The organism is Mesorhizobium sp. WSM4935, from assembly GCF_029625735.1.
GTDB lineage: Bacteria > Pseudomonadota > Alphaproteobacteria > Rhizobiales > Rhizobiaceae > Mesorhizobium.
On the sequence record NZ_JARTVR010000019.1, the window covers coordinates 1 to 82,738 of the forward strand.

Below are 82,738 nucleotides of genomic sequence, written 5' to 3' on the forward strand. Positions count from 1 at the left end.
GCCGCCGAGATTGGCGACTTTGAGCGTGGTGGTGCCGGAGGTGTTGCCGGTGACGACCAGCCGGTCGGTGGCGGAGCTGTCGCCGCCGAGCACCGTCTCGATCTCCAGCGTGCCGCCATTGCCGGTGTAATTGCCGGCGACGGTGAGCGTGCCCGGCACGCCGGCATTGCCGGCGGCGATCGTGCCGCCCGCGGCATTGGTGGTGTCGCAGACCGTGCCGGTGCCTTCAAGCCGCCCGCCGGCGAGCACATTGAGCGTGCCGCACAGCCTCCCCGAGACATTGAGCGTGCCGCCGCCGATCGCCGTGGTGCCGGTGAAGCCGGAGGAGTCGGCCGTCAGCGAAAGCGTGCCCGATCCGCTCTTGGTCAAGGCGCCGGCGCCGGAGATTGCCCCGTTGAGCGTCAGCGTGGTCGCGGCGTCGGTCGCGATCGTGCCCTGGCCCAGCATGTCGACGGCGCGGTCGCTCGTAAAGCTGGCGGCGGTGTTGAGCGTGCCGCCATTGAAGGAGAGCCCGCCCGCCGCATCGCCGAGATTGCTGTCCGACGAGACCCTGAGCGTGCCGCCATTGATCGCGGTGCCGCCGCTGTAGCTGTTGGTGCCGGTCAGCACCAGCGTTCCGGCATCCGTCTTCACCAGTTGGGTGGCCCCCGTCAGGTTGGAAGCGATCGTCGCGACATAGGCGGCACCTGCCGCCGTGCCGTCGCCGACCCGGATGGTCGAGGCCGGCCCGATCAGGCCGATGTCGCCGCCCTTGATGACATAGCCGCCGGTCGAGAACTGCATGCCGGCAGCGCTCACCTGGCCGGGCCCGTTATCCACCGTCACCGTGCCGGCCTGACCGGCGAAGATGGCGAAGGCGCCGTCCGAATAGGCCGCGTTGATCGAGCCGGTGTCCTCGGTCCAGTTGTTGTTGCCCGAAGAATTCTGCCAGGTGCCGTTGCCGCCATTGACCGTGCCGTCGAACTTCGGACCGGCATCGCCGTCCCAATAGTTGAGGTTGAGCCCTTGCGTGTTGACCAGGTTGACCTGGTGGTCGATGGAGGTCTGGACAAAATAGTTCGAGGACGGGATGGAGCCGATCGCAAGCCCGTTGTTGGTCAGCGTGCCGGCATAGTCGAACACCCGGTAGATGCCGGGACCGAAGGTGCCGCCCGGCGAGAGGGTGACATTGAGCGTGCCGGCGAGCGTCAGATTGCCGCCGACGGTGGTGAGATCGTTGAGCGCCCCGCCGGCGACATTGGCCTGGCCAAAACTGTAGTTGAGGATCGAGCCGCCGGAGAGCGTCAGATCGCCGGCGATCGCCAGCGTGCCCGGCGTGCCGTCGGCCGATCCCGGCGAGAGCGTCGCGCCGTCGGCCACCGTGACATTGCCGCCGATGATGCCCTTGCCGCCAAGCGTGGCGCCGAGCTCGACCGAGGTCGGGCCCGTGGCCAGGCTGTTGTCGCCGTCGACATAGAGGCCGCCGGCGGAAATCGTGGTCGGCCCGGCATAGGCGTTGGTCCCGGTCAGCGTCAGCGCCGCCCCGCCCGTCTTGGTGAAGCCGCCCGCGCCGCCGATCGGGCCCGAGAGGGTCAGGTCGGCATCGGTCTGGAATGTGCCGCCGCCGGCATTGAGGGTGATGTTGCGTGCCGTGCTGAGCGCGGCGGTGTTTTGCAGCGTCGCGCCATTGTCGAACGAAAGCGCTCCCGCCGCATCGCCAAGATTGGCGTCGGCCGCAACCTGAACCGTGCCGCCATTGATGGCGGTGCCGCCGCTGTAGCTGTTGATGCCGCCAAGCACCAGCGTGCCGAGATCGGTCTTGACCAACTGGCTGGCGCCGGTGAGGTTCGAGGCGATCGTCGCCGTGTAGCCCGCACCCGGCAGCGTGCCGTCGCCGACGCGGATGATCGACTGCGTCCCGTCGAGCGCGATGTCGCCGTCCGCGATCGTATAACCGCCGGTCGCGAACTGCATGCCGGCGACGTGGACGTCGCCGAAGCTGTTGTCGACGCTGACTGTGCCGGGGGCGCCGGCGAAGACGGCGAAACTGCCATTGTCGAACGTGCCGTTCAGCGCACCGTCCGCTTCCGTCCAGGACGCATTGCCGCCGAGCCGCCAGGTGCCGCTGCCGCCGGCAATTGCGTGGTCGTTCTGGTCGGTGACATTCGGGCCGTCCCAATAGCTCAACATCAAGCCGGCCGTGTTGATGAGATTGACCTGATGCGCGATCGAGGTCTGCACGATGTGGTCGCTCGAGGTGGTGTCGAGACCGTTGTCGGTCAGACCGCCCTCATAGCTGATGACGCGGTAGATGCCCGGCCCGAAACTGCCGCCGGGCGCTTCCGCGACATTGATCGTGCCATCGAGCGACAGGTCGCCGTGCACGACGGTGAGATCATTGTAGGCCCCGCCAATCACCCCGGCCTGGCCGAACGAATAGTCGAGGTTCGAACCGTCAGCCAATTCGAGGTTGCCGTTGATGGTGAGGGTGCCCGGCGTGGTGCCGATATTGCCGGGAGCGAGCCGTCCCGCGGCGTCGACGAACACATCGCCGCCGATCGTGCCGTTGCCGCCAAGCGTGCCGTTGTTGACGTTGGTCGGCCCGGTCGCGGCACTCTGGTTGCCGTTGATGTAGAGCCCGCCGCCCCCGGCAATTAGCGTGGTGCCGCCATAGCTGTTGTCGGCCGTGAGCACGGTGGCGCCGCTTCCGTCCTGAGTGACGCCGCCGCTGCCTGAGATCCTGCCGCCGAACGTGTAGAGATCGGAGCGGTTGAAGCTGAGCGTGCCGTTGTCGACCACATCACCTTGAATGGAGCCCGTCGTGCTTCCGAGGCCCAGTCTTAACATGCCGGACGCGATCGTCGTGCCGCCGGCATAGCTGTTGTCGGCGCCGAGGAACAGCGCGCCGGGGCCGGTCTTGGTGAGCGCGCCTGCGCCGTCGATCGCGCCTTCCCACTGCACGGTGCTGTCGACCTGGACCGTTCCGCCGCCCGCCTGCAGCGTCGCAGTGCGGCCGGTCACGATGCTGGCTGGGCCCTGTTGGTAGAGCGTGCCGCCATCGAAGGTGACCTTGCCGGCCGCGTTGCCGAGATTGGCGTCGGCCGTGATCTGGACCGTGCCGCCATTGATGACGGTACCGCCCTGATAGCTGTTGGCGCCGCTGAGCACCAGCGTGCCGCCGCCCTCCTTGGTCAAGGTCCCGGCGCCGCTCACCGTGTTGGTGAGCGCCAGGCTGGTCGCGCCATCGGTGTCGAAAGTGCCGCCGCCGGCATTGAGCGTCACCGCGCGGGCAGAGGTGATATCGGCCGTGGTGTGCAGCGTGCCGCCGTTCAGCGAAAGGCCGCCGGAGGCTTCGCCCAGATTGCCGTCGGCCGCGACCTGGACCGTGCCGCCATTGATCGCCGTGCCGCCCGTGTAGCTGTTGGTGCCCGACAGCACCAGCGTGCCGAGATCGGTCTTCACCAACTGGGTGGCGCCCGTCAGGTTTGAGGCGATCGTCGCGACATAGGCCGCGCCGGCCGCCGTGCCGTCGCCGACGCGGATGATCGACTGCGGACCGACCAAGCCGATATCGGCGCCCTGGACCAGGTAGCCGTCGGTGGCGAACTGCATGCCGGCGGCCTGCACCGCGCCGTTGGTGCCGTCCACGGTCACCGTGCCGGCAGTTCCTTGGAAGACGGCGAAGCTGGCATTGGCGAAAGGTGCTGCGAAGAGGCCGGTCGCGTCGGTCCAGTTCTGGTCGCCTGCGGCGCGCCAGGTGCCGTTGCCGCCATCGACAGCGCTGTTGGAATGCGGACCTAAATTGCCATCCCAGTAGCTCAGCGTCAGCCCGGCCGAGTTGACCAAATTGACCTGCTTGGACACGGACGTCTGCACGAAATAGTTGGGATCGGTGACGGTGAGCCCGTTGTCGGTCAGCGAACCGCTATAGTTCATGACGCGGTAGACGCCCGGCCCGAAGCTGCCGCCCGCTGTCTGCGTGATGTTCAGCGTGCCGTCGAGCGTCAGGTTGCCGCCGACATTGATCAGGTCGTTGAACTGACCGCCGGGCACGTTCGCCTGGCCGAAATTGACGTTGAGGTTGGAGTTGCCGAGCGCGAGATTGCCGTTGATGGTCAGCGTGCCGGGGGCGTTGCCGGCGCCGCCGGGAGCGAGCGTGCCGCCATCGGCCACGGTGACGCTGCCGCCGATGGTGCCGCTGCCCCCGAGGGTGGCGCCGCTCGCGACATTGGTCTGGCCGGTGGCGGCCGACTGGTTGCCGTCGATGAGCAGCGTGCCGGCATTGACATTGGTGGCGCCGCTGTAGCTGTTGGTGCCGGCCAGCGTCGTGGTGCCGGTGCCGATCTGGTTGACCGCACCCGTACCCGAGATCGGGCCATCAACTGTCAGCGCGTCGGAGCGGTTGAAGGCGAGCACGCTGTTATCCGTGATCGGACCGGCGAGTGTGCCGGACGTGCCGCCATTGCCGATCTGCAGCGTCCCGGCGGAAATCGTCGTTCCGGCGCTGTAGCTGTGATCGCCCGTCAGCGTCAGCGTGGCAGCGCCTTGCTTCAGCAGGCTCTCGAAGCCCGTAATCTGAGCGCCGTTGAGCGTGCGGCTCAAGGTGGTGGTCACCTGCAGGGTATCGGAGCCGCCACCGCCGTCTACGCCTACTCCGGCGATCGTCGCAAGACCGCTTAACAGGAAAGTGTCGTTACCGCTGCCGAGATTCAACGCGGCTGAGCCGGTATTGAGCGAACCGGCGGTGAGATTGACAGTGTTGCCGCCTCCCCCCAGCGTACCGTTGCCGAGCAGCGTGCCGCCCGTGATGTTGATCGTGGCGCCGCCGGTCCCGCCCGTGAACAACGTCTGAGTGCCACCGGCTGCCTGGACTGTTCCGCCGCCGACGTTGAGCTTCGAGCCGGCGTTCATCGTGATCGTTGGCGTGGTTATCGAGGCGCCCCCGCCACTGTTCTGCAGCGTGCCGGCGTTGATCGTAGTTCCGCCGGTGCTCGTGAGGCTGCCGTTCACCTGCAATGTGCCAGCGTCGACTCGCGTGGCGCCGACCTTGTTTGTCGCCGTAAGTATGGTCGAGCCGGTGCCGACCTGCGCGATCGTGCCGATGGCCGCCTGCGGATCGGGATTGATCGTGCCGGTGAAATTGAAGGTGTCGCTGCGGTTGAACGACAATGTCGAGGTCGAGTTGACGATGATGACGTTACCGGTGCCGGCATTGCCGGAAGTCCCGCCATTGCCGATCATCAGATTGCCGTCATTGATGACGGTGTTGCCGGAATAGCTGTTGTTGCCCGTCAGCACCCAGGTACCAGAGCCGCTCTTGCCGAGCGTGGTCGCGCCGCCGGCGCCGTCGGTGATCGCGCCGCCCATCGTATTGGTGCCGGTATTGGTGCCGCCCAGCCCCAGCGTGCGCGGGCCGCTGCCCGAATAGGTCACGGCCGCCGTATTGGTGAAATTGATTGCGCCGGTCCCGGAAGATTCGATCGAGGTGGTGCCCGCCGCCAGCGTGAAAAGCCGGTTCGTGCTGTCGCCCGTACCGGTGTAGCGCAGCGTCGCGTTGTTGCCGATCACCAGGTTCGCGGCCGCGCCGGTGGACTGGCCGATCGAGCTTGCCTGACCGCCGTCGGCGAGTTTGTCGACGCCAAGCACACCGCCGGTGATTGAAGTCACACCTGTGTAGGTGCTGGCCTGGTTCTTCAGGATCCAGGTGCCGGTGCCGGTCTTGTTGAGCGAAGTCTTGCCGGTGCCGTTGTCGGCAAGCAACCCCGACAGGCTGTTGTTGCCGGTATTGCTGCCGGTGAGCGTCAGCGCGCGCGCCGTGTTGGTGCCAGCCAGCCCGATCGCACCCTGATTGGTGAAGCTCACCGCGCCCGTGCCCGACGCATCGAGAGTTCCACCGCCCGTGCCAAGCGTAAACAGGCGATCAGTCGTCCCGGCGGTTCCGCCGGCGCCGGTATATTGCAGCGTTCCATTGCTGAGGACGAGATTGCTCGCCGACGCGCTCGCTGCACCGATGCCGCTCGCCTGGCCGGCATTCGCCAAGCAGTCGACGCTCATGGATCCAGCGGTTATGGTCGTGGCACCGGTATAGGTGTTGTTGCAGCCTTGCATGGTGTGCGGGTATCCGCCACCGGTGATGTTTAGTCCGCCGGAGCCGCTGATGATGCCACTGAAGGTACCGGCGTAGTAGCCGTTGAGCGTCAGCGTGGCGGAGCCCAGTGTCACGTTGCCCGCGCCGCCGAGGCTATAAAAAGTGTTATTGAAGCCATTGAGGTCCAACGTGGCCCCGGCTGCGACGCCCGCGCCGCCAGTACCAAAAGCCTGCGTCGAGCCGGCGCGCAGGATGCCCGCATCGACCTGCGTGCCGCCGGTCATGGTGTTGGCACCCGAGAGCACCAGCGTGCCGGCGCCCCTCTTATAGAGGCTACCGGCGCCGGTGGCGGCGCCGCTGATTGTGAGCGTGGTGCCGGCATTGCCGACGTTGATGGCGCCGACGCTGGCCATGGTGAAGCCGCGGTCGATGCTGGTAGTGCCTCCAGTATAGATCAAAGTGCCGTTGTTGAAGACCAGATTGGACGAGGCGTTGCTGGACGCCCCGATGCCACTCGCCACTCCGCCATTCGCCAGGCAGTCCGTGCTTATGCCTCCGCCGCTCAGCGTCGTGACCCCGGTGTAAGTGTTCTGGCACCCCTGCATGATCTGCGGAAAACCGCCTTGGGCGGTGGTTATCCCGCCGCTGCCGCTGACCACGCCATTGAACGTCGCGCCGTAATAGCCGTTCAGTGTCAGCACGGCTCCGTTCATCAGCGCCACATTGCCGCTGCCGGCGAGGCCATAGAGGGTGTTGTTGTATCCGTTGAGGTCGAGCGTCGCCCCGCTCGCCACCGTCGCGGTGCCGGCGCTGGTGCCGCCGAAGGCCTGCGTCGAGCCGGCCGTGAGGGTGCCCGCATTCACCGTTACGCCCCCGGTGAATGTGTTGGTTCCGCCAAGCACCAGCGTGCCAGCACCGTTCTTGATCAGCGCGCCCGACCCGGAAGCGCCGATGCCGGTGCCGCTGACGGTCAGCGTCGTGCCGGCATCGCTTACGTCGAAGCCGCCGCCGCCGCTACCCAGGGCGAAGCCGCGATCCGTGCTCGTCGTCGCCCCAATAGCCGTATATTGCAGCGTGCCACCGCCCGACATGGTGAGATTGGTCGACGCGTTGCTCGACGCACCGATGCCGCTCGCGGTGCCCCCGTTGGCCAGCGTGTTCACCGAGAGCACACCACCGGTGATCGAAGTTGCACCGGTGTAATTGTTTGCCGCGTTGGAGAGGGTCAGGGTACCGGCGCCGGCTTTCGTAAAACCAGAGCCGTCGGGGCTAGTGACCAGACCGCTGAACGTCAGGTTTGCGGCACTATTGGAGACATCGATCGTGCGTGACGGACCGCCATTGACAAGTGTAAATCCGCGGTCGCTCGTGGCCGTCGTTCCCGAATAGAACAGCCTGCCATTCTCCAGCACCAGGTTGGAAGACGCGTTGGACGATGCGCCTATACCGCTCGCAACACCTCCGTCGGCGATCGTGCCCACCCAGAGCGTGCCGCCGCTGATCGTCGTCGCCCCGGTATAGCTATTGGTTCCGGCGAGGTTCACTGTGCCCGTGCCTGCCACGGTGAAGCCGGTCGGGCCGCCATTGTCGACGATCGACGACTGGATGACGAAAGTCCCCGTGCTGTTCTGCAGCACGCCGAGCGTGCCGCCACCCGCGGGCCCCGTCAGTTGCCCGCCGGTGATGGTCTGATTGTTATTGCCGACTGAGGAAGAGACGATAATCGTGCCATCCACGCCCAGCGTGCTGCCGCCGCCGATCGTAACCGTGCTGGCCCTGGCCACCGTGTATTTAAGGCCGCCAAGCTGGACGTTACTCCCGACGGTGCCAAAGTAAGGCGTATTCGCCGCGCCTCCGGTGTCGCTGACGACATCGCCCGTTACCCAGGTGCCAGCATCGTCCTTGGTCGCATAGGTCGTACGCGCAACGATATTGCCGCTGCCGTCTACCTGGGCGTAATCGGTGGTGGCGCCACTGGTGACCGTGGCCCATCCGCCCAGCACTGCGCCTGGCGTGGTCGTGATATTGCCGGTCGTCGGCAGAATGAAGTTGGCGAGACCGCCGCTGTGGTTGATCGCGCCCAGATTGACCGTGACATTACCCGAGCCGGCGATGGTGTTGCTTCCGGCGGTGATGTTGGTCGCGGCAAAGCTCTGGGTCTGACCCGTTGTCCCGGTGACGGTGAGCGTGCCCCCGGCCATAGTGAGCGCCGACGCGTTCGATATGATGTTGCTGGCTGGTGCGCCGGCTGCGCCGAAATTGAGCGCCAGCGTGCCGCCATTGACAATGGTCGCGCCGGTATAGGTATTGGCGCCCGTCAGGGTCAGCGTGTTCGTGCCACCCTTGATGAGGTTGCCCGAGCCGGTGATCGTGCCGGCGTAAGACCCGGCGCTGCCGCTCGTGGTGGTGCCGGGGTTGATCGTGAGATTGTTCGCGCCCAGCGCCACGCTGCCGCCGGTGCCCACGAGGGATGAGAATGTCGTGTCAAAGCCGCCGAGATCGAGCGTACCGCCATTGACGACTGCCGCTGGCGCCACCGCGCTCCACGCGCCAAAAGCCTGAGCGCTGCCGGCACGCAGCGTGCCCCCTTGCACAGTGATCTTTTGAGGCGCGGTGCTGTTGGCGCCTGTGAACGTGTTGGCTCCCGCGAGCACCCAGACGTCGGAGGCGCCACCGTTCATCGTGACGTTGCCGACACCGGAAATGACGTCGGCGAGCGTATTCGTACCGGCGTAGCTCCCGCCCAGCGTGAGCGTGTAGGCTGAGCTGGAGCCCAGCGTGATCGTTCCGCCGCTCAGCGTCAATGCACCCGAGGCGCTGTTGTTCTGGATGGTGCCGCCGCCGGCGCCAATCGCTACGGTGTAGTTGGTGCTGGCGGCGCCCGCCCCGACATAGCTCAGCACGCCGCCGTCGATGGTGAGGGCGGCGGCGCCTGCGAGGGCCGTCGCTGTGCCGAGCGAGCTGTTGCTGCCGATATTCGCCAGGCTGCCGACATTCAAGGTGACAGTGTTGATGTTCGTCCGGCCGGTGTAGGTGTTTGCGCTGTTACCGAGCGTGATGCTCCGGCTGGTACCCCCACCGGTGAAGACGTTGAAGGTGTTGTTCTTGGTGGTGTCGACGGTGCTGCTGATGACTCCGTTCAGGACCAGGTCGGCCGACTGCGCGCTGAAGGTATACCCGACGCCGGAAGGATAGCCGGGCGTTTGATAGCTTTCCGCAATGTCGCCGTTCAGCGTGAGCGTACCCGTGCCGCCGTTGATCAGTGTTTGCCCGCTGTAATAGGCCCCCATCAGGTTCCAGTTGCGGTTCGAGCTGTCTCCGGCACCTTTGTAGACAATGCTCCCGAGATAGACATTGGCGTTGATCGTTCCGTTCGCCGCGGTTGTCGGCGCGCCAAGCGCGCTCGGTCCGGCGCCGACGTCGCGGATCGAACTGAAAGTGACAGTGCCTCCGCCACCGAATGTCGTCTGTCCCGTATAGTTGTTGTTGGCGTTCGTGAGATTGACGTTCGCGCCCGCGATTAGTCCTCCCGCGCCTGTGTAGAGGGCCGCGCCAAGGTCACCCGCGCTGGTTGTCGCGCCCAGCGTAAGGGTCCCGCTCGAGATCGTGACCGTGCGGCTGGCGCTGAGCGCGGTTGAGCCACTGTTCGTCAGGCCTGCAGTCCCGGTTGTGGTGATGTTGTTGCTGGTTGGGCCGAGGGCGGCATCGCCATTGAATGTCAGAGCTGCGTTGTTGACATTGATCCCGCCGGTGAACGTATTCGCGCCGTTGATGGTCAGGATGCTGCTGGTATTGGTGCCGTTCACGGCGAGGCCGGCGGAACCGGCAAGGATTGAGTTGATCGTCGCGCCGAGCGACGCGCCAAGGGTGATCGTCGGCGTGGTCCCGCCGAGCGTCAGCGTGCCGCCATTGATAACGTAGCCCGTCGTCTGGAACGTAAGGCCGTTCGCAGTGATCGGCGCGCCCAAGGTGACGGTGCCGGCCGTGCCGCCGAAAATGGCAACGTCCGGCGAGCCGGCATTGTTCACCCACGGCGTATAAGGCCCGCTAAGGCCGTCGCCATTGTTGCTCCAGAAACTGGAGCTCGTGTCCCACGTACCGGAACCGCCGAGGCCCGCCGTGGTGCCATTTACGTCCCAGTACCTGGAGGCGGCGCTCGCGGAACCTGCCGCGAATCCTGCGATCAGCAGGGCAGGCACAAGCCGCCCCGCCAACCTGCAAGCGATCGAAAGGATCGGCTGGGTGGCCTGCGGCGCATAGCTGGCCGCCTCACCTTTATATTTGGTCATGCGACCGCCGCGCAGAAGTTGAGAGAAGTCAGGCCTGCGGGCCAACTCTGGTTGTCGCCCCTGGCTACCCGAACGCGCCTGGGAGGATGCGCGTCCGGGATGCTGGCAGTCGGCCTTCGGCCTCTGGTCGTGGCCGCTGTCGCCGTCGGCCTTTTGGTCTTGGACCGTCCCGCCGCAGGCCAACCCAGCCATGTATTCCCCCTAATTTAGCCAATCATAATGCATTTCAGCCCGATGAATCACGGGACAATGTCGAAGAAAGGCATGGAATGGGGGGCACGTATTTCACAAAGGTTCGGAGCTATGCAAAAAAGGTCGATCATATTTTCGATCGAAACCTTATGTGGCGGGCCGTGTTACTTTCGAGCAACACACAAATATTTGTAAAGGCTAACACATGGTTAAGCATCTCCAGGGTGGGCGGTCCAATCAGCCCCGCCGCAGCCGCGTCGGCGTGGTGTGCCGGTACTTTCTCATCGCCGTTGTCAGATGGCTTTGGCTGGAGAATCCGCTTTGATAGGCAATCTCTGTCGCCGTCATTTTCGTCTCGGCAAGGAGAGTCGTGGCATGCGCGAGTCGAAGATCGAGCAGGTATCGGTGCGGCGCTTGCCCGAAAGTCCGGCTGAACGCTTGAGTGAAATGTTTCGGCGACAGGTTCGCAAGCGCCGCCAACTCCTTGACTGATATCTTGTGGGTGAAGTTGTCGTTCAGGAACTCTCGAACCTTGCGGGCGGCTTGGCGACTAAGTCCGCCTTTCGTCTGTTGTTGTGGCGCCTTCGTCGGCGAGGAATACGTGTTGAGCAGATGAAGCCCGAGAATATCGACGAGCGAATCGACATAGAATTCGCTAGGCCCCTGCTCTCTGGTCAGTTCCACTCTCAGCAGGCGAGCAATGCGTAACGCCGTTTGGTCGACGGTACCTGGCGGAGGCGAGTTCAGTTCCGTCTCCACGTTGCCGAATTGCTGCTTGGCAAGGTCCCGCAGCCTGTCCTGGCCAAGCGCGATGATCGCGCTTTCCCTCGTATTCGGCCAATCGAGGCGACCTTCGACTTCAGCCGGTTTGATGAGGATGCTGCCGGCCGGCGCGTCGTATTCCTCGGGTTTGTTTCCGTCGAGGCGCACGCGGGTGCGCGAGGGGGAAAGGGCTATGTCTACGACATGGTGGTTCTGCGGAAGCGTCTGGTAGCCGGCTGGCCGGTCCGTGTAGAATACGCCGCCTTGGGGGATCAGCAGTCCCTTTCCCTGGTTCGCGAAAACGGCAAGGTCGGGATGGTGTTGCGTGGAGTCGCTGACGGAGGGGCGCCGGGAAGAGGCCATGCTAAAATGCGCCTGTCTCTGGTACTGGGCCATGGTCGATCCGGTACCTCTCCATCCTGATAAATTGCTGCGAGAGCAGGGACTTCGATGAGTCAGCTCTGTGTGCGATGACGCTCCAGAAATTCGTTCTCCCCTTTGCAACGACGCGCCCCGGCTATGGTTCCTGGTACGCAACCATCAGTGGCGCTGCGTCATGCGAAACGGCCGCATTCAATCATGGGAGGCCGGGCTGGTCGTTAGCTGAGTGTTCCAAAACCGATGCAACGTATTCCAGTGGACGCTGTTGACCGCAGCCATGTAGCTGGCAGGATCGCCATTCCCGTCGCGTCAAATGGCGGAACGTGTCCACCGGAGGAAGCAAGCAGGTTTCAGCAGTGCTCGTTCCGCCGATCGCGCGCCTCGCTCGGGCTGTAGCCGAATTCCCGGCGAAAGGCCCTCGTGAAATCCGACGCCAGCGGGAAGCCGTAGCGATAGGCTATTTCGTGGATTCGGTGATGGCTTTCCCTCAACAGCGCCGCCCGCGCTGCCAGGAAACGGCGGCGTTGAATGTATCGAGCCACTCCGCCGGCATGGTGGAAGGCCCTGTAGAGTCTCGAGCGTGACATACCGAGCTCTTTCATCAGGAGTTCCAGGGTAAGTTCCCGATCGCTCAGGTGCATCTGTATATACGAAGTTATCGGAGTAATGATCGGAGGTTTGGCGGATCATGGACAAGTCGAGGCCTCTGCAGTGCTGCCGTGGGGGCGCCGGCTTTGCTTTAAGTCACCTTATTACGCCGGACGATCGTCCTCGCAACGGAGTTCAGCTGTGGTACACACGAACGCATGGAGTGGAACAGACCTTGCTCCGCAATTTCCAAGCTGCGGGTCCCGGATTTGCAGATGCTGGGGAGCACCGCTCAGCGACGCTCAAACCGGACTCACCGCACCTTCTCGATTGCCGGCACGCGGATGGTTCGAGCCCTTGGTGGCCTTCAGGGATAAAGGCGCTGAATTCGAGCGCCGCTAAGATGGTGGACATCATGACGGCCACTGGAAAGATGTGCGGCCGTCTAGTGGCGGGTATTTGCCCTGGCGCGGCTCAGCCATTCGAAACTATCAGGATCAGCGGTCTCGATCTCGCAGTCGACATTCGCGATCGCTCCTGCATCGCAGGACCAAACTGCGGAACTCGGTATTTCTCCATCGACTACATACTGGCCGACAGGGAAGCGAATGATGGAATCAGCCCCCCTTGGCCAAACCACGATCCTCAGTGCAATCGCAGCCGATGTCCGCTTTCGGGAAGCGGCAAAGCTGATCCCCACGACCGACTTGCGGCGCAAAAGCGGATCTCGGAAAGCATCAAACTGTCTGTGTCAGTTGGCGGTTTCGGATGATCTGAAGGAGACTGGCCGGGCTTTCGCCTCATGTCTCCGAAACTGTCGAAAGCAGAAGAGCCTGAATGTGTTCTGGTAGATCGAGTTCGCCTCGTGCCTCGATCTTCAAAAGATATCTGGCCTTGGCCAAGCGATCCCCTTTGCTGACAGCAGGGTAGGCGCAAATGGCCAGCAACGTTCTTTCCTCCTGCCGGCTGGCTCTGTCTTGGTCGCCACTGCTGCCACCCACTTTATGAATCGCCTTGCCGAACGCGGCGTATGCCGTCATGTGCGCTTCAATCAACGCCTGCAGTTTGTCGGTTGTACTAGGTCTCGGCGCATTCCCTTTGCGGAAGAAGCCGTCGCCGCCACTGTCGACCCCAAAACGGCGGCGCCAGAGTGGGCGAGCAAGGCGCGGCGGTTGATCCTGGTCGTGGTGATCTCTCCTCTTCGTTTCAGCCCGAAGGCACATCGGAAATCCGAAACCTGACCACCGTAACACGATGGCTCGCGCATTCATGTCAGGATGGTTGGCGCCACGGCCGAACCAGGCGGCGGCACTCCGAACGCGCCCCTTCGCGGCACCAACCCTGCCCCTGTCGCTGCCCGAGCACCAGCGACACAAGGCAAATCCAGCGCGGTCCGGCCGTCTGTCGATCGGCGCAGCTGAGGCGAGACAACGTGCGTTCCATCGTTCCTGGCCTGCATCGGTCCTCATTGGCGGGCGCGTCAAGGTGCTTCTTGATGTGAAGCTTCTCTATCTGAGGAATCATCTGCGATCGCTACGACGATCCAGAATCTCGAAATAACCAAGGAAGGCGTCTTGGCTCGAGTCTATGGGCGTGGGCAAAGCGTGGGCAAAGCCCTATTTTTCGCAAAAAATCAAAGGTTATGGTGGGCCCGGAGGGTCACCGTTTTCTAACGGAAATCAATATCTTAACGGGTGGTTCGCCACCCCATTTCCTTCGTATTCTCTCGTATGGTCTGGCGAACCTAATGACGATGAACGAGATTAACTAATAGAAGCGGAACACCGGGCTCAGCGAATTAGGCGGTATTGCGCGCCTTCTGCACCGACTATTCAGCACGATTTTGTTCCCGTGCTTGGCGCACTCTCAAGCCGGCTCGAGAACCGTAAGCTCTTGGGCGGCTTCTTCGACACCTTGAGCGACTGCACGCTCGAGCCAAACGCGGGCCGCGCGCGGGTTGGGTTCTCCGGCGATACCCTTGGAGAGATAGCGGCCAAGCAAGAGTTGCGCATACCATGTCGCCGCTCGGCAGCGGCGGCGAACCACTTCTGCGCCGCCTTCTGATCGAAAGACAGACCTTGGCCAGACTCATACAGCGCAGCAATTACGAACATCGCACCGACGTGAACCTTGGCGGCGGCCTGCTTGAACAGATGCGCCAAGGCGAGCGATGACTGTTCTCCACCGCGTCCGTTTAGAAGCATCTCGGCAAGAGTCGCGCGTCCGCCATGCCGGCGTACCGGCTATGTCGGAGTGCGGTGATTTCTGATCGAACGAGCAATACAAGGCGCTAAGCGGACGCGCCTATACGCACGCCGTCCTACGCCGCCTTTCGCACGAAGAACGCCCGCCTTATGGCGAGAACCGCTGAAGGCCAAGTGGGAAAATCTGCATCCGCCGGCAATGCCGAGGAGCGCCGTTCCCGCCAGCACGCACGGCATGGCTCGCTCCTTATCCTGTCTATCCCGTATCAGCGGCATGGTCGGGGACCGGAGAGGGCTGGCGCGGTTCCCAGACCCCCAGCTTGCGCAGGACACGCACCTCGTCGCGGATCAGGGTCGTCAGCGCGCGTATGACCGTAGTCGTCGGCCGTTGGCTGGATGTCGCCAGAAGCAGTTCCCGCTCGATCGGCGGATTGCGGATGCGCCAGTAGTTGATCCTGCCCTCTGCAACGAGGTTATGGCAGCTCGAATAGGACAAGATGGTGTAGCCTATCCCCGCTTCGACAAGCCGCAAGGTCGAAGGCATGGCGTCGACCTCGACTTCGATGTTGGGCTCGATGCCGGCGGACCCGAGGATGTGATCCAGCACCACCCGCAGCCCGTGGGGCCTTGCCGGCAGTATCATCGGCAGCCGGGACATCACGTCGGCATCGACCGGGCCTGGCCCGAGATTGTGCGGGTCGTTTTTGGCGCCGAGCAGGAACAGTTCGTCACGCAAGATGGGTTCAGCCAGAAGATTGTTCATCCTCGGGGCGTTGTACAAGACCGCGACGTCGATCTTGCCCATCACCAGCCATTCGAGCAAATGGCCGCTGAAGCCTTCGATCACCCTCAGGCTCACCTGCGGGAACTGGGCGCGGAAATTTTGCACCAGCGGCGCCGTCAGCACGACCCCGACGGATGGCGGCATTCCGAGCACGATCGTGCCGCGCGGGTTCGAGCGCAGCGCCGCCAGTTCCGTCTCGGCGCGCGCGGCCTGCTCGAGCAGCGCCACGGCGTAACTTTGCAGGATCTTGCCGGCTTCCGTAAGCACGATGCCGCGGCCATTGCGGTAGAGCAGCGCGACGCCGACCTTGTCCTCGAGCGACTTGATCTGCCGGCTGAGCACCGGCTGGCTGATCGAAAGCGCCACCGCCGCGCGCGAGAAACTGCCGAACTCGGCCACGGCGGTGAACAGCTGCAGTTGCTTGAGATCGAACATTGAATACGGCCTCTGGCTCGAATGCGGGAACCGCATTGTCGAAGCACGCGGCAAACGCCCGAGTTTGGGACACGGAGCGATGGTTGACAAGTGAGGCCCAACCGGCGCTCTGCAAAGCTGTTATGCGGCGAGCGAAGCTTATGCTGCGCTCCGGAATTGGCTTATTTGCTAGCCCATGGCGGTCTGAACGATCACGGCCTTCCCGGAGTAAAAACTTTGCAGACTCGAACGCTTGGGTTCGTTGGGCTCGGCCGCATGGGCGCGCCCATGGTAAGAAGGCTTGCGGAAGCGGGCCATCACGTCATCGTCCATGACCGCAGGCCGGATGCTGCCGCCGACCTGCCGGGCAATTCGATCAGCGTGGCCGCCACGGCCGCCGCCGTCGCGGACGAGGCCGAGGTGGTGTTCTGCAGCCTGCCGACGCCGCTCATCGTCAAGGACGTGGTGCTTGGCGCCGATGGCCTGACATCGGGCGCGAAAGCCAAGGTCGTGATCGACCTGTCGACGACCGGGCCCAGCATGGCCAAGACCATCGCGGCGGAGCTTGCCGGCCGCGGCATCGCCTGGGTCGACGCGCCGGTTTCGGGCGGCATCGCCGGCGCCCGCAACGGCTCGCTCGCGGTGATGGTCTCGTGCAAGAAGTCGGTCTTCGACGAGATCGAGCCGGTGCTGGCCAATTTCGGCAAGCGGTTCTACTGTGGCGAAAACGCCGGCACCGCCCAGGTTGCCAAGCTCGGCAACAACATGATCGCGGCGGCCGTCATCCTGCTCTCCGCCGAGGCGCTTGCGATGGGTGTGAAGTCCGGGCTGGACCCGCGCGTCATGTGCGACATCATCAATGCCTCGAGTGGCCGCAACAGCGCCACCCAGGACAAGTTCCCCCGCGCGGTGCTGCCGGGGACGTTCGATTTCGGCTTCGCTACCGCCCTTTCCTACAAGGACGTCCGCATGTGCGTCGACGAGGCGGAGAATCTGGGCGTGCCGATGGTCGCGGGCTCGCTGGTAAGACAGATGCTTGCCGCCACGAATGCCCGTTTCGGACCGGACTCGGACTTCACCTCGATGGTGCGCATCGTCGAAGAATGGGCGGGAATAGAAATCCGCGCCTAGAGCGGTTCAGCGCTTCACGGAATCGCTGAACCGCTCTAAGTCTTTGTTTTTACGCAATTCCGAACGGAAAGCCGCTCCATACTTTTCCCGGAATTGCTCTAAAAGGGCAGGAACCGCGGAGGACCCGGATGGCAAGCTTCACGAAGCAATTGGCCGACACGCTGGCCGACCTGCCGTTGGAACTGTTCAGCCCGGCCGCCACCGCCAAGGCCAAGCTTTGCCTGCTCGATTTCCTCGGCTGCGCCTTCGAGGCGTCCGCGCTCGATCCGAGCCAGCAGGCGCTGGCCGCGGTGACGCCGGCACGCGGTGGCCACATCATCGGTGAAACGCGGCAGGCCACGCCGGCGGACGCGGCCTTCGTCAATGCGGTCAAGGGGCATGGACTGGTGCGCGAGGACATGCATGCCGGATCGGTATGCCATCACGGCGTCGTCGTATGGCCGCTGCTTCTCGCGCTGGCCGAGACGAGGACGGTTTCGGGCTCCGACCTGCTGCGGGCGGCAATCGTCGCCTACGAGGTCGGCGGGCGGCTCGGCCGGATGCTGATCGACCGGGAGCTTTCGGGACTGTTCAGGCCGACGGGCCTGGTGGCGCCGATCGGCGCGGGATGCGGCGCCGCGCGGCTCATCGGCCTCGACAGGGAGCAGACCGCGGCCGCGATCGCCTTTGCCGCCAACACGTCCTCCGGCCTCAACCAGTGGCCGCAGAGCGGCGGATCGGACATGTTCTTCCATCCGGGCTTTGCCGCGCGCAACGCGTGGATGGCCGTCCAGCTCGCGGCCGCCGGTGCCTATGCAAGCCCGGACGTGCTCGAGGGAAAATCCGGTTACTTCGCCGCCTTCGCGCGCCGGCCGATGCCGGGGCCGGTGCAGCTCTTCCCCGATGGCGAGGCCGATATCCTGGCGGTCTATCACAAGGCGGCACCCGCCTGTAATTTCGCCCAGACGGCCTGCCAGACGGCGCTGAAGCTCGTCGATATGATCGGCCCCGGCGCAGCCCCCGTCGAACGGATCCATATCCGCGTCCCCGCCGCCGCGGCGGCCTATCCGGGGTGCGACAACACCGGGCCCTTCGAGCGTTCGCTGCAAGCCAAGATGAGCATTCCCTATGGCGTTGCGGCGGTGTTCGCCAGCGGCCGCCTGTCGGAAGACAATTACCGGGACCTCAAGGACAAGGAGACGCTGCGGCTGATCGATGCCTGCGACCTCTCGGCGAGCGAGGAACTGACGGCGCGATTTCCGGCCAGGCAGGGCGCCAGCATCGATGTCGTCCTCGGCGACGGGCGACAGCTGTCGATGGGCCTCCAGGACGTCATACCCGCCACCGAAGCCGAAATCCGCGAGCGCTTCAGGTCGGCCGCCGCGCCGATCGTGGGCGGCGAGGCAGCCAGGTCGATCGAGGACTTCGTCGACAGGCTGGACTCCAAGAAGGATGCCGGCCGGCTGATGCCGCTCTGCGCGACCAAGGAAAAGGCGAAGCAGCGAAAAGCGGCTTGAGCGCCAACGCCCGTGGAGGGTCTGAATGACAGTTCGGCGAAAGACAGCTTTCGTGACCGGCGCGGCGAGCGGCATCGGCCGCGCCATCGCGACGAGCCTCCGGGCCGAGGGCGCTCGCCTCGTGCTCGCGGACCGGCAGGCCGAGGCGCTTCAGGCGCTGGCGAGCCAGCTGGGCGGCGAGATCTTTCCGCTTCCGCTGGACATTACCGATGCGTCGGCCGTCGATGCATGCCTGGAACAGCTGCCGATGGAATTCCGCGACATCGACATACTGGTCAACAATGCCGGCCACGATATCGGCGGCCGCGTCCGCTTCGACCAGGGATCGGCGGATGACTGGTCGGCGATCATCGAGACCAATTTGATCGGCCTGATGCGGGTGACGCGCGCGATCCTGCCAGGCATGGTCGCGCGCGGCCGCGGCGACATCATCAATATGAGCTCGATCAGCGCGCTCCGGATCGTGCCCGAGCAGGCGCCCTACTCCGCCAGCAAGGCCGGCGTGCACATGCTGAGCGACATCATCCGCGGCGAGCTCGCGGAGACCCCGCTGCGCGTCATCGAGATCATGCCCGGCCTGACGCGCACCAACATCGTCACGACCCGGCATCGCGGCGACGAGGAAGCGGCGCGGCAGTATTTCGAACGCTTCGGCATGGCGCTCGATCCCGAGGACGTGGCGCGCTGCGTGATGTTCGCGCTGAGCCAGCCGCCGCATGTCCAGATCGCGCAGATGTTCGTGCTGCCGACGAACAGGTGGTAGGGCCGGACCGACGGCGGCCCTAGACTGGTTCACCGTTTCACGGAAACGGCGAACCACTCTATTTCTTTGTTTTCACGCAATTCCGGACGGAAAACCGCTCACACTTTTCCTGGAATTGCTCTAGCCATCGCTTAGGCTTGCCCCAAACCGGCTGACCGACCTGTTTAGTGCACGGCCGCGTACATGATGCGGCTTTCGGTAGCCTCGGCGATGTCCATCTCCTCGACGACGCGCCCCTGCCGCGCAACGAGGATACGGTCCGACAGCGCCAGGATCTCGGGCAAATAGGACGAGATCACCACCACCGCCATGCCGCTGTCGGCAAGCTCGTTGATGAAGTTGTGGATCTCGACGATGGTGCCGACATCCACGCCACGCGTCGGCTCGTCCAGGACGACCAGCTTCGGCTTCTGGATCAGGGCCTTGGACAACACCACCTTCTGCTGGTTGCCGCCCGACAATTCGATCACGCGTGCATCGGCATCGATCGCCTTGACGCCCAGCCGCTTGGTCCAGGCCGTGGCAAGCTCTCGCGCGTTGCGCGGCGTGACCGCGGTCAGCGGATTGGTGCCGGTCGCCAGCGCGCCGAGCTGGACGTTGCTGGCAATAGTCATCGTCTCGAAAAAGCCTTCGATCTTGCGGTCCTCGGTGACGTAGACGATGCCGTCGCGCACCGCGGGCCGCGGCGTGCGGTAGCGGACCGGCCGGTCCTCGAAGCGCACGGTTCCGCCGTGGAAATAATCGCGCTTCAAGACGCCGGCGACGATCTTCATCGTCTCTGTCCGCCCTGCGCCGACCAGGCCAAACATGCCGGTCACCTGGCCCGCGAACACGGAGAAGGACGTGTTGCGGACCGTGTTGCCCATCGAGAGATTCTCGACGCTCAGGATCTTCTTGCCCATCGGCCGCGCCTTGCGCTTCTCGTCGGCGTAGAGCTCGCCGGACAGGCTCCGCCCGACCATGGCCTGCACGATGCGGTCGCGGTCGAAACTGCGCGTGTGGTCGGTGACGACGACCTTGGCGTCGCGCATCACCGTGATGCGGTCCGACAGGTAAAGTGCCTCCTCCAGCGCGTGGCTGATGAAGATGATGGCGATGCCCTGCTCCTTCAGCCGGCGCGCCAGGTTGAAGAAGTGGAATTTTTCCTCGGGCGTCAGCGTCGCTGTCGGCTCGTCGAAGATGATGAGCCGGGCGTGGTGGTGCACGGCGCGCGCGATCTCGACCATCTGCTTCTTGCCGGCGCCCAGGGTGGAAACCTGGGACGTGGGATCGACATAGAAATTGAGCGACAAGAGATAGCGTTGCGCCTGGATGTTAAGGCCGCGCAGGCGGTTGAAGAGTTTTTCGTCGCCGAGATAAATGTTCTGCGCCACAGACATGGACGGAACCAGATTGGTTTCCTGGAAGACCATGGCGACGCCATGTGCAAGCGCGTCGGAGGGCGAGTTGAAGACCGTCGGCTTGCCGTCCAGGACCATCTCGCCCGAGGACGGCTGATAGACGCCGGCCAGCACTTTCATCAGCGTCGACTTGCCGGCGCCGTTCTCGCCGAGGATGGCATGGATCTCGCCCGGACGGACATCGAGATTGACGTCCGAAATCGCGAGCACGCCGCGAAAGTCCTTGGAAACACCACGCAATTGAACCAGTGAATTCATGCCGCCGTCTCGTCGTCGATTGCCACGATCTTGCCCGAGCCTTTGGCGCCGGCAATCAGCCTGCCGCCCACCTCGCAGAGCGACGTCACCCCGTGGACATCGCCATCGGCGCGGCTCTGGTAGCTGCGCAGCATGGCCATGCGATCGTCACATCGCACCACAAGGCCGGTCGACCATGTCGGCGACCATGGCTTGAGCATGTTAAGCTTCTTGCGGGCGCCGCCCTGGATCGGTTCGAGAAAGCTCTTTCCGGTCACCAACGCCGGCGCGATCCAGTAGGCCGGGTCGATCGTATCGACCATGCGGCGCCGGTATTCGTCCTCCTTGAGCACGAATTCGACCAGCGGATTGCGCGGCGCGAACATCGCGAGCCAGAAGCCGCCCGAGGCCGACGGCGTCATGCGGCCCGGATAGGCAGGCAGGGCTCCGAGCGCGACGCGGGGCTGTGAGCCGCCCGTCAGCGCAAGGACGCGATGCCGCCACGCTTCGGCGACGAAGATGTCCTTTCCCGAAAGCGCCAGGCCGGCCGCGAATTCCAAGCCGCCCAGAAGCCGTTCGGCACGGCCGGTGGCGGTGTCGATCCGCCAGACCGAGCCGCTCGCCGACTTCGTCATCAGGTCGCGCTTCCACTCGCTCGCCGCATGGCGATCCGATCCGACGGCAACGAATAATGTCGTCGGGTCGGCGAAGACCGTGGCCGTCACGCAGGAAGGATTGACGCCTTCGATGGCCAGAGGCCGCGAGGCGGCGCCGGGGCTTTCCAAGAGAATTCCGCGCCCTTCGACCGCAATCGCCAGGCTTTCGCCCAACGCAGCGATAGCGGTCACTGGTCCGTCCATCGAACAACGCGCGCTCAGGTCGAATTGCGAGGCATTGCCGGCGGTCGACAGCGTCAGCAGATCGTTGCCGGAAGAGCAGAGGATTCCGTCACGCGCGGCCGTGAGATTGTCGATGCCGTCGAGCTGCATCAGAACCGGCATCGCATCCAGCTTCGCGTTCGGCCGCAACGGTCCGTCCATCGGCGGCACGGTGCTGCCGGTAAGATCGAAGCCCCGAAAATTGGCCCAGGCTTTCCAGATGGCGGCGATCATGAGCGGGCGCCCCAATAGGCGTCCTGCGCGCACCAGTTCGGGTCGGCATCGGGCAAGCGGTAGCGGCCGATGCGATTGTTGGAGACGCCGCCGAGATAGAGCCAGCCGCGATGCTCGCGCATCGAGGTGATCATGGGATGGTTGAGGCCGCCAAGGTCCCAGAGATTGTCGAGGATCTCGCCCTTCTCGTTGAACTTCACCACGCAGCCGGTGTTGATGTTGGGGTAGAGCCATTGGTCCGGCGCGACGCGGCGGGCCATGCGCTTGCGGAAGCCCGGCATGCGCAGCGCCAGATCGAGCGCGGGTCCGCGCATGCCGAGCAGCGCTAGCCAGTAATTGCCGTCGGAAGAGCGGTTGATGTTGTCCGGATAGCCCGGAAGGTTGGAGATAACCTTCTCGGTCCTGCCCTTCTTCGGGCCGTCGAAATAGTATCGGCTGATCGAGCAGGTCCAGCTCTCGGCGAACATGAAGGATTGCCCGTCGGGGCACATGGCGACGCCGTTGGCGAACACCAGCTTCGGAATTTCCGTGTGCGTCCTGCCGGTGCGGGGGTCGTAGCAGATGATGCGCCCGCTCGCCCGGCTCTCGAGCGCGTCGGTCGCCCAGTCCTCCTGCTCGTAGCGGATGGTCGCCTCGCTGAAATAGATGCGGCCGTCCGGCGCGACATCGACGTCGTCGGCCAGGCGAAGGCGCGAATCGTCCACCACCGAGAACCAGCTGCGGTTCGTCTCGTCGGTCAGCTTGGTGACCGTCTTGTCAGGCGCCACCTGGAAAAGCCCCATGCCGCCGATGCAGACGAGCAGATTGCCGGCCTTGTCGAAGGCCATGCCGAGCGGATGGCCGCCGATATGCGCGAACACCTCGGAACGCTTATGGTCGGGATCGAAGAAGCGCACGATGTCGCCGTGGCGCGTGCCGCAATAGAGATTGTCGTCGCGATCGAGGATGACGTCCTCCGGCCCTTCGATCTCGCCGAGGCCGATGATCTCGACGGAGCGCAGCCGGTCGTTGAGCACATAGGGCGAGCCGGGCGCATCGACTTGCGGCGACGGCGGCAGCGCCAGATAGGCGGGCGACACATAGACCTTGGCGAGGATGCGGTGGCGGTGCTTCTGCCAGCGCATGTCGACGAAGACGGCGAGCAAAAGAATCGCCCCTAGGATCGTCGAGGTGATCGGCCCGCTGATGCCGAGATTGATCAGGCCATTGGTCAGCATGAGCACAAGAAGGCTGCCGATGATGGCCTTGGCGACGGAGCCTCGGCCGCCACCGATGGCGGTGCCGCCGAGCACGGCGGCGGTCAGCGCCTGCACCTCCAGACCGACGCCGGTGTCGGATCCCGTGCTGCCGAGGCGGGCGGCGAACAGGAAGCCGGCGAGCGCGCACATGGTGCTCGAGGCGACATAGGTGAGGAACACCATGAAGCGCACGTTGATGCCGGCGTTGAAGGCCGAGCGCCGCGCCCCGCCGACGGCCGTGAGCCGCCAGCCGGGCCGCATGCGCGACAGCACCAGATGCCAGGCGAGCGCGATGATCAGCGTGATCACCAGCGACACCGGAATACCGAGCACCGTGCCTTCGCCGATGAACACCCACAGATCCGACATCGAGAACCCCGACATGATCGAGGTGGACATGCGCACGAAGACAATCTCATAGAGCGAGCGGAAGATGATCAGGCTGACCAGTGTGGTCAGGAAGGCGCGCAGCCGCAGATAGCCGATCAGCACGCCGTTGATGGCGCCGCAGACCATGCCCATGCCGAGAATGCCGGCGAGAACCGCCGGTACCGGCATCTCGTAGACATTCACGCCGATGAGCGAGAATAGGACGGCAAGCGAGAAGACCGAAGCCACCGAGAGGTCGATGCCGCCAGAAATCATGACAACGGTGAGCGCCAGGACGACAAGCCCGAATTCGGCGAACTGGCGGGCCAGATCCGACAGGCTGGAGAGCGACAGGAAATCGGGAATGACCGATCCCATCACCAGCACCGTGAGCACCAGCGCGGTGAACGGGATGGCGTTGTCGATCCATCGCTTGGACATGATCTCCCCGATCAGATGATCGGGGAGAAAGCGCGAGCGCAGAGACGCTAAGGTGTCGCTGGACATGATGCTGATTGACTTGCCCCGGCTTACTTCAACTGGTCGAGCGACCAGCAGGTGCGCGGGCCGATATTGTCTTTGGTCAGCAGCGTCAGCGGCGTGTAGTACGAGGTCTTCGATTCGCCGGCCTTGGCGGGCGACAGCAGCGTCTGGACGATCTGCTGGTTGATCGCGTTGCCCTGCAGCGGAACGTCATAGCTGATGATCAGGTCCAGAAGCCCTTTCTGGATGTTGTCGCAGCCGATCTGGTTGCCGCCGCCTGACGTCACGACATAGACGTCATTGGCCTTGCCCGCCGCCTGGATGGCGGCGCCCGCGCCGACATCCTGGTTGTCCCAGTTGCCGACCACGCCGCACAGGTCCGGATGCTGCTGCAGCACCGTCTCCATGATGGCGCGCGCCTTGGCGGGATCGTACTGGGCAGCCTGCTCGGACACGATCTTGATCGCCGGATCCTTGGCGAACGTCTGCTTGTAGGCATAGAGCTCGTAGAGATCCGACGCCGCGGTCGGCTGGCCGCGGATGATCGCGATCTTGCCGGACTTGCCCGATCCGGTGCCGCACTGCTTCACCAGCGCGTCCGCCTCGATATAGCCGACACGCGACCAGTCGGCGCCGACATAAGCGTCGGTCGGCACGACCGATTCCAGGTTGAGCTGGATGACCTTGATGCCGGCGTCCATGGCGCGCTTCAGCAGGCGCGCATAGGACTGGACATCCGGATTGTGGGCGATGATCAGGTCGGGCTTTTCGGCGATCAGCGCCGTCAGCGCCCGGGTGCCGGCGTCGGTGCTCCAGTTCGGGTCGCGGATCTCGAGCGTGTAGCCGAGATCGGCCGCCTGCTTGCGCATGATGGCGGCCCAGCCTTCCGTCAGGTCAAAGCCCATGGCCAGCGGAATGAAGACGACGCGCTTGCCTTTGAGACCATCGTAGAACGGATTGCGCGACGGATTGTCGAGACCGTCATCGGCGTGAGCGGCCCCCGCGAGGCCGAGTGCCATGAGCCCGGCCGCCAGGATAGTTCTGAATTTCATGGTTTCCTCCCGTTGGATTGCAAAGCTTTGTTCAGATGTCGCCCTGGCTCTGTTGCGAAGTCTGCTCGTCCCTCGGGTTGATGAAGCTATCGACCGTGATGGCGAGCAGCAGGATCAGGCTCTTGATGAGGTTCTGCGTCGTGTAGGTGATGTCGAGGATGGTCATGCCGTTGAGCAGCACGCCGACCAGCAGCGTTCCCACCAGCACGTTGCGCACACTGCCGCGGCCGCCGCTGAGGCTGATGCCGCCGAGCACGACGACCAGCAGCACGTCGTAGATCATCGTCGAGTTGTAAACGCGGGTGCTCATTCCCGAGACGGCGGCGGCCATCACCACGCCGGCGAGGAAGGCGATCAGGGCGCTGATCACATATTGCGCCACGATCAACGGACGCAGCGGCAGGCCGGTGATGCGCGCGGCGAGCGCATTGTCACCGGCCGCATAGACGAAGCGGCCGAAGCGCGTGCGCATCAGCACAAGCGCGACCAGCGCAGCCAGCACCGCGAAGGCCACAATGGGCATCGGCAGGCCGAGGAAAGCCCCCTGCCCGAGGAAGTCGAACCAGCCGACGCCGGCAGGCGAATTCTGAACGTCGATCTGGAACAGGAAGGCGCGTCCCGAGCCATACATCACGAGGCCCATCGCGAGTGTCGTGAAGATGGCGGGAATGTCGGCGTAGGCGATGAGGATGCCGCTGGCCAGGCCGATGGCCAGCGCCAGCAGGGCGCCGTAGACCAGGGCCGTGTCGAACGGCGTGCCCGACTGCGCCATCGAAAGCACCCAGGACAGCGACACCACCATGGTCGCCACCATGGCGAGGTCGATGCCGCGGCCGATGACGACCAGCCCCATGCCGAGGCCCAATATGCCAAGGATGGAGACGCTGCGCACCAGCGCGATCAGATTGCCCGCGGTGAGGAAGTTGTTCAGCGTGGCGGCAAAAACCACGAACAGCGCGACGGCGAGCGCGAACACCACGCCCTCCTGCGACAACCGCGCCTTGGCCATTGTGCCACCTCCCGAACCAGGCCTTGCCGGCCCGGTCGCGAACCCCCTTCGCGACCTGCTTTTGCTGCCGGCGACCATCCCCTTTTTGGCTGGCTCAAGACATATCCGCCCAGGGAATATCAGTTATGTTTCATGCTGGATCGGGCATGCGCGCCGCATCGGGCGGAACTGCGGGAGCTGAAGGCCGGCGCGTTCGGCAGGGCCTGCCATGCGAAAAGCGCCATAGCTGTTATCCGGATTCTGCACAGCCTCGTCGCTTCACTCCGCCTTGCCAATCACGCAAAACTGCTGACCGACAGACGAAGGCGCTAAAGCGCCTTCTGCACCGGGAGGAAATGATGACGGACGAGCCGCGCAAACAGACGCCGGGGGTCTATAGACGCCGAGTGGGGGATGCCATGGTCACCGTCATCAATGACGGCTTTCTCGACATCAGCGTGGCCATCCTGCGCGGAACCGAGCGCGGCGACATGGAAGGCCTGATGCGCGAGCAGTTCCGGCACACGGAGCCGCGCCTCACCGTCAACGCCTTCGTGATCGAAACCGGCAAAAACACCGTCCTGGTCGACGCCGGCGGCGGGTCGACCACGGTCTACTCCATGGGCCTCTTGCCGCAGAATCTCGAGGCCGCCGGCTTCAAGCCGACGGACTTCGACACCGTCCTGCTCACCCATATCCATCCCGATCATTCGAGCGGCCTGATGGACAGATCGGGCAAGCCGCTCTTTCCGCGGGCTGAGGTCATCGTCCACCGGGATGATCTCGACTTCTGGTCCAATCCCGAGAAGCGTGAAAGGTCACCCGCGGCGCGGCCTTATACCGGTTCGGCCGATGCCCTGCTGTCCAGCTATCGGGGTCATTTCCATCCCGCCGAGGGCGGGGAAGTGGTGCCGGGCATCAGGCAACTCCCGCTGCCTGGACATACGCCCGGCCACAGCGGCTATCAGCTCGACTCGGCCGGCGAGACGCTGGTGATGTGGGGCGACACGGTGCACGTGCCGGAGATCCAGATTCCGCGGCCCCAGGTCACCAGCGAATTCGACGTCGACGAAGCGCTGGCGCATCAGAATCGCCGCAAGATCTTCGAGCATGTCGCCAACGAGCGGCTGCTCGTCACAGGCGGGCATCTGCATTTGCCCGGTTTCGCACATCTGGTGAAGGCCGGGGACGGCTACCGCCTGGTGCCTGAAGCCTGGCTGGTTCAGCTCTGAGAACAGGCAACAGAAACGGATAAGGGCCGGTCCGATCGGAACCGGCCCTCATGCTTTTGAAGCATCAGTCGGTGACTTCGACCCAGGTCTTGCTCTTGGCGTCGTATTTGACCAGCGTCACCTGCTCGGCCGTGATGGTAATGTGGCTCTGCTCGGTAAAGCCGATGGTGCCGGTCATGCCCTTGAAGCCCTGGACCGCGTTGAAGCCTTTCTGCAGGTCTTCCGGCTTTGTCGACTTCACGTCCTTGATGACCTGCGCCAGCATCTTGATGCTGTCGTAGGCGCCGGCAGAGAAGGGCGTGGCGTCGACGTTGAACTTCTTCTTGTAGGCATCCTTGAAAGCCAGAAGCTCCGGGCCCGGATGCAGTTCCGTCGTCAGCATCGCGGTGATCGTCCCGTCGGCAAGGTCGCCGGCCAGCTTCGAGTAGGTGTCGTCGGCATTGGTTTCGTCATTGCCGTAGACGATGGCGTCATAGCCGATCGAATGCAGGTCCTGCACAAAGGCCGCCTGATCCTGCGGCGTCAGCCACACGTCGACGCATTTGATGCCCGCCGCCTTGATGGCGTTGACTTCCGGCATCAGTCCGGCGGTCGCGCCCGTCGACCAGTTCTCGGTGATGGTGTGATCCATGGCGATCTTCTTGCCGGCCTTGTCATAGGCAAGCTGGATGCCGAACAGACCGCCTTGCCCGTAGGTGGATGGATCATGCAGCACCGCGAGGCCGTCGGGGCAGTGCTTCAACGCATGCTGGCCGATCTTTTCGCCCCAGGCGAAGGTGTTGAGGCCGAAGTCGAAGACCCACGGATTGGGCGGGCTGGTCGGGCCGTCCGGATTGACGGTCAGGCCGCCATCGTCGACGACGCCGATGGTCGGGAACTTGTGGCGCTGCGCCAGCTGCGCCGTGACCGGGCCGGTGTCCGGCGAGCCGGCAATGGCGATCGCGCCCTGCGACATCAGCTTCTCATAGAGCTGGCCGGACAGCGTGGCCGACGCATTGTCGTTGTGCGGGTCGAGCTTGAAGGTGTGGCCGTCGACACCACCGGCAGCGTTGACCTCATCGACCGCCATCTGCGAGCCGTTCACCGTGGCGATGCCGGTCGAACCATAGGCGCCGGTCGTTCCTGCGATCAGGCCGATGAGATATTCGTCCGCCGCGCCGGCCTGGACGCCGAGCCCCCAGAATGCCGTCGTGGCCAGCAACATCGCGGAAGTCGTCGCGCGTTTTCTCATGTCTGATTTCCCTCCCTGCGATCGGTGGGCATGAACCGACAACCCGATCGCTCAATTTGCCCTGCGCTTCCCGCGCCCTCTCGGTGTTGGATTTTGCTATCCCGTTGCCCGGCCTTGTCAACGCGAGCGCCAGCACCCCGGAGCCGGTTCAGCGACCTTGCAAATGCCACTGGAGAAGCCGGCCAAGCACGACTATCGATGCGGCCGGAGAAGAGCTCTATGTCCGTTCTAATCCATTAGTTTTATTTAGTTTTCTGATTCGAGCGACTTGGTTCGCCGATACGTGGAAACACGATCTCGTCGCCCTGCGTTTCACCGTTCCGAAACGCCGTCCAATCGCTGCGCTCATAGCTGTTATGTCACTCGCATCAGCTATTTCCGGACGGTCACTTTCGACTAGGTTTTTGGGCACCGGCGCAGCATGCCAAAGCTGGATATTGCGACATGGAACCCCGGCCCGACGGTTCACAGCTGAACCGGGGCGGCTATCCGACGGAAGCGTCTCCCGCGAGGCGATAAAGCCGGCTGAGGAGGCGACGCCGGCCGGAGGAGAGGGGAAAGCCAGCAGTGCTGCAATTCGTGTTGAGCGGAGTAGCGATAGGATCGATCTACGGTCTGATCGGCATGGCGCTCGCGATCTCGTTTTACGTCACCCGCATCATCAATTTCGCGCAAGGCCAGCTGATGATGGTGACCGTGATGGTCACCGCCGAACTCGCCTCTTCCGGCTATCCGGTATGGGTGGCCGCGCTTGCCGGCCTGGCGTGCTCATGCGTCGTCGGCATCCTCTCCTACGTCATCGCGGTGCGGCCGATCCTTTTGTCGAACCGCTTCAGCTTCGGCTGGCTGGTCTCGACGCTGGGCTTCGCCGTGATCGTGGAAAACGCGGCTGCCTATATCTGGGGCCCGACCTCGCAAGCTTTCCCGCCGATCCTCAACGGCATCAGCCTGCCAATCGGCGGCGCCGTGCTGACCGCCCAGCAGCTTCTCGCTATCGTCACCGCGGCAGTGCTTGCCGCCGGCTTCGAGATCGTGCGGCGCCACACGCTGTTCGGCAAGCTCGGCATGGCGACGGCGGCCGATCCCGAGATGGCATCGGCCATCGGCGCCAACACCACTGTCGTCGCCATCGTCGCCTTCGCGGTCTCCGCGATCTATGCCGGGATCGCGGGCCTGCTCATCGGACCTTCGACCTTCGCCAATCCCTATCTCGGCGATACGTTCGGGACCTACGGCTTCATCGCCATGATGATCGGAGGCGGTACCGAGCGGCCGATAGCGGCTATGTTCGGCGGCCTGCTGCTCGGCGTCTGCGCCGAAGGCGCCAACGCGCTCATCAATTCGCAGGCTTCGGACTGGTTTCCCTTCATCGTGCTCGTGCTCATCCTGATCGTCTCGCCCAAGGGCCTGTTCAGCACCAGCAACCCCCTGTTTCGCCCGCGCCGGGCGGCCGTGACACGCGGCTGAGGTCGAGCATGGCTCCTGCATTCGATACTCAGCCGGTCGCCGCTCCAAGGCTTCGCGTCGGCCGCTGGCGCGCCGCCGGGCTGGCCGCTGTCCTGATCGTCTATCTCGCGGCCACCGCCTATATCGCCCATACCGACCTCGGCCTCCAGAGCCTGGTGCTGGTGGCCGCGGTCTTCGGCATCCTCGCCATCAGCCTCGACCTTGTGGCCGGGATGCTCGGTCTCTATTCGCTTGGTCAAGGCGGCTTTTTCGGGATCGGCGCTTATGCGACGACGATCCTTGCCAACGACTATGGCTGGAATGTTTTCGGCCTGCTGGTGCTGGTCCTGGCTGCGACGGCCCTGATCGGCATGGCCGTGGGCGCGATGTCGCTCCGGGTCAGCGGTCTCTACTTCGCCATCACCACTTTCATCTTCACGCTGGTGCTGACGGTCCTGGCGACCGACATGGTGACCGTCACCGGCGGCCTGCAGGGCCTGCTCGGCCCGGCCTTTCCGGATTTCCCGGCAAGCCTGGAATGGCTCGGCACACCCTTGGTTTGGTGCATCATGCTGGCGCTGCTCGCCTGCCTCGGCCTGGTCTGGAACATCCGTCATTCGCCGCTCTACCCGATCCTGCTTTCGATCCGCGATGCCGAGCCGTTCGCCGAGGCCGCCGGCGCGCGAACGGCGGCAATCAAGGTCGGCGTCTTCGGTGTCTCGGCCGCGATGGCCGGAGGAGCCGGCTGGCTCTTTTCGTTCCTCGGCGTCGTCTCTCCAAGCCAGTTCGACTGGTCGGTGTCGCTGAACGTGCTCGTGATGGTGCTGATCGGCGGCATCAACACCAGCATCGGTCCGGTTGTCGGCGCGATGTTCGTCTCGATGTTCCCGAATGTCGTCAACATCAATCCCTGGCTGCAGGAGATCGTCTATGGAGCGCTGTCGATCCTGGCGATCACGCGGTTGCCCGACGGCGTGGTCGGCATCGCGCGGCGCGCCCTTGCCCGGCGCGCCGGCGAAATAGCACCGGAGGCGGACGCCGCGGCCGAAGCCCTGCCCGCCGCGCTCGATACGGCGGCCTCGCCGGCTTCGCCGAAGGACTCCGAGGTCATCGTGGAATGCCGGGGCATCGAATTCGGCTACGGGCTTGGCCCGAAGGTCCTGCGCAATGTCGACCTGGCCGTCCGCCGAGGCCACATACACGGCCTGATCGGCCCGAACGGTTCGGGAAAGAGCACTTTGGCCAATGTGATATCGGGCGGCCTGACGCCGCATGCCGGAGAGGTCCTGCTCAAGGGCACGCGCGTTGACGGCCTGCCGGCGAGCAGCCGTTCGCGGCTGGGACTGCGGCGCACTTTCCAGGCCGCGCAGCTGGTGAAGGAACTGACGCCGACGCAGAACGTCATGGTCGGTCTCTTCGACCGGGTGCCGCGCATCATTGGCCGCGCGCCGTTCTGGCCGATGCTTGCCTCCGGCCGGCGCGACCTCGCGGCCATGCAACGTCGCGCCGGCGAGGCTCTCAGCCTTGTCGGCGCCGGCGACTGGGCCGTAAGGCAGGTGGCGGACGTGCCGCACGGCATCGAGCAGCTGACGCAGCTCGCCTCGGTCTGCGTGGCCGGACCGGACATCATCGTGCTCGACGAGCCGGCGACGGGACTTTCCGCGAAAGAGGTCAGGCATCTGGCCGCCATCCTTGCCAATCTCAAGACTCAGGGCGTGACCATGATCATCATCGAGCACCAGACGCGTTTTCTGTTCCCGCTCTGCGACCGCGTGACCGTGCTCAATGCCGGCGAAGTGATCCTCACCGGCTCGGCCGACGATGTGCGCGCCGATCCGGTGGTAAGACAGGTGTATCTCGGCGAATGAGCGAACAGCCCACTCTCGAAATCAACGCGCTATGCGCCGGCTACGGACGCTTCGACGTGGTGCGCGACGTGGCGCTCAGCGTCGGCAAGGGCGAGGCCGTCGCCTTGCTCGGCCCTAACGGCGCCGGCAAGACAACGGTCCTGCGTGCGATCATGGGTCTCGTCAAACAGCGGCGCGGCCTGATCCGGATCGGCGCCACGGACGTTTCGGCGCTGCCCACCCATCGCATCGCGCGCGGACTGGCCGCGATCGCGCCCGAGGGACGCCGCCTGTTCCTTGACCAGTCTGTGGAAGACAATCTGCTCCTGGGAGCTTTGCATCTCCGGCACGACAAGGCCCGCACTCAGACCTTGCTCGCTTCGGTCTACGACCTCTTCCCCGTCCTCAAGGCCTACCGCCAGCGGCTGTCGTCTTTCTTGAGCGGCGGCGAGCAGCAGATGGTCGCGATCGGCCGCATGCTGATGAGCGACCCCGAGATCATGCTGCTCGACGAACCCTCTGTGGCGCTTTCCCCGGTCGCCGTCGACATCGTCGTCAAGGCGATGCTGGAGCTGCGCAAGCGCGGCGCCTCGCTGCTTCTAGTCGAACAACGCACCGACGTAGCAACCCGCGTCTGCGACCGGCTCTACGTCATGACGCATGGCGAGATCGTCGACCAGATGAAGCCGGAGACGATCCGCTCCGGCGGCATGTCGATCCTCAACAAATATCTCGGCTGAAGCCCGAAACCGCCTCGTCCGTCGCTACGCTCTCAAGCCGAGGCGGCGTAGCGCCGGGCGAGCGCCGACATGCCGACGGCGAGAACCAGGATCCCGCCCTTGAAGATCGGCTGGAAATGCGTGGGCGCGCCGAAGATGCTGAGCCCGTTGAAGCCGACCGCCAGGATCAGCACGCCGACCAGCGTTCCGGTGATGTGGAACTCGCCCTCGCGCAAGGTGGCGGAACCGAGAAACACCGCGGCGAAGGCGTCGAGCAGATAGCCGTCGGCGGCGGCCAGCGTGCCGCTGCCGAGCAGCGACGACAGCAGCGTTCCGGTGAGCGCGGCGCAGAAGCCGGCGGTGGCGAAGGCGAAGATCTTGATGCGGTCGACGCGAATGCCCGAGAGCCTCGCCGCCTCCATGTTGCTGCCCACGGCCTGCATCTTCTGGCCGATGTCGGTCTTGTTGAGCACGGTCCACAGCGCCAAAAGCACCACGACCATGATGATCACCGGGTTGGGCAGACCGAAGACGATGCGGCCGAGCGCGATGTCGGTGAAGGCGCGGGGAATGCCGGTGGCGATCGGAAAGGCGCTGTAGGTGAAACCGATGCCCGTCAGCATCGTCCCGATGCCAAGCGTCGAGATCACCGCATTGATCCTGACCTTGGTCACGAGCAGGCCGTTGAGGATGCCGATGCCGGCGCCGAGAGCGAGCGCGCACAGGATGCTCAGCCAGATCGGAAAGCCCTCATACGCCATCAATCCGGTGACGATGAGGCCGACGAAGCTTGCGACATAGCCGATGCTGAGATCGAACTCGCCGACCACAAGGGTGTAGGTCAAGCCGCTGGCGATGATCGCGGTGAGCGAAGCCTGGCTCAGGATGTTGAGGAAGTTCGCGCGCGACAGGAAAACGCCGGGTGCATTGATGGAGAAGAACAGCACCATCAGCAGCAGCCCGATGATCGTCCCGTAGCGCGACAGGCCGATCAGCGCGGTCCGTTTCCATGAGGATTTGCGGGGCTGCGGCGCTTCCTTTGCCACGGGCACAGTCTCGGCCGTCATGCCGCTTCTCCTTGATCGTCTTGCGCGTCGTGATAGCTGAGTTCGATGATGCGCGCTTCGGTGACGTCGGCGCCGGTCAGCTCGCCGGTGATGCGGCCCTCGCGCATCACCAGGACGCGGTCGGCCAGCAATGTGAGTTCCTCGACATCGGAAGAGATCACCAGGATGCCGACGCCGGAACGGGCAAGCGCGCGGATGGCGTCGTGGATCTCCTCGCGCGCGCCGACATCGACGCCCCGCGATGGCTCGTCGAGGATGAGCAGTTTCGTGCCGGCGTTCAGCCAGCGCGCGATCAACGCCTTCTGCTGGTTGCCGCCGGAAAGGCCGGCGATCTTGGCCGTGACGCCCGGCGTCTTGATGCCGAGATGGGCAACGAGGCTTTCCGCCTGCCGCCGGCCCTTGGCGTCGGAAAGGAACGGAAGGCCGGGCACGCTGCGCAGCAGCTTCAGCGTCGAGATGTTGATGTTGAAGGCGACGGACTGCTGCAGCATCACCCCTTGCGAGCGGCGCTCCTCAGGCACCAGTGCGATGCCGGCTCTCACCGCTTCGGACGGGTTGGCGACGTCGAGCCGCTTGCCGTCCAGCTCGAAATGGCCGGCCTCGGGGCGCGCGAGGCCTGTAACGAGATGGGCGAATTCGGTGCGGCCGGCTCCAACCAGCCCGCCCAGTCCCAGAACCTCACCCTTGTAGAGATCGAGGCTCACATCCTTCACCGCCCGCTTCCAGGCGATGGCACGCGCGGAAAAGACCGGCTGCCGGCTGCGGTCGGCGGCAAGCCGGTCGCGCTCGTCCGGCGTGCGGATGGCATGGCCTATGATGGCGCGGACCAATCCTTTCTTGTCCAGCGCGCCGCGCTCGGCCTCGCTGACGATGCGGCCGTCGCGGAGCACGGTGATCCTGTCGCAGAGCTGCAGCACCTCCTCCAGCCGATGCGACACATAGAGGATGGCGACACCCTGGGCGGCGAGGTCGCGGATGATGGCGAAGAGCTGCTCGCTTTCCGGTTCGGAGAGCGAGGCGGTCGGCTCGTCCATCGCGATCATGCTGGCGTCGCGGGTGAGCGCCTTGCCGATCATGACCAGCCAGCGCTGGGCGACCGACAGCTCGGAGACTTTCGTATCGAGCGGAAACCGGATGCCGACGCGCTCGGCCGCGGCGCGCGCGGCGACGCCCGAGCGCTTCCAGTCGATCATGCCGAACCGCGTCACCTTCGGCGCGCCAAGCAGCATGTTCTGCAACGCGCTGAAATGCGGGATCAGATTGAGTTCCTGATGGATGAACGCAAGCCCGGCGCGCTCGGAAGCCTGCGGCGAGCCCATCTGAAGCTCGTCGCCCGCGATGGTCACGCTGCCCTGGTCCGGACTGGTTACGCCGGCAAGACAACGGATCAGCGTCGACTTGCCGGCGCCGTTGGCGCCGACAAGGCCATGCACCCGGCCGCGCGCGATGTCGAGATCGGCGCGGTCGAGCGCTAGCTCACCCGCAAAGGATTTGGTCAGGCCGCGGATGCGCATCCATGCGTCGGCGGCCGAAACGGTCGCCGACACCTAGCCGCTCCGTTTCGCAAAGCGGCCCGGCCGGCAGGTCTCACATGCCATTGGGATGTTCGGCCATGAACTTGTCGACATTGTCCTTGGTCACCACCACGCCGGGGATCTCGATGGTCTTCGGCTGCCAGGAATCGCCGGCCTTCATGGAGTCGAGAATGGCCTGGAATACCTCCTTGCCTTCCTGATAGGCGGGCTGCCAAACCGTGGCCGTCATGTCGCCTTCCTTGACCAGCTGCAGGGCCTGGGCGCTGCCGTTGATCGACACAGTAGTCACGTCGGTGCGGCCGGCCTGGCGCAGAGCCGCCACGGCGCCCTGCATCGGCTCGTCCCAACACGACCAGATCGCGAGCGGCGTGTCGCCGCCGGCGGGATGCGCGGTCAGCCAGGCCGCGGCCGTGGCGTTGCCAAACTGCACCTGCCCCGGCGCGACCACTTCGCTATAATCCACCTTGACGCCCGACTTACCCTTGACGCCTTCATCGAAGGCCACGCCGCGGTCGATGCAGAGCTTGCCCGGATGGAAGGTCATGGCCAGCACATTGGCCTTCTCGCCCGTCTTCTCCAGGAGATATTTGACCGAATCGTCGCCGACCTGCCGGCCGCTGGTCGTCGCCACGATGCCGGGGACGATCTCGCCGCCCCAGGTGCCGACGGGAATATGCGCGTCGCGCGCGGCCGCAAGGCCGGAGCCGATCGAGCTGCTGGCGAAGGCCAGCACGAAGATGGCGTCGACATGCTGGGCCGCGAAGTTATTCATCGCCGCGTTGGCCTGATCGGCGCTGGCCTGGGTGTCGGTGACCTTGACGTCCCAGCCGGCTGCCTTGGCGGCGTCCGTCGCCCCGCCGATGACCGCGATGTTGAGCGCGTCGTTGGCGAGCAGCGCGACGATGCCGAGTGTCTTGTGGTCCTGCGCCTGCACGGCGGTTGAAACGATCATCGTTCCGGCGGTCAGTAAGGCGAGCAAAAGCCTTTTCATCTGGGAAATCCTCCTCTCCCCGTTGGTGCCGGCCATGGCGGGCCGACGGTTCCCTCTCCTCGGACTCCGACCAGGGGCGCCGGACACCGGCCTTGCCGTATCCGCTGGCACCCCTGTCGGCCGCTTGCATGCATGACTCCGTTGCAGCTCCCGTGAGCCAACATGAGACGGAGACGCACGCCACAAATTTTGGTACCGGTACCATATGGTAGTTTTAGCAGGCCGGCAATAGCCAGCATCGCGTGCCCCGTGAAATTCGCGTTCGCGACGGCACATGTGATTTGAAACGAGCAAGATCGCGTTGCTAAGCTGATTTTTCTTGTTATCGGTATCAAGCTGGGGCTATGGCTGAAGCAGCCGAAATGGAGAGCGCCGCGAGCGCGTGACAGTCCGAACGAGATGGGAGCAGACATGAAAGTGACCTACGACTTTTCCGGCAAGAACGTCATCCTGATCGGAGGGACGACCGGCATCGGGCGGGCAACGGCGCTGGCCTTCGCCAAGGCCGGAGCCAATCTCTACGTTTCCGGCATCGGCGCGGACTCCGGAGAAAGCCTCAAGGCCGAGGTCAAGCCGCTTGGCGTCGAGATCGAGTTCGAGGAAGTCGACGTTCGCGACAGCAAGGCGATGGCCGCCCTGCACAAGCATGCCTTCGACCGCTTCGGGCGCATCGACATCGCCTTCAACAATGCAGGCGTCCCGGGCAAGACCGCGCCCGTGCACGAACTCGAGGACAAGGATTACGACCTGCTGATGGACGTCAATCTGCGCGGCATCTTCAACGGCCTGAGGCATCAGGTCCCGCATATGACGGCCAAGGGCGGCGGCGCGATCGTCAACACCTCGTCGCTGTTCGGCGTCATGGGCTTTGCCACGACCGCGGTCTACTGCGCCAGCAAATGGGGCGTGATCGGCCTCACCAATTCGGTGGCGCTGGAAGTCGCGCGAAAGAACATCCGCGTCAACGCCATCGCGCCCGGCTCGGTGATGACGCCGCTGCTGCGTGGCATGTTCGGCAGCGAGCAGAGCGCCAAGGACACGGTGCTGCCGATGATCCCGATGGGCCGCATCAGCGACCCGTCCGAGATCGCGCAGCTGGTGCTTTTCCTGTCGTCGGACGCTGCGTCCTTCATCACCGGACAGGCCGTGGTGATCGACGGCGGCGGCTTCGTCGCGGGCGCCGACAAGCTCTGAGGCCTCAAGGCAGGGGGTTGCCCCCTGCCTTGCCGTCCCCGTTCAGGCGACGCAGCTCTTCTCGCCCTTGGCGAGGGCGATCTCCACCACCTGAAGCCCCCTGTCCGTCAGCCGAGACGGGAATGTCGTGCGCAGCCGGTCCTCATGTACCGGGATCACCCTGCGCACGTCGCCGCCGACCGATTTCAGCATTTCGGCGCTGGAGAAGATCAGATTGTGCTGGCTGCCGACGGCCAGCCCGATGGGCACGATCTGCGGCGCGGCCGGATCGAGCCCGGTCAAGTTGTCGTAGGTGTAGATAAGATCGCCGGCGAATATCCAGCGATCCTCGCCACTGCTGGTGCCGTCGTTGCGGACGGTCACATACATGCTGCCGTAAGTGTGGGTGTCGGCGGCGAGATGGACGTCGATCCCCGGCAGCACGTTTTCCTGGTCGCCGTCGATGCAGATCATGCGGCCTTCCTTCGCCGCCTCGACCGCGCGCACGATATCGGCCGGATCGCCGCCGCCGACCAGGAAGCGGTATTCCGGCCCGAGCGCCAGGGCCCAGACCCATTTGTCCAGCTCGCTCTTCTGAACGTAGAATTTGGCGTTGGGAAACAAATGCATGGCGCCCATATGGTCGAAATGGGCATGGGTGATGAAAACGCTGGTCACGTCCTCCGGCTTCACGCCGCATTCGGCAAGAACCGCCCGCGGGCCGTGATAGTTCGAGACGCCATAGGCGGTGGCCAGTTGCTCGCCATAGGCGACATGGTCGTAGCCGGTATCGATCAGGATGGTTTCGCCGCCGCCCTTCAGAAGCGCATAGGCATAGGGAAGCTTGCGCGTGCCCTGGTGCTGCGGCCCGTACATCATGACGCTGAAGGGGAATTTCTCCACCGCCGCGTATTCCAGCACCCAGATCGAGTAGTGTGCCATTCAATCCTCCCTTGATAGGCTGGAGCGGTTCGCCGTTTCACGGAAACGGCGGACCGCTCTATCTCCTTGTTGACGCAATTCCGGACGGAGAACCGCTCACACTTTTCCTGGAATTGCTCTCGATGCCTTGGCCGGAAAGGCGCGGCGCGTGTGTGGCGCAACAGGCCTGGCCGAAATCGACGAGCTCGAAGCCCGGCAGCAGGCGCGTCGTCGCCCGCAGATGGTCGCTCGTCGCGCGCAAAGCGCGCGTCAGCGTGTCGAACCGCTTGTCCGACCTGTCCTGCGCCCCGCGGCAAGCCGTCGCCGCGGCGCAAGCTTCCATGAGCGTCTCGGCGGCGCCGCGCATATGATGATAATGGTGCGCGGCCGGCTCCGGCGCCTGCAAGGCGCGAACGGCTTCGGCCGCCTGCATCACGGCCTGTCTCGCTCCTGCCAGAGCGCCCTCGGCCAGCGCCGCCTGGCGGCGCGACGTCAGCAGGAACAGCGCATAGCCGGACAGCTGGGTCAGGGTCTGGCTGATCAATCGCTGCGCGTCACGCGCGGCGTCGGCATAGCGCAGCAGCGACTGCTCCGTCACGCCGACGCAGGAATACACGCCCATCGCAAATCCTCCACGCCGGCATCGCGGCGTCCTCCTCTCTTGGGCATTACCCGATTTTGATATCGGTAACAACAGAATTGCTCCAACCCGCGCCAACGGCTTGTTTGTTTGACAAGGGAATGATTTGATGCGCGCCGGCCGGACCGAGCGATAACAAACATGCCCAGGCGATCATCCGACAATCCAGAAAGGCGCAACGGAAGCGCCCGAATGCGCGACGTCGCGGTTCGCGCCGGGGTCTCCACCATGACCGTCTCGCGGGTCCTGAACGAGCCCGGCAAAGTATCCGAGGAGATGCGCGAACGCGTGCTGACGGCGGTTCGCGAGATCGGCTACCTGCCGAACCACCTGGCGGGCAGCCTGTCCTCGAACCGCTCGACGACCATCGGGCTCATCGTGCCCAGCATCGACAATTCGATCTACACGCAGACGGTCAAGGGCCTGTCGGAGGTGCTGAAGCGCTCCGGCTTCCAACTGATGATCGCGGAATCGGGCTATGATCCCAATGAGGAAGAGGAACTCATCACCGTCTTCCTCAGCCATCGGGTCGGTGGGCTCGTGCTGCACAGCACGGAGCATACGCCCCAGGCGATCGAGAAGATCCGCAAGTCCGGCATTCCGGTGGTCGAGAACGGAAACATCCCCAAAGAACCGCTCGACATGGTCGTAAGCTATTCAAATCGCGATGCTTCTTACGCGATGACCATGCATCTCGGCAGGCTCGGTTACCGCAGGATCGCCTTCGCCAGCCTCTATTCCGTGCACAATGACCGCTCTCAGGACCGCCTGAAAGGATATTTGGCTGCGCTCAAGCAATTGGGACACGATCCCGACCCGCGCATGGTGCTGGAAACCGGGCGCGGTCTTGCCGCCGGCGCCGAAGTGGTGGCGCGGGTGATGCAGAGCGTGCCGGAGGTCGACGCGCTCTTCTGCGCCGGCGAAGTTCTGGCCGCCGGCGCGCTGTTCGAGTGCCAGCGCCGCAACTGGTCGGTGCCCGGCCGCATCGCGCTCGCCAGCTTCGACGATGTCGACCTGTTGCGGCATGTCAGCCCCTCCATCACAACCTTGCGGCTGCCGCGCTACGATATCGGCGAGCGGACGGCGCGGATCCTTTTGAGCCGCATCATCGACGGCGCCGATCACCTGCGCGGCAGCGTCGTCGACCTCAAGTTCGAAGTCATCCAGCGCGAGAGCACCTGACCCGCCCCTGGGACCGGAACTGCGACACCGCTCCCCCGCTTTTCTGCGATTGCATTTTGTTACCGGTACCAATATAAAGTCGAGACCTGCAGGGCAGTCGGGTGCCTGGCGGGCTGTCGGTAGGAACGAAGGGTCTTGGCAATGCTCGCAGAGTGGCGGAACAGGATTTGAGCTTGTCGAAGGAAGCCGAGGGGGCGGCGCCCTCCACCTGGGCGAAGCCGCTCAACGAATGCACCGCCTTGATCACGGGCTCCACCGCTGGTCTCGGGCAGGCGATGGCGGCAAGGCTTGCCGAGGCCGGATGCGGCGTCATGCTGCACGGGCTGGAAGACGCCGAGCAGATCCAGGCGCAACGCGATGAGCTCGCCCGCAAGACGGGCGCCCGTGTCGCCTACCACAAGGCCGATCTCTCGACGCGGTCGGGGGTCGAAGGACTGATCAATGCCGCGATGTCGGTGCTTGGCCCGATCGACATCCTCGTCAACAATGCGGTCGTCCGGCACTTCGCGCCGGTCATGGATTTTCCGGCCGAGCAGTGGGACCTTGCGCTGGCGGTCAACCTCTCCGCCGCGTTCCACGCCATCCGGCTTCTGCTCCCCAACATGCGCAACCGGAATTTCGGCCGGATCTTCAACATCACCTCGGTCTACGGCATGCGCGGAACGACCGACCGCGTCGGCTATGTGACGACGAAGTCTGCTATCCTCGGGCTGACCCGCGCCGTGGCGCTGGAAAACCTGGATCGCGACGTGACCTGTCACAGTCTCTGCCCAGGGTCGGTGCTGACGCCGGGCACGGAGGAACGGGTGGAGAGGCTGATGGCGGAACGCGGCATCGATCGGACGGCGGCCGAGCGGCTCTTCCTCGAAGGCAAGCAGCCGGGCGGCAATTTCGTCTCTGCCGGGAGCATCTCGGACCTGCTCGTTTTCCTGTGCGGCCCGATCGCCCGCGACATGACCGGGTCCGTGCTGCCGGTCGAAGCGGGCTGGCTGGCAAGTTGAGCCGGCGCTGAGGCCAACCGACATGCTCGCGCGGGCACGGCGCTGAAGGGAGCTATCCATGGACGACCTCTACGAAGTCTACGCCATCCGTTACGGCCATCACGACCGCAATGCGGCCGCGAATTTCATCGGCGGCGACCCGCATGACGGCCCGATGCCGCTCGACTATTTCGTCTGGGCGATCGTCGGCAAATCGCGCACTTTCGTGTTCGACACGGGCTTCGACGCGAAAGTCGCGGACCGGCGCCAACGCAATCTGCTGCGCCCGGTCGGCGAAGGGCTGAAGATGATCGGCATCGATCCGGACAAGGTCGAGGATGTCATCATCTCGCACATGCATTTCGACCATGCCGGCAATCACGAGCTGTTCCCGAAGGCCCGCTATCACGTCCAGGACGTGGAGATGGCCTACTGCACGGGACGCTGCATGTGCCACAGCTATCTCCGGCATCCGTTCGACTACGAGGACGTGGCCAGCATGATCGGCAAGCTCTATGCCGGGCGCGTGACTTTCCATGACGGCGTCTCCGAAGTCGCCCCCAACCTCACCGTTCATCGTGTCGGCGGACACTCGAAGGGCCTGCAGGTGATCCGGGTGAAGACGCAGCGCGGTTGGGTGGTGCTCGGCTCCGACGCATCGCATTTCTACGCGAATTTCGAGCAGAACCGGCCTTTCCCGGTGCTGGAGAGCGCAACCGACATGCTGGACGGCTACGCCACTATGAAGAGGCTCGCCAGCACGCCGAACCACATCATCCCGGGCCACGATCCGCTGGTGCTCGCCCGCTATCCCGCCGCCCTGGCGGGCGTGGACGACATCGTGCGTCTCGACCTCGACCCGATCCCCGGAGTGCCGTGAGCGCCTTCTTGATCGATGCCCCTGACGGTCGAAAACCTCGGGGTGTTCGTCACAAAATCGTATGGAGACGACAATGACTGATCTCAAGCTTGGCCTGGCTGGCGCCGGCAGGATGGGAACGCCGATGGCGAAGCGCCTGATGGCGGCCGGCTACCACGTGAGCGTCTATGACACCAATGCCGCCGCCGTCGAGGCATTGGCTGCTCAGGGCGCCGGCAGGCCCGCGACGCCCGCGGAGCTGGCGAAGAGCTGCGACGTGGTGCTGCTTTCGCTGCCGACGCCGGAGATCGTGCAGGCCATTTGCCTTGGCCCCGACGGGCTTGCGTCCGCCAAGGGCGCGAGCATCGTCATCGACCTCTCCACCACCGGTCCGCGGACGGAGCGCCTCGTCGCGAAAGGTCTCGAGGCCGCCGGCATCGCGCTGGCCGATTGCCCGGTGAGCGGCGGCGTGGGCGGCGCTGAAAAAGGCACGCTGGCGATGATGGCCGCTTGCGACGCGGCGACGATGGAAACGATCCGCCCAATCCTCGAAACGCTCGGCAAACCGGTCCATGTCGGCCTGGAGCCGGGCATGGGCCAGATGATCAAGGTGATTAACAACCTGATGTCGGTGACGGCGTTGTCGATCGCTTCGGAAGCGCTCGTGCTCGGCACCAAGGCCGGGCTCGATCCGGACGTGATGCTCGAGGTCATCAATTCGGGCAGCGGCAGCTCCAACGCGACGATGACGAAGATCCCGAAATTCGTCCTTACCCGCGGCTTCGATTTCGGCTTCGCCATCGGGCTGTCGGCCAAGGACATCCGTCTCTGCCTCGAGGAGAGCGACGCGCTGGGCGTGCCGATGATCGTCGGCGGCGCGGTGCGGCAGCTGCTGACCGTGGCGAAGAGCGATCTCGGCCCGGACGCGGACCTGACCGAAATCATCAAGCCGATCGAGGGTTGGGCCGGCGTGACGGTTGCCGGCAAGAAGGCCCAGGCCTGACGTCGGCCGGAACGCATCCGATGAGCGCCACTTCCCCCCAGGCGATTGCCCCGGGCCTGTCGCGCCGGCTTGCGGCGTTCGTGCGCAATTCGCAATGGAGCGACGTGCCGGAGCCCGTGCGGCAGCATGCGCTGCGCGCCCTCTTCAACGGTTTCGGGACCGCGCTTGGCGGCTCATCCGACCAGGCGATCCTGCGCCTTGCGGCGAGCCTCGCGCCCTTCTCCGCCGGGGCGTCGGCAACCGTGATCGGTCATGAGGCCAAGCGCGATGCGCCGACCGCGGCTTTCCTCAACGCGGCGTCGATGAACGTGTTCGATTTCGACGACACCCATCAAGGCACGATCATCCACCCGACCGCGCCCGTGGCGCCCGTTCTCCTTGCCCTGGCCGAGTCTCAGCCGGTCAGCGGGACTGAGCTGCTGCACGCCTTCGTGCTCGGCGTGGAGGTGACCTGCCGGATCGGCAATGCGATCTCGCCGGGCCACTACAATCGCGGCTGGCACATCACCTCGACCTGCGGGATCTTCGGCGCCGCTGCGGCCGCGGCGAAGCTGCTCGATCTTAGCGAGGAGGAAATCCTCTGGGCCTTCGGCAATGCTTCCGCCCAGGCATCGGGCCTCGTCGAAACACTGGGTTTCATGGTCAAAAGCGTCGGCGTCGGCACCGCCGCGCGCGGCGGCCTGCTCGCGGCGCTGATGGCGCAGGGCGGGGTCGAGGGACCGCCAATGCCGCTCGAAGGCCCGCGCGGTTTCCTCAAGGTGTTGTGCGACGCGCCGCAGTCCGAGCTGATCGAGCGCGGGCTGGGCAGCGACTGGGAAAACCTGCGCAACATGTTCAAGCCATATCCCTGCGGCGTGGTACTCAACCCTGTCATCGACGCATGCCTCACCCTGCGCCGAACACCGGATTTCTCCGCCGACTTGGTCAGTGACATCACAGTGCGCGGCTGCCCGCTGCTCAAGGCCCGCGCCGACAGGCCCGATGTCACCACGGGCCGGGAGGCGCAGGTCAGCGCGCAGCATGCCGTCGCTGTCGCCCTGTCGCGCGGCACGGCGGGCGCAGCCGATTTCAGCGACGCGGCGGTGAACGATCCCGAGGTGAAGGCATTGCGCGCCAAGGTGCGTCCGATCGAGACGGACGAAGCCATTCCGGTCGAGGCGGCATACATCTCCGTCCGCTGCAGCGACGGGTCGCATTTCGAGACGAGCGAGCTGGCCGCGACCGGCAGTCCGGCGCGGCCGATGACGGATACCGCGCTGCGCGACAAGTTCGCCGCCCTCGCTGAGTACGGCTGCCCGGCGATCGATGCCGGCGTGCTTGCCGACAGGTTGTGGGCGCTGCGCGGCGTCAGCGACGTCGGTTCGATCATGGCGCTGGCCCGGCCGAAGGCGTAAACGACAGGCCGCCGAGCGACCTCAGCGACTGTGCTGCGGCGGCTTCCAGACATGGGTGGAGATGATGTCCCTCAGTTCCGTGCGCACGGCGCGGAACAGCGGACGGAATGTCGAGGACATCGGTTTCTGCGAAGACGTCGCGAGGATCAGCTTGCGCGTGATCTGCGGCTCGAACGGCCAGACCTCGATCCGGCCGGCTTCGGCGAGCAGATGCACGGAAGCATAGGGCAGGACCGTATAGCCGCCGCCTTCCTCGACAAGCAGCAGCGTCGACGGCATCGCCTCCAGCTCCATCTCGATGCGCGGATAGATGCCGTGCTCGGCGACGATGTTGTCGATCAGCCGGCGCAGGCCATGCGGCCGGCTCGGCAGGATCATCGGCAGTTCCGCAAGCACGTTGAGGCCAACTGGGCCGCGCGGCAGCAGAGGTTCGGCCAGCGCCGGACCGATGAGGAAGAGCTCGTCGTCGGCGAGCGGCTCGGTCAGCACGGAAGGGTGGTTGGGTGAATTGTAGAGCACCGCCGCGTCGATGCGGCCGGCGATCAGCCATTCCAGGATGTGGCCGCTGAAGCCTTCGATGACCTGCAGGGCGACATTCGGGAACTCGTTCTTGATCTTCTTGACCAGCGGCACCGTCAGCACCGTGCCGACGGAGGGCGGAACGCCAAGCACCAGCCTGCCGCGCGGCGACGCTCTGAGATTGGACACGGCGTTTTGCGCGAGCCGCATGCGCTCGACGATCTCGTCGGCATGCGATTTGAGGAGCGCCCCGGCTTCGGTGAGCACCACGCCGCGGCCGTTGCGGTGGAACAGTTCTACACCCAGTTCCTCTTCGAGACCGCGGATATGGCGCGTGATCATCGGCTGGGTGACGTTGAGGTCGAGGGCGGCCTTCGAGAAGCTGCCCGCCGAGCCGACCGCGATGAAGACCTGTAGCTGCTTCGTGTCCAACTCAAACCACCCAACCCGCCGCCGGGCGGTGCCCTGCCCGAAACCTTCGGTCCCTAGGTGCGAAACGGATATTTCAGGCCGCGCACGTTGAGGAACACGGCATAGACCGAAGTCGTCGCCGTGATGAACAGCCGATTGTGCCGCGCGCCGCCAAACGCGACGTTCGCCACCATTTCCGGCACCAGGATCTTGCCGATCAATTCACCGGCCGGCGTGTGGCACTGGACACCGTCCCAGGCGCTGATCCAGAGGTTGCCGGCGATATCGACCCGGAACCCGTCCGGAATGCCTGGCGATATTTCGGCGAACACGCGCGAATTTACCAGCCTGTCGCCGGCAACGTCAAACGACCTGACATGATGCGGCGCGCTGCGGTCGGTCAGATAACCGGAATCGGCGATGTAGAGCGTCTTCTCGTCAGGCGAGAAGGCCAGACCGTTGGGCATCGAGAAATCGTCGGCAACGACGGTGACGCGACCGGATTGCGGATCGATGCGGTAGACGCGGCAGCCGGGCTGCTCCTGCTCGGCCCGGCGCCCGACATAGTCGGAGATGATGCCGTAATTCGGATCGGTGAACCAGACGCTGCCGTCCGACTTGACCACCACGTCGTTCGGCGAGTTGAGCCGCCTTCCCTCGAAGGCATCCGCAAGCACGGTGACCGAGCCGTCCCATTCGGTGCGCACGACACGGCGCTCGCCCTGCATGCAGGTCACGAGCCTGCCTTCGCGGTCGCGCGTGCTGCCGTTCGGATTGGCGACATTGCCGCGAAACAGCGAAACCGCGCCGGTCTCCTCGTCCCAGCGCAGCATGCGGTCGTTGGGGACGTCGCTCCACACCAGCGTGCGCAGGTCGGCGAAATAGACCGGCCCCTCCGCCCAGCGGTTGCCGGTGTGCAGCGTTTCGAGGAAAGCGACCGGATCGATAAGGTCGCCGAAGCGCGGATCGATGATCTCGTAGCAGGACATCGGCTGTCTCGCTTGTGGGCGGATGGCAATGGTCTGGATCGGCGGGTCGGATAGTGGACCGTCCGACCCGCCGATCTTCAGCGCTGGACGAACGGAGCCGGAATGGAGTTCCCGGCGTCGATCCAGACGCTCTTTTCCTGGAGATATTCGTAGATGGCGGTGCGGCCGTTTTCCCGGCCGAAGCCCGACTGCTTGTAACCGCCAAAGGGCGACAGGTAGCTCGTCGCGCGGTACATGTTGACCCAGACGATGCCCGCCTCCAGCCGGTCCGGCAGCCGGATGCCGCGGCCGATGTCCTGGGTCCACAATCCGGCGGCGAGGCCATAGATGCTATCATTGGCGATGGCCACGGCTTCGTCCTCGTCCTCGAACGGAATGATCGAGAGAACCGGACCGAACACCTCTTCCTGGGCGATACGCATCGACTGGCTGACATTGCCGAAAATGGTCGGCTCGACGAACCAGCCATCGGCGATCGCCTTGTCTTCGGGCACCTTGCCGCCGAGAAGCTGGAGGGCGCCTTCGTCCCGGGCGATGCCGATATAGTCGAGGACCTTCTTGCGCTGCGGCAGCGTCGTGATCGGACCGACCTGCGTGTCCGGATCGAGCGGATCGCCGATCCTGGCGGTCTTCGCGAACGCCACCAGCTTTTCGACCACCTGGTCGTAGACGGAGCGCTGCACCAGCGCGCGCGAGCCGGCGATGCAGGTCTGGCCGGTCGCCGCGAAGATGCCCGAGACCAGTCCGGGGATCGCCGCCTCCAGCTTGGCGTCGGCGAAGACGATGTTCGCCGATTTGCCGCCAAGCTCCAGCGTCACCTTTTTCAGCCCGCCGGCCGCGGCCTGGTAGACGCGGCGACCCGTGGCATCGCCGCCAGTGAAGGCGACTTTCGCCACCCTCGGATGCGTGACCATGCGGTCGCCGATCTCATGGCCGAAGCCGGTGACGATGTTGACGACGCCTTTCGGGAAGCCCGCCTTCTCGAATAGCCTGCCGAAGAAGAGCGCCGAGACCGATGAGAATTCCGAAGGCTTCCATACCACCGTGTTGCCGGCGGCCAGCGCCGGCGCCAGCTTCCAGGTCGCGAGCATCAGCGGCGAGTTCCATGGCGTGATCGCCGCCACGACACCCAAAGGCTCGAGCTTGGTGTAGTTGAAGACGCCAGGCTTATCGATCGGGATGACCCGCCCCTCGATCTTGTCGGCCAGCCCGCCGAAGAAGCGGAACCATTGCGGAATGTATCTGCACTGCATCCGCATTTCGTTGATCAGCTTGCCATTGTCTCGCGTCTCGAGGACGGCGAGGTTTTCCGCCTCCTCGGCGACGAGGTCGGCAAAGCGGGTCATGATCTGGCCGCGCGCGCTCGCCGTCATCGACCGCCATTCCCCCCGGAAGGCTTGTGAGGCGGCCTCGACGGCCGCATCGACATCGGCGACGCCGGCGCGCGGCACGAGCGCCCAGGCCTTGCCGGTGAAGGGATCGAAGGACTCGAAATACTCGCCCGATGCCGCGGCGGCCCAGCGGCCGCCGATCAGCATGGCAAGCTTGTCCTCGGCGAGCGGCGGACGCTGGATCATGCGCCGATTTCCTGCAGGGCCTCGCGGGCATTGCGGAAGGCGTCGACGCCGGCCGGCACGCCGGCATAGATCGCGACCTGCAGCAGCACCTCGCGGATCTCGTCCTTGGTGACGCCGTTGCGGATCGCGCCCTTGACGTGCATCTTCAATTCGTGCGGCCGGTTGAGGGAAGCCAGCATCGCAAGGTTCAGCATGCTGCGCGTCTTGCGGTCGAGCGTCTCGCGACCCCATACGGCGCCCCAGCAATATTCGGTCACCAGTTCCTGCATCGGACGATTGAAATCGTCGGCGCTGGCGAAGGATTTCTCCACGAACTCGGCGCCGAGCACCGCCTTGCGGATTTCGAAGCCCTTGTCGAACATGTCCTTACCCATCGGGTTATTCCTTTCTGCTTGGGAGGGATCAGAGGCCGGGTGTCGGCCGGTATTTGCGACCGCGCGCCAGCACATGGCCGAGCGAGCCGTCGGTGAGGTAGATTTGCGTCGCCTTGGAATCGTACTGCACGCTTTCCTGGCCGGGATAGCCGAGTAGCTCGCGCACGCGCGGGTTCATGTAATAGGTGCAGATGGCGATCGTCGTGACGGCCGAGAAGGCAGCGCCGTCCTCCCTGTTGAGCCTTTCGAGATGCGCTTCCGCGCTCAACGCCGGATCGGCGTCAAGCCCGCGATCGAACCCTTCCTTGAGATCGACGCGAAAATCGAGCGCCTTTTCGGCATCGGCGAAGCTGCAGACGGAACCGAACGCCGGCATGTCGCCATGAGCCGGAATGAGGAAATCCGCAAGGGCGAGGAAAGTCTTATCTTTGCTCATCTCAGGCGACCTTCTGGTTGCGCCGTTCGGCAATCATGCGACGCGTGTTGCGAAGCGCCACCGCCATGATCGTCGCGGTCGGATTGGTCGCCCCCGAGGTCGGGAAGGTCGAGGCGTCCATAATGTAGAGGTTGGGCACGTCATGGCTGGCGCCCCACTGGTCGACGACCGAGCGCTTGGGGTCGTCGCCCATCACGGTCGTGCCGATCAGGTGCCAGCCGGATTCGCGCACCGGGGTGGAAACGAGCGTCTCGATCGCGCCTGCGGCATGGACCGATTCCAGGCAGCGATCGATGTTGAACTGAAGCAGGCGGTTTGAGTTCTCGTTGACCTTGTAGACGATCTGCGGCGCCGGCAGGCCGTCGGAATCGACGAGGTCCTTGGACAGCACCACCTGGTTGTTCTCTTCCGGCAGGTCCTCGCCGACGATGCCCCAGATCAGCGAATGGCCGAAGCGGCGGGCGACGTTCTCATGCAGGTTGGCGCCCCAGAAGTCCTGGAAACGGCCTTCTTCGGCGACATAGACCTTGGAGCCGATGGCGCCCGACACGCCGACCGGGCCGCCCGATGGCATGCAGTTCCATTTCGATCCGCGCACGAAGCCGCGCCGCTCGTCGGTTTCGTAGAATTCGAGCGAATAGACCTGCTGACCGAACGGGCCGCGCCAGGAGTCCAACGGGTCCTCGTAGGAGGCAAGGATGCTGGCGAAGGGATGCATCATCAGCCGCTTGCCGACCATGCCGGACGAGTTGGCCAGCCCGTCCGGATGCTTCGCTCCACCCGACATCAAGAGCAGCCGCGGCGTGCCGACGCCGTTGGCGCAGAGGATGACCACCTTGGCCCGCTGGCGCCGGTCGCGGCCATTGGCGTCGACATAGACGACGCCGGTGGCAAGCCCCTGCTCGTTGGTCTCGACCTCCTTGACGCGCGCGCGGGTAACGAGCCGGGCGCCGGCTTTCAAGGCAAGCGGCCAGTGCGAGCGGTCGGTGGTCGACTTCGCGCCCTCGGGGCAGCCGGTGAGACAGGTGCCGCGCCGCACACAGGCGTTCAACTCGCCGAATTTCTCGGAGGGTATCGCGTTGCTCCCCGGCCACCAGTGCCAGCCCATGCGCTCCATGCCGAGCGCGCCGCGCAGGCCCACGGAACCGATCGGCAGCGCGGGAAACGGATAGGGTCCGCGCGGCGGAAAGGCCGGATCGCCGGCAAGGCCGGACACGCCGACCTCGCGCTCGATCTCGAGCTGGTAGGGCAGTAGGTCCTCGTAGGAAAACGGCCAGTCCTCGGCGACGCCGTCGAGCGAACGGACACGGAAGTCGGAGGGCAGGAAATGCATCCACTGCGCGCCATAGAGCGTGGCGCTGCCGCCGACGCCGGCGAACATCAGCGGATTGATATCGGTGGTCGAAGTGTCGACCGGATAGTCGTTTGGGTTGTCGCGCACATTGGGATTGGGGTGCCAGAGCTTGGTGCTGACCAGCTCGTGCTCCGGCCGCGCGCCCGTGTAGTCGTTGTATTCGGGCCACTCCCCCTGCTCCAGCACGACCACCGAAAAGCCGGCCCGCGCGAGATGAAGCGCGGCGACCGAACCGGAAGGGCCGGCGCCGACGATGGCGACATCCACTTCCTCGTCGCGCCGCGCGCGGGCACCGCGTTCGCTCAGGCTCTCGACATTCATTTGATACCTCCCTCGATGGCTGGCGACTGGCTCATGCGAGCCGCGTGCGGTAGAAGGCAGCCGCGCCTATGATGATGATGCCCTTGATGATGAGCTGCATCTCGATCGGGAAGCCCAGCAAAAGCACCAGGTTGTTGATGACGACCAGCACCGCGACGCCGAGCAGCGCGGCAAAGACGTTGCCGCGTCCGCCGGTGAGCGCCACGCCGCCCATGACCGCCGCGACGATCGAGTCGAGCTCATAGCCCTGGCCGACCCAGTTGGAGACCGTCCCGACATAGCCAAGCAGGAACAGGCCGCCTATGCCGGCGCAGACGGAGCAGATGACGTAGCAGAAGATGATGACGCGATCGGGCGCGACACCGTTGAGGAAGGCCGCCTTGGGATTGCTGCCCACCATGAATATCTCGCGCCCGAGACGCGAGCGGTGGAGCACTGTGCCGAAGACAATCGCCAGCAGCGCCAAGGTGATCAGGTTGACCGGGATGCCGAGGATGCGGCCCGACGCCAGGAAGCCCATGCCCGGCGGAAGCGTGCTGATCGGCGCCCCGCCCGTATAGGCAAAGCGGATGCCCTGCAGGATGATCATCACGGCCAGCGTGGCAAGGAACGGACTGACGTTGCGCTTGGCAACCAGCCAGCCGTTGACGAGGCCGACAACGGCGGCGAAGGCGATCGCAGACACGAAGATCATCGGGATCGCATCGTTGGTCGTTGCCTTGAAGGCGGTCGCAAGCACGGCCACCGTCGCCATCAGCGAAGCCACCGACAGGTCGAGCCCCCGCACCAGGATGACGAAGGTCTGGCCGACAACCACCATGCCGAGCGGGGCCGCGATGGTGAGCACGTTGACCAGGTTGGCCGGCCGCAGGAAGGTCGGCGAGAGCGCGGCCGCGACCAGCAGCAGCGCGACGAGGAAGACAATCAATCCATAGCGCTCGAAAACCGAGGCGACGGACACGCCTCGGGAGCGGGGCAGAGGTGTCTCCAGAGGCGCCATCACTGCCTCCGCTTCGTGGTGTGGATGCTGACGGCGATGATGATGATCAGGCCCTGGATCACCCACTGGTAATAGGAAGACACGTTGAGGAAATTCAGCAAATTGTTGAGCATCGTCACTAGGAGCACGCCGAGCAGCGTGCCGAGGACGCCGCCGCGCCCGCCGGCGAGAACCGTGCCGCCGACCACCACCGGCGTGATCGACTGCAGCGTCAAGGCGGTGCCGATGCGCGGGTCGCCGACACCGGTGCGGGCGGTCAGGAAGATCGCCGCAAGCCCGGCGCACAGGCCGGAGAGCGCATAGGCCATGACCACGATACGGTTCACCGGCAGGCCGTTCAACCGCGCCGCCTCGCGGTCGCCGCCGACGAAATAGATGCTGCGGCCCGAGCGCGAGCGCTGGAGCCAGAGGCCGGCAAGGGCGAAGATCGCGACGAGGACGATCGCGGTCACCGGGATGCCCCGCAGCTTTGCATAGGAGAAGTCGGCCAGGCCCCGCGGGACCGATCCGCCTGGTTCCTTGTTGTACATCAGCGTGCCGCCGAAGATGATCGACGACATGCCGAGCGTGACGATCAGCGGATGGACGCGCAGCACGATGGTGAGCAGGCCGTTGAGCGCGCCGATCGCCGTCGCGGCGATCAAGGCGAGCGGCAGAGCCAGCCAGAGCAGGTCCGGCCGCCATTCGAGGAAATGTGCGATGAAGACCGTCGATGCGCTGACCAGCGAGCCGACCGCAAGGTCGATGCCGCCCAGGAGCACCACGAATGTCTGGCCGAGGCTGACCATGCCCAGCACGACGAGCTGCTGGAACAGGTTGCCGAAATTGCGCCAGGTGAGAAAGCGGTCGGACAGGAAACCGCCGGCCACGACGAGCAGGATGAGCAACGCCACCACGATCACATAGGAGAGCGAAAGCCGGTTGCGGCGGAATTCGGCGACGACGGCGCTCATGCGACCTGCTCCAGCCGCGCCGCCTTGCTCTCGCGCCGATCGACCGAGCGCACCGCGAGATCCATGATCGTCTCTTCGGTGGCGGAGGCGCCGTCGATCTCGCCCGCGACATGGCCTTGCGACATGACAAAGATGCGGTCCGACAGGCCGATGATCTCCGGCAGTTCGGAGCTGATCATCAGAATGCCCACACCCTGCTCCGCGAGGTTGCGGACGATGCGATAGATTTCGACCTTAGCGCCGATGTCGACGCCGCGCGTCGGCTCGTCGAGAATGAGCAGCTTGCGGGCGATACGCGACCAGCGGCCGAAGAGCACCTTCTGCTGGTTGCCGCCGGAAAGATTGCCGACTTTAACCTCCGGCGAAGGCGCGGCCACGGCGAAGTTGCGTATCTGCTCGAGCGCGATTTCGCGCTCGCTGCGCCGGTCGATCAGGCCTCGCCTGGTGACGCCTGCAAGATCGGGCGCCAAGACATTCGCCGAGATCGGCAGGCCGAGGAAGAGCCCCTCGTCCTTGCGGTTCTCGGTCAGGAAACCGACGCCGTTGCGGATCGCCTCGCGCGGAATGCGCCGATCGAACTGCTTGCCCTCGAATTCGATCGAGCCGCTATCTAGGTCGCGCGTGCCGAAGATGACCTCGGCCACTTCCGTGCGGCCCGAGCCGACCATGCCGGCGATGCCGACGACCTCGCCCGGCTTGACCGCGAAACTGACGTCACGGACGCGGTGGCCGGCGCGAAGGTTGCTGACCTTGAGGATGTCCGGCCCGCCGGCCGGCGCCTTGCGGCGTGGCGGATAAATCTGCTCGAGGCGGCGTCCGACCATCTTGGTGATCATCTCGTCGCGCGTCAGATCGCCGACCGGACCGGTGCCCGCCACCTGCCCGTCCTTCAGGATCGTCACGCGGTCGGCGATCTCGAAAATCTCTTCCAGTCGGTGCGAGACATAGACGATGCCAACGCCTTCGCGTTTGAGGCGCCGCATGTTGTCGAACAGGAGATCGACCTCGTGGCCGGAGATCACCGCCGTCGGCTCGTCGAGCACGAGCAGCCTCACCTCGCCGACCAGCGCCTTGGCGATCTCGACCATCTGCTGGTCGGCCAGCGGCAATTCATCGATCTTGGCATGGGTCGAGATCTTCACGCCGAGCTGCGCCAGAATCTCGGCTGCCCGCGCATGGCGAGCGCGGCCGGAGATCAGCCCCAGACCATTGCGCGGCTGCGCGTCGACCAGGATGTTCTCGGCGACCGAAAGCTCGGGAAACAGAGCGAGTTCCTGATGGATGACGTGGATGCCCGCCGCGCGCGCCTGCTTGGGCGACTGCCAGGAGACCGGCTTGCCCAGATAGCTCATGCTGCCGCCATTCGGCCTGATGGCACCGCCCATGACGCGTATGAGAGTGGATTTTCCCGCCCCGTTCTCGCCAAGAAGAGCATGGATCTCGCCAGGACGAACGGCAAAATCCACCCTGTTCAGGGGTTTTACGCCCGGATACTCCTTCTCGATGCGACTGAGCTCGATGACGGGAGTGACCATTTATCCGACGCTCGAAATTCCGGTTACGCCAGGGTGTGCGCCCGAAGGAGCGCACACCCTGTCAGGCTGGGAGGCTTACTTCGGATAATCGGGCTTGAACGTGCTCGGATTGTATCCGGCCGGCAAGCCGTTGCTCGGCGAAAGATCGCCCGGGTCGCTCATGCTGACATGGTCGAGAAGGTGGCGGTCGCCCTTGACCGAAACCGTGTCGGCTCCAGGCGAGGTCACCACATTGAAGCTGACCTCGACCTTTTCGGGAACCGGGATGCCCTTCATGACGTCAAGCACGGTTTCGATGCCGGTGATGCCCATCGAGGTCGGATAGTCGATGCCGACCATCTTGATGTTGTGCTGGGAGGCCAGTTGATACATCAAGGCGATGTCGCCGCCGGTCATCGGCGGAATTTCACCGTCCTTGTAGCCCGCCGCGAGGAAGGCCTGGATGGCGCCGGAGCCCTGCAGCGCGCTGTCGGCCAGCACGCCGTTGATTTCCTTGCCGTGCTTCTGGATGAGCGCGGCCATCACCGATTTGCCGGTCGCGGGGTTCCAGTCGCAATACTGCTTCTCCAGCACCTTGATGCCGGGGAACTTGCCGAACACTTCTTCATTCGCCTTGATGCGGATTTCGGCGACGCTCGAGCCGGCGATGCCGGGCAGCATGACGATGTTGCCCTTTCCGCCGAGCGTCTCGCACAGCCACAGGGCTTCGAGGCGGCCGAGCGCCCAGTCCGAGGCGGTGATGTAGGTGATGTAGTTGCTTGCCGTCTTCACCTTGCGATCGACCATGATGACGGGAATACCCTGCTCCATGGCGCGGCCGACGACGGAGTCCAGCGCGTCTTCCGTGGCGGCGGCGATCAGCAGCACGTCGACGCCCTGGCTGATTAGGTCCTGGATGTCGGCGATCTGCTTCGAGGGATCGTCATTGGCATCGGTCGCCAGAAGATGCGCGATCTCGTCGCGATGCTGGCCGGCGGCCCAGAATACGCCGTGCTGGAACGCAACACGCCAGGCATTGGATATCGAGGCGTTGGAGAAGCCGATCGTATAGGGCCCTTCCTTCTTCCATTTCGACGTGTCGACCATCGAGTTGGCATTCGGATTCCAGATCCAAGTCCGCGGCACACCGTAATAGCCCGGCTTGGTTTCTTCCGCTGCGGCGGGGGCAGTCGCGCCGAGCCCCAGGGTCGAAACGGCGCCGGCCGCCGCCAGAGCGGCAGGCGCCTTGCGGATGAAGCTCGCGCGAGATATTTTTTGATCCAATATACTGTTTATAGTCATATTCTCCTCCTCCTTGACATCTTTTCGGATGCCGATTGTTCTCTACCCAAATAAAAATTGGAAAATTTATGGTCTGTTTCGCAATTTATATCGATAAATACATAGAGCCCCGGCGACAACCGACTTCCCAAGCCTCCCAACGCTTCGGATTAGCGAACGCATCGCCTCGAAGGTCAATCTCCTGAGTTGTAATAGCTGCTATTACGATTTTCTCGGTTGGGCACGGCAATGGTTGCGATCTAATAGGCCTCGGGTACCAGGAGCCTGAGCCACGCCCGGGGAGGATCGACGCTTGAAAATTCTCGTTGTGCTGCGAATGATTCCGGATTCCGCGGGCGAGCTCGAACTGACGAGCGACGGGCGCGGCATCGACCGCGAATGGCTGGACTTCCAGCTCAACGATTTCGACGACCATGCGCTTGAGGAAGCGATCCTGCTGAAGGAAGCGTCCGGCGCGACGGTCGTGGCCGTCGCCATCGGCGAGGGCAGCAACCGTGTGCTGCAGATGGCGGTTGCCCGCGGCGCGGACGAGGCGATCGCGCTTGATGCGCAAGCGGATGGCATGATCGACTCGCGCGCCATTGCCGGTTCGATCGTCGCGCTCGCCCGCTCCAAGGCCGCCGATCTCGTCCTGTGCGGCGTCCAGTCCACAGAGGATCTCTTCGGCCAGCTCGTGCCCTATGCCGGCGCCCTGCTCGGCTGGCCGCACGTCTCTGGATCCAGCAGACTCGGCATCGAGGGATCGGCCCTTCGCGTGACGCAGGAGCGCGGCGGCGGCATCGCCGCGACATATGAGATCGCGCTACCGGCGGTGATCGGCGTGCAGACCGCTTCCAAGGCGCCGCGGTATGTCTCGGGCAGCAAATTGCGAGAGGCGTCCAAAACCACCATAGGCAAGGCTAGGTTCGAACCCGCCGGGTTCGAACGGTCGGCGGAGATCGTCGCGTTGAGACTGCCTGGACAGCGCGGCACCGGTGAGCACCTGGGAGACAATCCCGAAAATGTCGCCGACAGGCTGGCCAGCATCCTGGCGGCCAAAGGCTTTGCGGGGGTTTGAGCGATGCGGATTGTCGCCTGCACTGAAGGCTCGTTCGGCAAGCTCGAGCCCTTTTCGCTGGAAATGATCACGGCCGCGCGGACGGCAGGAGCGGCCGACGATGAGGTTGTCGCTTTCTTCGCCGGGCAGGACCCTGAGCCCGCCGTCTCGAACCTCGGCGCCGCCGATAGGCTCATCGCGGCGAGCGTCGGCGATTCCCAGCTCATCGCCGCCGAATCCTATACGAGGCTGCTTAAGGATGCCGTTGCCGCCGAAGAGTCCGACCTGGTGCTGGTGCCCTACTCCGCCAATGGGCTCGATGTCGCCGGCGATCTCGCGGCGCGCACCGGTTGGCCGCTGGTCTCCTATGCCAACGAAATTCGCCGCGACGGCGACCGGCTGACCGTCATCGCGCAGGTCTATGGCGGCAAGATTCTCGCCGAATGCAGCGTATCCCTGCCGGCCATTTTGATGGTCAATCCCGGCGCCTTCGCCGAGGCGGAACGGCGCGCGGTCGACGCATCCAAGGTGCAGCACCGTGACGCCACGCCAATCGTCGCCGAAGGCAAGGTCCGTCTCGTCGGCGTCGATATTCCCAACTATGACAGCGTCGACCTCACGACCGCCGAGCGGATCGTTTGCGTCGGTCGCGGCATTGGCGACGAGGCCAGCATCGACATAGCGCGCGGTCTCGCGGATATCCTTGGCGCTGAGATCGCCGGCAGCCGTCCGGTGGTGGACAGCGGCTGGCTGCCCAAGGTGCGGCAGGTCGGCAAATCCGGCCAGAAGGTCAAGCCGAAGCTCTATTTGGCGCTCGGCGTTTCCGGCGCTCCCGAACACCTCGAAGGCATGTCGAAGTCGGATCTCATTATCGCCGTGAATACCGACCCCAAGGCGCCGATCTTCAATGTCGCGCATTTCGGCACGACCTGCGATCTGTTCGATCTCGTCGCCAATCTGAGCGAGCGGCTGCGGCCCGGCCGCTGATATGAGCGAAACGCCAATTCTATGGATCGTCACGCTGGCGGCCATCGCGCTGACGGTGTGGCGCTCCCGCCGCTACATCGCAGCGCTGGCGCAGGCGCCGGGCGCAAGCCGCTTCGACCAGCCCTGGCGCCGCCTGGAAGGTGTGGCCATCGCGGTCGGCCTGCATCGCAAGATGCTGCGCAAGCCGCTCTCCGGGATCCTGCACGCGCTGATCTTCGTTTCGTTCTTCGTCCTGTTCACCGTCACGATCGAGGCGTTCGGCTCGCGCCTCTTCCCCGGTTTTTCGCTGGCGCCGATCGGCGGCGACAGCTGGATCGCCCTGCTCCAGGATCTGTTCGCGGTGCTGATGCTGGCAGGCCTCGGCCTGGCCGTCTACCAGCGCTACGTCTTGAAGCCGGCGCGGTTCAAGGGGTCGAGCGGAGCCGATGCGGCGATCATCTATGTGCTCATCCTGCTCATCGTCTCGTCCCTGCTGATCGAGGCCGGGGCGCGGATCGTCGGCGGCGCCGACGGATCATGGCGGCCGGTCGCATCGCTGGCGGCCGATCTGCTGCACGCCCTGGACGTTCCGGCCCATCCGGCGGAGCGCATCGCCTATTGGATCCATGTCGGCGCCATCCTCGCCTTCCTCGTCTTTATTCCGGGCTCGAAACACCGGCACATGTTCCTGGCCGCGCCGAACATCTATTTTCGCAACCTCGAACCGGCCGGGACCGCGCCCGCCGTGCCTTCCGAACGCGAGGATCCGGGCGTGGCATCGCTTGCCCAATTCGACTGGAAGCAGCAGCTCGACCTCTTGTCCTGCACCGAATGCGGACGCTGCCAGGCGGTCTGCCCCGCCTATGCCTCGGGCCTGCCGCTCAGCCCGAAGATGCTGATCACCGACATGCGCGACGCGCTGGCGAACGACGCGTCCGGCCCTCTGGTCGGCGGCGTGATCGCGGAAGAGACGCTGTGGGCCTGCACGACCTGCCTGGCCTGCATGGAGGCCTGCCCGGTCGAGATCGAGCATTTGCCCAAGATCATCGACATGCGGCGCCATCTTGTCGATGAAGGCCATGTCAGCCCCATGCTACAGGACGCGCTGACCAACCTCACGCGTCTCGGGAACTCGATGGGCAAGCCGTCCAAGATGCGGGCGCGCTGGACAAAGGAGCTCGGCTTCCCGGTCAAGGACGCGCGCAGCGAACCGGTCGACATCTTGTGGTTCGTTGGCGATTACGCATCCTACGATCCGCGCGTCCAGAATGTGACCCGCAAGGTCGCCGAGCTTTTGACGGCCGCCGGCGTCGATTTCGGCATTCTCTTCGATGCCGAGCGCAACAGCGGCAACGACGTGAGGCGCGCCGGCGAGGAAGGCCTGTTCGAGACGCTCGCCCAATCCAACATCGACGCGATCCGCGAATGCAGCTTCAACCGGATCGTCACCACAGATCCGCACAGCCTCAACGCGCTGAAAAACGACTATCGCCATTTTGGCGAGGAGTTCGAGGTGCTCCATTATACGGCGCTGCTTGCCGAACTGGTCGCGGCGGGCAGGCTTGACATCGCCCAGGCCGGCGGCGCCACGGTGACCTATCACGATCCCTGCTATCTCGGCCGCTACAATGGCGGCTTCGATGCACCGCGCGACCTCATCAAGGCGGCGGGCTATACTCTTCACGACATGCCGCGCTGCCGCGAGAATTCCTTCTGCTGCGGCGCCGGGGGCGGCCGCATCTGGCAGGGCGACGACGGCGTCAAGGAACGTCCCAGCGAAAATCGCATCCGCGAGGCGCTTGGCCTGGGTGTCGGCATCTTCGTCGTCGCCTGTCCCAAGGACAAGGTCATGTACACCGCCGCCACCGACGCGCTTGGCGTGGCAAGCAGTTTGAGTATCCTCGATGTGGCCGAATTGATCAACCTGCGCGAGGCATCTAGTGCCTGATGGTCTTCTGGTTTGATGCCGAACCAGCATTCCGGCAACCAGACCGTCGCGCCCGAAGCCGCCCGATTCGAGACGATCATCGTCGCATTCAGGCACCGCTCAATGCCGGAGATGGGAAGTCCCGCGTAGTCGGGATGAACTTTGGGCAAGTCTGCTAGCCGTGTGGCTCACAATGTCCGCTTTCAGGCTGCGCGGAACTGCGCCTAAAATCCGACTTGAGGTGCGCAAAGCTGCGTTCCGGGGATAAATGCGATGCACAGTGGCAGAATCAGCTTCTTGAATCAACTTTGGCGCACTGCTTCGTAACCCATTGGCAAATAACGATTATGTTAGTCGCTGAGGACGTGGAACTCAAGAAGAAAATCATGGTTTAGCGGGTGGTTAGCCAGCCCTTACCCCTCGTATGATCTCGTATGGTCTGGCGAACCCACAGATCAGGAAGAGGAGTAGTTTTCAATGCAAGCGGCTTCTATCCTACAAAGGGCTACATCTTCACCAAGGGCGTGAGCGCGGCCAGTTTGGGAGAAAGCGGAAAGTCCGGGTCAGCGATGATTGAGCTGGACAACCCGGGCGTTGCATCGGCCGTAATCTGGACCGCTTCGCGCCGAAGAAGATATGGTGGTTGCTCGAGCCAGCCGAGCGAGTGGTCAATGGTAGTAGATAACGCCGCCGACGGTACTTGTGTTGCCGAGGCGAGCAAACAAACGAGATCATTGATGAGGGCCGTCCCAAATGGATGACGGAACGGCCTTCTCATAGTTCATTTGGCGACAGCGGGGGACTTGGAGAGGCCGTCAAGAACGGTCTTGAGATTAGAGGCTTCGCCTTCGACCACCAGTAACACATGTCGCGCGATCCGCAGAGCCAGCGCGAAGCGCTGCGTTTGCGGGTTGGCATTCGATGATATCGAGGACGCCAATCGCGCGCGACCAGACAAGCAGCGGCGTGCCTTGGGGGAATCTTTCCTGAACCAAATGGCGGCCCGCGCTTTAAAAAGTGGAGACGGGACGCCGTAGGACTGCATCGTTTATGCGCAGACTAACCTTGAAGCTTCCACTCCATATGCGCAAGTTGGCGAGGAACGCCCCCTCGCCTCGAAGGCATTTCCTTTTGATAGGTGCGAAGAACCAGGCGGTCCTTAGCCATCCCGATCCAGCAGGCTGCAGGCTGTCAGCACCCGCTCTCAGGTTCGAAGCAAGGTCGTCAGGATTTAAGCCATGACGGACCACGGACATCATCGCTGCGAGCAAATCGACTGCTTGGTCGTTGGAGGTGGCCCCGCTGGGCTCGCAGCCGCGACTTATCTTGGCCGCTTCCGCCGGCGGATCGTTCTTTTCGATGCCGGTGAAAGCCGTGCGAGACTGATTCCGATTACTCGAAACTGTCCCGGCTTCCCCGACGGCATATCCGGGGCCGACCTGCTATGTCGTTTGCGGCAACAGGCCTTGCTGAGCGGGGCGGAGCTTAGGGACGAAGCAGTGCAAGATATTAAGCGCGACGAAATCGCGTTTGTTGCTGCCGGTCCAACGCCCGTTCGAGCCCGTGCGGTGCTCCTGGCGACGGGTGTGGTCGATACACTTCCTGACATCCCACTGGCTACCGATATGATTAGAGGGGGGACCATGCGCCTTTGCCCGATCTGCGATGGCTTCGAGGTCATCGACAAGCGTGTCGCAGTAATGGGCCCAGCGAAAGACGCCGCGAAGAAGGCGCTATTCATGCGAACCTACACCCGCGACGTTACCGTACTCGCGACTGACGGGAAGCGTGGAATAGACGGATGTTCAGGCCCACTGATCCGGGAAGCCGGAATCCGGTTCAAGGCCTGCATTCCGAACTCGCTCCGCCCCCTTGGCGAACACGCCGTCGTCCTGCTCTCCGACGGAACGACCTCCACATTCGATTCGGTCTATCCAGCGATGGGATGCAGGACCGGGGCTAAGTTTGGAATCGACCTCGGGGCGACGTGCGACGACCTGGGCTATCTCATTGTAGACGCACATCAGCGGACCGTTGTGCCCGGTCTCTATGCCGCTGGTGATGTGGTGAACGAAATCAACCAGATCGCGGTAGCGTTCGGTCACGCGGCGATTGCGGCGACGGACATTCACAATCACCTTGCAGACCCCAACCGCAGCTTTCGTCGTTGATCGCTATGCACCTTGTTCAGATACTGCTTCCCTGCATGGACAACGGCGGCCAGCCTTTCCCTCAAGAAGACTTCGACAGGGTAAAGGAAGAGCTGGCGAGCCGCTTCGACGGCGTTACCGCCTATCTCCAGGCTCCTGCCGACGGTTTGTGGAGAAAGGGCGCCGAGTCAAACGCTGACAAGATCGTCATCTTCGAAGTCATGACCGAGGAGATCGACCTGCTCGAATGGCGTGACCGCCGCGCGGCACTCGAGCGGCGTTTCCGGCAGGAGAAGGTAATTATCCGCTATATGCCGATCACGCTGGTCTAGCGCCCGGTGGTCGCGTCAACAGCTCTGGCGGGCGGATAGTTCCTTGACGAAGGTGGAGCAGCAAGCGGCTCGCCACTGTGCTCATTCAACAACTCGCGGCGGGCCTCCAGCACCTGGGTCGAGACGATGTCGGCGTGCCGCCCGCTCGCGCAGAGGGCGGTGATGACGCGCTTCACCTCCCAGGCGGCGACCGGATCGAGGCCGTTCAACGTCTCCTCGAAGATCAGAAGCGGCGCAATTGGCGGCTGCGCTGGTCAAGCTTGGCCGGTTGGACGAAGCGAGGGCTGCCGCCGCTCGCGTGATCGAGCTGCTGCCAGCCTTTCGCAGCAGCATGGCAATGACCGAAAGACGCTTGAACGCGAAGCCCACAAGCTCCGGGGTAACTGACGCTGAACCGGAGAGCTTCGAAGACCTTCTCGCACTACCCTGGGTTACGACCTCCGCAGAGGACTTAGACGAAGCGCTCGGCCTCATCAGGATGGCCATCGAGTTGACCTGTCCGGCCGGCGTGCTGCCAAGCCGGGAGATGGTGGACGGCCTCTATGGCCCGGAGCCCATTCGTGAGGCCGAGGCGTTGGCCAAGGCCATCATTGCGACGGTGGAGAAGCTCACCGAATGACAAAGCTCTCTGAACTCGGGCCGCAGCACGCGGTCACCGTACATATTCCACCCGGCGCCGAGAACGATACGGATTTCTATCGCTGCGAGACCTGCGGTCAAATCGTGGACTGCAGAGACATGCGACAGGTGCTTTGGCACGAACAGTCGGATCATGAACCGCTTGAGATGGACGCTTAGTCCGGAATGCGGCGAAAGCGGAAGTGATTGCGAATGTGTTCGTTGAAATAGCGGCCTTTCACAAAAGCCGACCGGAACGCCGAGTAAGTCTCCGGAGGCACCCCCTCGAAATCGTAGCGCTTGCCGCTGGCCACGAACCAGACGGAGAGAACCCTGCTGACTGGATCGTACTCTGTTTTCTTGATCGAGGTGGATGGCATCGCGCAACCATCGTTGCAGATCGCAAACGATCGGCCGCGCCTTTTGTTTCAAGACCACCCACCTATAACGCCCCCATGAAGACGATAGCGACTTACGATTCGGCAACGGGTACATTCACGCTCGAGAAAGGCGTCTGGCGGGGAACGTTCCCGATCGCCGATTTGCCGAATTGGATCCGCTTCTATCGCCAGCAGATGGAGCGGTATCCCGCTCAGGCGGGGTCCTATGCGGAGGATGTAAAAGCCCTCGATGCGCTGGCGGCGCAGTTAAATGGGCGGCAATAGAAGAACCCGCACCGAGGGGACGATGCGGGCTCCTCCTGTCGGGAACGCCAAGACCCGACGCGACGCTGGGGTGCTCGGGAGGGACATGCGCCGCGGCGACCGAACCTGCTCCTTGCGGACTTGTTCCAACAAAAAAGCCCGTCGGCCGGAGCCAGCGGGCCTTCATACTCAGTCCGGGTAAGCTTAAGTAGATGACGGCGGCGGACCCAGTGGCGGCGCCGATGGCCCCGCGACAATAGCCGACAGCTTTGCCTTGCGGACAAGGACAGGCTTCTCGTAGGTTTTCTTCATAAAAACACCCCCTAGATGATCCTCAAACGCAGTAAAACTGCCTGTGCTACCACCGGTTGTCAAGCAGCCGCGGTGGCGAGCAACAAAGTCGTTCGCAAGGAGTTTGTATGCTGTTCAACAAGGCCAGAGCAGCATGCCCATCTACTATTTCCACATCGACAACGGCACATTCAACCCCGACAATGAGGGCGTCGATCTCCCGGATCTGGATGCCGCGCGACGAGAAGCCGTGCGAGCTGCAGGCGAGATTATAAACGACAGCAAAGAGACGTTCTGGGAGCACATGACGCCCTGGATCATGAACGTGACAGATGACCAGGATCGGCTTCTGTTCACTCTCCAATTCGCCGCAAAGGTGCCATCAGGCGAGGCCTTTTACATTCCGCGGCAGCGCAAAACAAAAAACCCGTCGACCGAAGCCGACGGGCAGGTGCTGGAGTAGCCTAAGGTGCGCAAAATGGCGACGTGCGCAGCAGGCCGATGTGGAAACAACGGAGTGCCTGGGGTTGTTGCGCCTGTCCGAATGCCTCGCCCGTCAGTCGTATGACTGCGGTCGACGAACGTCTTAGCCGGAAACTCATAGGTCCCGGTCCATGAAACAACTTGGTGGGATTAGAGTAAAGCCCGCTGGCGCTGGCAGACATGCCTCGCCGATCAACCCAGAGTCCGCGAGGTCAAACTAGCGCTTGCTGTTAGGCAGCATTGGTGGCTTCCACGCCGGCGAATGGCGCTTCCAGCGTCCAGACAATTCCATGCGGGCCATATTCGAGATTACTCGTACCGCCCACCGCCTCGGGCGCGACGCGCTTCAACACCACGCTTCCAAAGCCGCCTTGGCCGACGGTCTGAACCTCCGGCCCGTCTGTTTCAGCCCAGGTGAGGCGAAAGGTTCGCGACGGCCCGGAGCCGGCCACCTCCCAACTGGCCGAGACGGCCCCCTTGTTTCCGGAGAGCACGCCATACTTCGCTGAGTTGGTCGCTAGTTCGTGGAAGGCAATACCGAGATACTGGACCGCGATCGGGTTGAGATTAACAGACGGTCCGGACATGTTTATCCGTTCCTCGTTGCCGAACGGCTTGACCTGAGACAGAAGCAGTTCGAAAACGCTCACACCTTTCCAATCACCCGTCACCAGGAGATCGTGAGAACGTGCCAGGGCCATGATCCGTTCACGGACCTGTCGCTCGAACGCGGCGGGAGTTTCGGCGCGTTTGTTGGTTTCCCTAATCATCGAGAGGATAACCGCAAACTGGTTCTTAACTCGGTGATTGACCTCCCGCATCAACATCCGGATTCGGTGTTCGCTTTCTTTTGCAGACGTGATGTCACGGGCTATTTTCGATGCACCAATGGTATGCCCGATTGCGTTTCGCACCGGCGATATAGTTAGCGACACCGGAACCAGGCTGCCGTCCTTGCGCTTTCGGATCGTCTCGAATGTTTCGACCCGTTCGCCTCGGCGGATGCGTTCAATGATGTGTGGTTCTTCGTCCAGATGGTCATCGGGGATGAGCATCGTCACCGAGCGTCCGATCGCTTCCTCGGCGGTGTAGCCGAACAGCCTTTCGGCTGCGTTATTCCAGCTCTTGATGATCGAGTTCAAATCCTTGCTGACGATGGCGTCGTAGGAGGATTCCACGATCGCGGACAAATGGCTCCTGGTCTCTTCCGCGCGATGCCGGTCAGTCAGATCGAGCAGCATGTTGACGGCGCCGATCAGATTGCCTTCCTCGTCCTGAATAGGAGTGGGATAAGGCAAGAACGGGAAGGACGACCCGTCCGGCCGTTGAGCTATGGCCTGCTGGTCGCGGATAGGCCGGTTCTCCTTGAGCGCAACGGCCATCGGGCATTCATCATGCGGGAGTGGCTTGCCATCCGGGGTAAAGAGTTTGAACGTTACGCACCACTTGTCCTTGCCAATCTCGGGCTCCCGGCCTGCCAACTCCGCGGCGACCCGATTGTAGTAGGTGATCGTCCCCTCTTTGTCGGTCGTGTAGATTGCGACCGGCAGGGCCTCGAGGATCTGGCGATAAGTGCTGTCCTGCCGCCTCAGTTGCGCGCGGGTCCGCTCGAGATGGCTGACATCGACGGTGAAGCACCTGGTATGGACCAGCTTGCCCTCCTGAAAATTGCCGCTCGACGTGATTTCGACATGTTTGGTCGAGCCATCACGCGCCCTTAGCCGCGCCGGATACCTCGAAATCTTCTCGCCCCGGCTAAGGCGCGCCAGAATCTCCTCGATCGCCTCCTGGTCGGAGTGGAATTCAGCGATGCGGCGGCCGATATAGTCTTCTGCCTGATACCCCAGGAGATCGAGCTCGGCCTGGTTCGCATGCAGGATGATGCCGTCGGAACTCACCAGATGGAGTGGAACGGCGCCGTTTTCGAAAAAGTCCCTGTAGTCGACGGTGCTGATATCCGTCTTGTCGGGCGTTTTCGCCTCTTGCAGCATGAGCACGTCCCCCCGCGGTAGTTCCTACATCCGGCACCTCGACTTAAACTCGCTACAACGTGCCCTGAGGGATTTCGGTTCCCTGCCGCAGGTTGCGGCTACGGTCCCTGTGTCCGCTTGCGTGCCATCTTGTCGCCCGCGATGGAGCTTTGTTTCAAGACCATCCACCTATAACGCCCCCATGAAGACGATAGCGACTTACGATTCGGCAACAGGTACATTCACGCTCGAGAAGGGCGTCTGGCGGGGAACGTTCCCGATCGACGATTTGCTGAACTGGATCCGATTTTATCGCCAGCAGATGGAGCGGTATCCCGCACAGTCGGCGTCCTATGCAGAGGACGTCAAAGCCCTCGAAGCGCTGACGGTGGAATTGCACGGGCGGCAATAGAAGAGCCCGCACCGAGGGGAAATGATGCGGGCTCATGTCGGGATGCCATCCGACTCGACGCATTTTGGGGCTTGGGAGGGATTGCGTCGCACCTACCGAACACCGGATTGCCCTGCATGTTCCAAGGAGACGGCCCGATCTCTTCAGGCTGGTTTGGTCATATCTCTCATCTTGATGAGCAGAGAAGCTTCGTCACGTGTCCCGGCCTGAAACGCTGCAACCAAGACGCTGGCCAGCCATTCCTTTTCTGAAGCATCACCCTCCGGCAGCAACCTATTGAGAACGCGCTCAAGCATGATCATGTCGTCGGGTTCAAGAATGTCGATCGGACAGCTACTCATCAAGAACCTCCCGGAATTGTGGTGGCCCGGCTCGTATATCATGGTGACACAGGATTTCACGGGCCGAGCCTTCCTGCGAGCTCTGCCGCAGAAGCGGGTTATTGCTGCAGGACCTCGACGAGAGATTGCTTTAACAAATGATGTAGACCGCGAATTTGGGACGATATGTGACAAAAATGGCCCACCCAGCTCGGGCTCCTAAAGCCCGTCCTTTAGGAAGCGGGCCTTGCGAAGCAGTGCGCCCAATCTGTGCCGATCAGTTCGATCAACTCTCGAGTCTGCTTTTCGGAGATTTCGATCTCCCTGACGAGGCGAGAGATTAGCACTTCAGCTAGGCCCGGCCCATTGTCTTTATTTTCACTCATGAAGCAACTCCTTCACTTCGACTAAGGAATGGAGTCGTTCAAAGAAGGTTTCGCCCCCGGCTTGGCGCGTAACAGAATGTTAAAAAGCCGCCAGCCGGACCTGACGGCGCGTCTTACGAATCTGCAGATGATCGTCGCCTGGTCATCTTGTCCCATCGATGAAGCGAACCATTCGCTCATGCAGGGTCGAAACGCTGCCTTTCAGATCGCGGACGCCCGTGATCACCTCGTCCGGAATTCACGGAGGCCATCCTTTGTGATGTAAGCATCGCGCCGGCCTTGCCAGAAGGGGCACAGACTTTCACCGCGGGCGTCTCCAGCGCCGGGCGGTCTTTCGGCCAAACGCTCGGCAGCCGCCTTTATCGCCGGCGGCGGCGTTTTCGGCTTCTACGTCGTGCAGTCGGTCAAGGACGAACACACCTTTCTCGGTCGCGACGGCGTCGGCCAGCTCGTCGACATCACCATCAAGATGCAGAAATCGGCGGCACCCGCCCCGACCGATCTCTTCGCCTCGCACTGCTCGCCTGAAGGGGGCGAAAAAACGATTACGTGGAACCGAAGCGGCGTCTGAAGCGTATTAGGCCAAATGAGGGGATGGGAATTATGGACGGCGGCTCGATTCTTGTCGTTGAAGACGAACCCCTGATCCTTATGGATATCGAAGCGGCACTGGAGGAAGCTGGCTTCGCCGTGACGGGGATGACCAGTTCCGAAAGTGCCTTGACTGCATTCGGCGCAGAGCCCGACACGTTCAAAGCTCTGGTTACCGACATTCGTCTAGGCCCCGGGAAATCCGGTTGGGAGTTGGCTCGCGAAATCCGGGCCAAGAAGCCTGCTCTGCCGATAGTCTACATCAGCGGCGACAGCGCTGAGCATTGGCCTTCCGAAGGCGTCCCCAACAGCCTCATGATCTCGAAACCGTTCTTCATGCCGCAAATCACGACCGCGTTGGCCAGCCTCCTCAACGATCAGCAGCCCGGCGGCAACGCTTAGCTGCAAGCGCGCAACTGGACTCGCACTATGACAGAAACTGTCACCGTCAAGTTGGAAGGCATGACTATGTCCGCTCTTCTGGCGAGGCACTATCGCCAGGTCTTCTCCGGTATTGTGGCGAAGACGTTCGCGATCAACCAGGACAACGGCAAGCCTGAACTGGATGTTTGCGGCTATTACTCCTAGGAGATTTCAGGTCGTTTTGTCGACCGGCGGATACTTCCGCTTCGGAGGCACATAGCTCGTGACGAGCCTCACCGCAGACAGTTTGACCGTAATTCCGAGATCCTTGCCGCCCACTGTCACCGTATCGTCGTCGACGCGCAGGACTTCGCCGGTTAGCTCGATCGTCTGTCCACTGCTGATGCTCGGCGAACTGTCCACGATCGAATGCGGCTGGTTATATGACGGGATCAGCACGCTTATCCTATCCTCAGTCACACGCTTGCGGATTGTTGCAGTGATCGCAACCGTATCACCGACTTTGATGCTGCCCTTCACCATACATGGAGTCTGTCGCGGCTCGCGCACTAGTCAAGCAACCACTAATGGAAGATCGGACGCGGGGTGAAGTTGACCGAACAGGCGGTGCATGGGCTGGGCTGCTTCCGTGCGCCGCGTCGGGTGGGTTCATCGCAACTAGGCCCACACTGGAAATGCGAATCCGCAGGGAGGCCCGATTAGAGCCCGTCTGGCACCCATCGCAGGCGGGCTCTTTCTCGACAGTCACAATAGACCATCGCAGGTTGCGTAATGGGACCTCAGTCCTCTTGCAGTACGAGAGGTTATCGGAGACTTTTGCCGTACCGTCGATTTTTGAGACCACTTCCCCCTGGAATGGGTATCGGCGGCTAGGCCCGGCTCGCATAATCCTGTGTCACCCGCGATCTGCGAGCCGGGCTTCGCGTTCTATTTGGTCTGGCGACGAAGCCGTTCGACCTCCGCCTCAGCAACCGAAAATAGGCTGTCGAGATCATCCATATCGGACGTGAAGCCGTCTTCTGCAAACTCCCGGCGTAGCGCACCAACTTGGGCTTTGGTGCGAGAGAGCGCAGCGTCCCAGCGGTCCTCGCCGGGCTGATGCTCACCCCTCACATTTTCGACAATCCATGCTGAGTCGAGCGTGAGGGATGCTCTAAAGACGTACCGCCCGGCGTCGTCGCGCACCTTGACCAGGAACGTCCGCCTGGGGCCATTGGGCAATTCCTCGCGGGCGATGTCGGGCAACACGTCAATCGCCTTGTCGCCAACCTCGGCCAAGGACGAACATTCCACGCCAGAATCGTCTCTCGTCAACTCGTTCCCATCGTGAATATCGAAAAAGAACAACGGCATACGTCGACACTCTGAGATATTTTCCCGGGCCTTTCAGCTCAACTTTCCACCGAAATGAATGTTCCTGGGTGCTGTAAAAGGCTGCTTGCGCACCTGCGTCAAATGTGAATGCCGAGCGCTTCTGTAGGGCTTAAGGTTCATAGGTCGTCCGGTTTTGTCATGGCGCACGGACGCTGGGAGCGAATATCACTCTCGCCCAACCGCTGAGGCGCTGAGATGCACACCCAAATCATGGAACCATCCGACCTCGAAATGCTCACTCGCGTGCTGCACCACATGTGCAACCAAGAGGGGCATCAATTGGACTCCGACGGTGCGCAGAACGTCGCCAGGAAGCTGCTCTATCTCTTTCAGAGCGGCATGGTAGATGAGTTCGATCTTATGGATACCGTGGAGGCTTGGTCGCAAGAGAACCAACGCCGGTTTGGCTGAACAAGCCGCGCGGCGGCAACGCGCAACGCAGTACCCCCCACGCCACTATGGCCGAGAGCGCTCAATGCCGAAGGCTGTGGAACTGAGCGACCGCGAGCTTCACCGTCTGATCAGCTACGATGTGCGAACTTTGGAGCGCATCGATCTAACCGATGAGCAACGGAAGTTGGTCGAGCGACGGTATGGCATTTGCATTTCGGAAGCGATACGCCGGTTCAGGGCGCGCCACGAGAAAAATCGAAAGAGCTAAGCTGGAGGCCTGGCCAGTAGCGGCCCGACAGTTCCGCGTTGGGGTTTGCGTTGGATTGAACCGCCGGGCCTAGCCGACTCGGGGTTTGGGGAGTCGGCTGAAGCGGAGGGTATATTAGCGAGGCTGCATCAATATCACGGTTGGTTACATTCCACCGGTTTTCGCCGGGCGGGGAGAAGCGACTGCTAATGGAACATCGGACGCGCAGCTAAGTTGATCGAACAGACGGCGCGCGGGTTGGCTGGCTTTCTATCCGCGCGCCGCGTCGGGGTGGGTTATCCCGATGAAGAGCCCGTCTGGCACCACCCATGGCAGGCGGGCTCTTTCAATGCCGGGCCGTCAGCGTGGGCTTCGGCAGTCGTCAAAGCTAATTTAGCGATGATCCATCTTTTTTAAATGACCGGCTCATGGTCGATGGTCGAAAATCGGCGGGCCTAACTTCATCGAGGGGGATCCTGCCATGAAGCGCACTTATGAAAAGCCGACCCTGGTAAAGCGCGATCGCCTATCCGCGGTTACAGCCGTGGTTGTCGTCTCGATCGTCAACGGCTCGGCGACCTGACAAAGCACTACCCGGCGAACCCGCTGTGGTCTTTCCCGCAGCGGGTTTTTTGTTGCCCGCACTCTTGCCGATCGGTCGCCACAGAGGAATACATTCCAATGGTGCGGCGACCCCTCAGAGGATCGCCAATGTCGAACAAGTACCCTTTCGTCGAAGACACGCTGGCAAGAAGCTGACAGCCGGCACAGGCCTATCGGTCTATTGCCTCACATGCAGGCGGACTGCGCTGCTCGACGTTGCCGAACTGGCGAAGCGGCTCGGGCCAGACCACGGCTGCATTGGGATCTGGTGAAGGTGATCGATTGTCACTAGTGTCGCGCCGCCGGCCCCGACGACTGGAACCTCCAGTTCACGACATCGCCAGGACGCCAGAACAGCGTAAGGGCCGGACGCCTCGTCCATAAGCCGGCTCTCAAATTTGAATGCAGGCGCGACTCTTTTGTCTCAGAGTGGCGCATGCCCACTTACCGGTTCCAGGTCGTCAGAAACAACCACCTGCTGGGCGAAGCCTGGGTCGAGCAGGCGAACGTCGACGATATGCGTCGGGAAGCCTTACGGGCACTGCATGACATCGCGATCGACGAAATGGCATCAAGCGACTTGGACGAGACCTTGAGCGTATCCGTGCACGATGAGGAAGGCAGGCCGGTCTATTCCGCTACCCTCAGCATCTCTCAGCCATTTGCATAGCGGCAAACTGGCCTTCTGGCCTTACATTCCGGTGAAGTAGACGGATTCCTTGATGCTGTCCTTCGCTATTCGTTGCGTCGGCAAGTTCGTCAAGTTGTCCCTAATATTAGGGATATTGCAACGTTGTGGTCAACCGACCAGAACTTTCGAAGGAAGCGCTAAGTTACGCTGACCGCAACCTGAATCTCGGCTACTGTGGCAGATATACAACTGCACATGTCAGCGCTCTCTGCTACCACAGGGTAGGTTATGGGAGATCCCTATGAAGAAGCTGCTTCTTGCTTTGTCGTTGTCTCTGCTGGCGTCTTCGGCCTTTGCTGCCGATGCCATCGTTGCAGAACCCGCGCCGGTCTTTAGCTGGACAGGTGGGTATGTCGGCCTACAGGCAGGCTATGCTTGGGGTAGTGGCAATATAAACCAGATCAGCGGGCCTGGCTTTGTCGACACAGATCCTGACGGGTTCCTTGGAGGTCTCTACGGCGGTTATAACTATCAAATGTCCAACAACATCGTCATTGGTGCGGAACTGGACGTCGTATATGCGAATGTTGATGGCAGCGGCGAAATATTCACCGCACCTGGTGTCCCATCGGGGTTCGACGCAACCGAAGAACTCAATTGGAGCGGGGCAGCAAGACTTCGTCTAGGATATGCCGTTGATCGCGTTCTTTCTTACATTGCCGGTGGCGTTGCCTTTGGCGATGTCGACATTAGCAGTAATGCCCCCGGCGGAAGTTCGTTCGGAAAAACATTCACAGGATGGACGATAGGCGTCGGCTTGGATTATGCCATGACCGACAATCTGCTGCTGCGAGGCGAATATCGCTATACCGACTTCGGCTCAAAGTCCTTTGGAGATCCGGTCAATGCCGATGTTGATCTGAAGACCAACGAGGTTCGCCTCGGCATCGCCTACAAATTCTAATCCTCCAAAGTCCTATAAGAGCCTGTCGCAAACCGCGACGGGCTTTTTCTTTGGGCGCGCTCGGCGTGCGGAATCCTGCGTCACACGAACACGGCGAGTGAGTCCAGTACGCCAGTTGGAACAAGACTCTTCAGGCAACCGAGGCAGGCAGCGCAGGGAATCTGGCTTGGACGCTCGCGCCTATTCAGAAGGGACGTGGGTCTGCAACGGCGCTTTGCTCAGTGTCATTGAATGCCATCCCGGGGGGGCGGTTCGTTGATCCGGATGTGCAGCCTCACCAGCACCGACGCCAGGGGCCGGCTGGTTCCCAAAGGCAAGGGGCTGCCAAATTAATTCGTTCCGGTGAAGTAGATCGATATGCTGGCGCCGATCACAGCAAGGCCAATCATGAAGGCCATGAACGCCTCAAAACCATTGCCGCGGTTTCCGATTCTGTCCATTGCGTGCTCTCCCCAGCAGTTAGCCGGGTTCTAACGTACCTGGCGTCAGAAGGTTGCGCCCGACGACAGGTTGTGGGCAATGTGAGCGATTGCTGATGTTCTCTGAAAGAACGGGAGATTGGCATGCACAGATCAACGGGCTCACTGATCTTATGCAGCACAGCTTCCATTTCGCTTGTCAGTAGCGAAAGTGTGCTCGAAGGAGAAGCTTGCCCTCTCGCGTGAGAAGTTGACGGCGGGCTGTCTTGAGAATGCTGACGTGTGAAGTCGCCGATCGCCCAACTTCGCTGGCTGGCCCGGCTTTTGATTTTGGCAGCTGTGTAACAAAACCCGCCACTTCACCGGCAACTTGCGAAATGGACTGGTCGCGCGGATCAGTCGCAACGACTTTGCAGTGATTGCCCTAAGTCGCGGGCCGGAACGGTTTTGCCAGCGACGCAGGAAAGTGCAAGGCAAGCATCTGCCGGTCGCGTGAGATCAGCACCAGCACGACGATCGTCGCCAGATATGGCAGCGTGGACAACAGCTCCGAGGGTACCTGCAGCCCCAGCGCCTGCCCTTGCAACTGCAGGATTGTCATGCCGCCGAACAGCCAGGCGCCGAGAAGGACGCGCAGCGGCCGCCAGGTGGCGAACACCACCAGCGCCAACGCGATCCAGCCCTTGCCCGCGGTCATGTTCTCGACCCAGAGCGGCGTGTAGGCGACCGACAAATAGGCGCCGGCAAGGCCGGCCATCAGGCCGCCGAAGAGCACCGCAATATAGCGGATCCGGATCACCGGATAACCGATGGCATGCGAGGTCTGCGGCGATTCCCCGATCGTGCGCAGGATGAGGCCCGCCTTGGTGCGGTAAAGGAACCAGCTGATCGCCGCGAACATCAAGAGGGCCAGGTAGACCAGCGGATCGAAGCGGAAGAGCAGCGGCCCGAGCACCGGCAGGTCGGAGAGGACGGGAATGTTGACGCCGTGCAGCGCTTCGATCGGATCGCTGCCGAAGCTACGACCGATGATTGCCGACACGCCGGACCCGAAAATCGCCAGCGCCAGGCCGGCGGCATACTGGTTGGTGAGGAAGGTCAGCGCCAGGACGCCGAACAGAAGCGAGGCGGCGGCACCCGCGAGCGCCCCGGCAAGGATCGCGACCGGCATCGAATAGCCGGCTGTGACCGCCCAGAAGGCAAGTGCGGCCCCCATCAGCATCATGCCCTCGATGCCGAGATTGAGGACGCCCGATTTCTCGACCACGAGCTCGCCGAGCGCTGCGAAGATCAGCGGCGTGGCGGCGACGATGGTGCCCGTGAAGATGGCGATGAACAGGTCCATCGATAGTCTCCCGCTACCGTGCCGTCTCGAGCGCATGCGCATCCTTGGCCGGCCGCACCAGGCGGATGCGATAGAAAATGAAGAAGTCGGCGGCGAGCAGGAAGAACAGCAGGATACCCTGGAAGATGCGCGTCAGCGCCGAGGGCAGAGCGAGCGTCATCTGCACGCCTTCGCCGCCAAGGAAAAGCAGCGACATCAACAGCCCGCCAAGCACGATGCCGAAGGCGTTCAGCCGTCCGATGAACGCGACGATGATGGCGGCAAACCCGTAGCCGGGCGAGATCTGCGGCGAGAGCTGGCCAAGCGGCCCGGCCGCTTCCGCCATGCCGGCGATACCGGCCGCGGCCCCGCCGGCGAGCAGTCCGATCCAGACCGCGGCGGACTCGCGAAAACCGGCATAGCGGGCGGCCAGGGGCGCCGCGCCGCTCACCGACATCTTGTAACCGAGAAAGCTGCGGTCCGTGAACAGCCACATCAGCAGCACGGCGACGGCGGTGATGAAGATCGACGGGTTGAGCCGGTAGGCAGGATCGAAAGATTGGAACATCGCCGCCGCCGGCAGCAACGCCGTCTGCGGATAGTTGAAGCCAGCCGGATCGCGCCATGGTCCATGCACCAGATAGGACAGGAACAACGTCGCGATATAGGTCATCATCAGCGTGACCAGGATCTCGTTGGTGTTCATGCGCGAGCGCAAGAAGGCGGGGATCGCCGCCCAGGCCATGCCGGCGGCCATCCCGGCCAGGAGCATCAGCGGCAGCAGCAGCGCGCTCTCCGGGTTCGGCCAGAACAGGCCGACGCCGCTGGCGGCAATCGCGCCCATGGTGAACTGGCCCTCGGCGCCGATATTCCAGACATTGGCGCGGAAACCGACCGCCAGCCCGCAGGCGATGAGGATCAGCGGCGAGGCTTTCAGCAACCATTCCGAAAGGCCGTTCAGCGAGCTCAGCGGCTCGACGAAGAAGGCATAGAGCGTCGGCAGTGGATCATGGCCGAGCGAGGCGAAGAAAAGCGAGCCGAAGATCAGCGTCAACACGCAAGCCACCACTGGCGCCGCAATGCGCATCACGGCCGAAGGCTCCGGCCGCTGTTCAATCCTGTAGTGCAACGCTGCTGCTCCCCATCTGGTCCTTGCCCATCGTTCGGCCGGTCATCAAAAGCCCGATCTCCTCGCGGTCCGTGCTCGTGCGGACCAACGGCGGCGACACGCGGCCTTGGCAGATCACCAGCAGCCGGTCGCAGATCTCGAACAACTCGTCGAGCTCTTCAGAAACGATGAACACCGCCGTGCCGGCGCGGCTGAGGTCGATGATAGTCTGGCGGATGAAGGCGCTCGCCCCGACATCGACGCCCCAGGTCGGCTGCGAGACCAGAAGCAGCTTCGGCGCCAGCGCAATCTCGCGCCCGACGATGAATTTTTGCAGATTGCCGCCGGACAAGCTCTGCGCCGTGGCACCCGGGCCGTTGGCCTTGACCTTGAACCGGTCGATGATGTTGGCGGCGAAGGCGGCGGCTCTCCGGCGGTCGACGAGGCCTTTGCGGACCGTGCCGAAGCGATGGGCCGTCAGCACCGCGTTTTCCCACAGCGTGTGCGACGGCACCGCGCCTCGCCCGAGCCGCTCTTCCGGAACGAAGGCGAGGCCGAGCTGGCGGCGCTCGTCGGGGCGCAGCGTTGCGGCGGATATTCCATCGATTTTGATCGCGTCAGCTTGCGCATGCCGGCGCTCGCCGCTGAGCAGGGCAATGAGCTCGGCCTGGCCGTTGCCCGAGACGCCCGCAAGGCCGACGATCTCGCCGCCATGGACGTTGAACGAGACATCGCTCAGATCGACGCCAAAATGATCCCTTGCCTTGGCCGACAGTTTCCTGACTTCGAGCACAGGCTTTTCGCTCGGCGCCGCCGGGCTGACATGCATTTCGGGCAGCTTGGAGCCGACCATCATGCGGGCGAGCTCGAGCGACGTCGTCTCCTTGGGGCGCGCTATCCCTGTGACCTTGCCGTTGCGCAGCACCGTGGCGGTGTCGCAGAGCTCCTGCACCTCATCGAGCTTGTGGCTGATATAGACGATCGAGCAGCCTTCGGCGGCCAGCTGGCGAAGGGTGTCGAAGAGCTTGGCCACGGCTTGCGGCGTCAGCACCGAGGTCGGCTCGTCGAGGATCAGGAGCTTTGGCGCCTGCAAGAGGCAGCGCACGATTTCGACGCGTTGCCGTTCCCCGACCGAAAGATCATGCACCTGGCGATACGGATCGATGGGCATGCCGTAGCGCAGCGAAAGTTCGCGGATCTTTTCGGCGAGCGAAGGCAGATTAAAAGCGCTGCTTGCCGAGAGCGCGATGTTCTCGACGACCGAGACCGACTCGAACAGTGCAAAATGCTGGTAGACCATTTCGATGCCGAGCGCGCGCGACATTGCCGGATTGTGCGCGGTGATCAGATTGCCGTCGCAATAGATCTCACCGGAATCGGCTTGCGCCGCGCCGTAGATGATCTTCATCAGGGTCGATTTGCCAGCGCCGTTTTCGCCAAGAACGGCATGGATCTCGCCGGGCTGAATCGCCAGTGAGACGTCGTCATTGGCGAGGACGCCAGGATAGCGCTTGGAGATGTTGCGCAATTCAAGTCGCGGATGCATGGCGGTCCTGCCGGGCTTGCAGCGAGGTTGGACGGGAACCGGCGGGGAGATGCCGAAGATGGCCTCGGCGTCTCCTCGGTCCTTCGCAGTTGATCAGCTCAGCTTGCCGATCATTCCCTTTACGAACCAGTTCATGCCGCGAATGCCGTCGTCGGAGAGCACCGATCCGGCCGCGACCTTGACGTTGCCGTCCTGGTCCTTCAGCTCGCCGCCATAGGGATGCACCTTGCCGCTGCCGATATCGGCTTCGAGCTGCTTCAGCTTGGCCTTGGCGTCGGCCGGAATCCCTTCATTATAGGGGGCCATCTTGACCACCCCCGCGGCCAGCCCGCCCCAGCGCACTTCAGGCTTCCAGGTGCCGGCAGCGACGGCCTTGGCAGCGCCGACATAGTCGCTCGTCCAGTCGAGCACGAAAGAGGTCAGCTGCTTGCCGGAGGCAAATTTCGACATGTCGCTGGCATAGCCGATCGACCACGCCCCGCCTTCGCCGGCGACCTGCACGCCGGTCGCCGTATCGGTCATCGAGCAGATGACGTCGCAGCCTTGCGAAAGCAGCGTCTTGGCCGCCTCCTTCTCCTTGCCCGGATCGAACCAGGAATTGAGGAAGATGGCGTTGCAGGTGGCGTTCGGATTAACGCTCTGCGCGCCGAGTAGCAGCGCGTTGGCAGGGCCGACGATGTCAGGGATCGGGAAGCCGCCGATGAAGCCGATCTTGCCCGACTTCGACATGTAGCCTCCCGCCGCGCCGGCGACGAAAGTGCCCTCGTAGTACTTGGCCTCGAAAGTGCCGAGATTGGCGAGATGGACGATGCCCGAGCAGTGCTCGAACGCAATCTTGGGGAAGCGCGGGGCGACCTTCTGCATCGGCGTGCCATGCGAGAAGCTGGTGCCGAAGATCAACTGATTGCCGGCGCTGGCGAGCTCGCGGAAGATGCGCTCGGCGTCCTGCGGCATGAAGATGTTGTCGATGACGGTGAGCTTCGCCTTGTCGCCGAACTCGGACTTGATCGCCTCGACGCCGAGACTGTGCTGCTTGGTCCAGCCGATCTCGGCGATCGGCGAGACATAGACGACGCCGATCTTGAGCACGTCGTCGGCCCTGGCGATGGTGCTCAGGCCGCCGGTGCCCAATGCCGCGCCGAGCGCGCCGCTGTATTTCAGGAATCCGCGTCTTGTCAGGTCGTTCATGCTGGTAACCCTCTGTTGGTTTTTTTGGCCGATGCCCGGCTTTTCGGTGCCGGATCTTGCTTGGGGAGATGGACATGCGCATGCGCCGTACCGTCGCCATTCCCGGACGATTTTGCCGGCTTTCGCGGCGCAATCGGCGTCGCGCCGTCAGCCTTGCCGTCGAGATAGGGCGCGAGCGCCTCGGCCGGCGTCATCTCCGGAAACACCTCGCGGTCCATGATGTAGCCGCGCACTACCGTGCGGTGATGCGTGTCGATGAGGTCCATGGCCTGTTTCAGCCGGCCCTTTTCCAGGAGGTCGACGACGCGCGAATGGTCGTCGAGCAAATTGCAATAGTCGAAGTCGGCGGTGATCAACGAGCGCAGCAGCGTAGTGCGGCGCACGAGCTGCGCATGGATTTCCTGCATAACCTTGTTGCGGCTCAAGCGCACGAAGACGGTGTGGAACTCCTGGCCTAGCACGTCGGCCAGCGCGTCATTGCCTGAGGCGACGGCCTGACGCTGGCGCTCGACATGCTGGCGCAACTCCGCCCATCCGGCAGGGCCGAGCCGATCGCTGAGCTGCGCGGCGACGCCCTGTTCGACGAGCGTCAGCGCGTCATAGATCTCCATCGCCTCTTGCATACTGGGCTTTGCGACGAAGGCGCCGCGATTGCGTTCGATCTGCGCCAGCCCGTCATCGGCGAGCCGTATCAGCGCCTGACGCACGACGATGCGGCTGACGTCGAAAATCTCGGATAACTCGCGCTCGCCGAGCTTGCAGCCGGGGACCAGCCGATGGTCGATGATGGCGCGCGTCAGAATATCCGCTATCGTCTGGGAACGGCTGCTCAAGGCGCGGCTCTCCGCGGGTTCGAGGACATGATCAGCAAGCTTTCCATAGCGAAGACATGCGCGGTCAGGACGCGCATATCCCAGATTCAGAAATTTCATGCATCGGAAGTCAATACTCAAAACCTGTCAACACAAAAATGAGTTTTGGACGACAAAAAGTCATTGATTGATATCCAATCTTGTGTTTTGGTCTTGTCAAACGCCGGGCTAGGTTCATGGTGAAGGGCTAGCCGAGTTCGAAGGGATGCCTATGGCTACCCACTGCGTCGACCGCGAGCTTCTGAACGACTGGCACATCGTCGCCGACCGCGAATCGCTCTCCCGGGATAAGCCGTTTCCGACATGCCTGCTTGGCGTCGATCTTGTCGTCCGCGAGCGCTCGGGGCGCTTCGAGGTCATTCGCAGCGATACAGGCGCCGCGCTGAAATCGGCAGAGCGCTACGGCTTCATCTGGACCTGTCTCGACAAACCCTGGCGCGATATCGTCTTTATTCCCGAGGCAAACGAAGCGGACCGTCATCTCGTCAGCGGCGGGTCTATCGCGGTCAAGGTTTCCGGTTTGCGCGCCGTAGAGAATTTCCTCGATATGGGCCACTTCCCTTTCGTCCACACCGGCTGGCTGGGTGAGGAGCCGCACACCGAGGTGGCGCCCTACAACGTCGAGATCACCGCCGAAGACGAGGTGCTGGCGACGGAGTGCAAGTTCTACCAGCCGATCGCCTCGCCCACGGCCAAGGAAGGCTTCGTCGTTGACTATATCTACAAGGTGATGCGGCCCTACACGGTGGCGCTGTACAAGAGCAATCCGATCCAGAAGCATCGGCTCGACGTCATCACGCTGTTCGTGCAGCCCGTCGATGAAGAGAACTGCATCGCGCATCCCTACCTCTGCTACCTGAAGGAGGGCATGGAGCCTTCGACGGTGCGCAGCTTCATGCAATTGATCTTCGCGCAGGACAAACCGATTCTTGAAAACCAGGTACCCAAGCGCCTGCCGCTCGATCCGCGTGCCGAAACGCCGATCCGCGCCGATGCCGTTTCGGTCTCCTACCGGCGCTGGCTGCGCGACCGCGCCGTCACCTACGGCGCCATACCGGCGCGGGCCTGATCACGATGTCCGCGGCATGCAAAGGAACGATGTTATGACCAAATGCACGGATCCCGTGGTCCTCAATCTCTGGCATCCGGTGGGCGCGATCGCCGAGATCGCCCCCGGCGCCGTCCAGCGGACCGTGCTGCTCGAGGAGCGCCTTAGTTTCGCTGTTGGCGTGGATGGCGAGCCGGTCGTCTGGCGCTCGCGGCCGGACCTGCGCCGCGCCGACGAGGTTGCAGCCGCCGACAGGCTGCCGGCAAAAAGCGCCTATGGTTATGTCTGGACCTCATTGGGCTCGCCGCCGGCCGAGCTCTTCCCGATCCCGGAATATGCTGAGCCCGACCGCCGCCGGCTCAATGCCGCTACCTTCGGCGTGAATGTCTCGGCGCCACGCGCCATCGAGAATTTTCTCGACATGGGCCATTTCCCTTACGTGCATACCGACATCCTCGGCGCCGAGCCGCACACCGAGGTTAAGGAATATGATGTCGAGATCTCGGTCGACCGCGACGAGATTCTCGCCACGCGCTGCCGCTTCTTCCAGCCGATGGCATCGACCGCGTCGGAGGGCGGCGCGGATGTCGACTATGTCTACCGCGTGCCCCATCCCTATTGCTCGGTGCTCTATAAATCGAGCCCGGTCGACGAGAGCCGGCGCGACGTGATCGCCATCTTCCTGCAGCCGGTCGACCAAGAGCATGTGCGCGCGCATATGCTGCTTTGCGTGCTGGACGAGAACAGCGAGGACAAGGTGATCAAGCGCTTTCAGCAGACGATCTTCGGTCAGGACAAGCCGATCCTGGAGAACCAGGTGCCGAAGCGTCTGCCGCTCGATCCGCGCGCCGAGACCCCCATCCGCGCCGACAAATCGGCGATCGCCTACCGGCGCTGGCTCAGCCAGAAGGGCGTGACCTACGGGGTCATTCCGGCCGCGGCTTGACCGGACATTTTTGGAGACGACCAATGCTGGAAGCAGCCAGAAGCCAGTGGCATCCGATCGCCGCTGCCCATGATCTACCGTTCCGCCATGTGTTCCATGGCCAGTTGCTCGGCCGCGAGTTCGCCGTCTGGCGGGCCGATGACGGCTACGTCAACATCTGGGAAAACCGCTGCCTGCATCGGGGTGTGAGGCTGTCGATCGGCATCAATGACGGCCGCGAGCTGAAGTGCCAGTATCATGGCTGGCGCTATTCGAACCGCACCGCGGGCTGCACCTATATTCCCGCGCATCCGGCCGACGCGCCGGCCCGCACCATCACCAACCGCACCTATCCGGCGGTCGAGCGCTATGGCCTGATCTGGTCTTCGGAGGAGGCGCTGGGCGAAGTGCCGGATGTCGCCGGCCTTGCCGAGGGCAAGCTGCTTCCCCTGCGCGGCATCCCGCTCAACGCGCCGGCCGACAAGGTCGTCGAGAGGCTGAAGGCCTATCACTTCCAGCCCATTGGCGCGTTCGACCGCGACGGCGCCGAAGTCGCCCTTGAAGGCGCCCAGGATTTTGCCGTGGCGCTGCGCTCGCGCGACGGCGCCGCCGAGACACTTGGGGTCTTCTTCGTCCAGCCGGTCGATTCCAACCGTTCGGTCATCCGTGGCGTGCTCGACCAGGATGAAGAAGGCGAGGAGCGCATCGCCGTCCTGCGCCACCACAATGAAAGGCTTTCAAAGCTGCGCGACGAAGTCGAACGCGAAGTCGCCGACAAACCGGCGCCAGCGCCGATCGAGCCGGTCTATGAAAGGGTCTCGGCCGAGCTTGCCGAAATGCCCGAGGTGACCGCGCATGGCCGCAAGGCGGCGCTGCGAGTCACCGTCGCCCGTAAGTGGCAAGCGGCCGAGGGCGTTGCAGGTTTCGAGCTTCGGCCGATCAAGGGCATCCTGCCGACTTTCCAGCCCGGTGCGCATATCGACGTCCACATGCCCAATGGCGAAATCCGTCAGTATTCCATCACCAATGGCCCCGGCGAGACCGCCAGCTTCACCATCGGCGTCAAGCTGGAGCCGGACTCGAAGGGCGGCTCCAAATGCATGCATGAGACCGTGCGCGAAGGCGACGTGCTGGCGATCTCGGAGCCGCGCAACAATTTCCCGCTGCGCCGCGATGCCATCAAGACGATCTTCGTCGCTGGCGGCATCGGCATCACGCCGCTGCTTGCAATGGCGCGGGCGCTGAAGAACCAGGATCTGACGCACGAGCTGCATTATTTCGCGCAAAGTGAGCAGCATCTCGCCTTTGCCGATCGGCTGGCTGAGCTCGGCGATGCGCTGAAGCCGCATCTCGGACTGTCGCCGGACGCCACCGGCGCCGAACTTCGCCGCGTGTTGGCCGACTACAGGAACGGCATGCACCTCTACATCTGCGGCCCCGGTCCGATGCTGGAGGCATCGCGCAGGATTGCCGCCGAGCAGGGCTGGCCGGACAGCGCCGTGCATTTCGAATATTTCAAGAACACCAACAAGATCGACGACAGTTCGAGCTTCGAGGTGGCGCTGGCGCGCTCCTGCGTCACGCTGCGGGTACCGGCGGGCAAGACAATCCTTCAGGTGATGCGCGAAAGCGGCATCGACGTGCCGTCGTCCTGCGAGCAAGGCGCCTGTGGCACCTGCGTGGCGACGGTAATCGAAGGCGAGCCCGACCATCAGGACGTCTATCTCAACGATGCCGAGCGCAAGGCCGGGACGAAGATCATGACCTGCGTCTCGCGCGCCAGATCGGCACGCCTTGTGCTCGACATCTAGGAGACGCCCATGATCACCCTTTACGACTACGAGCTGTCCGGCAATTGCTACAAATTGCGGCTGCTGATGAGCTTTCTCGGCATCGGCCACAAGACCGTGCCGGTCGACTTCTACCCCGGACGCGAGCACAAATCGGAATGGTTCTTGAAGCTCAATCCGCTGGGGCAGCTGCCAGTGATCGACGACGACGGGCTGATCCTGCGCGACGCCCAGGCGATCCTGGTCTATCTCGCATCGAAATACGACCCGTCCGGCACGTGGTATCCGCGGGAGAACCCGGCGCTTCTCGGCGAGATCAGCCAATGGCTGGCGTTTGCCGACGGTATCACCGGAACCGCCTCGACCGCCCGACTGCACGATGCGCTGTTTTATGATTTCGACATCGAGGCCGCGCGCGCCGGCGCGCATCGGCTGTTCCGCATCCTCGACGAACATCTATGGTTCGCCGAGCAGGAGGGCCGCCAGTGGATCTGCTCGGCCCCGCATCCGACGATCGCCGACATTGCCTGCTTCCCCTACATCACGCTGTCGGAGGAAGGCGGTATTTCGCGCCAAGATTATCCGGCGATCCGCCGCTGGTGCGATCGCGTGAAGCGCATCAAGGGCTTCATCGTCATGTCGGGCGTGTTTCCGGCCGGGCCCGCCAGGGCCGCGGCATAAGTTTCGGTCATGGGCCGGGCGCTCGTCGCGGCCAATCAAATCGGGAGAGGAAAAATGAAAACGCGTGCCGCCGTAGCCGTTGCCGCCGGAAAGCCGCTGGAGATCATGGAGGTCGGCTTCGAAGGTCCCCGCGAGGGCGAGGTGCTGGTCGAGGTCAAGGCGACCGGCATCTGCCACACCGACGAGTTCACGCTC

General features: G+C 63.4%; 69 protein-coding genes and 2 pseudogenes. 34 read left to right on the forward strand and 37 right to left on the reverse strand.

The features are described 5' to 3' along the window. The 4 genes from P9273_RS28700 to P9273_RS28710 form a co-directional block, all read right to left on the reverse strand. On the reverse strand, window positions 1-10,356 hold a 10,356-nt coding region (locus P9273_RS28700; protein ID WP_278051819.1), incomplete at its 3' end, for an autotransporter-associated beta strand repeat-containing protein. Between the two features lie 429 nt (window positions 10,357-10,785). Continuing rightward, window positions 10,786-11,706, reverse strand: a complete 921-nt coding sequence (locus P9273_RS28705; RefSeq protein ID WP_278051820.1) for a helix-turn-helix domain-containing protein — start codon at window positions 11,704-11,706, stop codon at window positions 10,786-10,788. Between the two features lie 335 nt (window positions 11,707-12,041). Beyond that, entirely contained in the window at window positions 12,042-12,332 is a 291-nt protein-coding gene (locus P9273_RS32445) for a helix-turn-helix domain-containing protein (protein WP_442920266.1), read from the reverse strand. Window positions 12,333-13,079: 747 nt separating this feature from the next. Then, the gene (locus P9273_RS28710; RefSeq protein WP_278051821.1) at window positions 13,080-13,319 is read right to left on the reverse strand and encodes a hypothetical protein; all 240 of its coding nucleotides are present in this window, start codon (window positions 13,317-13,319) and stop codon (window positions 13,080-13,082) included. Window positions 13,320-14,294: 975 nt separating this feature from the next. Here P9273_RS28710 and P9273_RS28715 point away from each other — a divergent pair. Next, on the forward strand, window positions 14,295-14,453 hold the full coding sequence (locus P9273_RS28715; protein ID WP_278051822.1) for a hypothetical protein: 159 nt from the start codon (window positions 14,295-14,297) through the stop codon (window positions 14,451-14,453). 286 nt (window positions 14,454-14,739) lie between these two features. Here P9273_RS28715 and P9273_RS28720 read toward each other — a convergent pair whose 3' ends face one another. Then, entirely contained in the window at window positions 14,740-15,702 is a 963-nt protein-coding gene (locus P9273_RS28720) for a LysR family transcriptional regulator (protein WP_278051823.1), read from the reverse strand. Between the two features lie 216 nt (window positions 15,703-15,918). Between P9273_RS28720 and P9273_RS28725 the strand changes: the two genes are divergently transcribed. The 3 genes from P9273_RS28725 (at window position 15,919) to P9273_RS28735 (ending at window position 19,071) form a co-directional block, all read left to right on the forward strand. Continuing rightward, window positions 15,919-16,812 carry an NAD(P)-dependent oxidoreductase gene (locus P9273_RS28725; RefSeq protein ID WP_278051825.1) on the forward strand — a complete coding sequence of 298 codons (894 nt, stop codon included), beginning with the start codon at window positions 15,919-15,921 and terminating at the stop codon, window positions 16,810-16,812. Between the two features lie 128 nt (window positions 16,813-16,940). Then, window positions 16,941-18,308 carry an MmgE/PrpD family protein gene (locus P9273_RS28730; RefSeq protein WP_278051827.1) on the forward strand — a complete coding sequence of 456 codons (1,368 nt, stop codon included), beginning with the start codon at window positions 16,941-16,943 and terminating at the stop codon, window positions 18,306-18,308. 25 nt (window positions 18,309-18,333) lie between these two features. After that, window positions 18,334-19,071, forward strand: coding sequence for an SDR family oxidoreductase (locus P9273_RS28735; protein WP_278051828.1), 738 nt, complete (start codon window positions 18,334-18,336; stop codon window positions 19,069-19,071). 164 nt (window positions 19,072-19,235) lie between these two features. Here the strand turns inward: P9273_RS28735 and P9273_RS28740 are convergent, their stop codons facing one another. Genes P9273_RS28740 through P9273_RS28760 form a run of 5 tightly spaced genes read right to left on the reverse strand, consistent with a single transcriptional unit; the run spans window position 19,236 to window position 25,971 of the window. After that, entirely contained in the window at window positions 19,236-20,729 is a 1,494-nt protein-coding gene (locus P9273_RS28740) for a sugar ABC transporter ATP-binding protein (protein WP_278051830.1), read from the reverse strand. Further along, the gene (locus P9273_RS28745; protein WP_278051831.1) at window positions 20,726-21,820 is read right to left on the reverse strand and encodes a hypothetical protein; all 1,095 of its coding nucleotides are present in this window, start codon (window positions 21,818-21,820) and stop codon (window positions 20,726-20,728) included. The genes P9273_RS28740 and P9273_RS28745 overlap by 4 nt, the downstream gene beginning before the upstream one ends. Continuing rightward, window positions 21,817-23,934: an ABC transporter permease gene (locus P9273_RS28750; RefSeq protein WP_442920267.1), complete on the reverse strand. Its 2,118-nt coding sequence runs from the start codon at window positions 23,932-23,934 to the stop codon at window positions 21,817-21,819. Before P9273_RS28750 ends, P9273_RS28745 begins: the two co-directional genes overlap by 4 nt. 23 nt (window positions 23,935-23,957) lie before the next feature. After that, window positions 23,958-24,962 carry a sugar ABC transporter substrate-binding protein gene (locus tag P9273_RS28755; RefSeq protein ID WP_040985776.1) on the reverse strand — a complete coding sequence of 335 codons (1,005 nt, stop codon included), beginning with the start codon at window positions 24,960-24,962 and terminating at the stop codon, window positions 23,958-23,960. 31 nt (window positions 24,963-24,993) lie between these two features. Next, complete coding sequence (locus P9273_RS28760) at window positions 24,994-25,971, reverse strand: ABC transporter permease (protein ID WP_040999604.1); 978 nt, start codon at window positions 25,969-25,971, stop codon at window positions 24,994-24,996. A gap of 398 nt (window positions 25,972-26,369) precedes the next feature. Between P9273_RS28760 and P9273_RS28765 the strand changes: the two genes are divergently transcribed. Continuing rightward, window positions 26,370-27,182, forward strand: coding sequence for an MBL fold metallo-hydrolase (locus tag P9273_RS28765; RefSeq protein ID WP_278051834.1), 813 nt, complete (start codon window positions 26,370-26,372; stop codon window positions 27,180-27,182). Window positions 27,183-27,246: 64 nt separating this feature from the next. Here the strand turns inward: P9273_RS28765 and P9273_RS28770 are convergent, their stop codons facing one another. Continuing rightward, window positions 27,247-28,413, reverse strand: a complete 1,167-nt coding sequence (locus tag P9273_RS28770) for an ABC transporter substrate-binding protein (protein WP_278051836.1) — start codon at window positions 28,411-28,413, stop codon at window positions 27,247-27,249. Between the two features lie 567 nt (window positions 28,414-28,980). On the opposite strand from P9273_RS28770, the gene P9273_RS28775 reads away from it, so the two are divergent. From P9273_RS28775 to P9273_RS28785, 3 genes are read left to right on the forward strand one after another with little or no spacing between them, the layout of a single operon-like run. Continuing rightward, entirely contained in the window at window positions 28,981-29,880 is a 900-nt protein-coding gene (locus P9273_RS28775) for a branched-chain amino acid ABC transporter permease (protein WP_278051837.1), read from the forward strand. An 8-nt stretch (window positions 29,881-29,888) separates the two neighbouring features. Next, entirely contained in the window at window positions 29,889-31,727 is a 1,839-nt protein-coding gene (locus P9273_RS28780; RefSeq protein WP_278051838.1) for a branched-chain amino acid ABC transporter ATP-binding protein/permease, read from the forward strand. Then, the gene (locus P9273_RS28785) at window positions 31,724-32,446 is read left to right on the forward strand and encodes an ABC transporter ATP-binding protein (RefSeq protein ID WP_040999594.1); all 723 of its coding nucleotides are present in this window, start codon (window positions 31,724-31,726) and stop codon (window positions 32,444-32,446) included. Before P9273_RS28780 ends, P9273_RS28785 begins: the two co-directional genes overlap by 4 nt. 32 nt (window positions 32,447-32,478) lie before the next feature. Here the strand turns inward: P9273_RS28785 and P9273_RS28790 are convergent, their stop codons facing one another. The 3 genes from P9273_RS28790 to P9273_RS28800 are packed head-to-tail and all read right to left on the reverse strand — an operon-like array spanning window position 32,479 to window position 36,018. Then, a complete protein-coding gene (locus P9273_RS28790) occupies window positions 32,479-33,492 on the reverse strand; it encodes an ABC transporter permease (RefSeq protein ID WP_278051839.1) in 1,014 nt (337 codons plus the stop codon). Beyond that, window positions 33,489-35,039 carry a sugar ABC transporter ATP-binding protein gene (locus P9273_RS28795; RefSeq protein ID WP_278051841.1) on the reverse strand — a complete coding sequence of 517 codons (1,551 nt, stop codon included), beginning with the start codon at window positions 35,037-35,039 and terminating at the stop codon, window positions 33,489-33,491. The genes P9273_RS28790 and P9273_RS28795 overlap by 4 nt, the downstream gene beginning before the upstream one ends. A gap of 40 nt (window positions 35,040-35,079) precedes the next feature. Next, window positions 35,080-36,018, reverse strand: coding sequence for a sugar ABC transporter substrate-binding protein (locus tag P9273_RS28800; protein ID WP_278051843.1), 939 nt, complete (start codon window positions 36,016-36,018; stop codon window positions 35,080-35,082). A 411-nt stretch (window positions 36,019-36,429) separates the two neighbouring features. Between P9273_RS28800 and P9273_RS28805 the strand changes: the two genes are divergently transcribed. Beyond that, window positions 36,430-37,212, forward strand: coding sequence for an SDR family NAD(P)-dependent oxidoreductase (locus P9273_RS28805; RefSeq protein ID WP_040999668.1), 783 nt, complete (start codon window positions 36,430-36,432; stop codon window positions 37,210-37,212). A gap of 42 nt (window positions 37,213-37,254) precedes the next feature. Here the strand turns inward: P9273_RS28805 and P9273_RS28810 are convergent, their stop codons facing one another. Together P9273_RS28810 and P9273_RS28815 are read right to left on the reverse strand one after the other, a co-directional pair. Continuing rightward, window positions 37,255-38,133 carry an N-acyl homoserine lactonase family protein gene (locus P9273_RS28810; RefSeq protein WP_278051845.1) on the reverse strand — a complete coding sequence of 293 codons (879 nt, stop codon included), beginning with the start codon at window positions 38,131-38,133 and terminating at the stop codon, window positions 37,255-37,257. Window positions 38,134-38,191: 58 nt separating this feature from the next. Further along, window positions 38,192-38,734 (reverse strand): hypothetical protein, encoded by a 543-nt coding sequence (locus tag P9273_RS28815; RefSeq protein WP_278051847.1) that lies wholly within the window; start codon window positions 38,732-38,734, stop codon window positions 38,192-38,194. Between the two features lie 210 nt (window positions 38,735-38,944). On the opposite strand from P9273_RS28815, the gene P9273_RS28820 reads away from it, so the two are divergent. The 5 genes and pseudogenes from P9273_RS28820 (at window position 38,945) to P9273_RS28840 (ending at window position 44,170) form a co-directional block, all read left to right on the forward strand. Next, on the forward strand, window positions 38,945-39,934 hold the full coding sequence (locus P9273_RS28820; protein ID WP_278051848.1) for a LacI family DNA-binding transcriptional regulator: 990 nt from the start codon (window positions 38,945-38,947) through the stop codon (window positions 39,932-39,934). A gap of 173 nt (window positions 39,935-40,107) precedes the next feature. After that, window positions 40,108-40,935, forward strand: a complete 828-nt coding sequence (locus P9273_RS28825; protein ID WP_278051849.1) for an SDR family NAD(P)-dependent oxidoreductase — start codon at window positions 40,108-40,110, stop codon at window positions 40,933-40,935. Between the two features lie 58 nt (window positions 40,936-40,993). Beyond that, window positions 40,994-41,794 carry an N-acyl homoserine lactonase family protein gene (locus P9273_RS28830; RefSeq protein WP_278051850.1) on the forward strand — a complete coding sequence of 267 codons (801 nt, stop codon included), beginning with the start codon at window positions 40,994-40,996 and terminating at the stop codon, window positions 41,792-41,794. A gap of 58 nt (window positions 41,795-41,852) precedes the next feature. Beyond that, window positions 41,853-42,776 (forward strand): annotated as a pseudogene (locus P9273_RS28835) (NAD(P)-dependent oxidoreductase); the annotation flags it as partial. A 20-nt stretch (window positions 42,777-42,796) separates the two neighbouring features. Further along, window positions 42,797-44,170, forward strand: coding sequence for an MmgE/PrpD family protein (locus tag P9273_RS28840; RefSeq protein WP_278051852.1), 1,374 nt, complete (start codon window positions 42,797-42,799; stop codon window positions 44,168-44,170). 21 nt (window positions 44,171-44,191) lie between these two features. On the opposite strand, the gene P9273_RS28845 is transcribed toward P9273_RS28840, so the two are convergent. The 10 genes from P9273_RS28845 to P9273_RS28890 all read right to left on the reverse strand — a co-directional run bounded on the left by P9273_RS28845 (window position 44,192) and on the right by P9273_RS28890 (window position 54,920). Further along, on the reverse strand, window positions 44,192-45,121 hold the full coding sequence (locus tag P9273_RS28845; protein ID WP_278051853.1) for a LysR family transcriptional regulator: 930 nt from the start codon (window positions 45,119-45,121) through the stop codon (window positions 44,192-44,194). A 53-nt stretch (window positions 45,122-45,174) separates the two neighbouring features. After that, entirely contained in the window at window positions 45,175-46,089 is a 915-nt protein-coding gene (locus P9273_RS28850; protein WP_278051854.1) for an SMP-30/gluconolactonase/LRE family protein, read from the reverse strand. A gap of 77 nt (window positions 46,090-46,166) precedes the next feature. Next, on the reverse strand, window positions 46,167-47,666 hold the full coding sequence (locus P9273_RS28855) for an aldehyde dehydrogenase (protein WP_278051855.1): 1,500 nt from the start codon (window positions 47,664-47,666) through the stop codon (window positions 46,167-46,169). Continuing rightward, entirely contained in the window at window positions 47,663-48,040 is a 378-nt protein-coding gene (locus tag P9273_RS28860; RefSeq protein ID WP_040985791.1) for a carboxymuconolactone decarboxylase family protein, read from the reverse strand. The genes P9273_RS28855 and P9273_RS28860 overlap by 4 nt, the downstream gene beginning before the upstream one ends. A 28-nt stretch (window positions 48,041-48,068) precedes the next feature. After that, entirely contained in the window at window positions 48,069-48,476 is a 408-nt protein-coding gene (locus tag P9273_RS28865; RefSeq protein WP_278051856.1) for a hypothetical protein, read from the reverse strand. A 1-nt stretch (window position 48,477) separates the two neighbouring features. Continuing rightward, the gene (locus P9273_RS28870) at window positions 48,478-50,151 is read right to left on the reverse strand and encodes a GMC family oxidoreductase (protein ID WP_278051858.1); all 1,674 of its coding nucleotides are present in this window, start codon (window positions 50,149-50,151) and stop codon (window positions 48,478-48,480) included. Window positions 50,152-50,182: 31 nt separating this feature from the next. Continuing rightward, entirely contained in the window at window positions 50,183-51,151 is a 969-nt protein-coding gene (locus tag P9273_RS28875; protein WP_278051860.1) for an ABC transporter permease, read from the reverse strand. After that, window positions 51,151-52,104 (reverse strand): ABC transporter permease, encoded by a 954-nt coding sequence (locus tag P9273_RS28880; protein ID WP_278051862.1) that lies wholly within the window; start codon window positions 52,102-52,104, stop codon window positions 51,151-51,153. The genes P9273_RS28875 and P9273_RS28880 overlap by 1 nt, the downstream gene beginning before the upstream one ends. Next, the gene (locus tag P9273_RS28885; protein WP_278051864.1) at window positions 52,101-53,639 is read right to left on the reverse strand and encodes a sugar ABC transporter ATP-binding protein; all 1,539 of its coding nucleotides are present in this window, start codon (window positions 53,637-53,639) and stop codon (window positions 52,101-52,103) included. The genes P9273_RS28880 and P9273_RS28885 overlap by 4 nt, the downstream gene beginning before the upstream one ends. Window positions 53,640-53,714: 75 nt before the next feature. After that, window positions 53,715-54,920, reverse strand: coding sequence for a substrate-binding domain-containing protein (locus tag P9273_RS28890; protein WP_278051867.1), 1,206 nt, complete (start codon window positions 54,918-54,920; stop codon window positions 53,715-53,717). Window positions 54,921-55,212: 292 nt separating this feature from the next. Between P9273_RS28890 and P9273_RS28895 the strand changes: the two genes are divergently transcribed. From P9273_RS28895 to P9273_RS28915, 5 genes are all read left to right on the forward strand, one after another. Further along, window positions 55,213-55,977 (forward strand): electron transfer flavoprotein subunit beta/FixA family protein, encoded by a 765-nt coding sequence (locus tag P9273_RS28895; protein WP_278051868.1) that lies wholly within the window; start codon window positions 55,213-55,215, stop codon window positions 55,975-55,977. Between the two features lie 3 nt (window positions 55,978-55,980). Then, window positions 55,981-56,943 (forward strand): electron transfer flavoprotein subunit alpha/FixB family protein, encoded by a 963-nt coding sequence (locus P9273_RS28900; RefSeq protein ID WP_278051869.1) that lies wholly within the window; start codon window positions 55,981-55,983, stop codon window positions 56,941-56,943. Window position 56,944: 1 nt separating this feature from the next. Next, a complete protein-coding gene (locus P9273_RS28905; protein ID WP_278051870.1) occupies window positions 56,945-58,870 on the forward strand; it encodes a (Fe-S)-binding protein in 1,926 nt (641 codons plus the stop codon). A gap of 1,217 nt (window positions 58,871-60,087) precedes the next feature. After that, window positions 60,088-61,020, forward strand: a complete 933-nt coding sequence (locus P9273_RS28910; RefSeq protein ID WP_278051871.1) for an NAD(P)/FAD-dependent oxidoreductase — start codon at window positions 60,088-60,090, stop codon at window positions 61,018-61,020. A gap of 35 nt (window positions 61,021-61,055) precedes the next feature. Beyond that, complete coding sequence (locus tag P9273_RS28915) at window positions 61,056-61,331, forward strand: hypothetical protein (RefSeq protein WP_278051872.1); 276 nt, start codon at window positions 61,056-61,058, stop codon at window positions 61,329-61,331. Here P9273_RS28915 and P9273_RS28920 read toward each other — a convergent pair. Beyond that, window positions 61,328-61,540, reverse strand: coding sequence for a hypothetical protein (locus P9273_RS28920; RefSeq protein ID WP_278051873.1), 213 nt, complete (start codon window positions 61,538-61,540; stop codon window positions 61,328-61,330). The two genes, P9273_RS28915 and P9273_RS28920, sit on opposite strands and share 4 nt — an antisense overlap. Before the next feature lie 29 nt (window positions 61,541-61,569). Here P9273_RS28920 and P9273_RS28925 point away from each other — a divergent pair, with 29 nt between their 5' ends. Beyond that, window positions 61,570-61,950, forward strand: coding sequence for a hypothetical protein (locus tag P9273_RS28925; protein WP_278051874.1), 381 nt, complete (start codon window positions 61,570-61,572; stop codon window positions 61,948-61,950). Between the two features lie 175 nt (window positions 61,951-62,125). Here P9273_RS28925 and P9273_RS28930 read toward each other — a convergent pair whose 3' ends face one another. After that, window positions 62,126-62,329, reverse strand: coding sequence for a KTSC domain-containing protein (locus P9273_RS28930; protein WP_278051875.1), 204 nt, complete (start codon window positions 62,327-62,329; stop codon window positions 62,126-62,128). A 75-nt stretch (window positions 62,330-62,404) separates the two neighbouring features. On the opposite strand from P9273_RS28930, the gene P9273_RS28935 reads away from it, so the two are divergent. Next, entirely contained in the window at window positions 62,405-62,614 is a 210-nt protein-coding gene (locus P9273_RS28935; protein WP_278051878.1) for a hypothetical protein, read from the forward strand. Window positions 62,615-63,038: 424 nt separating this feature from the next. Beyond that, window positions 63,039-63,347 (forward strand): DUF6894 family protein, encoded by a 309-nt coding sequence (locus tag P9273_RS28940; protein ID WP_278051880.1) that lies wholly within the window; start codon window positions 63,039-63,041, stop codon window positions 63,345-63,347. 250 nt (window positions 63,348-63,597) lie between these two features. Here the strand turns inward: P9273_RS28940 and P9273_RS28945 are convergent, their stop codons facing one another. Then, on the reverse strand, window positions 63,598-65,358 hold the full coding sequence (locus P9273_RS28945; RefSeq protein ID WP_278051882.1) for a PAS domain S-box protein: 1,761 nt from the start codon (window positions 65,356-65,358) through the stop codon (window positions 63,598-63,600). Window positions 65,359-65,539: 181 nt separating this feature from the next. Between P9273_RS28945 and P9273_RS28950 the strand changes: the two genes are divergently transcribed. Next, entirely contained in the window at window positions 65,540-65,749 is a 210-nt protein-coding gene (locus P9273_RS28950) for a hypothetical protein (RefSeq protein ID WP_278051883.1), read from the forward strand. A 143-nt stretch (window positions 65,750-65,892) separates the two neighbouring features. On the opposite strand, the gene P9273_RS28955 is transcribed toward P9273_RS28950, so the two are convergent. Next, complete coding sequence (locus P9273_RS28955; RefSeq protein ID WP_278051884.1) at window positions 65,893-66,090, reverse strand: hypothetical protein; 198 nt, start codon at window positions 66,088-66,090, stop codon at window positions 65,893-65,895. A 759-nt stretch (window positions 66,091-66,849) separates the two neighbouring features. On the opposite strand from P9273_RS28955, the gene P9273_RS28960 reads away from it, so the two are divergent. Genes P9273_RS28960 through P9273_RS28970 form a run of 3 tightly spaced genes read left to right on the forward strand, consistent with a single transcriptional unit; the run spans window position 66,850 to window position 67,634 of the window. After that, window positions 66,850-67,026, forward strand: a complete 177-nt coding sequence (locus tag P9273_RS28960) for a hypothetical protein (protein WP_278051885.1) — start codon at window positions 66,850-66,852, stop codon at window positions 67,024-67,026. 32 nt (window positions 67,027-67,058) lie between these two features. Next, window positions 67,059-67,448 carry a response regulator gene (locus P9273_RS28965; RefSeq protein ID WP_278051886.1) on the forward strand — a complete coding sequence of 130 codons (390 nt, stop codon included), beginning with the start codon at window positions 67,059-67,061 and terminating at the stop codon, window positions 67,446-67,448. A 27-nt stretch (window positions 67,449-67,475) separates the two neighbouring features. Then, the gene (locus tag P9273_RS28970) at window positions 67,476-67,634 is read left to right on the forward strand and encodes a hypothetical protein (RefSeq protein ID WP_278051894.1); all 159 of its coding nucleotides are present in this window, start codon (window positions 67,476-67,478) and stop codon (window positions 67,632-67,634) included. A 6-nt stretch (window positions 67,635-67,640) separates the two neighbouring features. Here P9273_RS28970 and P9273_RS28975 read toward each other — a convergent pair whose 3' ends face one another. Further along, window positions 67,641-67,952 carry a hypothetical protein gene (locus tag P9273_RS28975; protein ID WP_040999555.1) on the reverse strand — a complete coding sequence of 104 codons (312 nt, stop codon included), beginning with the start codon at window positions 67,950-67,952 and terminating at the stop codon, window positions 67,641-67,643. Between the two features lie 405 nt (window positions 67,953-68,357). Continuing rightward, entirely contained in the window at window positions 68,358-68,783 is a 426-nt protein-coding gene (locus P9273_RS28980; protein WP_442920268.1) for a DUF6894 family protein, read from the reverse strand. A gap of 216 nt (window positions 68,784-68,999) precedes the next feature. Between P9273_RS28980 and P9273_RS28985 the strand changes: the two genes are divergently transcribed. From P9273_RS28985 to P9273_RS28995, 3 genes are all read left to right on the forward strand, one after another. Continuing rightward, window positions 69,000-69,215 (forward strand): hypothetical protein, encoded by a 216-nt coding sequence (locus P9273_RS28985; RefSeq protein WP_278051897.1) that lies wholly within the window; start codon window positions 69,000-69,002, stop codon window positions 69,213-69,215. 1,268 nt (window positions 69,216-70,483) lie between these two features. Continuing rightward, window positions 70,484-70,717 carry a DUF6894 family protein gene (locus tag P9273_RS28990; RefSeq protein ID WP_278051898.1) on the forward strand — a complete coding sequence of 78 codons (234 nt, stop codon included), beginning with the start codon at window positions 70,484-70,486 and terminating at the stop codon, window positions 70,715-70,717. A gap of 256 nt (window positions 70,718-70,973) precedes the next feature. Continuing rightward, window positions 70,974-71,642 carry an outer membrane protein gene (locus P9273_RS28995; RefSeq protein WP_278051906.1) on the forward strand — a complete coding sequence of 223 codons (669 nt, stop codon included), beginning with the start codon at window positions 70,974-70,976 and terminating at the stop codon, window positions 71,640-71,642. Window positions 71,643-72,485: 843 nt separating this feature from the next. Here P9273_RS28995 and P9273_RS29000 read toward each other — a convergent pair. The 5 genes from P9273_RS29000 to P9273_RS29020 form a co-directional block, all read right to left on the reverse strand. After that, on the reverse strand, window positions 72,486-73,406 hold the full coding sequence (locus P9273_RS29000) for an ABC transporter permease (protein ID WP_278051899.1): 921 nt from the start codon (window positions 73,404-73,406) through the stop codon (window positions 72,486-72,488). A 13-nt stretch (window positions 73,407-73,419) separates the two neighbouring features. Then, window positions 73,420-74,514, reverse strand: coding sequence for an ABC transporter permease (locus tag P9273_RS29005; RefSeq protein ID WP_278051900.1), 1,095 nt, complete (start codon window positions 74,512-74,514; stop codon window positions 73,420-73,422). Continuing rightward, window positions 74,498-76,039: an ABC transporter ATP-binding protein gene (locus tag P9273_RS29010; RefSeq protein WP_040999540.1), complete on the reverse strand. Its 1,542-nt coding sequence runs from the start codon at window positions 76,037-76,039 to the stop codon at window positions 74,498-74,500. The genes P9273_RS29005 and P9273_RS29010 overlap by 17 nt, the downstream gene beginning before the upstream one ends. Before the next feature lie 93 nt (window positions 76,040-76,132). Beyond that, window positions 76,133-77,227 (reverse strand): BMP family ABC transporter substrate-binding protein, encoded by a 1,095-nt coding sequence (locus P9273_RS29015; protein WP_040999537.1) that lies wholly within the window; start codon window positions 77,225-77,227, stop codon window positions 76,133-76,135. Continuing rightward, window positions 77,224-78,060 carry a GntR family transcriptional regulator gene (locus P9273_RS29020; RefSeq protein WP_040999645.1) on the reverse strand — a complete coding sequence of 279 codons (837 nt, stop codon included), beginning with the start codon at window positions 78,058-78,060 and terminating at the stop codon, window positions 77,224-77,226. Before P9273_RS29020 ends, P9273_RS29015 begins: the two co-directional genes overlap by 4 nt. 250 nt (window positions 78,061-78,310) lie before the next feature. On the opposite strand from P9273_RS29020, the gene P9273_RS29025 reads away from it, so the two are divergent. The 5 genes and pseudogenes from P9273_RS29025 to P9273_RS29045 all read left to right on the forward strand — a co-directional run. Next, window positions 78,311-79,168: an aromatic ring-hydroxylating oxygenase subunit alpha gene (locus P9273_RS29025; protein WP_278051902.1), complete on the forward strand. Its 858-nt coding sequence runs from the start codon at window positions 78,311-78,313 to the stop codon at window positions 79,166-79,168. Between the two features lie 34 nt (window positions 79,169-79,202). Continuing rightward, window positions 79,203-80,093 carry an aromatic ring-hydroxylating oxygenase subunit alpha gene (locus tag P9273_RS29030; protein ID WP_278051903.1) on the forward strand — a complete coding sequence of 297 codons (891 nt, stop codon included), beginning with the start codon at window positions 79,203-79,205 and terminating at the stop codon, window positions 80,091-80,093. 23 nt (window positions 80,094-80,116) lie between these two features. Beyond that, window positions 80,117-81,883, forward strand: a complete 1,767-nt coding sequence (locus tag P9273_RS29035; RefSeq protein ID WP_278051904.1) for a Rieske 2Fe-2S domain-containing protein — start codon at window positions 80,117-80,119, stop codon at window positions 81,881-81,883. Between the two features lie 9 nt (window positions 81,884-81,892). After that, window positions 81,893-82,543, forward strand: a complete 651-nt coding sequence (locus tag P9273_RS29040) for a glutathione S-transferase family protein (RefSeq protein ID WP_278051905.1) — start codon at window positions 81,893-81,895, stop codon at window positions 82,541-82,543. Window positions 82,544-82,597: 54 nt separating this feature from the next. Then, a pseudogene (locus P9273_RS29045) lies at window positions 82,598-82,738 on the forward strand (S-(hydroxymethyl)glutathione dehydrogenase); the annotation flags it as partial.

Bases quoted from the DNA above. Each gene is read 5' to 3' on its own strand.
- P9273_RS28705 (WP_278051820.1), bottom strand. From the start codon at position 11,706: ATGGCCCAGTACCAGAGACAGGCGCATTTTAGCATGGCCTCTTCCCGG.
- P9273_RS32445 (WP_442920266.1), bottom strand. From the start codon at position 12,332: ATGCACCTGAGCGATCGGGAACTTACCCTGGAACTCCTGATGAAAGAG.
- P9273_RS28710 (WP_278051821.1), bottom strand. From the start codon at position 13,319: ATGACGGCATACGCCGCGTTCGGCAAGGCGATTCATAAAGTGGGTGGC.
- P9273_RS28715 (WP_278051822.1), top strand. From the start codon at position 14,295: ATGTCGCCGCTCGGCAGCGGCGGCGAACCACTTCTGCGCCGCCTTCTG.
- P9273_RS28720 (WP_278051823.1), bottom strand. From the start codon at position 15,702: ATGTTCGATCTCAAGCAACTGCAGCTGTTCACCGCCGTGGCCGAGTTC.
- P9273_RS28730 (WP_278051827.1), top strand. From the start codon at position 16,941: ATGGCAAGCTTCACGAAGCAATTGGCCGACACGCTGGCCGACCTGCCG.
- P9273_RS28735 (WP_278051828.1), top strand. From the start codon at position 18,334: ATGACAGTTCGGCGAAAGACAGCTTTCGTGACCGGCGCGGCGAGCGGC.
- P9273_RS28740 (WP_278051830.1), bottom strand. From the start codon at position 20,729: ATGAATTCACTGGTTCAATTGCGTGGTGTTTCCAAGGACTTTCGCGGC.
- P9273_RS28745 (WP_278051831.1), bottom strand. From the start codon at position 21,820: ATGATCGCCGCCATCTGGAAAGCCTGGGCCAATTTTCGGGGCTTCGAT.
- P9273_RS28750 (WP_442920267.1), bottom strand. From the start codon at position 23,934: ATGTCCAGCGACACCTTAGCGTCTCTGCGCTCGCGCTTTCTCCCCGAT.
- P9273_RS28755 (WP_040985776.1), bottom strand. From the start codon at position 24,962: ATGAAATTCAGAACTATCCTGGCGGCCGGGCTCATGGCACTCGGCCTC.
- P9273_RS28760 (WP_040999604.1), bottom strand. From the start codon at position 25,971: ATGGCCAAGGCGCGGTTGTCGCAGGAGGGCGTGGTGTTCGCGCTCGCC.
- P9273_RS28765 (WP_278051834.1), top strand. From the start codon at position 26,370: ATGGTCACCGTCATCAATGACGGCTTTCTCGACATCAGCGTGGCCATC.
- P9273_RS28770 (WP_278051836.1), bottom strand. From the start codon at position 28,413: ATGAGAAAACGCGCGACGACTTCCGCGATGTTGCTGGCCACGACGGCA.
- P9273_RS28780 (WP_278051838.1), top strand. From the start codon at position 29,889: ATGGCTCCTGCATTCGATACTCAGCCGGTCGCCGCTCCAAGGCTTCGC.
- P9273_RS28785 (WP_040999594.1), top strand. From the start codon at position 31,724: ATGAGCGAACAGCCCACTCTCGAAATCAACGCGCTATGCGCCGGCTAC.
- P9273_RS28790 (WP_278051839.1), bottom strand. From the start codon at position 33,492: ATGACGGCCGAGACTGTGCCCGTGGCAAAGGAAGCGCCGCAGCCCCGC.
- P9273_RS28800 (WP_278051843.1), bottom strand. From the start codon at position 36,018: ATGAAAAGGCTTTTGCTCGCCTTACTGACCGCCGGAACGATGATCGTT.
- P9273_RS28805 (WP_040999668.1), top strand. From the start codon at position 36,430: ATGAAAGTGACCTACGACTTTTCCGGCAAGAACGTCATCCTGATCGGA.
- P9273_RS28810 (WP_278051845.1), bottom strand. From the start codon at position 38,133: ATGGCACACTACTCGATCTGGGTGCTGGAATACGCGGCGGTGGAGAAA.
- P9273_RS28815 (WP_278051847.1), bottom strand. From the start codon at position 38,734: ATGGGCGTGTATTCCTGCGTCGGCGTGACGGAGCAGTCGCTGCTGCGC.
- P9273_RS28820 (WP_278051848.1), top strand. From the start codon at position 38,945: ATGCGCGACGTCGCGGTTCGCGCCGGGGTCTCCACCATGACCGTCTCG.
- P9273_RS28830 (WP_278051850.1), top strand. From the start codon at position 40,994: ATGGACGACCTCTACGAAGTCTACGCCATCCGTTACGGCCATCACGAC.
- P9273_RS28840 (WP_278051852.1), top strand. From the start codon at position 42,797: ATGAGCGCCACTTCCCCCCAGGCGATTGCCCCGGGCCTGTCGCGCCGG.
- P9273_RS28850 (WP_278051854.1), bottom strand. From the start codon at position 46,089: ATGTCCTGCTACGAGATCATCGATCCGCGCTTCGGCGACCTTATCGAT.
- P9273_RS28855 (WP_278051855.1), bottom strand. From the start codon at position 47,666: ATGATCCAGCGTCCGCCGCTCGCCGAGGACAAGCTTGCCATGCTGATC.
- P9273_RS28860 (WP_040985791.1), bottom strand. From the start codon at position 48,040: ATGGGTAAGGACATGTTCGACAAGGGCTTCGAAATCCGCAAGGCGGTG.
- P9273_RS28865 (WP_278051856.1), bottom strand. From the start codon at position 48,476: ATGAGCAAAGATAAGACTTTCCTCGCCCTTGCGGATTTCCTCATTCCG.
- P9273_RS28870 (WP_278051858.1), bottom strand. From the start codon at position 50,151: ATGAATGTCGAGAGCCTGAGCGAACGCGGTGCCCGCGCGCGGCGCGAC.
- P9273_RS28875 (WP_278051860.1), bottom strand. From the start codon at position 51,151: ATGGCGCCTCTGGAGACACCTCTGCCCCGCTCCCGAGGCGTGTCCGTC.
- P9273_RS28880 (WP_278051862.1), bottom strand. From the start codon at position 52,104: ATGAGCGCCGTCGTCGCCGAATTCCGCCGCAACCGGCTTTCGCTCTCC.
- P9273_RS28885 (WP_278051864.1), bottom strand. From the start codon at position 53,639: ATGGTCACTCCCGTCATCGAGCTCAGTCGCATCGAGAAGGAGTATCCG.
- P9273_RS28890 (WP_278051867.1), bottom strand. From the start codon at position 54,920: ATGACTATAAACAGTATATTGGATCAAAAAATATCTCGCGCGAGCTTC.
- P9273_RS28900 (WP_278051869.1), top strand. From the start codon at position 55,981: ATGCGGATTGTCGCCTGCACTGAAGGCTCGTTCGGCAAGCTCGAGCCC.
- P9273_RS28905 (WP_278051870.1), top strand. From the start codon at position 56,945: ATGAGCGAAACGCCAATTCTATGGATCGTCACGCTGGCGGCCATCGCG.
- P9273_RS28910 (WP_278051871.1), top strand. From the start codon at position 60,088: ATGACGGACCACGGACATCATCGCTGCGAGCAAATCGACTGCTTGGTC.
- P9273_RS28915 (WP_278051872.1), top strand. From the start codon at position 61,056: ATGGACAACGGCGGCCAGCCTTTCCCTCAAGAAGACTTCGACAGGGTA.
- P9273_RS28930 (WP_278051875.1), bottom strand. From the start codon at position 62,329: ATGCCATCCACCTCGATCAAGAAAACAGAGTACGATCCAGTCAGCAGG.
- P9273_RS28935 (WP_278051878.1), top strand. From the start codon at position 62,405: ATGAAGACGATAGCGACTTACGATTCGGCAACGGGTACATTCACGCTC.
- P9273_RS28940 (WP_278051880.1), top strand. From the start codon at position 63,039: ATGCCCATCTACTATTTCCACATCGACAACGGCACATTCAACCCCGAC.
- P9273_RS28945 (WP_278051882.1), bottom strand. From the start codon at position 65,358: ATGCTGCAAGAGGCGAAAACGCCCGACAAGACGGATATCAGCACCGTC.
- P9273_RS28950 (WP_278051883.1), top strand. From the start codon at position 65,540: ATGAAGACGATAGCGACTTACGATTCGGCAACAGGTACATTCACGCTC.
- P9273_RS28955 (WP_278051884.1), bottom strand. From the start codon at position 66,090: ATGAGTAGCTGTCCGATCGACATTCTTGAACCCGACGACATGATCATG.
- P9273_RS28965 (WP_278051886.1), top strand. From the start codon at position 67,059: ATGGACGGCGGCTCGATTCTTGTCGTTGAAGACGAACCCCTGATCCTT.
- P9273_RS28970 (WP_278051894.1), top strand. From the start codon at position 67,476: ATGACAGAAACTGTCACCGTCAAGTTGGAAGGCATGACTATGTCCGCT.
- P9273_RS28975 (WP_040999555.1), bottom strand. From the start codon at position 67,952: ATGGTGAAGGGCAGCATCAAAGTCGGTGATACGGTTGCGATCACTGCA.
- P9273_RS28980 (WP_442920268.1), bottom strand. From the start codon at position 68,783: ATGCCGTTGTTCTTTTTCGATATTCACGATGGGAACGAGTTGACGAGA.
- P9273_RS28985 (WP_278051897.1), top strand. From the start codon at position 69,000: ATGCACACCCAAATCATGGAACCATCCGACCTCGAAATGCTCACTCGC.
- P9273_RS28990 (WP_278051898.1), top strand. From the start codon at position 70,484: ATGCCCACTTACCGGTTCCAGGTCGTCAGAAACAACCACCTGCTGGGC.
- P9273_RS29000 (WP_278051899.1), bottom strand. From the start codon at position 73,406: ATGGACCTGTTCATCGCCATCTTCACGGGCACCATCGTCGCCGCCACG.
- P9273_RS29010 (WP_040999540.1), bottom strand. From the start codon at position 76,039: ATGCATCCGCGACTTGAATTGCGCAACATCTCCAAGCGCTATCCTGGC.
- P9273_RS29015 (WP_040999537.1), bottom strand. From the start codon at position 77,227: ATGAACGACCTGACAAGACGCGGATTCCTGAAATACAGCGGCGCGCTC.
- P9273_RS29025 (WP_278051902.1), top strand. From the start codon at position 78,311: ATGGCTACCCACTGCGTCGACCGCGAGCTTCTGAACGACTGGCACATC.
- P9273_RS29030 (WP_278051903.1), top strand. From the start codon at position 79,203: ATGACCAAATGCACGGATCCCGTGGTCCTCAATCTCTGGCATCCGGTG.
- P9273_RS29035 (WP_278051904.1), top strand. From the start codon at position 80,117: ATGCTGGAAGCAGCCAGAAGCCAGTGGCATCCGATCGCCGCTGCCCAT.
- P9273_RS29040 (WP_278051905.1), top strand. From the start codon at position 81,893: ATGATCACCCTTTACGACTACGAGCTGTCCGGCAATTGCTACAAATTG.